Here is a 110,521-nt window from a genome sequence, read left to right as displayed (position 1 = left end):
GAACGTCGAGCGCGCCCGCGCCGATCGGCGGCGTATCCTGCGCGCCAATATAATTGGCATCCAGCGCCGCCTGGCATTCCATGACTTCGAAGCGATTGGCCGGCACCAGGATCGCCTTCGACGGCTCGTCCATGCGGTGATTGGCGCGGCCGATGCGCTGGGCAAGACGGCTCGCCCCCTTCGGCGCCCCGACATGGATGACGAGATCGACGTCGCCCCAGTCTATGCCGAGATCGAGCGTCGAGGTGGCGACGACGGCGCGGAGCCGGTTTTCCGACATCGCCGCCTCCACCTTGCGGCGCTGGCCGACATCGAGGGAGCCGTGATGCAGGGCGATCGGCAGATTGTCGTCATTGGCCGTCCACAGCTCCTGAAACAGCATTTCCGCCTGCGAGCGCGTATTGACGAAGAGCAGCGTCGTGCGATGCGCCTTCAGCTCACGGTAAATATCTGGGATCGCGTATTTGGCGGAATGGCCGGACCAAGGGATGCGCTCTTCCGTCGACAGGATCGAGATATCCGGCTTGGCCCCGCCCTCGACAATGACCAGGCCAGCATGATGCTCCTCCCCCGGCTGTTGGGCCACCAGCCATTTCTGCAGGTCCATGGGATCGGCGACGGTGGCCGACAAGCCTATGGTCTGAACCCGAGGCGCCAGCTTGCGGATGCGGGCAAGGCCGAGCGACAGCATATGGCCGCGCTTTGAGGTGACGAGCGAATGCAGCTCGTCGAAAACGATGTATTTCAGATCCTTGAAGAAACGCTCCGCTTCTCGATTGGCAAGCAGCAGCGCCACCTGCTCCGGCGTTGTCAGCAGGATATCGGGCGGATTGAGCTTCTGCCGTTGCCGCTTGCCAGACGGCGTATCGCCGGTGCGGTTTTCGACTGAAACAGGCAGGCCCATTTCCGAAACGGGCTTCATCAGGTTCCGCTCGATATCGACGGCAAGCGCCTTCAGCGGCGAGATGTAGAGCGTATGGATGCCGGTGAAGGCCGAACCCGGCGGGATTTTGCCGCGACGGGTGAGATCCGTCAGCGACGGCAGGAAGCCGGCAAGCGTCTTGCCCGCTCCGGTGGGTGCAATCAGCAGCGTGCTCTCGCCGGCCTCGGCGCGGGCAAGCAGTTCGAGCTGATGGGCGCGCGGCTGCCAGCCCTTTTCCGCAAACCAGCGGGTGAAGGGGGCGGGCAAGGCAAGAGGATGCTTCGGCTCGATCTGGTCCACGCCCGAACCCTAGCGACAAATCGCGGAAAAAAGAAAGGGCTTGACGGCTGCGATAATCGCGGATAAAAAATATCTATGATTAGAGAGGCAAAGAGATGAAGCTCGGAGACGGCGTAGAACAATCCATCCATTGCGTTGGCATGCTGGCAGGCCTGTCCGATGGCGGGGTGCTCTCGGCAGCGGCGCTTGCGGAATTTCATGGCGTCTCGGTCAGCTACCTTCTGAAGCATCTGCAGGCTCTGTCAGGCGCCGGCATTCTCGACACCGTGCCAGGACCGAAAGGTGGCTATCGGCTGGCGCGCAAGCCGGAGGCGATCACCCTGCTTGACATCGTCCTTGCAGCCGAGGGCCCGGCACCTGCCTTCAGATGCGCCGAAATCCGCCAGCGGGGGCCGAACCCGCTGGAGGGGCGCTACTTTACCAAGCCATGCGGCATCAACGCCGCCATGCTGGCTGCCGAACGTGTTTACCGGGCCGAACTGGCCAAAACGACCATCGCCGACGTGCTGACCGATCTCAGACAGACGGACACGGATGGTGGAATAGCCGCGAGAGGCTGCGCCTTTCTCGAGCTGCATGAACGCAAGACCAAAAGCTGAACCCAAACCCCAAGGAGAAGACCATGCATCCCCGTTTCAACTTCGCCAAAGCTTCGCCTGACTCGTACAAGGCTGTCGTTGCGCTGGAGAATTTCGTTCAGAGCAGCGGCCTCGAACGCCGCTTCATCCACCTCATCAAGCTTCGCGCCTCGCAGATCAACGGCTGCGCCTATTGCGTCGACATGCATGTGAAGGAGGCCCGGCACGACGGTCTCAGCGAACAGTGGATCAACCTGATGTGCGTCTGGTGGGAATCGCCTGTTTACGACGACCGCGAACGCGCCCTGCTGCGCTGGGTCGACTCTGTCACCAAGATCGCCCAGACCGGCATTCCGGATTCCGACTACGAGCCGCTGAAGCAGCATTTCAGCGAGGAAGAGATCGTCAAGATCACCGTCGCAATCGCCACGATCAATGTCTGGAACCGCCTTGCCGTCGGCTTCCGTTCGCAGCATCCGATCGATGCGGCAAACAAGGCCGCTTGAGGCAAGCTCTCAGAATGCAAAAAGCGCGGGACCAAAATCCCGCGCTTTCCGTTTGTGTCAGCCTAGACCTCAGGCAGCTTCAGACGCGAAGCCAGCCGTCGGAACTTCCGAGATGGTCGTCAGAACCTGCGACGCGATCTGGTAGGGGCAGCCCTGAGAGTTCGGGCGACGATCTTCGAGGTAACCGCGATAGTCGTTCTTGATAAAGGAGTGCGGAACGCGGATCGAAGCGCCGCGGTCGGCAACGCCGTAGCTGAACTTGTTCCACGGAGCCGTTTCGTGCTTGCCGGTCAGGCGCAGATGGTTGTCCGGGCCGTAGACAGCGATGTGGGCTTCGAGGTTCTTGTCGAACTGAGCCATGAGCGCTTCGAAATAGGCCTTGCCGCCAACTTCGCGCATGAACTTGGTCGAGAAGTTGCAGTGCATGCCCGAACCGTTCCAGTCGGTATCGCCGAGCGGCTTGCAATGGAACTCGATGTCGATGCCGTACTTTTCGCACAGACGGAGCAAGAGGTAGCGTGCCATCCAGATCTGGTCGGCGGCGCGCTTGGAGCCCTTGCCGAAAATCTGGAATTCCCACTGACCCTTGGCCACTTCGGCATTGATGCCTTCGTGGTTGATGCCTGCTTCGAGGCAGAGGTCGAGGTGCTCTTCAACGATTTCGCGAGCGATATCGCCGACGTTCTTGTAGCCGACGCCGGTGTAGTACGGGCCCTGCGGAGCCGGATAACCGGATTCCGGGAAGCCGAGCGGACGGCCGTCCTTGTAGAAGAAATATTCCTGCTCGAAGCCGAACCATGCATCTTCGTCGTCGAGGATCGTCGCACGGCTGTTGGACGGATGCGGGGTTACGCCATCCGGCATCATGACTTCGCACATGACGAGAGCGCCGTTCGTGCGCGCCGGATCAGGATAAATGGCAACGGGCTTCAGCACGCAATCCGAGCTGCGGCCTTCAGCCTGCATCGTCGAGGAGCCGTCAAAGCCCCAAAGCGGAAGCTGCTCGAGCGCCGGAAAAGCGTCGAATTCCTTGATCTGCGTTTTGCCACGCAGGTTCGGCACCGGAGTGTACCCATCGAGCCAGATGTATTCGAGCTTATATTTCGTCATTACGCACCTCATAACAGTTAATCAGGCAAAGCAGGAAACTTGCCCGGCGCCCGCCGGAAAATTCCTAGCTATGAACGGCTGCCAAGGTAGATGCATTTGCCGTGCCAGTTTCTTCGAGAACCTCGCCTGGCGGGTGAAATTTCTATCATTCGGGATTTTCGAAGCCAGATTTCCCAGCGTTAAGCATCCGATTCTTTTCAAATCGCGAGCACCATTCCGGCCGAGCTGACAAGATGTCGCAGGCTTGCAAACCTTGGAATGGACCGAAAACCCGGCAGGTCAAAGAAACGGCACGGAGCCTGCAACAGCCAAATTGCCTATAATTTCATCTTTTAGCATTTTTTTTAAGCGAAATGGTGATATTCGCCTCGGGCTTTGCTATATGTGGATTGTCTCTTCAAGCGCGTCCGCTTGAAAACCAAAAGGGAGAGACAGCGAATGGCAATCAGTGCTCGACATGAAACGGCAAAAATCTATCAGTTTCCGGTCACGACCCGCGCTACGGCAGTGAGCCAGCAGCGCCCGATGGTCAACCTTACGCCCGACATCGGCGCGAGCATTGCAACGGCTGCTTTCGACAGCTGGTATCATGAAGCCGCGATCACCGACACGGATCCGAGCCGCAAGCAATAAGGCTGCCGCCAATCACAAGGCGATGTAGCGATCTGAGCGATGATTGATCGCGACGAAGAGATTGAGCGCAATTGCGCCGATTACCGAGCAGATGACCACGGTCGGCGTGGTGACCGCAAAAGCGACAGCGAGCACGCAGAGATCGATCGCGAGCTGCACCAGCCCCGCCCTGATGCCGAAACGTTCCTGCACATAGATCCCGAGAATGCCGACGCCGCCGAGGCTGGCGCGGTGACGATAGAGTGCAAGCAGCCCGAAACCAAGAAGGATGCCGCCGAGTATTCCTGACCACAGCGCGTTGATGTGAGCCACATCGAACAGCAGCGGCTGCAGATTGGTGAGCAGCGAGGTCAGCGTGATGGCGATAAAGGTCTTGACGGTAAAGACCGTACCGAGCTGCTTCAGCGACAGATAGAAGAACGGTAGATTGACCACGAAGAAGGCCAGGCCGAAATTCACGCCGGTCGCGTAGTGCAACAGGAAAGCGACGCCAGCCGTGCTGCCCGTCAACAGGCCTGCGCTTGAAAGACAGAACAGCCCGAGGGAAGAAATCAGGCTACCGGAAATGATGCCCTGGAAGTCCTCGGCCCATGAATGCCGGGTCGCGGATGTATTCCAGACGCCAAAGGCGCTCTTCGCGTTCGCCATGTGCTTTCCCCTGTGTTTCCGGGGCTTTTTGCTGAAAGCTCAAGCGACAATCAAGTGAAAATACGTAAGCAATGCTGACCTATTTCAAATTCGCAAGATTCGAATAATCAGCTTGATTTGCGGGCAATGAACAGAATGCCATGGACCGGTTTTCCGCCATCCATGCGAATGGTGCTGCGGGCGAGATCCTGCACGGTAAAGCCGTGATCAGCCAATATCTCCCGCACATAGGCTTCGGAATGTGCAAAGCGCAGGGAATCGCGCAGCACATAGCCCTCTGGCTGCTGTGCATCCTCCACCGAAAAGGCGAAGACGGCGCCATTAGCCGAAAGCTTGCGCGCGATCGCCATCACGCCTTGCAGATTGCCCAGATACATCAGCACGTCGGCGGCGGTGATCAGATCCGCGCGGCCCAAGGCAAATCCTGCATCGAAAATGCCGGACAAATCCGGCTCCACCGACAAGTCGGCCTGACCGAGATGGTCGTAAACATTCTTCTCAGCTGCCTTGACGAGCATGCCTTTCGACAGATCGTAGCCCTCCAGCCGATCAACGCCGGCGCGGATCTCAGGCCCTAGCAAGCCCGTGCCACAGCCGAGATCGACGGCGAGGCGGAACCGTTCCGGAATGCCTGATGTCCCGGCAATCAGAGCGGCAAGTTTGCCGGGTACGCTATAAGAGAGTTTTTCGACAAGCGAGGTTTCGAAGCGATCGGCATAGTCGTCGAACAGCCGCTTGACATAGAGGCTCGGCGGTCGATCCGGCAGCTCGGCCCCTCCGAGAACCGCGAGCTTCAGGCGCGCTCCGAAGACATCCCCTTCGTCGAGCGTCAGCACCTCATTCAGCGCGGCGATGGCGCCCGCCGCATCGCCGGCCTTCTCGCGATAGGTCGCGAGCGTGAACCAGCCTGCCGCCCAGCGGGGAACAAGCTCCAGCGCCTGCTCCATCAGTTCGCCGGCGCTTGCGGGGTCTCCGCTTTCTGCAAGCATCTTCGCATAGTCGGCGCGGCGGTCGGCAATGACATCGCCGGAGGAAAGCTGGCTTGGCAGCATGGGTTTTTTCCTGTTTGACGCTCGGCTTTGAACGTGGCCATAAAAAAACTCAAGTCCTATTTCAGGCAGACGCAAGAACGCCTTCGCCTTTCTTCGAATCACGAAGGCGCTCGCTCTCGTTGTTTCCTTCCGCATTCGGGATGGAAAACCGCTGTGCACTTCCCGGAGGTGCTTCAGTTTGAGGTATGCATCAGGCAAAAGTGCTTGCGAGTCGTAGGCCCCGGCCCTATCTCAGCAGCCACAGACTGCCATTATGGAGACGTCAGCATGTCCGATCAGGTGAACAGATTCCTTGGCGACTCGCCCGGTCGCACACTGGTGAAGCTCGTCATCGTGTCGCTCGTCGTCGGCTTCGTCATGAAGTTCTTCGGCTGGCGGCCGCTCGATTTCCTCTATGGCGTTCGTCGCTTCCTGCTCGATCTCTGGCACAGCGGCTTTGCCGCACTCGGCGAGTTCGGCGATTATGTGCTCGTCGGCGCAAGCATCGTCATTCCCATCTTCATCATCCTCCGCCTGTTCAATTATCGCAGCTGACATGACCTTTCAGACATTGTCCCTTTCGCGCCGCGACGCGCTGCGCCTCGCCGCTCTTGCGCTCACCGCATCCGTCGCAAGCTGCGCCACGCCGCCCGCCCGCGTTTCCAATACGCCCGCAAGCGACCAGACTGCCTCCGCCCTGCCGCTCGTCAATGCGCTGCGCGCCAAGAACGGCCTGCCGCCATTGAAGATCGACACGGCCGCCGGCGCCGCCGCCGTCTATCAGGCGCGGCGCATGGCGGATGCCGGCAAGATGGAGCACCTGATCGGCATCGGTGACGATTTCGGCAAGCGGGTCAAGGCCAGCGGCGTCAAGCTGCCGGCAGCCGAAAACATCGCGGAAGGACAGCGAGACGTGAATGCGGCCGTACTGGCCTGGATCAATTCGCCGAAGCATTTGCACAACATGCTCGGCAAATATGACGGCCTCGGCGTCGCTCTTGCCTACGCTCCCTCTTCCGGTGGCAGGCCTTATTGGTCCATGGTGCTTTCCTCGGATTGAGGAGGCATAAGATAGAATGGACGTCCAGAACGCGAGCGGAAGGGTTCTGCCCTTCGACGTGACGCATCGGCTTGTGCTGTCGATCGCCATTCCGATGACGCTTGGGTTCATGACGACGCCGCTGCTCGGCCTCGTCGATACCGCCGTGGTCGGCCACATGGGCCAGCCGGATGCGCTCGCTGGGCTCGCGATCGGCGCGGTGTTGTTCGACCTCCTTTTCGCGAGCTTCAATTTCCTCCGCGCCTCGACGACCGGCCTTACCGCCCAGGCGTTTGGGCGGCATGACAGGCGTGAACAGCAGGCCGTCTTCTGGCGAGCGCTGATCTCCGCGCTCGGCTGCGGTGTCCTGATTGTCGTTCTGTCGCCTCTCCTTCTCTGGCTCGGCATCAAGCTGATGGGGCCAGAGGGCGGAATTGCCGACGCGACCCGCACCTATTTTTCCATCCGCATGCTTTCGGGACCGGCGGCGCTTGCCAATTATGCCCTGCTCGGCTTCGTGCTCGGACGCGGCCAGGGCCGCATCGGGCTATTGCTGCAAACCGTCATCAACGGCGTCAACATTGTGCTTGCCATCCTGCTCGGCCTCTATCTTGGCTGGGGTGTCGCCGGGGTTGCCTGGGGCACGCTGATCGGCGAGACATGTGGGATGCTGCTGGGGTTGGCGATCGTGCTGCGCAGCTTTGCCGGCGAGGAACGTCCGCCACGGTCGGAGTTGCTCTCACGCACCAAGCTCACTCAGCTCTTCGCGCTCAATCGCGATATTCTGATCCGGACCTTCGTGCTCATCGGCGCCTTCACGCTGATGACGCGCATCGGCAACAGCTTCGGCGCGGTGATGCTGGCCGCCAACGCCGTGCTGATGAACTTCTTCCTGCTGTCAGGCTATTATCTCGACGGGCTGGCGAATGCCGCAGAGCAGATCACCGGTCGCTCGATCGGAGCCAACTATCGGCCTGCCTTCGAGCGCGGGCTGAAGCTGACCGGGCTTTGGTCCTTCGGGCTGGCGCTGGCTGCCGCCATCTTCTTCTTCACCGTCGGCCCGGCATTGATCCGCCTGCTGACGACCTCGGAGGACGTCCGCATTGCGGCCGGCACCTATCTGCCCTGGGCTGCCGTTACCGGCCTGACCGGGGCGCTAGCCTTTCTGATGGACGGTGTCTTCATCGGCGCCACATGGTCGCGCGAGATGCGCAACAAGATGCTGCTCTCTTTCGGAGGCTATCTCGTGGCGCTCGCCGTTTTAGTGCCGACGCTCGGCAATCACGGCCTGTGGATGGCCATGAATGCCTTTCTGCTGTTTCGCGGTATCTTCCTGGCCATGGGCCTGAAGAAACGTGCGGATCAGACGTTCCGGTTCGCCCAATAGTCGAGCCTGCTATCGCGCAAATCGCGGATCGAACCGACACGCTCACGGTCGAGCAGTTTCGACAGGCCGGCAATGATCTGCCCCGGCAAACCGGGGCCTTCATAGACCATGCAGGAATAGAGCTGCACGAGATCGGCCCCGGCCTTGATCTTTTCCAGTGCAGTCTCCGCCGACGACACGCCGCCGACGCCGATGATCGGCAGCGAGGCGCCCACGCGGCGGCGCATCTTGGCCAGGACGGCGGTCGATTTTTCAAAGACCGGTTTGCCGGAAAGGCCGCCTGCCTCCTTGGCCTGGCGCTGATCCCTCAACCCATCGCGCGAAAGCGTGGTGTTGGAAACGATCAAGCCATCCAGCGCATGGGACGTAGCTTCGTCGGCGATATCGTCCATGCCCTCCTCGGTCAGATCGGGAGCGATCTTCAGGAAGACGGGAATGCGCCTGCCGGCCCTGGCAGCTTCCTCATCGCGAGCGGCGAGTACGGCCGCCAGCAATGCCGACAGGCTTTCGCGCGCCTGCAGATCGCGCAGGCCCGGCGTATTCGGCGAGGAGATATTGGCGGTGAAGTAACGCGCCACCGAATAGAAGCGGCGGATGCCGGCAACATAATCGGCGATGCGGTCGGCGCTATCCTTGTTAGCGCCGATATTGACGCCGATGATACCGTTGCTGCGGACAGCCTTGAGCCGTTGGAGCGCCGCCTCATGGCCTTCATTGTTGAAGCCGAGGCGGTTGATCACACCTTCGTCCTCGACCAGTCGGAAGATGCGCGGGCGCGGATTGCCGGGCTGTGCCTTCGGCGTCACCGTGCCGATCTCCGTGAAGCCGAAGCCCAGCTTCAGCAACGCTTGCGGCACTTCGGCATTCTTGTCATAGCCAGCCGCCATGCCGATGGGGTTGGCGAACTCGAGTCCCGCCACGATCTGGCGCAGGCGTGGATCGGCATTGACGCGGCAGGCGGGGACGAGGCCGGACTTCAGCGCCGATATCGACATGCCGTGCGCCGTTTCCGGATCGAACAGGAACAGGCCGCGCCGGCCGAGATCGCGAAAGGCGCCGATCATTCAGCCAGGTCCGGAAAGATATGCGCGCCATCAGGCCCGAGCGGCAGGGGCTTTTCCCATATCACGGCCGAAAGCGGCAAAGATGCGTAATGATGCGGGAAGAGATCGCCGCCGCGCGAAACCTCGAACACCAGCTTCTCGCCCAGTGCGTCGCCGTCGATCGCAACAAGCAGCAGGTCCGTCTGGCCGGCGAAATAAAGCGCCGCGGTCTGCTTCACCTGTTTGCCCGTGGACAGATGGATATAACCATCCGTGAAGTCGATCGGCGCGCCATGAAAAACGCCGGTTTGTCTGGCTTGCTCCCAGAGCGCACCCGGCACGATCTTGTAAACCACTGACATGGCGGTCATCATCCCTATGTAAACCTGTCGTGATAGGGCTTTGCACGAAAACGGCGGCCAATGTCCACGGTTTCCGTGATGGATTCGAGATTTTAACGCAGAAAATCCGGAGGATGACATGACGAAGGAAATCGGAATCGGCCTTGTGGCCCTGCTCTTGCCTGCCGCTCTTCTGCTCGCAGCCCCGGGCAGAGCTGCTGAACAGGATGCGACGCGCTTCCAGCTCGAGCGCAGCGGCGATCATTTTGTCCGCCTCGACCGGCAGACCGGCGCCATGTCCATATGTCAGGATCAGAACGGCAACCTCGTCTGCCGCATGGCCGCCGACGAGCGTACCGCCTATGACGACGAGCTGGACCGGCTGTCCGACCGGGTCACGAAGCTGGAAAAAACCGTCGCCGCAAACAAGGGCTCAAGCCTCCCGAGCGATGCCGACGTCGACCGCACGCTGGGCATCATGCAGAAATTCATGCGCGGCTTCATGGGCATGGCCAAGGAATTTCAGAACGAGGAACCGGACGCGAAGCCGGTGCCGCAGAAAACCTGAACGGACAAGCCACGCCAGGAAAGCAAGGGGATAAAGGACCGTATTCCTATGCCGGTCTTTACTCGCCAAAACGCCTCGGTTAACGTTTTTTTAAAGAGTTGAGCGCCGGGCTGGCCGGCGCACAGATGCTGAGCGGCGATGCTGTCACACGAGCAGATATGGGGGGCGATCGACCGGCTTGCCGAGCGGCATGCCTTGACGCCCTCGGGCCTCGCGCGCCGTGCTGGACTTGACGCCACATCCTTCAACAAGTCGAAGCGGCTGAGCCAGGACGGGCGTTTGCGTTGGCCGTCGACGGAATCGATCGCCAAGGTGCTGGAGGCGACAGGCGCCAGCCTGGAACAGTTTCTCAGCTTCATCCGCCCGGGCGAGCCGCATGGCGCCGTCGCTCCGCAACCTGCTGCTCCCGCCGAAAACGCCATACCCCTCATCGGCTTCGCCCAGGCAGGCGCCGGCGGCTTCTTCGATGATGGTGGCTTTCCGGCCGGCCAGGGCTGGGACATTGTCGAATTTCCCGCCGCAACCGGCCGAAAGACCGGCGTCTATGCGCTTGAGGTGCAGGGCGAAAGCATGTTGCCGCTCTACCGCGACGGCGATATTCTGATTGTCGAGCCAGGTGCGCAGATCAGGAAAAGCGACCGCGTCGTCGTGAAGACCCGAGAGGGTGAAGTCATGGCCAAGATCCTGCTGCGGCAGAGCGCGAAATCGATAGAACTCTTGTCGCTCAACCCCGAACACCCCAACCGCAGCTTCGATCTCGCGGATGTGGAATGGATTGCCCGCATCATATGGGCCAGCCAATAGGAAAGTTTTCTCGTTATGCGTCGTGATATTTTGCTTGCGGGTGTTGCCGGCGCGATCGTCGGGTCTTGGTTGACCTTGATCGCGGTCCAGTTCAGTGGACATGGTTTCAGCCTGCCTGGCCGCGGCAGCAACGTTTCGATGGCAGACAACCACCTGGCCGCAAAACCGGCTCCCGCTGCCGTTCCCGCAGCGACTGCCAAGGCCGACACGACCCCCCCACAGAAGATCGAGACGCCGAAATCTAGCGAACCGGCCAAGCAGGACGCGGTCGCCACCAGCCAACCGAAACCGGACGAACAGGCAAAGGCAGAGCCTGCAAAGCCAGCCTCGTTGGCAACGCCGGAGAAGGCGGCCTCGACGGCCGATGTACCTGCGGCAGCCGATGTGCCTGCGTCGACAACCACCGCGCCTGCCAGCGTCATCCAGCCCCCGGACGCGGCAATGTTGGCCGCCGCTACCGTGGTGTCATCGCTCGCGATCGACGGTGCGGCGAAAGCCCCAGCCGGCGAAACGGCCAAGGCCGAAGACAACAAGCCTGCGACGCCCGCGTCCACGACACCACAAGCAAACAAGGCTGTTGCCGAAGCCGTTAAGGTCAATGATACGCCGGCAAAGCCAGCGGAAACGCCGCCGATACAGCCGGCGACTGCGACTGTCGACGCTGTGAAGAGCTCTGAAACCGCACCTGCCGAGGCAGCAAAACCTGCTGAAGCGGCAACGAACAAGCCCGATGCAGCCGCGGTGTCGCCGCCGCCTGCACCGGCGGACCAGGCGAAAACGGATCTCCCTCCGGACAATCGGATCCCGGCCGACCAGATCGACCGGCAGAAGGCAGCGACGGAGCATCGTACCCTTGCCGAACAGCCACAGCCTGCACCTCAGTCCAAACCCACATCGGAACCGGCTTCCATCGATCCGTCTTCCCAAACGGAAGGGCACACGGCGACTATCGAGCTTGTTCGTCCCTTTGCCGACTTGGCGGGCATATTGACCATCGGCGGCAGGAGCGTGCAGCTTAATGGCGTCATTCCGACCGATGTCGAGCGGATGTGCACCGGTCCGAGCGGAAAAAGCTGGCCCTGCGGCCAAGCGGCACGTACTGCGTTCCGCATGTATCTGCGCGGGCGCTCCATTGATTGCGATGTGCCTGATGCCGCCTGGAAAGGCACCGTCAAGGCCAACTGCCGCTATGTCCGCGTCGATCTCAGCGCCTGGCTGGTTCGTTTCGGCTGGGCCGATCCCGAGCCGGGCTCTCCACTCGCATCGCTCGTCGACGAGGCCAAGGAGAAGAAGCGCGGCATGTATGGTGACGATCCGCGAAAGAACGGAAAATCGACCCTCGCCCCTGCCTTGCCCAAGGAAGATCCGCTCAATCCGATCTGACGCCTTGCTTCCGCCACCAGCTTTTGGCATGAGACGCGCGACTTTTCAGTCTGCCAAATTCAAAGGACTTCTTCTGTCATGAACAAGCCGCTTTCCGCTCACGAAGCCCTGATCTACGTCATGGTACTGGCCTCGGCCGTCGACCGCACGATGAACGACCGGGAGCTCAGCCGCATCGGAGAGCTCATTCATGCCCTGCCGGTGTTCAAAGGCTTTGACGACGAGAAGCTGATTTCGGTTTCGCGCGACTGTGCCAAGCTGCTTTCGGGCAGCGAAGGGCTCGACATCGTGCTCGAAACGGTGCGCGACACCCTGCCGGCGCGCCTCTACGACACCGCCTACGCGCTTGCCGTCGAAGTCGCCTCGGCCGACCTGTCGGTGAAGGCGGAGGAACTGCGTCTGCTCAGCCTGCTGCGCGACCGCCTCGGCTTGGACAAACTCACCTGCGCCGCCATCGAGCGCAGTGCCATCGCACGTTATCGCAAGGCATAAAGCATCTTACTATCCGCCCTCCTGACGGACCACGGCTGCGCGCTTTCCAGGCGTGACCTGATCAATAGAGCCCGTAAGGGAAATAGCGCAGATAGATTTCCTGCAGCCTGCCGTCACGCGACAGGGTCGCCAGCGCGTGGTTGATCGCCGCCGTCAGATCGGCGTCCTGCTGGCGCAGCATGATGGTCATGCCTTCGCCGAGAAACTGCTGGGATAGATAGGGTCCGTCGAAAAGAGCGCAGCATTTTTCAGCTGCCGGCGACGATACCCAGAAGGACAGCTGCAGGCCGTCGGCAAAAACAGCATCGACCTTGCCGTCCTTGAGGGCGGCCAGAAGCGCATCCTTGTCGTCGAACGGCACCGGCTTGATCGTTGGAAAGAAGGACGCCAGCATCGCTTCGTGCGTCGTTCCCTTGACCACACCGACCGGATGGCCGGCCAGCGATGCCGCGGTCGTTCCGTTGAGCGAGGCCTTGAGATTGCGCAGGAAGCGCGCCGGCAACATCAGGAAGGGGCGCGAAAAAGCGAAGCTTTTGCGCAGTTCCGGCGTGACCGCGATGCCGCCGATCACCGCGTCGCCCTGCGACGCCGCAAGCGCGCCCTGCAGATCATTGAACGGCAGAGCCTGGATCTGGCATTTGTCCGCTATCGCGAGTTCATCACAGATCTTGCGGGCAAGTTCGACATGGAAGCCCGTGAGCTTGCCGTTCTGGTCGAGAAAATTGAAAGGCGGAAAGTCTGTTGACGTTAGGAAGCGAAGCCTGACGAGCGAAGACAGGTCGGGTTTCGGCAAACGCTCTCGCGCATCGAACAGGATCGGCAGACCGGGCGGCTTGGCCTCCTGAGCAGCCAGCGGCAGCGTGCATGAGAGTGCCACCAACATCGCACGCGTCAGATGCCCGGCCGCGGAGATCATCGTCGAAAGGCAAACACGCATGGTCTTGATCCGGCCTCCGATCGCGAATGCACATTCCTGATTCATCAACCCGATGTAGCAGAGTCATGCCGCAGGGGGAATATCGCGCCGGGAATGACCGATGCAGCGTGCAAGAGATGAATCAATACGCCACATGCATCTCTTGATTGCGCCGCTTTGAACAAGCATGAAATTAGTTTGGGAATCCGCTCGCAATGTTCCCGCCGTTAGCAGTCAATTAAACTCTGTTGATTGTACTCACCAGCATCGACGACGTCGGCCGGGCCGATCGCATGACGCAGGTCGTCCAAACCTTCCTCGCAAGGTATCAAGCCATTCGACCTTCACCCGCACCCACTAGGTAACACGCCCCTTGATCAATTCCGGGCGAGCGGCGTTCCGCATGTTTCCTCGGTGCCAGCGCGGCATTCGCAGACGGACAGCCATGTTCAGGAATCTGAAAATCAAGACCAAGATGCTAGCGGTAATCCTGCTTCTCGGCATCATCTCCATCGCCGGCTTGCTGCACATCGCCGGCGAGTTCCGCCGGGCAGACCGCGCCTATAGCGCCTTCCTCGACAACGAGGCCGTTGCCGCAACCGAATCCGCACGCGCCAGCGCCGCTGCGCTCGCCTCGGTGCTGCAGGCAAGCTTGATGCTGAACTTCGATCCTGCCAGCGACGCATTCAAGGCGGTTGCATCGGGTAAAAATCACTTCGACGAGGCAAGGGAGCGACTCAGGCACGCCCTGAGTCTGGTTCCAGACGAAAAGCAGTCGATCGAAGACCTTCTTGCCGGGCTGGACGAACTGCAAGCGCTTACGAACAAAGCCATCCAGCAGCGCCAGGACGGCGACCTCAAGGGCGCTGAGGCGAGCATGGTCTCGGTCAACGACAAGTTGGGCAAGATCATAGCCATCATGATCACCAATGATGCCGCTCTGTCCAACCGCATGAACAACGGCGCGGATGCCTTGTCCGTCGACGTCAACAGCGCCGTCAACTACACGCTCATCGCGCTCAGCGGCCTGACGCTGCTTGCGCTGGTCCTGGGCATCTACGTCGCGCAGAATGGTATCACCGCGCCGCTGATGCGCCTGCATCGACGCATGACGGCGCTTGCCGACGGCGATACCGCAAGCGAGATCGATGGGCGCGACCGACGCGACGAGATCGGCCAGATGGCATCCGCCGTCGCCGTCTTCCGCGACAATGCCATCGAACGGGGCCGGCTGGAAGCCCAGGCGGAGGCCGACCGGACGCTCAGCGACAGCGAGCGCGCTCAGCGGGAAACCCGTCAGGCCGCCGAAGCCGCCCATCTGCAACAGGCCGTCCAAGCTGTCGGCGACGGCTTGAAGCGGCTGGCGGAGGGCGATCTCGTCACGCATATCGATACCCAGTTTGTCGCCCACCTCGATCAGTTGCGGCAAGACTTCAACAGCTCTCTGGTAAAGCTCAATGGAACCATGCAGGCTGTAGGCTCGAATGCGCGGGCGATCAGCGCCGGCGCCAATGAAGTGCGTGGCGCGGCCGACGAGCTTTCCAAGCGGACAGAACAACAGGCGGCGGCGGTTGAAGAGACGGCGGCAGCCCTGGAACAGATCACCACGACCGTCAAGGATGCCGCCCGACGCACGCAGGAAGCAAGCCAGCTTGTCGCCCATACCCGTGCCGGCGCGGAGCGTTCGGGCGAGATCGTGCACAACGCCATCGGAGCCATGGAGCAGATCGAGAAATCCTCGGGCGAGATCAACAATATCATCAGCGTCATCGACGATATTGCCTTCCAGACCAACCTTCTCGCGTTGAATGCAGGCGTCGAGGCGGCTCGTGCGGGCGAAGCCGGCAAGGGCTTTGCGGTCGTCGCTCAGGAAGTGCGAGAGCTGGCACAACGCTCCGCCAATGCCGCCAAGGAAATCAAGACGCTGATCGCCACATCGGAAACGCATGTGCGCACCGGCGTGAACCTGGTCGGCGAGACCGGCAAGGCGCTGGCTGCCATCGTGTCGGAAGTGCAGGAAATCAATCGCCATGTGCATGCGATCGCCGAGGCCTCGCGCGAGCAGTCGGCCGGCCTGCAGGAGATCAATACCGCCGTCAACGCCATGGATCATGGCACCCAGCAGAACGCGGCCATGGTCGAGGAAAGCACCGCAGCGAGCCATGGACTGGCAACGGAGGCCGCCTCGCTTGCAAACTTGCTCGGCCAGTTCCGAACAAGCGGCAATGAAGCCGTTCATCTGTCTGTTGCGCCGGTCTCAGGCACCACATCGCGCCCGCCGAGCCGCCCTGCGCCGCGGCCTGTCGCGGCACCTGCCATCCGGGCAGCCGATGGGGCCAAGGTGCGTCCTACCCCCTCACCGGCACGCGCGCTCGGCCAGAAGTTGCTCAGCGCATTCGGCGCCGGCCAGACATCGACAAGCAAGGAAGCGGACTGGACCGAGTTCTGATTTCCTCGTCGTGCATCTGAGTAGAACAGAGCTTTGACGCATCTTGGGTAACATCTTCACGATATTGGGGCGGGCGACCTTGAGTTGCCCGCCCCTTTCAGTCACGTCCGCACGGAAAGAGCCGTGACGAGAGCAATCACGCCGAAACCTGCGGCGCCCGCGCAGACGGCGACCCAGCCTCCGAAATCCCAAGCCGTGCCGGCAAGCGCCGATCCCAATGCCCCGCCAAGAAAGAAGATGCCGACGAAGAGACCGTTGATGCGCCCTCGCGCTTCCGGCTTCAGCAGATTGACGGCCCGGCGCCCCAAGGTCTGATCACCGGTAATGCCGACATCGAGCATCACGGCGCTGACGCCGAGGAGGATCAGCAGGGTTAGCGGATGGCCCGATCTTATTTCACCGACCCAGGCCGCGAGAGCCATGGCGGCAAGCACGATCAGGTGTGACACCAAAGTCGCGATCCGCGTCCATCCCCTATCGCCCATGCGGCCGAAGGGAGAGGTTGCGGCCGCGCCGCCTGCCCCCACGAGCGCAAATAGCGCGATGCCGGATTGACCAAGCGAGAACGGCGGCTGCGCCAGGCGCAGCGCGACCGATGTCCAGAACAGGCTGAAGCTCGCCATCATCAAGGCGGCCGTGAAGGCTCGCAAACGCAGTACCGGCTCGTCGCGGAGCAGCTGGAAAAGCGAGCCGATGAGAGCACCGTAGCTCGCGGTCGCCAGCGGGCGCCGTTCCGGAAGCCTCAGAGCCAGCACGGCAGCGATAAGCGCCAGCGCCGCCGCGCTGACGGCATAGAAGCTTCTCCAACCCCAGAAATCGGCAATCAGGCTCGCCAAAGGGCGAGACACCAATATGCCAACCATCACACCGCTCATGACGTTGCCGATTACCCGGCCACGATGCTCGGGCGGCGTCATAGCCGCGGCGATCGGCACCAGGATCTGAATGGCGGAACAGGCTGCTCCCAACAGAAACAGGAAGATTAGCAAGCTCCATCCCGTCGGCGCGAAGGCGGCGGCAACAGCCATCACCAGCGCGGAGACGAGCATGCGCAGCACCAGCTGCCGATTCTCCATAAGGTCCGCCAGCGGCACGAGAAAGAATAGCCCGGCGGCATAGCCGAGCAGCGAGGCCATCGCGACGAGGCCGGCACCGCTCTCGGAAAAGCCGAGCGACGGACCGATGATGCCGACCAGCGTCTGTGGTGCAAAGAGGTTGATGATGATGATGCCGGTGGCGATGGCGAACAGCAATGTCGATGGAGCAGCGGCCGCGGACAGATCGTCATCCGGCTCGCTCGTTATACATTCGGGTACCTGTGACATGGGCTCTCCAATAATTTCTGATAATAAAGATGGCCATGTTTATCGCTTTGCTGCATAATGAGACAATTGAAATGAACTAATAATGATTATGCGGATCTGGCATGAACATTCACGATCTGGAAGCTTTCGTCGCGGTGGTGGAGACGGGTTCGATCGTTGCCGCCTCTGCGCGCATCAATCTTACACAGCCGGGCATTACCCGGCGCATCCAGAATCTGGAAGATAGTCTCGGCATTGCCCTGCTCGACCGGCAATCGAAACCGCTCAAGCCGACTGCGGCGGGACGCGAGGCTTATGAGCACGGACGTCGCGTTCTGCGCTCGCTCGATGATCTCAAAGCCGGCGTTTCACCCGGCGGTACGATAGGCGGTGAGTTCCGGCTCGGCATAATGCCTTATCTCTCCGAAGCTGCCTTGTCGGCGCCCCTCGATGAATTGCGCAATCAGTTTCCGCAATTGACGCTGCGGATCGTCACCGGATGGTCGCCGCAGCTTGTCGAGCAGGTGGCTCGCAGTGAGCTCGATGCGGCAACCGTGTGCCTGGCCGAAGGGTTGCAGCCGCCCGACAATGTCATCGGCGATGTGCTGGGAGTTCACAGCGTCATTCTTGTCGCCGCGCCATCGCTCGGCGTTCCCAAGGAGCCGAAGCTCGACGAGCTTTCCCGCTTTCCCTGGATCATGAATCAAAGCGGCTGCGGCTTCAGGGCTTTCATTCAGCATCGCTTCGAAGCGGAGCGCTTGCCCTTCGACGTCGGCGTCGAGGCCATGAGCGCCGATCTGCGCATGTCTCTCGTCGCGCGAGGGCTCGGTATCGGCGTGCTGACTCCCGCAGCGCTGGCCGACAGCCGTTGGCGCGACGCTGTCGAGATCATCGATGCTCCGGACTTCAGCCCAAAGGTTGTCAATTGGCTCGTGCATCGTCCCCCGGCGGGACGTCTTGCCCGACCGATCGCAACCTTCGGCGAAGCGTTGGCCGAAACACTGAAAACGAAGAGGCCGTTCTCGACCTGACGCCTGCAATCAGGCGCCGGGCCTATTCACCATCGCCTCGATGTTGTAGCCATCGGGATCGAGGACGAAGCAGGCGTAGTAGTGTTCCGTATATTCCGGCCGTGGCCCGGGAGGACCATTGTCTCCTGCGCCGGCTTCCAGCGCGGAGCGATAGAAGGCATCGACTTCGGCCCTGCTCTCGACACGGAAGGCGACATGCAGATGCGTCAAGGGCGGCTTGCTGCCGGTATGCTGGATCTCGAACAGGCTGCCCTCGCCGACATCAAACGCCCAGAACACGCCATCCTTTCCGAAAGACAGGCGGTATCCCAAGGGCTCGAAGGCTCGCTCATAGAAGGATTTGCTCTTTTCGAGATCGCTGACTTCGATGGTTATGTGGTCGATCAAGGCTGGTTTCTCTCCAAAAAATTGATGGCGAGAACAGGCTAGTCAAAGCGGAAGATTCACGCAATGGCCACAGAGAGTCGCAACAACTACCAATGATTGCATTCGCAACAAGGGATCAAAACGGCTTGGGCAATGCAGAATTTTCGAGGAGAGTTGGAGCGGGTGAAGGGAATCGAACCCTCGTATTCAGCTTGGGAAGCTGCTGCTCTACCATTGAGCTACACCCGCCTGACATCCTGAGATGTCCAACAGTTGCCGGCCTCTGTCAAGGCCGGTCAGTGGATGTTCAAAGCCGGAAGTGCTTCGAAAGCTTCAGGCCCTGCGCCTGATAGTTCGAGCCAAGGCCGGAGCCGTAGAGGCTGCTTGGCTGTTCCAGCATGTGTTCATAGATCAGGCGCCCGACAATCTGGCCATCCTCGAGGATGAAGGGCACTTCGTGACTGCGCACTTCGAGTACCGCGCGACTGCCGCGACCGCCGGCCGGCGCATGGCCGAAGCCTGGATCGAAGAAGCCGGCATAGTGGACGCGGAACTCGCCAACCAGCGGATCAAACGGCGTCATTTCGGCGGCATAATGCGGCGGTACGTGCACCGCTTCTCGCGAAACGAGGATGTAGAATTCGTCGGGATCAAGGATGATTTCGGTGCGGCCGCGGCTGTAAAGCGGCTCCCAGAAATCGAAGATATGGTGCTGGGCCTTCTTGTCGACATCGACGACAGCCGTGTGGTGCTTGCCGCGATAACCGATCAGTCCTTCCTTGTCGCCGGCAAGATCGATCGACAGCGCGATGCCGCCACCGGTGATATTGGGCTTCTTGCTGGCGACCAACGTTTCGGCTTCGTGCAGTGACAGCAGTTCCGGCTCGGTCAGCAAGGCCTGGCCGACGCGGAAGCGGATCTGCGAAAGGCGCGAGCCGCGGCGCACGACGATCGGGAAGGTGCGCGGGCTGATTTCCAGATAGAGCGGACCGGAGTAGCCGGCCGGGATCTTATCGAACTCCTGCGCCCGGTCGGTGATGACGCGGGTGAAGATATCGAGGCGGCCCGTCGAGCTCTTCGGATTGGCCGAGGCCGACATGTCTTCAGGCAGGTCCAGCCGCTCCATCAGCGGCACGATGTAGACACAGCCGGTTTCCAGCACCGCGCCTTCCGAGAGATCGACCACATGCAGCTTCAGCCGGTCGAGCTTGTCGGCGACGAGATGCGAAGGCCCTGGCATGAAGCTGGCGCGAACGCGAAAGGCATGCGAACCCAGCCGCAAGTCGAGGCTTGCCGGCTGGATCTGATCGACGTCCAGTTCTCTCTCGCTCGTCAGCCGCCCTGTTTCAAACAGCGCTGCGATAGCGCGATCGGCCAAAATTCCAGTATTGCGAGCCATCATGCTTCTCTCATAATTTGTCGCAGACAAAACCAAACTCAGGGAATTGACGCAAGCGGTCAACGGCAGTATTGCAACTTATCCCGTGGTGATTTGGCCGGTCGGCTTGCAGCCACGTTAAACAAATGGCTAAAAAGACCGGGGTTGAACCGGTCTGCTTTCGCGACCGGTTTTTTTGTTTGAAAGTGGTGATGGCATGAGCAAGACTTGGCGCCCCGCAACCCAACTCGTACACAACGGAACGCTTCGTTCGCAATTCGGCGAGACCTCTGAAGCGATCTATCTGACCCAGGGCTTCGTCTACGATACCTCTGAAGCGGCGGAAGCCCGCTTCAAGGGCGAGACCGAAGGTTTCATCTATGCCCGTTACGGCAGCCCGACCAACGACATGTTCGAAAAGCGCATGTGCGCGCTGGAAGGCGCTGAAGATGCTCGCGCCACCGCGTCCGGCATGGCCGCCGTCTCCGCCGCCATCCTCTGCCAGCTGCAGGCTGGCGACCACATCGTCGCTGCCCGGGCGCTCTTCGGCTCCTGCCGTTGGGTCGTGGAAACGCTCGCTCCGAAATACGGCATCGAATGCACCCTCGTCGACGGACGCTTCACCAAGAACTGGGAAAAGGCCATCCGCCCGAACACCAAGCTGTTCTTCCTGGAAAGCCCGACGAACCCGACGCTGGAAGTGGTCGATATCGCAGCCGTCGCCAAGCTCGCCAACCAGATCGGCGCAAAGGTCGTGGTCGACAACGTTTTCGCGACGCCTCTCTTCCAGAAGCCGCTCGAGCTCGGCGCTCATATCGTCGTCTATTCCGCCACCAAGCATATCGACGGTCAGGGCCGCTCGCTCGGCGGTATCATCCTCTCCGACAAGCAGTGGATCGACGAGCACCTGCAGGACTATTTCCGCCATACCGGCCCGGCCATGTCGCCCTTTACCGCTTGGACGCTGCTGAAGGGCATCGAGACGCTGCCGCTGCGCGTAGCGCAACAAACGACGAATGCCGCCAAGGTGGCCGATTTCCTCGCCGAGCAGACCAACAAGGTCGCCCGCGTGATCTATCCGGGCCGCAAGGACCATCCGCAGGCCGATATCATCGCCAAGCAGATGAGCGGCGGCTCGACCCTGATCGCCTTTGAACTCAAAGGCGGCAAGGAAGCGGCCTTCAAGCTGCAGAACGCCCTGGAGATCGTCAAAATCTCCAACAATCTCGGCGACAGCAAGAGCCTGATCACCCATCCGGCTACGACGACGCACAAGAACCTCACCGACGAGGCACGCGCAGAGCTCGGCATTTCGCCGGGCACCGTGCGCTTCTCCGCCGGCATCGAGGACAGCGAGGATCTGGTCGAGGATTTCGCCCGCGCGCTCGCGCAGGTTTCCGCCTGATTTCAATCGGGCCGCCCGAATTCTCTCCGGGCGGCCCGATCCAGCTTGTGAGGCAATGCCTCAGGATACGGCTCTCCGTCAGCTTGCAGCCCGGAACTGGACCTCGCCGTCGTGCAGGAAGAACATCTTGTCGAACAACCTGAGATCCAAGGGGTTCGGCAAGCGGACATCCTCCAGATCGGGGACAGGCTTCCGTTCAGGATCGTATGAGCGATCGATCTGCGAGATGAAGACAATGATCACGCTTCTTTCCCGCGCAAATGCCTTCAACGCCTGTACCTGGGTCATCACGTCGGGATTTTCCCGCTTCTGATCCAAAAGCTGGAGATAATCGACCACTGCCAGCGTGCCACGCGGCGCCGCGGCCAGCCTTGTGACGATATAGTCGGCGCTGATGGCATCCGAACTGTCGAATTCGAACAATTCAGCAAATTCCGCGTGATCGGCGTCGATCATCCGGAAGCGATTGAGAACGGCCTGCTCCGTGTCTTCCAGGGTGAAGAACGCGCCGCGATTGCCTGATTTCATGGCTTCAACGGCAAGCCTCAAACTCATCAAGGTCTTGCCGTGACCGGGCCTGGCGCCGACCAGAACCAGATCGCCCGGATTCAGTCGCGAATACAACTCGCTGACAGGGACGCCGGTGCTTGTTCTGGCTGAAAGCAAACTCCAGCCTTCAAATCCTTCGGCCGCGGCGATGCGATCCAGCGCCGCATGCAAGGGTATGTTCTGCTGGCGGGACAGAAGCCTCGCCTTACGCTTCAAGTGATATACAGGGGCAGAAAGCCTCATCTAAACCTCCTATTGCGAGCAATCATCGCAACCCCTCCTTATGCCAGCGCTCAAACAGTCGGTTTGGAGATCGAAAACCCCGCATGAAGAATGCTTTCCCGAGTGGAGGGGGGAGGCGCGGGCCGTGCCAGAAGCAGATGATAACCCGAATCCGATCATCGGAAAATCTCAGGCAAGCGCTTTCGAAAGAAACTTGAGTGGAAGTTCGGCGCCGGCCAGTTTGAAGGTTTCGACGGCAGATCGAACGAGCTGGAGATAAAGCCGGAGTGTGCCAGCAATTTTGACAAGCGTATATGTCGGCCATGATACCGGCCGCTGCGCATTAAGGCAGACAAGACCAAATGACAAACCAAAAGAGATACTTTTAGAGCAAGTCACGGCCCCGTTTCTTCAGTCGTAATAGCTGAAATCTGAAAAGACTGACCTCCATGCGCGATATTTCATCACGCCGTTCCTTGACGGAATGGATCGGTTATAGGATATCGCTAGTTATCCTGCACTTTGCGGGAAAGACGGAAAGCGGATAATATACCGCAGACTTGGAAATGCTGAAGCGACGATGAGGCTTGGAGAAGCGCGCGACGGTTCAGGGCAGCGGCAAGGTAGCAGGCATGTATCGCGCCTTAACACGCGACATAGAAGTGGTCGTCGAGCCTTTTTATCTGGAGGAGCAATCCGATCCGGATGATGATCGCTATGTCTGGGGATACCGCATCGTCATCTCTAATCATTCCAAGATGTCCGTCAAACTAGTGACGCGCTATTGGCACATTACCGATATGAACGGCATCGTGGACGAAGTGACGGGGCCGGGCGTGGTCGGCGAGCAGCCGCATCTGAAGCCTGGCGATACCTATGAATACTCCTCCGGCTGCCCGCTGGACACGCCGTCAGGAATGATGTTCGGCCATTATCAGATGGAAACGGATGACGGGGAGCAATTCCACGTCAAGATCCCCGCCTTCTCTCTCGACACGCCCAACCTGTTGCGGACGCTGAACTAGAGCGTTCGGCGCTACTTCGAATAGCGGAACACCCCATCTTCCTGTTTCTTTCCGGATTCCCAGAAAGGCGTTACGGACCCTTCCTGGGAATGTTCCAGAGCCGCATCAGGCCGCTTCTATCTCGGATACTTCGAAGCGATAGGTGGTGGAGCAGAACTCGCAGGTCACGGCGATTTCGCCATTCTCTTCGCTCGCCTGGATTTCCTCAGCTGAAAAGCCCTGCAGCACGCCCTTCAGCTTGTCCCGCGAGCAAGAACAGCGATCGTAGACGGCCTTCGGCTCATAGACGCGCACGCCGCGCTCGTGGAACAGACGATAAAGCAGCCGCTCGGTGCCGACGAGTGGATCCGTCAGTTCGTCTGCATCGATCGTCTCGACCAGGCTGCGCGCTTCCGCCCAGGCATCATCCTCGACATGACGGCGCGCGCCGTCATCTCCATCGCCACCATGCAGGTCCGGCTGACGCATGCGTTCCGGCGCTTCGGGGAGGAACTGGGCGATCAGGCCCCCTGCCCGCCAGCGATGGCGCGGCTTGCCGTTCTCGTCGCGATCAAAAAGCTCTGCGGCACCCAGACGCACGCGCGTCGGGATCTGTTCTGACTGGCGGAAATAAGTGCCGGCGATCTCCTCAAGCGACGCGCCGTCGAGAGCGACGATGCCCTGGTAGGGTTGGCTGAACCGGCCCTGGTCGATCGTGAAGGCGAGAACGCCCTTGCCGAGCAGCTGCTCCGGCTCTGTCCGGCCCTCGGCGATAGCCTTCGCCAGCGCCTCTTCATTGAAGCGGGCATAGGCGCGAACATTTTCAGGCGTCGAGAAATCGGCCACCAGCAGATCGACGGGACCGTCGCCCTTGGTCTGCACTGTGAACTTGCCTTCGAACTTCAAAGACGTGCCGAGCAGAACCGTCAGAACGATGGCCTCGGCCAGAAGGCGGGCCACCGGCGTCGGATAATCATGCCGGGCAAGGATCGCATCCAGCAACGGGCCAAGCTGCACGGCGCGGCCGCGCACATCGAGGCCCTCCACCTGAAAGGGTACGACGTGATCGTCACCGGCAAAATCGAACTGACCCAGCGAGGCTGCATTTTCGGCCATTGCTTTACTCCTACTGCGCCCGCGCTCTCAAGCGCGGCTTCATATCCTCAGATCGCGCCCAGGCACCAAGCAAGAATCGACTTTTGCGCATGAAGGCGGTTTTCCGCCTCATCGAAAACAACGGATTGCGGACCATCGATCACTTCGTCCGTCACTTCCTCCCCGCGATGGGCGGGCAGGCAATGCATGAACAACGCGTCTTTGTCGGCCTGTGCCATCAAAGCCTTGTTGACTTGATAGGGCTGGAAGACGTTGTGACCGCGGGCCCGGTGTTCCTGATTCATGGACACCCAGGTATCGGTTACCACGCAATCGACGCCGGCGACCGCACGGTCTGCATCATGCGAGAGCAGGATTTCGGCGCCCTCGTTGCGGGCCCAGTTCAGATAGTGATCCTTTGGCTCGGAACCAAGGGGTACCGCCATGTTCATGCGATAGCCGAAGCGAGCTGCACCTTCGATCAACGAATGCAGTACGTTATTGCCGTCGCCGGTCCAGGCGACAGTCTTGCCCTTGATCGGGCCGCGATGCTCCTCGAAGGTCATGATATCGGCCATGATCTGGCAGGGATGCGTGTCGTCGGTGAGCGCGTTGATGACCGGAACCGTCGCGTGTTCCGCCAGTTCGAGCATGCGCGCGTGATCGGTGGTACGGATCATGATCGCGTCGACATAACGCGACAGGACCTTGGCCGTATCCCCGATCGTCTCGGCGCGGCCGAGCTGCATTTCGGTTCCGGAGAGGAACAGCGTCTCGCCGCCGAGCTGGCGCATGCCGACGTCGAAGGAAACGCGGGTTCGGGTGGAAGGCTTCTCGAAAATCATCGCCAGCATCTTGCCGGCCAGCGGCTTGTCTGCCGCACCCGCCTTCAGCGCCTTCTTTCGCACGATCGCATCGTCGATGATGTGGCGCAGATCGGCAGCCGGGACGGCCGAGAGATCAAGAAAATGTTTCGGAGAAGCCATGTCCTTACCTGTACTCCAGAAAAAACAATAACGCCCGCATGGGGCAGGAACGCCCCGACTGCGGGCGGTAAACTTAGGCCGATTTCTTGGTGCGGGCTGCGCGCGCACGCTCAGCCGCACGCTCGATGCGGGCGAGACCTTCGCGTGCTTCCTCAGCGGTGACGACCAGCGGCGGCAGCAGACGGATGACGTTGTCGCCGGCCGGCACGCCAAGCAGATGCTCGGCGCGGATCGCCTGCAAGAGATCCGCCTGCGGGATTGCCGCCTTAATGCCGAGCATCAGGCCCTCGCCACGAACATCCTCGATGATGTCGGGGAAGCGATCCTTCAGCGAGGCAAGCCCCTGACGGAACACCAGAGCCACATCGCGAATGTGCTGCAGGAAACCATCCGCAAGCACGATGTCGAGCACGGCATTGCCGACCGCCATGGCAAGCGGATTGCCGCCGTAGGTCGAACCGTGCGTTCCCGCCTTCATGCCGGAGGCCGCTTCTGCGGTCGCCAGGCAAGCGCCGAGCGGGAAGCCACCGCCGATCCCCTTGGCAACGGCCATGATGTCGGGCTTGATGCCGGCCCACTCGTAGGCGAAGAGCTTACCCGTGCGGCCAACGCCGCACTGGACTTCGTCCAGGATCAGCAGCAGGCCGTGCTCGTCGCAAATCTGGCGCAGGCCACGCAGGAATTCATTGGTCGCCGGGCGGATACCGCCCTCGCCCTGCACCGGCTCGATCAGGATCGCGGCCGTCGCATCGGTGATGGCTGCGCGAACGGCATCGAGATCGCCGAACGGCACCTGATCGAAGCCCGGAGCCTTCGGGCCGAAACCTTCGATATATTTTTCCTGGCCACCGGCCGCGATCGTCGCGATGGTGCGACCGTGGAAGGCGCCCTCAAAGGTGATGACGTGGAACTTCTCCGGATGCCCCTTGGCGAAGTGATAGCGCCGCGCCGTCTTGATGGCGCATTCCAGCGCCTCGGCGCCCGAATTGGTGAAGAACACCTTGTCGGCGAAGGTGACTTCCGTCAGCCGCTTCGACAGCTTTTCCTGACCGGGCACTTCATAGAGGTTCGACAGGTGCCAGACCTTGTCCGCCTGCGCCTTCAATTCCGCCACCAGATGCGGATGCGCGTGGCCGAGGGAATTGACGGCGACGCCGGCTGCAAAGTCGAGATAGCGCTCACCGCTTTCCGTGACCAGCCACACGCCCTCGCCTCGCTCGAACCGCAGCGGAGCACGCATGTAGGTGTCATAAAGCGGCGCGGTCTCGGCCATGGCCATATCTCCTCGATCACAACTTTAAGGACCAATCGCTTCCGCTTGATGAAACGGGTCCGAAAAAATCAAAAATGCCGCCTTGCGGCGGCCCAGGCACTATTGATGTTTTGCACCGCGATGTCAACAAAACTGGCGATTTAGCAAGTGCGAGAAAACGCTTCAGCGCAAAAGGATTACGTTCGCCACCGCGTATTGCAGAAATGCCACGCCGGGGCAGCAAGTTGGGGAAAACCCCGAAATCGATTCCTCAAGATTCGCGCGACTCTTGTCACGGAGTCAGCCTCACACTAGGTTAAAAACCAATTGCTAGACTGCATGCGGCGGAACTAGTCACCACAATTTTAAAGCGTTTCGTGCCTCGTTCCCATTCGAGGCAATGGTGAAGGATTCTGCCACCGGAAACGCGACAGCGGAGACAGGGCATGAACTGGACAGACGAACGCGTCGAGAAGCTGAAAAAGCTATGGTCCGAAGGGTTGAGCGCCAGCCAGATCGCGGCGCAACTGGGTGGCGTGAGCCGTAATGCCGTCATCGGCAAGGTGCATCGCCTGAACCTTCCCGGCCGAGCGAAGGCGGGTGGCACGGCGACGGCTGCTCGCACGCCGAAGCGCAGCGCCTCGGCGCCGCGGGCCCCGGCTTACACTTCGCGTGTCGCAACCCGCACGGTTACCCGCCAGCAGGGCGCAACCATGCTGAAGGAAGAGATCGAGGTCGATGCGGTCAACGAGATTACCTATCGTCCGGCTTCGAACGTCGTCGTTCCGATCTCTCGTCGCCTCGGCCTGACGGAGCTGACGGAACGCACCTGCAAGTGGCCCGTCGGCGACCCGCTGAAGGACGATTTCCACTTCTGCGGCAACGACAGCCCGGATTCCTCACCATACTGCACCTACCATCAGCGCATGGCGTATCAGCCGGTGAATGAGCGTCGGCGGAACAACGGTTAAGCAATTGCAGGAAAAGTGCGAAGCGGTTTTCCGTCCGGAATTGCGTAAAACAAAAATACCGAGCGACGATCCAAGCATTCAGACAAAGAAACGGGCCCCTCGAGGCCCGTTTTCTGTTTCCGCCGCTATGTTGATGCCTGAGCGCCCCCAACACAAGGATGTGCCGCTCAGGCCTCCATGGAATAGCCCGCGCCGCGAACGGTACGGATGACATCCTGCATATTGGAGAAGTTCAGCGCCTTGCGCAGGCGGCCGACATGAACGTCAACGGTGCGTTCGTCGACATAGATATCGTGCCCCCATACGCCGTCTAGCAGCTGCGAGCGCGAGAAGACGCGGCCCGGCGAGGACATCAGGAATTCCAGCAGGCGGAATTCCGTCGGACCCAGCCGCACTTCACGGCTCTTGCGATGAACGCGATGGGTTTCGCGATCCAGCTCGATATCGCCGCAACGCAGCACCGTGGAGAGAACCTCCGGGCGGGCTCGCCGCAGCATCGCCTTGACGCGAGCCATCAGCTCCGGCGTCGAGAACGGCTTGACGACGTAATCGTCCGCGCCGGTCGAAAGGCCACGCACGCGCTCGCTTTCCTCGCCGCGGGCCGTCAGCATGATGATCGGCAGGCGCTCCGTCTCCGGCCGCATGCGCAGCCGGCGGCAGAGCTCGATACCGGACACGCCGGGGAGCATCCAGTCTAGGATCAGAAGATCGGGGATGCGCTCCTGGAGACGCAACTCGGCTTCATCGCCTCTGAGGATCGTGTCGACCTCGAAGCCTTCGGCCTCGAGATTGTAGCGCAGCAGAACGCTCAGCGCTTCCTCGTCTTCTACAACAGCAACTCTTGGAACCATGCGCCTTTGGTCTCCTTGTCTTCGCTTCCAGATTATTCCGTCACCGCGCCGACGGTGTTGGCGGTATCGTCTTTCGGACGCTCGCCCTCGGGCTGAGCACCGGTCGCCATGTAATAGATCGTCTCGGCAATGTTGGTGGCATGGTCGCCGATGCGCTCGATGTTCTTGGCGCAGAAAAGAAGATGCGTGCAGGTGGTGATGTTGCGCGGATCTTCCATCATGTAGGTCAGCATCTCGCGGAAGAGCGAGGTATACATCGCGTCGATTTCCTCGTCGCGTTCGCGGATCGAGACGGCCTTGTCCGGCGAGCGGGTGGCGTAGACGTCGAGCACTTCCTTGAGCTGGCCGAGCGCCAGTTCGGAAAGATGTTCGATACCGCGAGCAAGGCGGCGCGGAACGCCGGTGCCCTGCACGGCGATGACGCGCTTTGCAGTGTTTTTGCCAAGATCGCCGACGCGCTCCAGATCGGAGGCGATGCGGATGGAACCCATGATCTCACGCAGGTCAGCCGCCATCGGCTGACGACGTGCGATGGTGACGATCGCCTTGTCGCCGACTTCGCGCTCGGCATGGTCGAGAACGACGTCGTCGGAGATGACCTTCTGTGCGAGAGCGGCATCGCTATGAACCAATGCGCGAACGCTGTCGCTGACCATCTGTTCGGCCAGACCGCCCATTTCGGCAATGCGGCGCGTCAGGAACTTCAGGTCTTCGTCATAGGCAGAGAGAATGTGAGTGGAGACCATTTTTCTATCCTCAAGGTGAACTGTGTGAAGGGAGCCGCGCGCCTGACATCATCAACCAAAACGGCCCATGATGTAATCCTGCGTGCGGAAATCGTCGGGATTGGTGAACATCTTATCGGTGTCGTTCTCCTCGACCAGATGGCCGAGATGGAACATTGCGGTGCGTTGCGAAACGCGGGCTGCCTGCTGCATGGAATGCGTCACGATGACGATGGTAAAATTCTCCCGCAGCTCGTGGATGAGGTCTTCGACCTTTGCCGTTGCAATCGGATCCAGCGCCGAGCAGGGTTCGTCCATCAGGATCACTTCCGGGCTGACGGCAACCGCGCGCGCGATGCACAGGCGCTGCTGCTGTCCGCCAGAGAGGCTCGTGCCTGCATCGTGCAGCCGATCCTTCACCTCGCCCCAGAGACCGGCCTTCTGCAGGCTGGTTTCGACGATGTGCTCGAGATCGGCCTTGGACCGATGCAGGCCGTGGATGCGCGGGCCATAGGCGACGTTCTCGTAGATCGATTTCGGAAACGGATTGGGCTTCTGGAAAACCATGCCGACGCGCGCGCGCAGCTCCACTACGTCGATGCTGTTATCGTAGACATCCTGATCGTCGAGCGTGATCTTGCCGGTGATGCGGCATGTCTCGATCGTATCGTTCATGCGGTTGAGGCAACGCAGGAAGGTGGACTTGCCGCAGCCGGACGGGCCGATCAAAGCCGTGACCGTATTGGCGCGAATATTCAGATTGACGTCGAAGAGCGCACGCTTTTCGCCATAGAAGACCGAAACGTCCTGGCCGATCATCTTGTAAGGGATCGTCATCATCTTCTTGGCCAATGCTCTTTCGCTTCCGGCTTCCGTCATCATGTTCATTTTGCGCTCCTCCCCTACCAGCGCCGCTCGAAGCGGCGGCGCAGCAGAATTGCGCCGATATTCATCGCAACGAGGAAAAAGAGCAGGACGATAATGGCCCCAGAGGTCCTTTCGACGAAGGCACGCTCCGCCTCGCTCGCCCACATGTAGATCTGCACCGGCAGCGCCGTCGAAGGATCGAGCGGCGAAGCGGGATAATTGGCGACGAACGCGACCATGCCGATCAAGAGCAGCGGCGCCGTCTCGCCGAGCGCATGCGCCAATCCGAGGATCGTGCCCGTCAGGATGCCAGGCATGGCAAGCGGTAGGACATGGTGGAAGACCATCTGCATGCGCGACGCGCCGAGCCCAAGCGCTGCGCTGCGGATCGACGGCGGCACCGCCCGCAGCGCCGAGCGTGTGGCGATGATGATCATCGGCAGCGTCATCAGGCTCAATACCAGGCCGCCGACCAGCGAGGCCGAGCGCGGCAGGCCCATGGTATTGATAAAGACGGAGAGACCGAGCAAGCCGTAGACGATCGAGGGCACGGCGGCGAGGTTGTTGATGTTGACCTCGATCAGATCCGTCAGCCGGTTCTTAGGCGCGAACTCCTCGAGATAGATCGAGGCGGCGACGCCCACCGGCAAGGCGAGGACGAGCACGGTCAGCATCAGGTAGAGTGAGCCGATCAGGGCGACGCCAAGGCCCGCCGCTTCCGGCCGGCTCGAATTGCCCGACACGAAGAGGCCGCTGTTGAAGGCCTTGTAGAGAGCGCCGCTATCGCGGAGCTGCTTCATCCAGGCAACCTGCCGGTCGGATACCTTGCGGTCCTTCTCGTCCGCCGTGAGATCGATCTGGCCCTTGTTGGCGGAGTCGATGTTGGCGCTGGCAAGGAAAGTGACGTCCTGGGTCGTTCCGACAATCGAAGGGTTGGCAGCGACCCTGTCGCGCAGCGCGATCCTGGCGCTGTCGGATACCATGGCCGTTGCCTCGCGAACGAGCGCGCGATTGGCGGGATCGATACCGAGCATCTTCACCAGCGCATCGCGCACGAGGACCGGATAATTGGCCGATATCAGCAACTTCGGATCGCTGGTCCGCTTGCCTGTCGGATCGATCACCTTCTCGCTGAATTCGATCGGTAAGGTGATCGAGGTCTGGACGAAGGCGGTATAGCCGTTGCGGACAACCGTCGAGACCAGAATGACGAGGAAGACCAGACCGAAGATGACCGCGGCTATGCCGCAGGCGCGGAAACGACGCTCGGCGGCATAGCGCCTGCCAATGCCGATATCGCGGCGCACACGCGTGCCCGGCGTAAGCTCGCGCGGAATATTCTGTAGCGGGGAGGATACGATATCGCTCATTCGTATTGCTCCCGGTAGCGGCGGACGATGTAGAGGGCGTAGACGTTCAGGCAGAGCGTCAGGCAGAACAGGGTGATGCCGAGCGCAAAGGCGACCAGCGTTTGCGGCGAGGTGAACTCCAGATCGCCGGTCAACTGATTGACGATCTTCACCGTCACCGTCGTCATCGGTTCGAAGGGATCGAACTGCATGCGCGCCGCGACGCCGGCCGCCAGCACGACGATCATCGTTTCTCCGACCGCCCGCGAGGCGGTCATCAGGAGCGCACCGACGATACCGGGAAGCGCTGCGGGCAAGAGGACGCGTTTCACCGTCTCGGAGCGCGTGGCGCCGAGGCCGAGCGAGCCGTCGCGCAGCGAGCGCGGAACCGCCATGATGATATCGTCCGACAGCGACGAGACGTAGGGGATCAGCATCACGCCCATGACGAAACCGGCGGTCAGAACGCTCTGCGCCTCGATGAAGCTCGTGTAGCTTCCCGTCATCAGGCCGTTGATCTCGGCCGAAATGTCTCTGAAGAAAGGTCCGACCGTGACAAGGGCAAAGAAGCCATAAACGATTGTGGGTATACCGGCCAGCACCTCAAGCATCGGCTTGGCGATGGAGCGCACGCGTGCCGAGGCATACTCCGCCATGTAGATCGCCGCGAACAGCCCGATCGGCACGGCAAAGAGCATGGCGACAAAACCGATATAGATCGTACCCGCCAGCAGCGGGATCAAGCCGAAGGTTCCCGATGTCTGCGTGCCTGCGCCGGTGAAACGCGGATCCCAGACCGTGCCGAAGAAGAACTCACCGGCCGGCACCATGCTGAAGAAACGCGCAGCTTCCGACAGCATCGAAACGACGATCCCGAGCGTCGTCAGCACGGCGATGGAGGACGCAATGATCAGCGCCCCGAGAATGACCTGCTCGACACGATTTCGGGCGCGAAAACGAGGAGCGATGACGCGCAGACCATAGGTCGCGCATAGCAGCGACAGCAGGATCGCCGACACGCTCATGACGATCCGGCTGATTTCCCGCATGCCGTTATACTTGTTGGCGGCATCGACCATGTAACCGGTCGGGCGGATCGCCAGCGGCACGCCCTTCTGCGCCAGCAGCAATTGCAGATCGGCCGTGCCGCCGGCGACCTCCGTCAGCTCCCGACCACTGAGAAGGCGCATGCCGTGCGCGATGCTGCGCACCATGCCGTAGCTGAGATTGAGTTCTGCGCGCGGGAGGATTTTCACCTCCTCCGGAAAGGACTTGATCACCAGGCGATCAATCACTTCCGGGCTGGCAATCGACCAGACGCAGACGAGCGCCAATGCCGGAAGGACGGCCCATATGGCGGCATAGGCACCATGATAGCCATGCCTGGAATGCATCGAGGAAGACCTGCCGTCAGCCGACAGCGCAGCAGCCCTCACCCGCCCCAGCACGAAGGCAAAGGCGCCGATGACCGACACGCATAGCAGCAGCAGTGACACACTCATACCAATTCCCCGGCCCATTCTCCGGCCAACGTCGGCACGGTCGAAGACCGCACCGACGCATAGTCCTTACGCACTCACATGATCTTTCCGTCCGCAAAGTCCTTGCGGATCTGGTCGCGTTCAGCATCCGGCGCGGGCACGAGGCCATATTCGGCCAACGGGCTATCCGGCCCGATCATCTGATCGCTGGTGAAGAAATCGACATATTCCTTGAGGCCAGGAATGACGCCCAGATGCGCCTTCTTGACGTAGAAGAACAACGGTCGCGAGACCGGATAGGTGCCGTCGGCGATCGTCTGGCCCGAGGGCACGATATCGCTGACGGTGGCGACCTTCAGCTTGTCGGCATTGTTCTGGTAGAAATACAGGCCGAAGACGCCGACGCCATGCTTGTTGGCGTTGATGCGCGCCAGAGTTTCCGGATAATCGCCGTCGATATCGACTGCCAGACCGTCCTTGCGCACGGCAATGCACTTCTTCGCCTGCTGGTCTGCATCCTTGATCGTGGCCTTGATGACGTCGAGCGCGCCGGAAGCCTTACAGCCGGAAGCGAGAACACGTTCCTCGAAGACCTCGCGCGTGCCGTGCTTCTCGCCCGGAATATAGGCGGCGATTTCGAAATCCGGCAGCGAAGGGTTGATCTGCGACCACTTCTTGTAGGGATTGGCGACCAGCTTGCCGTCGACGACGACTTCGGCTGCGAGCGCCTTGTAGAGATCGGCGGGTACGAACTTGATATCGGGGTTGCTCTTGTCAAAGGCGAAGACGATGCCGTCATAGCCGATCTTGATCTGCTGGATATCGGCGACACCAGCGGCCTTGCAGGCGCCGATTTCGCTATCCTTGATCGGACGCGACGCATTGGCGATATCGATGGAATCGGTGCCGACACCCTTGCAGAATTCCTTGAGGCCGGCGCCCGAGCCACCGGATTCGACGATCGGCGTCTTGAAGTTGGTGTGGGTCTCTCCGAAATTCTCGGCGACGATCTTGGCATAGGGGAATACGGTAGAAGAACCGGAAATCTGAATCTGGTCGCGGGCCACGGCAGCGCCGGCAAAAGCGGCGGATGCGACCAGCGCGAGAATAGACAATTTCAACGCGTTCATAATGAATCCTCCCTGACGGGCTAAAAGAGCACGACGGTGAACGGTACATCCACCAGTTTCAGCGCTTCTTTCTTACCGGCCAAAGCACCGCCCTTTTATGTCAGGCGAGTGAAACAATTATGACAGTCTATCCTTTTGAAATTTATGGGCTAAATCTCACCCGGAATCGGGGGTTCGTAGTGAGCTTCAGAAGCGGACGGTAAAGTCGGTTCCCTTCCCAACTTCCGACTTCACGATCAGCCTTGCGCGGTGGCGCGTCAGAATGTGCTTGACGATGGCGAGCCCAAGACCGGTGCCCTTCTTCGAACGGCTGTCCTCAACGTTGACGCGATAAAAGCGCTCGGTCAGGCGAGGCACATGCTCGGCCGGTATTCCCGGCCCCTTGTCGGAAATGACGACGGCGACCGCCTGGCCCGGCTCGTTCAAAAGCGAAACCTCGACAGACTTGCCTTCCTGGCCATACTTACAGGCATTCTCGATCAGATTTTCGAAAACCTGCACCAGCTCGTCGCGGTCGCCCAGCACCTCCACCTTGTCGTCGGGCATATGCAGGTTGATCGTCACGTCGAGATCGCCTGCGAGCGGCGCCAACGAGTCCCGCACATGGCCGAGCAGCGGCACGAGATCGACCTTCTGATCCGGCGCGATATGTGACTTCAGCTCCAGCCGCGATAGCGACAGAAGATCGTCGACCAGCCGGCTCATGCGCGTCGTCTGATCGAACATGATGCCGAGGAAACGCTGCTGAGCTTTCGGGTCCGATTTGGCAGGGCCTTGGATGGTCTCGATGAAGCCTCTCAGCGAAGCCAGCGGCGTGCGCAGCTCATGGCTGGCATTGGCGACGAAATCGGAGCGCATGCGATCGATGTGACGCAGTTCCGATATGTCGCGAAAGGACAGCAGGAAGAAGGTGCCGGTTTCGACTTCGGCTTGCTGCAGATCGATCGGCGCGATGCGCACGATGTAGACGCGCTCCGAGGGTAGCCGCTCTGAATGCTCGATCTGGTTCGGGGTGTTGGTCGCGATGGTCTCGCGAACCATGTCGAGCAGGCCGGGGGAGCGCAGCTTCGACGAAATATGCGCTCCGATCGGGAAGGCACCGAAAGCCTTTTCGACCGCGGCGTTCTGCACCAGCACCGATGCCTCGCGATCGATGATCAAGACAGGCACGTCGAGCGCCGAAAGACCCGCGAAGGCGGTGTGCATCACAGCTTCCGGATCGGCCGGCACAGGCCCGGCCTGGGCTGGCACCGCAACCCGCTGGACCAGCGGCTGCCGGATCAGCGCGACGATCACCGCAATGGCCCAGATCCAGAACACGACACCGGTATGGATGCCTTCAATAAGCGCAAGCGCTGCAATCAGCGTCGCCAGAATCAGGATGGCGCTCTCCTGCCGCAACCGCACCATCAACTTCCTGACAATTGACCATTCGTCTTCCAACTGCGCCCGTCCCTTCGCCTGCCATCATGGAATGCTGGATTCCGCCTCTTATCCGCGATTCATGACAGAAGTATTCGGCTCTATCCACAGAACGCTAAAACTCACAGCAATAAATGTAGCCGGCAAAAGGAGGAAAAAGCAAAGGGGTTGAAACCATTGGATAAAAGCGCCAACTTGCCGAAAGAGCATTTGCCGCGTTTCTGCGACAAGACTAGCAAAGCATCAACGACCGAGGAGCCGGGACACATGGGAGAGGAAGTCAAAAGCCGCGCTGTAGAGCTGGATATCCGCGGGACCAAGCGGCTATTCGACGTCGACGATCCCGTGCTGCCGAGCTGGATCGACGACGAGGCGCTGACCTCAGGCAACTATCCCTACAAGAAGAAGCTCAAGGAAGAAGAGTATCTGGACGAGCTGAAGAAGCTGCAGATCGAGCTCATCAAGGTGCAGTTCTGGCTGCAGGCGTCAGGCAAGCGGGTGATGGCACTGTTTGAAGGGCGCGACGCCGCCGGTAAGGGCGGCTCGATCGCGGCGACATCGGCTCATATGAACCCTCGCCTGGCCCGTGTCGTGGCGCTGACCAAGCCGACCGACCGCGAAGCCGGGCAATGGTACTTCCAGCGCTATGTCGCGCAATTCCCGACATCAGGCGAATTCGTGCTGTTTGACCGTTCGTGGTACAACCGCGCCGGCGTCGAGCCCATCATGGGCTTCTGCACGCAGAAACAATACGAGCAGTTCCTGAAGCAGGCGCCGCAGATGGAAAAGCTGATCGTCCAGGACGGCATCCACTTCTTCAAATTCTATCTCGACATCGGCCGGGAAATGCAGCTGAAGCGCTTCCATGACCGATGCCACGATCCCCGCGCCGTGTGGAAGCTTTCCTCGATGGATATCGCGGCCCTTCCCAGATGGAAGGACTATAGCGAAAAGCGGGACCGCATGCTGAAGGATACGCATACGGACTATGCGCCATGGACCGTCGTACGCGCCAACGACAAGCGGCGCGCGCGGCTGAACCTTATCCGCCACATCCTGCTGACGCTCGACTACGACGGCAAGGACGAGAAGGCCATCGGCGAAATCGACGACAAGATCCTGAGCATGGGGCCGGCCGGCTTCAAATAAGCACAGCGAACACACGCGGCTGTTCTCCGGCCGCACTTGCACAGGAAAGCGACGTTACGCAACCCGGACTTTATTGTCCGGGCAAGACGCGGATAGCGTAGATGTTGATGCCCCGCGCCTTGCCATCGATATCGCTGTTGATGATCAGTCGGCCGGAAGCCGTCGGCGCCATCGCACCATCGAAGCGAAGCTGGAACAACGCATCCGTTTTCTGGCGGCTGGCGGTGAAGCGATGACGGCCGCAACGACCGAGCGTGCCGAAATCGCATTCCACCGTAATCTGCGTCGGCGCGTCCGATGTCGATTGCAGGGTCAACGCGACCGTCGAAGGCTTGCCGGCGACCTGCTGCAACACGCTGGCGGGTATTTCCACCGAGGCACTGCCATCCGGGCCGCTGCTGAGGGAGGTAATTCGCACCGCCGGCCCCTCATTCTCCGAGACATTTTCGGCCTTCGCCTGTGCCCCCGCCTTCACTTTCGATGCTTCCGTCGGCTTCAGAACTTCGATCCATTCCTCAGAGAAGCGGTTTTGCGGATCGATGGTCGCCAACCCCGGATTGACCGGACCGCTATTGTCATCCTCATCGGCATTGTCGTCCTCGCTATTGTTGCCACTGAAGTCCTGCGAGTCGACATGAGCCGGCGGATTGCGGACGCTGGTATCCCTCTGTGCTGCCGACATGAAGACGCCTGACGTCTTGATCCACCAGGCGCCGACACCGAGAAAGGCGAGCAGGATGCAGAACACCAGCAGACGAGAGAAGAATTTGCGCGGTTTGCGGCGAACGGCCGCCCGTTCCGGCTTGAAGTTCATCGTTCGGGCGGAGGCCGGCGCGTTGGCAGACGGCCTGATATCGCTGTCGGCCCCAAGATGATCGGCAGGCCCGGCCCGCATATCGCCAAAATCCGCCTGCGGTCCTGCAGGCTCGACCGACACTGCTTCCGCAGGGCCGGCGTCGCGGGCGAAAGGTGGATCGTTATCGCGGGTTTCGCCGCGCACGCTCATGACCGGCTCGGATCGCTGCGCCGGCTGTCCGGTCACCGGACGCGGGGCAGCGGGAGACACATGCGAAGTACCGAGCTCGGAAGACGGCGGCGCCGCTTGTGCCGGGCGGCCACGCTCCTCGACCTCGATCTCCCGTATCGTCGCTTCAAGCCGCTGACGCTGGGCCGCGACGACGTTGACGTCGGTAATGTCCTGTTTGCGGAGACCGGCTTCCAATGCCTGTCGTGCCGACTGATAGATGCGAGCCCGGATTTCCGGATTGGCGCGATCGGACCTGTCCAACGCGCTTCTGATAGCCGTTTCTAATCCGCTCACATCAGGTCCTTTACTCTCACTCGCAACATACGCGCATACTCAGCTGGCAAGGCGGCAATGGTCTTTAGCATTCGTTAACCGGATTCGGTAACGCCACGCTTGTCAATACGCAAGCCTTCGACAAGTGCGGCGAGCACTCGGGCGGGGATAAATGCCAAAGGCGACAGTTTTGCGATGACCAAGTGGCAATCCGAGAGGAGGTTGTCGCGCATGAATTGCAGCTGACGGCCATTCCGTACCTCGCCACTTCCCACCGGTTTGGACATCTGCTATTTCTTTGACGTTTTCGTAAACGTCAAAGAATGGATGATGTTCATGGCCCTTCCCCCGATCCTGACCGAACGTCTGCGGCTCCCGGTCGTGGCCTCGCCGCTCTTCATCATCTCGCATCCGGCGTTGACGCTCGCGCAATGCAAGGCAGGTGTCGTCGGCTCCTTCCCGGCGCTGAACGCTCGGCCGGAAAGCCAGCTCGACGAATGGCTGGCCATGATCACCGAGGATCTTGCGGCACACAATGCAGCAAATCCAGATCGTCCGGCAGCTCCCTTTGCGGTCAATCAGATCGTCCATACGTCAAACAAGCGGCTGGAGCACGATTTGATGCTCTGCGTGAAATACAAGGTGCCGATCGTTATCTCCTCGCTCGGCGCCGTGCCCGAAGTGAATGCGGCCGTGCACTCGTATGGCGGCATCGTTCTGCACGACATCATCAACAACCGCCACGCCAATTCGGCGATCCGCAAGGGTGCTGATGGGCTGATCGCCGTCGCAGCAGGCGCCGGTGGCCACGCCGGCCGCCTTTCGCCTTTCGCGCTCGTACAGGAAATCCGCGAATGGTTCGACGGACCGCTGCTACTTGCCGGCGCGATCGCAACCGGCGGCGCCGTGCTGGCCGCGCAGGCCGCAGGCGCTGACTTGGCCTATATCGGCTCACCCTTCATCGCGACCGAGGAGGCACGCGCTGTCGACGCCTACAAGCAGGCGATCGTCGCGGGAACCGCCGCCGACATCGTCTACTCCAACTACTTCACGGGCGTGCACGGCAATTATCTGAAACCCTCCATCCTTGCCGCCGGCCTGGACCCCGACAACCTGCCCGAAGCCGACCCTTCCAAGATGGACTTCGAAGCCGCCACCACAGGCGTGAAGGCCTGGAAAGATATCTGGGGCTCCGGCCAGGGTATCGGCGCGGTCAAGGCCATCCAGCCGGTCGCCAAGCTTGTCGACAGACTGGAGGCGGAATACCGGCAGGCGCGGGCGCGGCTTGCGCTTTGAACCAACCGGAAACGGGCTTGTTTTTCACAAGCCTTTCGCTTTTTTGCCAAATGGCGATTTGAGCGCTTGAAATCTGGTCGCATAGACTGTATCAGCGCCATGCAAATCGCGGGGCCAAACCGAAAGCCCCTGGAATGCCGCTTTAGCTCAGTCGGTAGAGCACATCATTCGTAATGATGGGGTCACGTGTTCGAGTCACGTAAGCGGCACCATTTCCTGAGAACCACGTTGCTTCCAATCTGAGTATCGCCGTTCGCTATCGCGATGATAGTCGCGCCCCTTTCTGCTCAAAGCTATCTCGGCGCCGTTTCCGTCGCCGAGATGATCCCGAATACCGGCAGCCGATTATTAACTGGTTCTAGTTTGCCCTTCCATCAACCGCATCAGCGACCGACGGACTTCGGATTTCTGCTCCTCGATCATCCCCGGGATCAAGAATGCGTCGACGATCCACCAGATGCCCAGCGCAATCAAAAAACCAAAGCCGATGACGATTGCCGCTGTCAGCCATCCAACGACCAGCAAGGCCAATTGCGCAAGACCCGAGCCTGTCCTGCCGAGATAAAAACGATGAGCCCCCAAAGTGCCCAGGAAAAACCAAAGCAGATAGGCTGCACCGACGGATTTCGCCTCGTTCATGACCCGCTGTTCGATCAGTATCTGCTCTTGTGTGGATAGCGCCATTTCCCCCTCCCAGATGAATAGTCAGCGCAAGTCCCCTCGCGCCTGACTAGATTGACGCAAAAACCTCGCGTTATGATGGAAGATCGCGCCGGGTAAAATCGAAGTCAAGCGTTCGGATATCGTCAATTTGTGATAATGATCGACACCTGCCAAGGATTCGGCAGCCGCAGCTATTTTCCATCCAAATGTCTAATGGTTCCAAGGATATCGTTATGATCCATGTTCTCGCCATCCTCACCGCGTTGCCCGGCAAGCGGGCCGAGGTGCTCGAAGCTTTTCAGGCCAACGTTCCGGCCGTTCATGCCGAAGACGGCTGCATTGAATATACCGCTGTCGTCGATGTCCCGAGCGCCGACCCGGCCTTCGGGCCGGATACGTTCGTCGTGGTCGAGAAATGGGCAAGCATGGACGCATTGAAGGCCCATGCCGCTTCGGCGCATATGGCCGCTTACGGCGAGAAGGTGAAGCATCTCATGGCCGAACGCGCCGTTCACGTGCTGAATCCGGCTTGAGTCTATCGCTGCAAAGCGACGTCCAATCTCTCAGGAAATGGCGCCGAAAGGCGCCGCTTCGCTTTCGGTTGGAGCGTCAGTTATGCGAGAAATGCGGCCGGCTGTAGTACCGCCAGTGTCCACCGCCTCCGTGCCATCCGCGATAGCCACCATGATAATATCCGCGCCCACCAGACCAACCATGGTGGCGATATCCACCAAACCCGCCAAACCAGCCGAATGAATAGAGGGGCTGGTAGTAGCCATAGTCGGGCTCGTAGTAGCCGTAATATGGGCGGTAGTAGTGGGGATAAGGACGGTAATAGTAGGGCCGATAATAGTGGTGATAATAGTAATGCCGATGGACGATCACGCGATGGTGGTGCCCGTGGTAGTGACGGCGCGCTTCGGCGTGGGTTGCAGGCAGTGCGAACATTCCTAGCGCAATCAGCGCTGTTGCCAGAATTTTCATTTCCAGCCTCCTTGGATGCCGGAGCCAGCGCTATTCGGATCATTTGCGTCGTCCGGACCAGAGAATAAACGCGATTGTGCCCCCGAAAGTTCCGCGAACCTCTGGATGGCAAGCCTTTTCTCGGTGGAGCGCGGCGGCTCGCAAACCCTATGGATCAACCGGCAGGCTGCGATAGAATTCCACTACTGGACATGGGGCGCGGCGCGCATACGCCGCGCCCTCAAGCTTCGGATAGCGAACGACGCAGGTAAAGGCTAAAGAAGGCGCCTTGAGGCACCGCTTTTCAGCCTATCCTTGTCGTCAGGCATGCGAAAAATGCGGCTGTTTGTGCCAGCGGTGGTGATGCGGCCCATGCCGCCAGCCGTGATGGCGATGCCAGCCATGATAGGGGCGATAATAATGGCGGTGATGGTGGTGACGCCTGAAGTCGGGGCGATGATGGTGCCAGCGGTGATGATGATCACGCGCCTCGGCATAAGTGGCAGGTAGAGCGAGAATACCTAGAGCGACGAGCGCCGTTGCAAGAATTTTCATATATCGGTCTCCTTGGGTGCCGAACGAGCCCCCCGGCTGCGTACGCCCGGACTAACCTAACTCCCCTAAACGCGGATCTACCGTGATGGTTCCGCTAAGTCGCGGGCGCCAGTCGTTTTTTTGGCGCACCCATATCCCCCACCAGTTCGCGAACCGCCTGCTGGATGAGGCGGCTCGCCTCTATCGACGCTTTGCGGCCGTTGTGCGCGAGATGATAGGACAAAGGCAGCAGCTGCTCGGGTTCGACGATCCGCACCCTGTCGGAAATCGGCAAGGCGCTCACGCGGCCGAGGAACGAGACATAGCCGTGATTGGCCACCAGATCGACGATGACGGGGAGGGAATCGGCCGAGGTGATATCCCGGCCGCGAAACCTGCGCCGATCGTGGCTGTCGTAGCCGAAAGCAGTCGCGGCGTTGCCTATGCCGGTGCGTGGGCTCGGCACGCAGAGCGGGTGGTTTTCCACCAGCGCAGCAAACGTCTGTTCCTTGCTGTCGGGCGGGGCGATCGCCACCATGTCCGTCGCCACCAGTTCCATATGCTCGAAGGCATCGAGGCCGAAGACGGAATCGACGATGGCGACATCGATACGGCCCGAGCGCAACGCCTCGCGCAGATCGTCGGCGGTCATCAGCATCAACGACAGCATGTTGCGGTTGCCGCCGATATTCCACCGTGACACCAGGCTCGCCAACGAGCGTGCGACCCAACTCTCGGCGCCGGTCGGAATGATCGAGCCGATGCGGACGGCGCGCGCCGTGCGCTGAAAGCGCTCGTCGGCCGCCGCCTTCATCTCGTCCCAGGCCTGGGCGATGCCGGCCAGAATAGCGTGAACCTCCTGCCCTGCCTCCGTCAGCACGGAACCCTGCGCCTGCCTCTCGAACAGCCGGAAGCCGAACAATTCCTCCAGATTGGCGATTTGCAACGAGAGCTGCGGCTGCCCTAGCCGCAAGCGGCGGGCGGCGCGATTGATGCTGCCCTGATCGGCGACTTCCAGAAAACGTTCGATGGTGGCGATCTTCAACGACAGGCGGGCGGCCCACTGATCATACTCCTGCGGCGCGGGCGGGTCCTTCATCAGTGTGGAAAGCTGGCGGATGCCGGCAAGCACAGGCTGCAATCCCTTCTGAACCTTGGAGCTTGCGAGCAGCGTGGCAAGCTCGCCGGAAGCACGCTCGACCAATTTCAGCGCCAGTTCGGTTTCCAGACGGCGAAGCGCGCTGGAGACGGTTGAAGCGGAAAAGGAGAGCCGGCGAGCAGTCTCCCTGACGGAGCCGATGGAGAACACCATATCGGCAATGAACAAGGCGCCGAGATACAAGCTTTTTTCCTTTCATGCGAAACGCAAGTCGCTCCCTCGTCGGGAAAGCACCAACGATATCCCGACGATATGATGTGTTCTCGAAAAAAGATATCCCTAAGCACAGGGGCGACGATTATCGTCTCTTCGTCGCCTAACTGATCCAGCCGCAAAAATGAGATCGGAACAGCGCCAAAACGGGTAAGGGGAACAAAAACAAACGCACTTGCCCCCGAAAAAAGAAATCCAATTTCGCGCGAATGTCGAGTACGCTCGTCATAATCGCGCGACTGCAACGGGAATCCGGAGCGCATCGACTTTTCCGCGATGAGCGCTACGTGCCTGAAGCAGCCACGAATTCGCCTGCAGGTCGCCGACCTGCTCGAAGCTTGCGCATCCGGATGGTCGCTTGAGGCGACGCGGGCATGCAAGACAAAGATTTAACGGGGTACAAAGGGAAACATCATGCTCAAGAAGCTTGCACTTGCCGCCACGCTGACGGCCCTCCTTGCCAGTGGCGCCAGCGCCGCCGACGTCGTCGTCTCCTCCAAGATCGACACCGAAGGCACTCTGCTCGGCAACATCATCCTCGCGGCTCTCAATGCCAACGGCATCAAGGCGCAGGATCGCATCGCACTCGGCACCACACCTGTTGTCCGCAAGGCGATCACTGCCGGCGAGATCGACATCTATGCCGAATATACCGGCAATGCCGGCTTCTTCTTCAACAAGGCCGACGATGCGGCCTGGAAGAACCTGCAGCAAGGCTACGACCTTGCCAAGAAGCTGGACTATGACGCCAACAAGATCGTCTGGCTGACACCTTCGCCGGCCAACAACACCTGGGCACTCGGCGTGCGCAGCGATGTCGCCGGCCCGGCCAAGCTGAAGACCATGTCCGACTTCGGCAAGTGGGTCGCCGGCGGTGGCTCAGTCAAGCTTGCGGCTTCCTCCGAATTCGTCAATTCGCCGGCCGCCCTGCCCGCTTTCGAGACCACCTACGCCTTCAAGCTGAAGCCGGAGCAGGAAGTCGTGCTTTCGGGCGGCGACACTGCAGCGACGATCAAGGCTGCTGCCGACCAGACCAACGGCGTCAACACCGCAATGGTCTACGGCACCGACGGCGCCATCGAAGCCGCCGAACTGACGGTGCTCGATGACGACAAGGGTGTGCAGCCGGTCTACGCACCGACGCCGATCATTCGCGAAGCCGTGCTGAAGGCCAATCCGAAGATCGAGGAAGTTCTCGCGCCGATCTTCAAGGGCCTGACCGCCGACGTGCTGCGCAAGCTGAACGGCCGCATCCAGGTCGATGGCGAGCCGGCCAAGGCCGTTGCCGAATCCTACCTCAAGGACAATGGCTTCCTGAAGTAAGGCTTTGCCGCTGCTCTTGCGGCTCCATTTTGCCAGAGCAATTCCAGGAAAAGTGCGCAGCGGTTTTCCTGGAATTGCTCGACAACAAGGATGGAACGTTTTCGCGTTTCGAAGAAAAGCGGAAAAGTTCTAGAGTGGAGCCGCGGGGCTTTCTTATGGGCATGATCTTGTCCGAACCCGCCTTGAATTTTGGGCTCATGCGCTGACGGAGCTTGCCTAATGGAAGACGCGCTAGCGGTCCGCAGAGTGGATCGTCTCGGAGTAGTGCTGGTGGCAGGCGGCTTGATGGCGGTAGCCTGGATGCCGTTCATCATCGTCAAGGCAAACCGCATTGCCGCCGGCAAGCCGCAGTTGCTGACGCAACTTTCGGCCCAGCCAGCGACACTCACGCTGCTTGTACTTCTTGCTGCCGCGGCTCTTGCCGCCCTTTTCCTCCAAAATCAGATCATCCGGCTTGGCGTCGCGACGCTTGCGATCGCCATGCTCATCGTTGCGCTCGGGCTGGTTTCGACGGCTGCGACGCCAACGGGAAGCACCGTGGCGCGCATTACGCCCGGTGGTTGCTTCTGGGTTCTGCTCGCCGTCGTCGGGCTGATGATCTCGGACGCGCTGGTGAAGCTGCGACTGACGCCTTGGCTGCGCGTGGCCGCATTGGCTGTCTATGCCGCTTTGCTTGCCATCGTGCTGCGTTGCGGCCTGCTCGACAATCTCTCGATCATGAAGGAATACGCCAACAACGCCGACAAGTTCTGGCATGAAGCGCTCGGCCATGTCTTCCTTTCACTTGGGTCCGTTGCCATCGCCATCGTGCTGGCGCTGCCGCTCGGCATCTTCTGCTACTGGCAGCCGCGCCTGCGCGCCGTCGTGCTGCGCGCGCTGAGCCTGGTGCAGACCATCCCGAGCCTGGCGCTCTTCGGCATCCTGATGCTGCCGCTCGGCTATATCGCCGCCAACGTGCCTTTCGCCGCCGCGATCGGCATAAAGGGTATCGGCGTGGCGCCGGCGCTGGTGGCGCTGGTCATCTATTCGCTGCTGCCGATCGTCGCCAATACCGTCGTCGGCCTTGCCGGCGTCGATCCCTCCGTGCGCGATTCCGCCGCCGGCATGGGCCTGACGCGCCGGCAGATCCTGACTGGAATCGACCTCCCGCTTGCCTTTCCGGTCATCCTCACAGGCATCCGCATCGTGCTGGTGCAGGCAATCGGCCTCGTAACGGTGGCGGGACTTATCGGCGGCGGCGGCTTCGGCATCTTCATCTTCCAGGGCATCGGCCAGACGGCCAACGACCTTGTGCTGCTCGGCGCCGTGCCGACGGTCTTTCTCGCCTTCTCATCGGCCGTCATCCTCGATGCGGTCATCGACAGCATCCGGGGACAACGCGCATGACCAACATGATCGAGATCGAGGGCGTCACCAAGCGCTATGGCAGCGCAACCGTGGTCGACAACGTCACGATGAGCATGGAAAAGGGCACGATCACCGTCATCGTCGGCACCTCCGGCTCCGGCAAGTCGACGTTGATGCGGATGATCAACCGGCTGGTGCCGATTACCGAAGGACGTATTTCCGTCGGCGGCGAAGATGTCATGACCGTGCCCGCGACGGAGCTTCGTCGCCGCATCGGTTATGCGATCCAGGGCCACGGTTTGTTTCCGCATCGCACGGTCGCGCAGAATATCGCCACCGTTCCCGAACTGCTCGGCTGGGAGAGCGCACGCATCCACCGCCGCGTGGAAGAACTGCTCAATCTCTTCCGTCTCGATCCCGGCACCTTTGCCGGCAAATATCCGAGCCAGCTTTCCGGCGGCCAGCAGCAGCGTGTCGGCGTCGCCCGCGCGCTTGCCGCCGAGCCGGAAGTACTGTTGATGGACGAACCCTTCGGCGCGCTCGACCCCGTCATCCGCGGCAAGGCACAGGACGATCTGCTCGCCATCCAGAAGCAGTTCGGCACGACAGTCATTCTCGTCACGCACGACATGGACGAAGCCTTCCATCTCGGCGACAGGATCGCCGTGATGAGCGGCGGCAAACTGCTGCAGTGCTCAGAGCCCGAAAAGATCCTGACCGAGCCGGCCGACCCCTTCGTCCAGCAGCTGACCGGTACATCCGACCGCGCGCTGAAGCTGATGTCGCTGCTGCCGCTCAAGGAAAGCATGCAGCCGCCGCGATCAGGCCTCGGCTATAGTCTGCCGCAGAGCCTCAATCTGCGCGATGCACTGGCCGAATTGATCTGGCAGGGCGCGGACGAAGCAACGGTCGAGGACGAACGCAAGATGCCGGTCGGTTCGATCTCGATCCAGCATCTGCTCGAACTGGGCCGCAAAGCATGAGATTTGTCGCCGCCAACCTCTTCCGCCTTTTTGCGCTGGCGCTGCTGCTTGTCATGCTGTTCCGCCCGGAATGGCTGACGCCGGTTCTGGCGCCGCTCACCAAATTCGGGGCGTCGCCGATCTATACGCAGAACAGCCTGCCGAGCCTGGCGCTCAGTCATCTCGAGCTGATTTTCGCCTCGATCGCCGCAAGCGGCATTCTGGCGGTGCTCGGCGGCATCTTCGTGACGCGGCCGATCGGCGCCGATTTTCTGCCGCTATCGCGGGCGATCGCCAATGCCGGACAAACTTTTCCTCCCGTTGCGGTGCTGGCGCTTGCCATCTCGACCACCGGCTTCGGCGCGGTTCCGACATTGATCGCGCTCTTCCTCTATGCGCTGCTGCCGATCTTCGAAAATACGGTTGCAGGATTGCAGCAGGTGCCGGCCTCCGTGCTCGATGCCGCCGACGGCATGGGCATGAATGGCTGGCAGCGCCTGTTTCGCGTCGAACTGCCGCTTGCGCTGCCGCTGATTATCGAAGGCCTGAAGATCGCCACTGTCATCAATATCGGCACCGCGACCATCGGTTCGACCGTTGCTGCCAAATCTTTGGGCGAAGTCATCATTGCCGGCCTGGTGAACGACAATACCGCCTTCATCCTGCAAGGCGGCCTGATCGTCGGCCTGATGGCTGTGCTGATCTATGATGGCATGGAGATGATCGAGCGGTCGGTGACGAGCAAGATCGGCCTTCAATCCCATTAGAGCCTTTCTACAAAAACTCTGGGATCGAAGGCATCGCTGCCTGTCACTGCCGACGGTTCATTAAAGCTCGGTCAGGTGCCTTCGCCCGACGGCAAGGACGCGCCAGGCACGTATAGCGCGATCGGCCTGATTTCATAGACCGCGGTCGGATTGGCGCGGCGCAATTCACGAGCGGCCTCGACTGCCCCCTCTATTGTCGGAAAATCGACCACGTAGAAGCCGAGCAGCTGTTCCTTTGTTTCGGCAAAGGGGCCGTCGATAACGACTCCCGCGCCCTTGCCGCGCAAAGTGACGGCGTTCTGGGTCGCGCCCAACCGCGCGGCCGGGCCGAGCGACTTCCGAGCGACCAGCCGGTCGTTGATCTCGAGCAGTTCGGTCATCAGCGCGGCATCCTCCTCCTCGCTCCATGCTTCAACAATCTCTTCCTGATGATAAGCCAGAATAGCGTAGTACATGGCGTCTCCCCATTGAGCCTATGCCTGAGCGGCGCGAAGTAAAGCAGACGAACGAGAATCCAGAAACCCCGGATCGACGGTGAAAGGCGCGCGAGGCGAATTTCCGCGCGCTTGCCTTCATCTGATACCGGTGGCATTGGCTTCTGATGAAAGATTGATGCGACCGATGGAGATCCCGATGGCCAAGATAATTCACTCGATGATCCGCGTGCTCGACGAAACACGCTCCGTCGATTTCTATAGCAAGGCCTTCGGGCTAGAGATTGCAGACCGCGTCGTCTTCGAAACCTTTACCCTGATCTATCTCAGCAATACCGAGACCGGCTTCGAGCTGGAGCTGACGGTCAACCAGGGCCGCACGGAGCCTTATGCGCTCGGCGACGCCTATGGCCACCTTGCGGTCTCAGTCGAAGAGCTGAAGGACGAACATGAGCGCATGACGAAGCTCGGGCTCAATCCCGGCAAGATCGTCGAACTCAATCGCGATGGGAAGCTCTTTGCGCTGCTCTTCTTCGTTACCGACCCCGACGGTTACAAGATCGAAGTCGTACAAAGACATGGTCGGTTTCAATAGATCCGACAAAGCATAGCCCCGCTCCGGCGGGGCTTACCGTGTCGGCTCCGTCAACGCGCTCACATCCAATAAGGGGGCACACCAAAATAATCGTGGCTCTTATGGCCATGATCCTTGTGGTCGTGTTCATCCTTGCTGGCGAAGCGGCGCGCCTTTTCGATGTCGTTCTTGGTCATGCTGACACGATAGCCGTCGATGCGAGCGTCATAACGCAGCTTTTCCCAAGGCAACCGGTAGTGATCCTGACCGATGCCGAAAAAGCCACCGAAGCTCAAAATGACGAAAGCGATGCGTCCATCGCTCTTCTCGAGCATCAGACGTTCAATATGACCAATCTGCTTGCCGTCCGAACCGAATACCCTGGATCCTTCGACGCGGTCACAGGCAACCAGCATCGACATGTCCTTGATGTAAAGGTCACGGCCCGAAAGATCGGCACTCTCTTTATGCATGTGCGCACCTCCTTTTGGATACGCTTCACATAAACTTTGGAGCGTCCGATCTGCTCTTTCAGGCAGCACGATGCTCCGATGGGTTTACGCCCACGGGAGCATTAACGCTCCGTTATGGTAAAAGTTCCAGCATTTTTTTCAAAACTGTAAAAAAACGTGAGTGCGTGAGGATTATTGACGTTTACGTCAAGGTTATTGTAGCTTTCGAAGCGCTTGAATGATTTAGTTGAGAGCGACAGTTGCGGCACTGTGAAAAGCGGGAGACTTTTCGGTCGCGCGATGACACTCTACCTAACCGCCGTTGAACATGGCGGGGCGTGGTGATGATGCGTAAAGGAGGAAGTGCGCATGAATTCAATCTCCGCTCCTTCGGATAGACCGCAGATCAAGAAGATCTGGCTGGCCTCCTATCCGGATATCGTACCGGCAGAACTGCCGCCGCTGGAGCATGCATCACTCGTCGAATTGCTGGAGGAGAGCTGCGCGCGTTACGCCGACCGCCTCGCCTTCACCAGCATGGGCAAATCGATTACCTATCGCGATCTCGATACGCAAACGCGCAAGATCGCCGCCTGGCTGCAGAGCCTCGGCCTCAAGAAGGGCGACCGTGTCGCCGTGATGATGCCGAACGTGCTGCAAAATCCCGTTACCACCTATGGCATCATTCGCGCCGGCCTCGTGGTCGTCAACGTCAACCCGCTCTACACGCCGCGCGAGCTCGAGCACCAGCTGCGCGACTGCGGCGCCAAGGCGATCTTCGTACTGGAAAACTTCGCCCATACGGTGGAGCAGGTGCTGGCGCATACGGATGTACGCCATGTGGTCGTCACCGCACTCGGCGATATGCTCGGTATAAAAGGTCATATCGTCAACTTCATCGTCCGCAAGGTGAAGAAGCTGGTGCCGGCCTGGTCCATCCCCGGCCACCGCAATTTCAAGGCGGTGATCGCCGAGGGCGCGCGCCTGCCGCTGAAACCAGCCGAACTCGCGGGCAGCGACATCGCCTTCCTGCAATATACCGGCGGCACGACCGGCGTCGCCAAGGGCGCGATCCTCACCCATTCAAACCTGCTCGCCAACCAGCTGCAATTGCTGCTGTGGCTGCAGTCCGCCTACATCAACAAGCCGCGGCCCGAGCAACTGACCTTTGTCTGCGCGCTGCCGCTCTATCACATCTTCGCGCTGACCGTGAATTCGCTGATGGGCATGTCGCTCGGCGGCCACAACGTGCTGCTTGCCAACCCGCGCGACATACCGGGTTTCATCAAGGAGCTGGGCAAATACAAGTTCGACATGTTCCCAGGCCTGAACACACTGTTCAATGCCCTGATGAACAATCCCGAATTCCCCAAGCTCGACCTTTCCAACACGGCGACGCTTGCCGGCGGCATGGCGGTGCAGCGGCCGGTTGCCGAACGCTGGCAGAAGATGACGGGGGCCTGGATTACCGAAGGCTACGGGCTTTCCGAGACTTCACCCGTTGCCAGCGCCAACCGCTTCGATAGTTCCGAGTTCTCCGGCACGATCGGCCTGCCGATCACGGGCACTGAATTCGACATTCGCGACGAAAACGGTAACTCCTTGCCGCTTGGCGAAGTCGGGGAAATCTGCATCCGTGGGCCGCAGGTCATGGCGGGTTACTGGAAGCAGCCGGCCGAGACGGCGCGCGTGATGACATCGGACGGCTTCTTCCGCAGCGGCGACATGGGCTTCATGGACGAGCGCGGCTATACCAAGATCGTCGACCGCAAGAAGGACATGATCCTGGTTTCGGGCTTCAACGTCTACCCGAACGAAATCGAAGAGGTCGCCATGATGCACCCGGGCGTTCTGGAGGCGGCGGCGATCGGCGTGCCCGATCCGCATTCCGGCGAAGCGGTGAAGCTCTTCATCGTCAAGAAGGATCCCGCCTTGACCGAGGCTGACGTGAAGGCCCATTGCGCCGAAAACCTGACGAACTACAAGCGCCCGCGCTTTATCGAATTCCGCACCGAACTGCCGAAATCGAATGTCGGCAAGATCCTGCGCAAGGAGTTGCGCGGCTGACATAATCCCATGCCATTCAAGGGGCCGCTCACCTTCATCGGCGAGCGGCCTTTTTTCGTTTTGGACGATAGGTGAACTTGATTTACGCCCTACATAGGGAATAGTTTCCGCGACCAAACTCAAAGCGCCTGGCCGGGTCTGACGGCTTGTGACGCGAACGCAAGGAGCCTCCCATGAACGCCCTCGTCGATCAACTGAAGAGCACCGCATCGGCAACGAAGGCCACGGACATCCGCGCCGCCTTTGCCGCCGATCCCAAGCGCTTCTCCCACTTCAGCGCCTCCTTCGACGATCTGCTGATGGACTACTCCAAAACGGCGGTGAATGACCAGATCCTCGGCCTGCTGGAGAAGCTTGCAACCGAGGGCGGCGTCGCGGCCAAGCGCGAGGAAATGTTCTCGGGCGTCGCCATCAACTTCACCGAAAATCGTGCCGTGCTGCATACCGCGCTGCGTAACCGCTCCAATACGCCTGTGCTGGTCGACGGCAAGGATGTGATGCCTGACGTCAATGCCGTGCTGGCCGCCATGGGCAAGTTTGCCGACGGCATCCGCTCCGGCGCGCTCAAAGGCTCCACGGGCAAGGCGATCACCGATGTCATCAATATCGGCATCGGCGGCTCCGATCTTGGCCCCGTCATGGCGACGCTGGCGCTGGCACCTTTCCACGACGGCCCGCGCTCGCATTTCGTTTCCAACATCGACAGCGCCCACATCGCCGACATTCTGAAGCTCGTTAAGCCGGAAACGACGCTCTTCATTGTCGCGTCGAAGACCTTCACGACGATCGAAACGATGACCAATGCCCAGACGGCGCGCAAGTTCATCGCCGACGCGCTCGGCGAAGCTGCCGTGCAGCATCATTTCGCCGCCGTCTCGACGGCGCTCGACAAGGTTGCCGCCTTCGGCATCGACAGCGAGCGCGTCTTCGGCTTCTGGGATTGGGTCGGCGGTCGCTACTCGATCTGGTCGGCTATCGGCCTGCCGCTGATGATCGCCATCGGTCCGGAAAACTTCGGCAAGTTCCTCGACGGCGCGCATGCGATGGACAACCATTTCCGCAAGGCACCGTTCAAGGAAAACCTGCCGATGCTGCTTGGCACCATCGGCTTCTATCATCGCAATGTGCTCGGCTATCCGACGCGCGCAATCCTGCCCTATGACCAGCGCCTGTCGCGCTTCCCGGCCTATCTGCAGCAGCTCGACATGGAATCGAACGGCAAGGGCGTCACCATCGACGGCACGCCGGTCGAAGGCAATTCCGGCCCGGTCGTCTGGGGCGAGCCCGGCACCAACGGCCAGCACGCCTTCTATCAGCTCATCCACCAGGGCACGAGCGTCATCCCGGCCGAATTCATGATCGCCGCCAACGGCTTCGAGCCGAACCTGCGTCACCAGCACCAGCTGCTGATGGCCAATTGCCTTGCACAGTCGGAAGCCCTGATGAAGGGCCGCACCTTCGAAGAAGCCAAGGCTCAGCTCACTTCCAAGGGCATGGACGACAAAAAGGCCGATTTCATCGCGCCGCATCGCGTCTTCACCGGCAACCGTCCGTCCATCACCTTCGTCTACGACAAGCTGACGCCCTATGCGCTTGGCCGCCTGATCGCCCTCTACGAACACCGCGTCTTCGTCGAAGGCGTGCTCTTCCGCATCAACTCCTTCGACCAGTGGGGTGTCGAACTCGGCAAGGAATTGGCAACGGGCCTGCTCCCGGTCATCGAAGGCAAGGAAAGCGCTGCCGGCCACGATTCCTCGACGCAGGGGTTGGTGGCTGCGCTGGCAAGCCGCGCGAAGTAACTTCGCCATCAGAAACAAAAAGCCCGCCTGAGACATCAGGCGGGCTTTTTATTGGAAGCGCTGAAAGTCGACGGAGCTTAGAGCCCGATTTCATGCGCCCAGGGCGGATTTGCGCCGGCGCGGGAGACTGTCACGGCCGCGGCCTTGGCGCCCAGAGCAAGCGCATCGTGCAACGCCTTCTCGTTTAGCGAAGCCACCTGCGCCTTGGTCAGCAGATTGTTCATCTTCAGCGACGCCAGAATGCCGGCGTCGAAGGTGTCGCCCGCACCGACCGTATCAACGACGGTAACGCGCTCGCTCGGCACCGAGATCTTCAGCGATTTGGTATAGCCGGTCGCGCCTTCCGCACCCTTGGTGATAACGACGAGCTTGGCGCCCTGTCCCAGCCAATGCGCGGCAAGCTCATCATGATTGCCTGCGATGCCGAACCATTCCAGATCCTCATCCGAGAATTTGAGAATGTCGGACATGGCTGCCATCCGGTTGATGCGGCCCATATGAGCGGCCTTATCCTTGATGAAGCCCGGGCGGATGTTCGGGTCGAGCGAGATGACACGGCTCTGATGCTCGCGCTTCATCAGCGCCTCATAGGTCGCGCCGCAGGGATCGGGGATCAGGCTGATCGCGCCGAAATGCAGGGCCTCGCAATCGTCGCCGAGCGTCGGAAGATCCGCCTCGGTAATCATGCGGCCAGCCGTACCTTCATCGTAGAAGGCATAGGTCGCCTGGCCGTTGACGAGCTTGACGAAGGCGATCGTGCTCGGCCGCGGCGTGATGGCACAATAGCTGTAATCGACTTTCGAGGCGGACAGGGTTTCGCGTAGGATTTCGCCCATCATGTCATCGGCAATGCCGGTGAAGAAGCCAGCGGGAACACCGAGACGGCCAAGAGCGATCGCGGTGTTGAAGATCGCGCCGCCGGCATAGGGCGCAAAACCCTTTTCACCCAGCGTCGTATCCCGCGGCAACATGTCGATCAAAGCTTCGCCACAGCACAAAATCATTCCGGCCTCCCAAAGAGCGCGTCTGTCTTATCCAGTTACATAAATCGATTAGATAGATTCACTGCAAAAGCAAAGCGTCAGTTTGTGGGCAGCTCCGAAATACCGCCGTTGCGGCCCGACCAGGCGAGCGGCGCATTGAGGAAAGCCTCGACTTCGCCGAGCGTCTTGTCGTCGAACAACTTCTGCTCCTTGGCGACGGCAAGCACATCACGCCAGGTAGCGAGATGCTGAAGGCGGACCTTTTTATTGGCAAAGCGTTCCAAGGCCTCGGGGAAGATGCCGTAGTAGAACAGCGCCATGCCATGATCGACGATGCCGCCGGCTGCGCGAATGGCATCGACGAAGGTGAACATGCTGCCGCCGGCCGTTGTCAGATCCTCGATGACGAGCACGCGCGCGCCGTCTTTCATATCGCCTTCGATCTGGGCATTGCGGCCGTGGCCCTTCGGCTGCTTGCGCACGTAGATCATCGGCAGGTTCAAGCGCTCGGCCAGGAAGGCGGCAAAGGGGATGCCGGCCGTCTCGCCGCCGGCCACGCAGTCGAACTGCTCGAAGCCGACATTGCGAACGATGGTGCTGGCGGCAAAGTCCATGACCGTCGAGCGGATGCGCGGATAGGAGATCAGCTTGCGGCAATCGATATAGACCGGGCTCGCCATGCCGGAGGCGAATTTGTAGGGCTTGTCGGCGCTGAAATGGACCGCCTTGATCTCCCAAAGCATCTTTGCCACCAGCTCGGCCATGACGGCGCGATCGGTAAATGTCATCTGGGTCATGCGGGGCCTCCTTCGCAGCGCTAATGTTCCAGCGGCAATAGCAGCAAGCGGCCCGGGTTTCCAGACGAATAGACGCTTTTGCTAACATCCGGCAGCGTCCCGCTGATGCCTGCAGCCCAATAGCCTTATCGATCAATGCCGAGGTCGGCGGGGAGCATGGCCTTGAACAGCGCGATCACCTTGTCGCCCTCCTCTCTTTCGATCGAGATCGCATAGCGGACGGCGGCGGCAACCAGCTGCATCGTCAGGCGGGCGGTCCTTGCCAGCTCGGAGTGGTCACGCTCCGGCCAGAGACGTTCGAGAACCGTCAGGAAGGCCTGGGAATGCCATTCCATATCCTCGGCATCGACCTGTTGTAGCAACTTGTCGGCATGGGTGGCGTGCCAGATGTCGCGCATGACGGGCTCATCGAGAAACATTGCATAATATCCATCGACGATTCGACCCAGCGCGCCCTGGAGCTGGTCGCGGCTCTTGATCGCCACCAGCTCGTCCTCGACGCATTGCCGTCCCTGGTCATTATAGCGTTCGGCCAGTACGCGGATGATCGCCGTCTTGTCCGGGAAATATTGATAAAGCGAGCCGAAGGATACTCCCGCCTTTTCAACGATCTCGCCCATACGCAGCGCATCGCTGCCGTTCTTCACGATCAATTCCGACGCCACCGAAAGAATCAAATCCACGCGTTCTCGGCCACGTTGCTGGCTGGGTACGCGCCTCGGCGTGCCCGCCGCCTCCTTGCTGCGCCTGCGTCTCGCGATCGGTTCCTGTGTCATGTCATTCCCTGTCTGTGGCCGTTGACAAGCAATATAAGAGAGTTTATCACATTTCGCAAATGAGAGAATTTATCACATTTTATCCTGGAGGAGTTTGAAATGCAGAACTCGACTGTTGCCATCATCGGCGGATTGGGAAAGACCGGCAGCCGCGTCGCAGAGCTGCTTGAGGCCCGCGGCATTACGGTTCGCGCCGCTTCCCGCTCGACGACACCCAGCTTCGATTGGCAGGATCGCAACACCTGGCATCAGGCGCTGGAAGGTGTTTCCGCCGCCTATGTCACATTCCAGCCGGACCTCGCCGTCGCTTGGGCAGCGGAAGCGATTGCTGCCTTTGCCGCGGCGGCCATCGACGCCGGTGTGAAGCATATCGTCCTGCTTTCCGGCCGCGGCGAGGATGGGGCCGTTCTGAGCGAGGCAAGACTGAAGGCAGCCGGCGTGGACTACACCGTGCTGCGCGCCAGCTGGTTCAACCAGAATTTCAGCGAGGGCGCCTTTATCGACGGCATTCTCCACGGGAAACTCACCTTGCCGGCCGGTGATGTGCCGGAGCCTTTCGTCGATGCCGATGATCTTGCCGATGCGGCCGTCGAATGCCTTACCAATCCGCGCCACCGCAACCGGACGTACGAGATGACCGGCCCCCGCGCCCTGACATTTCGCCAGGCGGTTGCCGAAATCGGCTTGGCATCGGGGAGACATATCGGCTACGAAACGATTCCCATCGATGCCTTCATTACCGAAATGACTGCTTACGGCCTGCCGCAAGAGGCTACCGATCTCCTGCATGAACTGTTCACGCAGGTCCTCGATGGCCGCAACTCGCCCGTCAAGGACGGCATCAGCCAGATCCTCGGCAGGCCGGCAAAAGACTTTTCCGACTATGCCAATCAAACCGCCGCAACCGGCATCTGGAGTATCCGGTCATGACTTTCCCGATTACTTATATCGCGCTTATCATTGCAGCACTTAGCAGCGGCCTGCTCGCGGGCGTCTATTTCGCCTTCTCGACCTTCGTCATGCAGTCGTTCGCTCGCCTCCCCGTCGACCAGGGGATTGCCGCCATGCAATCGATCAACATCACGATCGTGCGTTCGCCCTTCATTGCAGTGTTCATGCTGGCGGCGGCGCTGTCGCTTTTCATCGCTGTCATGGCCATTCTCAACTGGCGGGGCGGCGCGAGCGTGATGATGCTGACGGGCGCTGGGCTCTATATCGTCGCAAGCTTCCTTTCGACGATCGTGTTCAACGTGCCGCTCAACGATGCGCTTGCCAAGGTCGACGGTCATACCGCCGAAGCGGCGCAGCTATGGTCGACCTATCTGAGCGATTGGGTTCAGTGGAACCACGTCCGCACGGTCGCATCTCTGCTGGCCGCCTGTGCGTTTGTAAAAGCTCTGTTCTAAACAGGCCGGAAGAAAGCCATTTGGCCTGACGGACTTGGACGGCTAAAGCGCGTCGCGATCTCTAAGATTCGCTTCATGCGCTTTAGCTCTTTGATTTCGCGCATGTCGTAGCCGCAAAAACCGCTGCACACTTTTGCGCGACATGCTCTAGACAGCGTGCAGATAGGCCGCGACCTCGACACGGTTGCGGCCATTTCTTTTCGCTTCGTATAGCGCCTTGTCGGCGGCGCGGAGAACGTCGTCGAAATCTATGCCCTTGACGGTGCCGGTCGCAACGCCCGCGCTGACGGTGCAGCTCACGGCTTGGTCGTCGACCTCGATCGATCGCGCGGCAAAAGCGTCCCGCACCCGTTCGGCGACCTGCTCGGCCCGGCCGGGCAAGGTATTGTCGAGCACCAGGGCAAATTCTTCGCCACCGAGGCGCGCGACCGTATCCGAGGGGCGCAACCCCGCTGACAATTCCTGGCCGAAAAGCTTGAGCACGAGATCACCGGCCGCATGGCCATGCTGGTCGTTGATCGCCTTGAAACGATCGATGTCGAAGACGATGACGGCCATGGATGGGCCAAACGTGCGCCGACCATAGAGATCGAAGAGCGCGCGACGATTGAGCAATCCTGTCAGGGAATCGGTGATCGCCTCCTGACGATGCAATGCCGCCTGGCGCCATTGATGCAAGGCAAGCGAGAGCGCGCCGATACCCGTCATGCCGGCGATGCAAACGGCGAGGCTGAAATCCTCCGCCCAGTTGTCAGGTGCATGACCGAGCACAAGTTTGCCATCCGCGATGAGCACCGCGGCACAAAGGCCAAAGGAAATTGCGGTCAAAGTATAGAGCGCAGTAATGCCGTAAAGCGGCGTCGGCGCCTCATGCCGGCTCATCCAGTATTCGCGCGCCGTCAGCAGCAGCAACATGCCGATCACGAGGTTATCGCCGATGAAAGCCAAGCCATCATAACCGGCGAGCATTGGCCCAATGGACGCCGTCATACCGGTCAGACAACCAGCCAGGAACCGCCACGCGGAAAGCCGTCGCGTGCGAAACTGGTAGCCGGCTACCCAGATCGTCGAGAAGCCTATGAAAAACAGGACAAATGTCAGGATGGCAAAGATCGGATGAGGCTTGTCGACGTAGTGCCCGTAAATAAAAATACCGCCGACCAGCGGCACCAGGCCGGCAGAACACGTCAACAGAAAGGTATCGGGCCGGCGAGAAAACCAGCTTCCCACCAATGTCACCGCAAGGCAGGACGCGGAGACGCCAAGAGCGAGAAGAAGTGAGTTATAATCAACCAGCATCATGCTCTTTCAACGGTTTCATCATGACCGTAGGGGATCGATGCCACGCTAGTCCTCAAGGGGTATCAAATTGGTTACGGCAATTAATAAAGAAAATACATTTCAGCAAAATATACGTGTCATTTAACGGCAAAACACGAATACTTTACCGCCAATACTGGACGAAATTCATCAATACTTATATTAGAAAGTACTTAATTTAAGATTCGACATCCCAATGCAACGGGAACATGGGGTCGAAAACGGTAACCGGGCCAGCTCCCGTCTCGATCTTCGCCGGAAATGTCACAGCCTCGGACCGGCGCACCAGAGTGATGTTGTCGTCATTGACAGGCAGCCCATACCAGGCTGGACCGTTCAGCGATGCAAAGGCTTCGAGCCTGTCGAGTGCGCCCTCTTCCTCGAAGACATGCGCCAGGCAGCTCATGGTATTGATCGAAGTATAGATGCCGGCGCAGCCGCAGGCGCATTCTTTCAGGGGATCGACATGCGGAGCGGAATCCGTGCCAAGGAAGAACCTGGCGTCGCCGCTGGTGGCAGCTGCCCGGAGCGCCAGGCGATGGCTTTCGCGCTTGGCGACGGGCAGGCAATAGTAGTGCGGACGAATGCCGCCGACGAGAATGGCATTGCGGTTGATGATCAGGTGGTGCGTCGTGATCGAACCGGCGAGGTTTGCCTCTGCCGACTTGATGTAGTTCACCCCGTCTGACGTCGTTACGTGCTCCATCGTCACCTTCAGTTCCGGCAGGCGCTGGCGCAAGGGATCGAGCACGGTTTCGATGAACACGGCTTCGCGATCGAAAATATCGACTTCCGGCGTCGTGACCTCACCATGGACGCAGAGCGGCAGGCCGACCTTGGCCATGCGTTCCAGCACCGGCATGGCCTTGTTGAGATCGCGCACGCCACCGTGCGAATTGGTTGTCGCACCCGCCGGATAGAGCTTGAGGGCAGTAATCAGCCCGCTCTTCTTGCCTTCCTCGACATCGTCGGGATCGGTATGCTCGGTGAGATAGAGCGTCATCAGCGGCTGGAACCGGTCGCCTGATGGCAGCGCCTTCATGATCCGTTCGCGATAGGCTGTCGCATCAGCCGTCGTTACCACCGGGGGCACGAGGTTGGGCATGATGATGGCGCGGGCAAAATGCCTGGAGGTATCACCGATCACGCCTTCCAGCATGGCGCCGTCACGCAAGTGCAGATGCCAGTCGTCAGGACGGCGGATGATGAGCTTTTGCATGGGCGCGACCTCTAGAAATATTGGCATGAACCCGCCCGGAACGGCTTCGCCGACTTCGGGATCATGCCTGATGATATCGCGCTTCGATAGCACCAACCAGCATCGCAAAACAATCCGCGACGGCAGTTAAATGATCGTGAGGTCAGTCCTGAACGATATCGATGGTGACGTCTGCCGGGCGGCGATTTTCGAGAATCAGCCGGCCGTTCGGCAAGTCGTTGCCGTAAACCTTGGCACCGGCCGCTTCCTCGTCGAGGTCATAGCCCCGCCAGCGTGCCCAGAGCCGCTCTTCGAGCACTTCCATCGGCGGTGCGAGCATGATCGAAAAGTCGAACATGCCTTCCAGCTCAGCCCACTTCCCCTGGCTGAACAGCAGGTAGTTGCCCTCGATCACAATGAAACGGTGTTCGGGGGACACGATGCGGGCGGATGCGATGGCAAGCTCGCGCGAGCGGTCGAAGACCGGCACCAGCACTTCCTGATCGGCTGCGCGCACGGCTTTGACGATGTCGAGGAAAGCGCGCACATCGAAACTGTCAGGCACGCCCTTGCGCTTCAGAAGGCCCTTTTCGATGAGGACGGCGTTATCCATATGGAAACCGTCCATCGGGAGAACCTCGGCGCTTTCACCTTTGGCATGCAATGCCTTGACGACATTGTCTGCCAGCGTCGATTTGCCGGCGCCCGGTGGACCGGCGATCGCCACCAGGAATCGTTTTACCTTGCCGGCCCGGTCAACGATCTGACCGGCAACATCGTCGAGCGCGACACTCATGCGGCGACATTCTCCACCGGCGGCGCCTTGGCACCGGTCATGAAGGCGACGGCGTCGGACATGGAATAATCCTTGGGATTGATGACGGTCAGGCGTCGTCCAAGGCGGTGGATGTGGATGCGGTCCGCCACTTCGAAGACGTGCGGCATATTGTGCGAGATCAGGACGATCGGCAAGCCGCGTGCACGCACATCAAGGATGAGTTCGAGAACCTTGCGGCTTTCCTTGACGCCGAGGGCGGCCGTCGGTTCGTCCATGATGACGACCTTGGAGCCGAAGGCGGCAGCGCGCGCCACGGCCACACCCTGACGCTGGCCGCCGGAGAGCGTTTCCACCGCCTGGTTGATGTTCTGGATCGTCATCAGGCCAAGTTCGGAGAGCTTGTCGCGGGCGCGCTTTTCCATCGCAGGCCGATCGAGCATGCGGAACACGGAGCCGAGGATGCCGGGTTTGCGGACTTCGCGGCCGAGGAACATGTTGTCGGCGATCGAAAGTGCCGGCGACAGCGCCAGGTTCTGATAGACGGTCTCGATGCCGGCTTCGCGCGCTTCCATCGGCGAGCGGAACTGGACGGTCTTGCCCTCCAGCTTGATCTCGCCCTCGTCGGGAATGACCGCACCGGAAATCGCCTTGATCAGCGAGGATTTTCCGGCGCCGTTGTCGCCGATCACGGCAAGGATTTCGCCGGGGTAGAGATCGAAATCCGCATTGTCGAGGGCGGTCACGCGGCCATAGCGCTTGACAAGACCGCGGGCGGTGAGAATGGGTTCGACGGTCGTGGTCATGCCGATACCTTTCTGATCCATTGATCGATCGCGACGGCGCCGATGATGAGAACGCCGGTCAGAAGCACCTTCCACTGCGGATCCGCTCCAAGCATATTGAGACCCATGGAGACGACACCGACGATCATGGCGCCGAAGAGCGTGCCGAGGATCGAGCCGCGGCCGCCGAAAAGCGAGATGCCGCCGATCACGGTTGCGGTGATTGCCTGAAGATTGAAATCCGTCACAGCGGAAGATGGCGAGACCGAGCCGTTGCGGCCGATGGAGACCCAGGCAGCCAAGCCTGCGATCAGCCCCGACACGCCGTAGACGGCGAGAAGCACCTTCTTCGTCTGGATACCGGCGAGTTTCGCCGCTTCCGGATCGTCGCCGACAGCGTAGACATGCCTGCCCCAGGCGGTGTGGTTGAGCACGTACCAGAGGCCGATGACCAGAAGCACCATGGCAACGACGCCGAGGGTAAGTACGGCGCCGCCAACGCGGAAGCTCATGGCGAACAGATGCAGGAGCGGCGCCTTTTCATCGACATCGGTGTCGCGAATGGTTTCGTTGGCGGAATAGATGAAGTTCGTCGCCATGACGATATTCCACGTGCCAAGCGTCACGATAAACGGCGGCAACTTCATGTTGGCGACGAGGAAGCCATTGAGCAATCCGCAGAGGCCGCCCACGATCAGGCCGGCCACGACAGCGATGGGCGTCGGCAGGCCGTATGTCACGGCGACATTGCCCATGACGACCGAGGAAATGACCATGATGACGCCGATCGAAAGATCGATGCCGGCGGTCAGAATCACCAGCGTTTGCGCCGCGCCGAGAATACCGACGATGGCGATCTGCTGCAGGATGAGCGTCAGCGTATAGGCGGAAAAGAATTTCCCGCCGATGGCGATGCCGAAGATCACGATCGCCAGCACCAGCACGATCAGCGGCACCGCCGCCGGCGTCGAGTGCAGGAAATGCTGCACGCGCTTCAAAAGGGAGACTTTGTTATCCTCGAACGAAGCGACCTTCTTGTCGCTGCCGTCGAGAACACGTTCGAATTCTTGTGCTCCGGACATTTTGTTCCTCCGCCACCGCGCCGGACGCGCGGAAACCGCCGGCTGTTGGAGCCAGCCAGGATCTAGACCCGACCGACATGGCTGTTGCGACTATCTGCTCCCTTTGTGAAGAGCCGCGCCAGCAGGCGCATGACGCGGCTCCCCAAGGGACTATATCACATGTGTGAGGGGCTTAGCCCCAGCACTTTGCGAGACCTTCCTTGGTGTCGATGGACTTGAGGCCGGGAACCGGCTTGTCCGTCACCAGGGAAACGCCGGTATCGAAGAAGGCCTTACCTTCGGTCGGCTTCGGCTTCTCACCGGTGTCCGCGAACTTCTTGATCGCCTCGACGCCGAGGGCTGCCATCATCAACGGATACTGCTGCGCGGTTGCGCCGATGGTGCCGTCCTTGACCGACTTGACACCCGGGCAACCGCCGTCGATCGAAACGATCAACACCTGCTTTTCGAGGCCGACGGCCTTCAGAGCCTGATAAGCGCCGCTTGCTGCCGGTTCGTTGATGGTGTGGATGACGTTGATGCCGGAATCCTTCTGAAGAAGGTTTTCCATGGCCTTGCGGCCGCCTTCTTCATTACCGTTGGTGACGTCATGACCCACGATGCGCGGATCGGTTTCGTCGCCGATCTTGTTCGGATCCTTCGGGTCTATGCCGAAGCCGATCATGAAGCCCTGGTCGCGCAGCACGTCGACGGAAGGCTGCGACGGCGTCAGATCGAGGAAGCCAACCTTGGCATCCTTCACCTTGTCGCCCATGGTTTCCTTGGCCCACTGCCCGACCAGCTTGCCGGCGAGCAGGTTGTCCGTTGCGAAGGTCGCATCAGCGGAATCGGCCGGCTCGAGCGGCGTGTCGAGCGCAATCACGAGCAGGCCGGCGTCGCGTGCCTTTTTGACCGTGGGAACGATGCCCTTGGTATCGGATGCGGTGATCAGGATGCCCTTCGCGCCGTCGGCGATGCAGCTCTCGATCGCGGCGACCTGGCTTTCGCTGTCACCATCGATCTTGCCGGCATAGGACTTCAGCGTTACGCCGAGTTCCTTCGCCTTGGCGGTGGCGCCTTCCTTCATCTTGACGAAGAAGGGATTGGTATCGGTCTTGGTGATGAGGCAGGCGGATACGCCAGCGGCCTTTGCCGGTGCGGCGAAGGCTACGCCGAGCGCCAGAGCGGCGATCGCTGCGGAAATAACAGATTTCTTCATTCAATCCTCCCGATGTTTGAAAAGCCGGACCTTCCCGGCAGCCCCGGGCCCGAACCCGGCTGAAGATGCGCTATGCCTGTCAGATTGTTTCCGTTGGACCTCCTCCAAGGTCATATGAGCATCCTCGACGGCCTATATCTGAGCCTAAAGATTTCGACCTGTCAATAAATAAATCGGATTGAATTATTAATTGGATGTGGCATTCTCGAAAAAAATAGGGCATGGCCATGATGGAAGGAGCAGGCCCATGTCTCTCGTGCACGACCCGGAAGACACACCGACAACACCGGCGATTCTCGACCCCAGCGGGGGCGCGAACCAGCTTGGCGTACGCGCTCACAACGAGCGGCTCGTGCTGTCGCTCGTGCGCCGTCACGATGCGTTGTCGAAGGCCGATATTGCGCGTCGCAGCGGGCTGTCAGCGCAGACCGTTTCCGTCATCATGCGGGCTTTGGAGAAGGATGGACTTCTGTCTCGCGATGCCCCGGTGCGCGGACGGGTCGGCCAACCCTCCATCCCCATGCGGCTCAATCCGGACGCCGTTCTCTCTTTCGGCGTGAAGATCGGGCGACGCAGCGCCGATCTGGTGCTGATGGATTTCGTCGGCGGCATCCGGATGCAACTGCATCAGATCTATCCCTACCCGCTGCCGCAGGACATCATCGCCTTCATCATTGCCGGCGTCAAAGAGCTGGAAGGCCGGCTCAGCGAAGAGCAACGCGGCAAGATCGCCGGAATGGGGGTCGCAGCGCCATTCGAACTCTGGAATTGGGCGGAACAGGTGGGAGCGCCGCCGGGGGCCATGGATGTCTGGCGCGGCTTCGACCTTCGGGCGCAAATCGCCTCTCGCATGCCCTATCCCGTCTTCCTGCAGAATGACGCCACCAGCGCTTGCGGTGCAGAGCTCGTCTTCGGCGTCGGCTCGCATTATCCCGATTTCGTCTATTTCTTCATCGGCTCCTTCATCGGCGGCGGCATCGTCCTCAATTCGTCGATCTTCGTCGGCCGGACAGGAACGGCCGGGGCGCTCGGCCCCCTACCCGTGCGCGGCCGCAATGGCGAAAACCGCCAGCTTCTGGAAATCGCTTCGATCTTCGTGCTCGAAAACCTGCTGCGAGATCATGGTTTCGATCCGCGCCCCCTTTGGTACTCCGCCGATAATTGGGTCGATTTCGGCGAGCCGCTGGAAATCTGGATCCAGGACACGGCAAAAGCATTGGCGCAGGCCATCGTTGCCGCCGCCTCCGTGATCGATTTCAGCGCAGCCGTCATCGACGGCGGCTTCCCCGACTGGGTGCGCGAGCGCGTGGTCCGCGCGACCATGAAGGCGGCAGCGGAGCTGGATCTTCAGGGTGTCGTCATGCCTGATATCGTCGAAGGCGCGGTCGGGCCGCAGGCCCGCGCCATCGGCGGCGCCAGCCTGCCGATCTTCGCGCGCTACCTCATCGACCAGAACGTCCTCTTCAAGGAGATAGAGCATGCTGAAGGGCATTGACCCGCTATTGAGCCCGGATTTGCTGGCGACGCTGCGCGCCATGGGCCATGGCGACGAGATCGCCCTTGTGGACGGCAATTATCCCGGCCTCGAACACGGGCGCCGCCTCGTTCGCCTGGATGGCCATGACGTGATCCGCGTGCTCGATGCGGTGCTCAGCGTGCTTCCGATCGACGATTTCGTGCCGCAGGCGATCTTCCGGGCGACCGTCAAGCAGGATCGCGATGCGGTCGACCCCGTTCATGCTGAGATGATCGAGTGCTGCGCCCGGCATGTGCCCGAGATCAAGGTCGTGCCGCTACTGCCGGCGGAGTTTTACGAGCGGGTGAAACAAGCGCATGCGCTGATACAGACGGGCGAGCCGCGGCTCTATGGGAATATCATTTTACGCAAGGGCGTGATTTATCCGAAGGGATAAAGCCGGTGCGTAGCCAAAGGCCCCTCATCCGGCAGCCTGAGCTTTGTCGAAGGGCAGCCCTTCTCCCCGCATGCGGGGAGAAGGTTAGGGTGAAGGACAGAGCTCTCCAGATAGTCGAGACGGATCGCAGAGCCCTCAAATATCCCCCGCTAAAGGGCCCCAAACGTCGGTCATCGCAAAACCACCCGCCATCGGGTCGAACGGGTCGAGCGCCACCTGACTGAGGCCGAAGGTGAAGCCGCGGCCGGTGATGGTGGGGATGATGGCGCGCTTGCCGGCGACTTCGGTCTCCGCCTGCAGGCCGACTTCGAACTCCGAGCCGATGATCGAGCGGGATTTGAAGACGTCGCCGACCTTGGCCTTGCCGCGCGCATGCAGCGTCGCCAGATTGGCGGAATTGCCGGTGCCGCAGGGCGAGCGGTCGGCGCGGCCGGGCCACATGGTCGTGCAGGTGCGGATGGCGCCATCGGGATCGATGTCGCGGAACATCACATAGGCGACACCCGAGATTGCCGGGATTTCCGGATGAACCACGGTCATCGCCCGATTGATCGCATCCTTGATGACCATGCCGGCCTGGACGAGGGTTGCCGCATTGCCCTTCTCGATCTTTGAGCCGATCTGGCCGACATCGACGAGTGCATAGAAGATGCCGCCATAGCAAAGGTCGAGCTTGATCTTGCCCCATTGCGGCGTGTCGAGCTCGACATCGAGCTCATGAACGAAGGACGGCACCATGGTCAGCCGCACCTTCTCGCAACGGCCGTCGCGGCAGGTCGCCGTGGCACGAACGAGGCCGGCTGCCGTATCGAGCGTGACGACCGTTTCCGGCTCCTTCATCTCGACGATACCGGATTCGAGCAGTGCCGTCGTCACGCAGATGGAATTCGAGCCGGAGCTTGCATGCGCCTGATCGGGCTGCAGAATGATGAAGCCGGCATCGGCATCGGGATGTTTGGCCGGTAGCAGCAGATTGACAGAGCCGATCGGCGCGCCGCGCGGCTCCAGCACGAGGAAGCGGCGCAACTCCTGCCCCTTGGGGTCGGTGTTCAGCCAATGCAGCTGCTCGGCAATGCTGTTTCCCGGGATCTTCGGCACGCCGCCAATGGCAACCTTGCCGATTTCTCCCTCGCAATGAACGTCCAGCAACTGGATCGTACGCTTCCATCTCATCTCATCTACTCCGATCAAACGTATCGCGTCGTGCCGCCATCGACCACCAAGGCAATTGCCTGGCGTTTCGAGACTTGGCTCCTCCCGGCAGCAGCGCGATGCCGGCCAGCTCGGCATTGCTGCCGACGATCATAACCCTACGCTTGTTTTCGCCCATGCCGAAGCCTGCCCGCAAAATGTCACCATGTCCGATATGGTGCGGATCTGTGATATATCAGTTTAAGCAGGCTGGCTATTGGCTTTTGATGATGCTGCGCTCCCGTCGACAATCAGGCCCCTATTGCCGCAATGTCTCGCCGACATTGTTGCCCGTCGCCTCGACACTATCGCCGAGAGAGCCGACCGTATTGCCCGCCGAGGCGCCGACACGGCGCCACTGCTCTCCATAATTCTCACGCGTGCGAGGATCGAAGATGGCGATCGGGGCGCTGACGGCGGCACCGGCGACGCTGCCGACCGTTTGGGCGGCACCCATGGCAACTGCACCGACGGCATCGCCGATGCCGACATCGGAATCGGTGATGACCTGGCCCTCGATCAGCCGTGCTCCGATCAGTTTCACCACTTCCGGACTTTCGGCAAACTTGCCGTGGTTCAGACCGTCACCGGTCTTGAGCTTGGTGAGGTCGAGTACGGTGATCCCCTGCTTTTCCAGTTCGCTACGATAGGGCTCGGCTGCGGGATCGATCTGGCCGAGACGGTCGATATTGCCTGAAATGCGCCGGGAAAGGGAAAGTGCGCGGTCGTCGCGCGAGACGAACAGCGTGAAGTGCGGCTTGTCCTTGCCGAGTGCGGCGAACTGCCGGCCGAAGACGTCGACATCGAGATCGGGCGAAGCCAGAATGACGTTCTTGATCTTCGGGGCGACGCGGCCGTTGCGGATCGCCATCTGCCGCAGCGATTCGACCGCCAGCCAGCTTCCCATCGAATGAGCCATGACGGTGATGTCGCCGACGGCGGGATCGGCGGCAACCCGGCGAAACAGTTCCTCGAGCGAGTCACGAGAATAATTCGTGCTCTCCTTGTCATAGGCATAGTCGAAGATGCTGGCGCGGGACGGCCAGGTGAAGACGATCGGAGCGACATCGGCATGCGAATCGTGAACGATCTGCGCGAAGCGATAGACCGCATCTTCATAGCGGTTGTTGAAACCATGCACGAAGATCAGCACCCGCTTGTTCTTCGGCAGTTCAGCGTGCAGCCAGCCGCGCCCATCCGCTTCCGTCGCAAGAGGTTTAACGCCAATGGTGACGAAATTCTTCAATGGGTTGCCCGGCAAGCGGCTTGGCCACTGCACCTGACCGACCTTGCGATTGGCCTCCGGCGGAATGGAGATGCTGACGGAATCGATCTTCAACCCCGGACCGCGCTCGCCCGAAAAGAGGATCGCGGGATCCTTGTCCGGCAGGCGCGTCGTCGCGACCAACAAATCGACCCTAGACGTTCCGGGAACATTGTCGGCAACCGGCTGCATGACCCCGACGGGACGGCCGCAAGCCGCCAACGACAGCGTCAGAGCAATGGCAACAATTCGGAAAAAGACACTTCCCCGCCGGTCCGAACTCGCCATACGCTGCATCATGCAACCCTTCTTAACCGCCTGATTGTCGGGCCACTCTACGCATCGGCACCCCTGGCGCAAGCACAGAGGCCCGTTCACCACCACATGAAGCAATGCTAATTCGCATCAGCATTGCAAAGGGGCAACGCCTTCATCGAAAAGTGGATGCTAAGGAATACGGAAAATAAAAAAGAGCCCGACGCGGGAGGAGGATGCGTCAGGCTCTTTGATCCGGATTGGCAACTGGGAGGAGGAGTGTTGCCAATCAATGAAGGCGCGCTGGGAGGAGGAGATGCGCTGCCTTCGAGCGGGTAGATATAACGCCGGAATGAGCATGAACAGATCGCTCTTCGCAATGCAGCAATGCACCTGGCGCATTGCTTTTGCCCATCCATGCCGAAAACGCCGCATAGCACCGACAAACCAGGCGTTCCGCCGCCTATTTAAAAGCCGTATCGCTCGGCCAGTTGGCGATTCACATGATCGTGAACGCCAAGACGGGTTGCTATCCCGTGCAGAAACGCGACGGGGCGACGCAGATGCCATCTGCGCCGCCCCGTGATTTGCGATTGGTTGCCCCGGCCTCGTTCACCGAAGCCGTGCGCCTTATGCCTCCTTGAAGGCCTTTCTGCCTTCGGCATCCAGCGCTGCGAACTCTTCGTCGGAAAGCGTGATGTTGACCGCTGCGGTATTTTCCTCGAGGTGCTTCACCTTGCCCGTTCCAGGGATTGGCAACATGACCGGGCTGCGCTTCAAGACCCAGGCGAGCGCGATCTGGCTCGGCGCCGCGCCATGTCTCTTGGCAATGGTGTCGAGAAGCGAGCCTTCCTTGGCGAGATCGCCCGCGGCAAGCGGGAACCAGGGAATGAAGCCGATATCGTGCTTCTGGCAATAATCGAGCACGTCTTCGCTGGTGCGATCGACGAGATTGTAGCGGTTCTGCACCGTCGCCACCTTGAAGTGCTTCGAGGCGGCCTCGATTTCAGCGACCGACACCTCACTCAAGCCTGCATGGCGGATGATGCCGTCATCGAGCAAAGACTTCACGGCATCGAACTGTTCGGCCGCCGGCACCTTGGAATCGATGCGATGCAGCTGCCAGAGATCGATCCGGTCGACGCCAAGATTGCGCAGGCTCTTGTGCGCCTGCTGGATCAGATATTCAGGACGCCCCAACGGCACCCAGACATTCGGGCCCGTGCGGGTGAGCCCGCCCTTGGTGGCGACAACGAGATCCTTGCCATAAGGATGGAGCGCTTCCTTGATAAGGAGTTCGGAGACGTCTGGGCCGTAGGAATCGGCCGTGTCGATGAAGTTGATGCCGAGCTGCGGCAGGCGCTTCAGGGTGCGGACGGCTTCAGCACGATCGTCCGGTTCGCCCCAGATGCCAGCCCCCGTGATGCGCATGGCACCGAAGCCGAGACGATGAACGGGAAGATCGCCGCCGATCTTGAATTGACCGGACTTGGCTGCGTCGAAATCTGACATGGTTCTGTCCCTTTACTGCTGTGGAATATGCATGGAATTCCCGGCGTCGGTGCAGCCGGGATAGGTCGAACAAAAATTGAGCTTTTCGCGAAGATGGGGGTTGGGTCGCGACTTTAAACTAGATGGGTCTGACTAAAGGCATATGCAATGTATTGCCGCAGGATGAACTCACATTTTTCGGCACGCGCTGTCAGAGCGAACCACGGCCGCCGAAGAGCCATGGCATAGGGTTACCATGCATCCGGCCGATGCAGCCGAGCCATGGCGCCCAGATCGGCAAGCGCCGCCCATAGCTCGTCGAACATGCTTCGGGCAAGCTGTTCCAGCGAAATATCCTGCCGCGTCGCGTTCCAGCGTTCGCCGCCAATGCGCAGCGCGCTGACGACGGCCGCCGCAAGCACATTCAGGCGGAAGCGCTCCTCCTCTCCGCCGTGACAGCGGGCATGCAGCGCATCCGCGAGCTTTCTTTCAAGCTTGGCATATTTCAGCTGGTCGCGGGCGCGGAGCGCGGGCGTGTCGTGGATGAGGACCGCGATGGCCAGATGTTGCGGATCGGAGATGGCTGCATGCAAGGCCGCTTTAACGGCAGCCTCAATCACATCGACTAGCGATGCATCCGCAGGCTGGGCGGCCACGGCAGCGACCAGCTCGCCGGAGAAACCATCCTGCCAGGCGGCAACGACATCTTCCTTGCTGGGGAAATAGTCGAAGAAGCTGCGCTTGGAAACATCCGCCGCCTCAGTGATATCCTCGATGGTGGTGGTGTCAAAGCCACGATCTAGAAAGAGCTTCAGAGCCGTGGTTTCGATGCGCTCGCGGGTCTGGCGACGCTTGCGTTCGCGCCGGCCTTCCCTCATCGCGCTCTCGATGCCAGACAGATCCGCCATTCACTCCCCCCAAGAGCGTTTTCCGGGGATCGTAAAAACGCTCTATCCTCTTATTTCCTGAGGCATTCCGAAAGCAAAGCCGCTTTGCACTCTAGCCGGACTTGCGTCAAGCGCTCGCTTCGGGCCGTCCCGTTTCGGCCTTGCCGGCATCCTGCGCAAATGCGCCGACGCCAACGCCCTCTGTGCTACGATATTTGGAGCCTCCGATCGAGAGCTCGAGCGGATTTTGCCGCGATATCCTGTAGACTCCGGCGGGCGGAATGTTGCGGACGGTGCCGCCGATGCGCGTGCCCTTCAAGCCGAGGCTTTCGAGGATCGTCCGCTGGACCGGACAGCGGGGACCATAGGTGAACTGATAGAAAGCTCCATCCGGCTTCATCGTTTCGAAGGCACCGCCGACAATGGCCGCGACCTTCGAAGGCGTCATGGACAGGAGCGGCAGGCCGCTGACGACGGCGCCGAAGGGTGCGTCATCGAAAAGGCCGCAGTCGGCGAGCTGCGCCGCATCCATCCGCACGACCCGCGCCTGCGGAAAACGGCCGCGCAAACGAACGGCGAACTCCTCGCCGAATTCGACGAGCGTAAGAGCACTTTCCGGAATTCCGCGAGCCAGCAGGGCATGCGTGAAAACACCCGTGCCGGGGCCAAGTTCGAGCACGGGGCCGTCCAACGGATTTATCTCCTGCGTCATCAGCCTCGCCAGCCGTTCGCCCGACGGCGCGACTGCTGCAACCCGCATCGGATCGCTAACCCAGGAACGGAAAAACCGCACGAAATCTGCGCATGATGTCTTTGTGGTCATTCCGCGAATCCAATCTCCGGCTGCGATTCGAATGAGGTATGATCTGGACCGAGCAGCGTGGCATTTCAAAGGCGTACCACGCCATTAGGTCGCCTAGAAACGCTGATATGCAAGGGTTATCGCACGTTTCGTTGATTGCATATTTTCACTAATTATAAATTTGCATTTAGTGCAATAAATTACCAACTACAATAGGCGATGCCAAATCTCTCGACAGGAGTTCGCAATGCCGGATTGGACAGTGAAAGATATCCCGCCGCAGACAGGTAGAATAGCGGTCATTACCGGAGCCAATAGCGGCATCGGTTACGAAGCGGCCAAGGCACTGGCGGGGGCCGGAGCGAAAGTCATCATCGCCTCGCGCAACGAAAGAAAAGGCGCCGCTGCACTCGCCTCGATCCGCGCGGCGACACCCCTCGCAGATATTGCCTTCGAGCCTCTCGATCTCGCCAGCCTCGATTCCGTTGCGCGGACGGCGGCCCGCATCGCAGCTGCCGTGCCACGCATCGACCTGCTGATCAACAATGCCGGCGTCATGGCGATCCCCGATCGGCATGAAACGGAGGACGGCTTCGAGATGCAGATGGGGGCGAACTATATCGGCCATTTCGCCTGGACGATGCGGCTGCTGCCCAAAGTCTTTCTTGCCGACAACTCGCGGGTCGTCACCGTCAGCAGCCTGGCGCATCGCAGCGGCAGGATCAATTTCGATGATCTGCAATGGCAACGGAACTACGGCCCCTGGCGCGCCTATTGCCAATCGAAGCTCGCAACGCTGCTATTCAGCCTGGAGCTCGACCGTGCTGCCCGCGCCGAAGGCTGGCAGCTGAAAAGCCTCGCTGCCCATCCCGGCTATGCGGTCACGGGCTTGCAGAGCGCAGGCCCGCGCATGGGCCGCAACCGGCCTAGCTTTCTGGAGCGCTTCGGAAAACTGGTGGAACCGATATTCTCGCAATCGGCTGCGGCCGGCGCTCTACCGACGCTTTTTGCGGCCACTTCTCCCGATGCCGAAGGTGGCACCATGTATGGCCCCAATGGCTTCTATGAGCTGAAAGGGCCACCAGCTCGTGCCAAGATCGCTGCGCATGCGCGCGACCCCGCCATTTGGCGACGGTTGTGGGATATCTCGGAGCAATTGACGGGGCTGAGATTGCCCCTGCCGGCAACGGCATAACGAAAAGCCCTCCGCGGCGAAGGGCTTTTCACATTCAGCGCATGCGCAAGTTTGCCTCGGCCCTTACGGGCTGACGCACTGGCGACGGGGGCCGTTGGTCGGCTGATAGGTATTGTCGGAAGCGCGATAGGTCTTGTACCGGCTGGCACACCAGCGGACATGCGCGCTGCCGCGCGGCGGATGAGAAACGGCTCCACCGACGATCGCACCGGCGGTAAAGGCAGCCATCGGATACCACCAGCCGTCATTGTAGCGGCGATAACCAGGGCGGGCGTGACGATAGCCGCGATGACCATGCCAATAACCGGGCCGATTGTGCGGACGGTGATGCGGGCGGTAGTGAGGACGATGGTGTGGACGAAGATGCCTGTTGTGATGGCGATACTGCACATCGATGATGCTGGCGGGCTGACCGCTGCCCTGCGCAGCCATCGGCTGAACCATAGGCTGGATCGGTCCCGCAACGGCCGGATCGAAAGACGATAGCGCCAGCAAAGCACTCAATGCAGTCACAGTTACCGTTGTCAGAAGTCGTTTCACAGCTCTTCTCCTCTCGAGTCGCAGTACTGATGAACAACGCGTAATGATTGAAAATGTTTCATAATATTATCGCTTGCGCAAGTACGAACAGCAAGCATATAGATAGGAAGCCTACCTATTTATTGAGACATGAAGCCCATGACCGACACCGACCTCCATCACGGGCTCGAAGAAGCCCATGCGCTTGCAGAAGCGTTGCGCCCTGCCCTGCATCGCCTTTACCGGCAATTGCGCCGCGAAAGCGACGATCCGGGGCTGTCACCGCTGCATGCGCTGCTGCTTGTCGCCGTAATGCGCCAACCGGGCATCGGCGTTGCCGAACTTGCCCGGATGGAAAAGCTGCGCGGCCCGACGATATCAGGACATGTGAAGGCGATGGAACGCGACGGCCTCATCATGCGGTCCGATCCTGACCCGAGCGACCGCCGTCGCAACGGCCTGATCGCGACGGAAAAGGGTCAGGGGCTCATATTGAGCATGAAGCGAAAGCGGACCGACTGGCTCGCATCCGAGCTGGCCAAACTGTCCCCGGACCAGCGCGCAGCCATCCGCGCCGCGATCGCGCCGCTTGAGGAGATCGGACAATGAGCGGCGAGCGTCTGCAAGCAGTGCCGAAATCAACGCCCGCCGCCGGCGATCCGCCGGATCGCCGCGAGATCCGGGCTGTTATTCTCGGGTTGATGATCGTGCTCGGCCTTGGCGCCATAGACCAGAGCATCGTCGCGACGGCTCTGCCCCGCATCGTCAGCGACCTTGGCGGGCTCACGCACCTCTCATGGGTCGTCAGCGCCTATGTGCTGGCCTCCACCAGCACCATGCCGCTCTATGGCAAGCTCAGCGACCAGTATGGCCGCAAGCCGATGATCTATACGGCGATCCTGATCTTCCTGCTGGGCTCCGTCCTCAGCGGCATGGCGCAGACGCTGATGCAGCTCATCATCTTCAGGGCGATCCAGGGCATCGGCGCCGGCGGCTTGATGCCGCTTGCGCAGATCATCATCGGCGACCTCGTGCCACCGGCGAAACGCGGGCGCAATCAGGGCTCGATCGCAGCCGTCTTCGCCGTGTGCAGCGTCATCGGTCCGATCGTTGGCGGCGTCATTACCGACCTTCTATCCTGGCACTGGATCTTCTACGTCAACCTGCCGATTGGCGCCGTCGCCCTCGTCATGATCGGTCGCGCACTCAAACGGCCACACCAATCGCACAGCCGCCGCATCGACTATCTCGGCGCCGCATTGCTGACGGGCTGCACCACGAGCTTCCTGCTGGTGCTGGCGCTCGGCGGCAACGAATGGGCCTGGAATTCGCCGGAGATTTTCGGACTGTCCGCCCTCGCCCTGGTACTTTGCGGCCTCTTCATCCTTCATGTCCGGCGCGAGCCCGAGCCGGTGCTGCCGCCGGATCTCTTCCGCAACCGGCTGTTCGTTGTCGCCTGCATCGTGCTCGCACTGACCTTCATGGGCATGCTGGGGGCGAGCCTGTTCTTTCCGCTGTTCTTCCAGATGGTGATGGGGGTCAGCGCTTCGCATTCCGGCCTGCTGACCGGCCCGTTGATGGTCGGTGTCGTCATCTCGTCCATGGTCAACGGCCGCGTGCTGCTGCATCGCTTCGGACGCTACAAGCCCGCACAGATCTGCGGCCTCAGCCTTGCGACGGTCGCATTCGCATTCCTCTCCTGGGCCGCGGCCACCAGCCAGGGTTTCGGGATCATCGAGCCTGCCGTCTTCGGGCTCGGGCTCGGGCTCGGGCTCGTCATGCCCACCATGACGATTGCAGTGCAGAATGCCCTGCCTCTTGCCCATCGCGGCGTCGGAACGGCGACGCTCGCCTTCTTCCGCTCACTCGGCGGCCTCATCGGCGTCACAGGCTCGGGTGCCATCCTGGCCTATCGCGTGCAGAATGCCGGCGGTGCGCTTGAAGGCGTGCATATCTCGTCACTCACCGAAGCCGGCATGAAGCAGCTCGCCACAGCCTCGCCGGAGGCCCACGCCGCCGCCATCGCGCTCTATCGCCATGCCATTGCGATGACCTTTGCAACGGGAACGGCGATCGTGGCGTTGGCGCTCGTCGTTCTGCTGTTTCTGCCGGAACTGCCACTGGCGAGGGATCACGGACATCAAGCGCCGCGGTCCGGCTGAACCCGCGCCGCTGCAATTCCTGCCAGCGCGAGAAAATTTGACGAGAGCCTGTCGGCTCCCGGCCACTTCAGTCGTCATCTAGTGGAGGCAGACAACCGGCCTGCCCGACAACTTCGAGAGGAGACGTCATGACACAGTATCTGGTCGCCATCCACCATCCCGCTGACTACGACCCCTCGACAATGGAGGACGACGCAATGCACGCCGATATCGACAGGCTCAATGATGAGATGAAGGCTGCGGGTATCAGGATTTTCGTCGGCGGCATGCATGCGGCAAGCACAGCAACGTCGCTGCGCCCTCAGCCCAACGGCGATGTGCTGGTGACGAATGGCCCGTTCCTGAAGACCACGGACTATGTGGGCGGCTTCTGGGTGCTCGAATGCGCCGACAAGGAAGAAGCGCTGACCTGGGGGCGCAAGGCTGCGATCGCCTGCAGGGCGCCGGTAGAAGTCCGTCAGTTTCACTGATGGCGAGCGAGAGGCGCGCTCGACAGAAAGCTTGCTAAGCCACAGTCGGCGGTGCGCTCAACGCGGCCACCGCAGCCTCAACAATCAGCAAAAAGCTTTGAAGAAAGAATGGCGCACCCGAAGAGATTCGAACTCCTGACCCCCAGATTCGTAGTCTGGTGCTCTATCCAGCTGAGCTACGGGTGCGTGCCGAAACGGAAGAAACCGTTCGGTGTGGCGGTTCTCTAAAGGGTCCCTTGGGGGAATGCAAGTGGATTTGTGAAAAAGATCGCGATTTTCGTTCAAGATATCGATAAGCTACTGAAAAATATTATATTTCTTGCAAGCTCCGACTGCGATAATCGTCGAGAGATACGGGGCGGTCCGGAATTTCGATGCGGAATTGCGTTCCGGCGGCTGGTTTTTCTACCAACGCAATGGTGCCGCCATGGGCAAGCACGAGCTCCCGGGCGATCGCCAGGCCGAGGCCGGTGCCGCCGGAGCGAGCGGAGCCGCGGAAGGCGGTGAAGAGGTTCTCGCGCGCCTTCTGCGGCATACCCGGACCGGTGTCGTCGACGGTGATGCTGACAACGCTGCCGATTCGATGCGCAGAGACCGTGATGCGCTTTATGCTTCCAGGTTCCGCATCGCTAAAGGCAATCAGCGCCTGGTGGGCATTGCGGCAGAGATTGTGAATGACGCGGAACAGCTGCTCGCTATCGGCATCGACTTCAAGATCGGAATTGAGCTGCTCGACGAACTCGACGCCGCTGTCCGGATCGATCGCCAGTATGTCCCGAACCTCGGCAATCAGCTCGACGAGGTGAAGCTTGCGCCGGCGCGGTGCCGATTCGGAAGTCTGGCCATAGGACAGCACCTCGGTCGTATAGCCGACGGCGCGGTCGATGGTACGCAGCAGCTTCGGCGCGAAGCGCTTCACCATCGGGTCATCGACATCGACCAGTCTGTCCGACATCAGCTGTGCGGCGGACAGGATATTGCGCATGTCGTGATTGATCTTCGAAACGGCGAGGCCGAGGGCGGCGAGATTCTTCTGCTGCTTCAGCGTTTTCTGCAGCTGGGTCTGCATCGCGGCGAGATGACGGCCGGCAACCGCGAGTTCATCGCGACCCCGATCGGGCACGAGAATACGGCCGGGATCTTCGGGGTCATCCGAATAGGCCTGCATGCTGTCGGTGAGACGGCGGATCGGACGGATCATGATGCGGTTGATCGCAAAGAAGATCAGCGTGGCGGTAAAGAGCGAAATCAGGATGGAAACGAGGAAGACGCTGCGCGAATAGGCAAGCATGGCGTTGCGCAGGCGCGTGTCCTTCAGCACCACTTCGATGCCTGTACCGGCGTCGCCGCCGACGGGGCCGAAAACACGGATGATGCGGTTGCCGCCGAAGACCAAAGTGTCGAGCGCGTCCTTGATGGCCGTCAGCTGCGACACATCGCTCAGATCATACATGTCGTCGACCGAAGCCGGCATTTCGGCGGTTGCCAACAGGCGTGAGGTGCCGTCCTTACGGAGAACGATGGCCCGCGTCCCCGTCGCCATCAATGTTTCCTTCTGCAGCGCGCGCGGCAATTCGGCTGTCTGCAAGCCGTCGATGGCGATGGCGGCGGCGGCAGCCGTGCTCAAGCGATCTTCCAGCCAGCGCAGCCGCATATTGGCGACGGAGGGCACGAAAATAAGCACTTCCGCCAATGACATGAAAACGACGGTGAGAATGAGGAGCTTGCCCGAGAGGCCGCCGAAAATACCGGTCGGCCTGCAAAGCCTGGCTAGACCGATCTTCCCGGCCTTGCCGTCCTTTGCGACGTTTCCGCCCTGCTCACTGTCCATTTCAATTGTCCCGCTTCGCCGCAAAGCGACCTGATGGCGACTTGTCGAAACGGTATAATAGGCGATTGTGGGCTTTTTTCCAATCGAGTCCCGATCGGGAGGCCCGATAGCCTTGGCAAGGAGAGCGGCCACGCCCGGCGCAGCCGCTTCTCTCCCCTATCGCAAAGAGATCAGAACTCTTCCCAATTCTGCGCGGCAGCAGCGGCAGCGGTCGCGCGGCCAGCATTGCCGCCGAATGCCGTTGCCACCTTGTCGATCATCCGGCGCGCGGGCGAGGCTGTCGGACGATGCGTTTCGGCGCGCGCGGGCACCGGAGCGGACATGGCGTGCTCATCGACCTTGAAGCGCGAGACGAGACGCACGAGACCATCGGCCCCACCGGCGAGCCGGTGGGTCGCGGCCGAGGTTTCCTCGACCATGGCGGCGTTGCGCTGCGTGACCTCGTCCATCTGGTTGACGGCATTGTTCACTTCCGACAGACCGGTTGCCTGCTCGCGGGCTGCGGTTGCGATGGAATGGATATGGTCGTTGATCTTGAGCACCCGGCCCTCGATGGTCGACAGTGCTTCACCCGTTGCCTGCACCAGCTTGACGCCGACCTGCACCTGATCGCCCGACTTGCTGATCAGCGCCTTGATATCCTTGGCCGCTGTCGCAGAGCGCTGCGCAAGCTCGCGCACCTCCTGGGCGACGACGGCAAAGCCCTTGCCGGCATCGCCGGCGCGCGCTGCCTCGACACCGGCGTTCAGCGCCAGCAGATTGGTCTGGAAGGCGATGTCGTCGATGACACCGATGATCTGGCTGATTTCGCCGGATGCCTGCTCGATGCGCCCCATTGCGTCGATCGCATTTCGAACGACCGTACCGGAACGAGCGGCATCGTCCTTGGCTTCGCTCACCATCACGCTCGCCTCGCGAGCACGCTCGGTCGAATTCTGGACGACGGAGGTAATCTCATCGAGCGCCGCCGAAGTTTCCTCGAGGGCGGCTGCCTGTTGCTCCGTGCGCTTGGAGAGATCGTCGCTGGCGTGACGAAGCTCGTTGGTGTTGGAGTTGATCGAGCCGGTGGTCTCACGCACTTCGCGCATGGTGCTCTTGAGTGTCGCAAGCGTCGCGTTGACGTTCTGCTGCAGCTCGGCGAAGGCCCCCTGGAATTCGCCCTTCATGGATTGCGTCAGGTCGCCATCGGCCAGACTTGCGATGACGCGGCGAACTTCGCCGATGCCGACATCGACGCTGACAAGCAATTCGTTCACGTTGCTGGCGAAGCGATTGAGACTGGCGTCGCCGTAGTCCTTATCGATGCGGCGGCTGAAATCGCCGGCGGCGGCAGCGGAAACGGCCAGCGACATGCTGGACTGAAGCTCGTCGCTTCGGGCACGCATGGCCATTTCCTCGGCATTCATGCGGCGCACGGCGTTGCCGTTTTCCTTGAACACGTCGACGGCGGCGGCCATTTCGCCGATTTCATCGTGGCGGCCCGCAAACGGGACTTCAATATCGAACTGGCCGTCGGCAACCTTCTTGATCGCGTCCGTCACCTTGCGGATCGGGCGGCTGAGATGAACGGTGCCGATATAGGCGCCCAGGCCCACGCCTGCGCCGATGCCGGCAATCATGATGCTCAGGACGACCCACAGAATGTTTTTGTGGAAGACCGCGATCTCGGCTTCGGCCTTTGCAAGCTCAGCCTTGTCGGCCTGAACGATGGCATCGATCTCGGCCTGGAAAGCTTTGCGATTGGCGCGGTTCGCCTCGTTATTGCCCTGCTTGCCGGCGGCGTCCGGACCATCGGTCACGCCCAGGCGGGCCGTCTCCGTGCGGAAGCCGCGAAACTCCTGGGCGCGAGCCTGAAGCTTGGAGAACGTGGCCTTCTGAGCCTCCGGCACCAGAGGCGACCAGGCAGTCAGGACTCTGTCGATTTCATCAAGATCGACCATCAGCCCATCGGCGAAGCTCTTCGAATCCTTGGCCGACGCGGCCGCATAGATCCCGCGGGCTTCCATGACCACCGCGGTTACGTAGCGATTGAGGCGCTCGCCCATATAGGCGCGGCTGGCGGTCTGCTCGTAACTCTGCAGTCTCTGATCATATTGACGCAGCGCATAAAGAGTGGTGGCACCGATCAGGAGCGCTGCCCCGGTCATGACGAGTACAAGCAGGTTAACTTTGCCGCGAATTTTCAAGATATCCCCCCAAAAGCTGGCAGCACCGCCAAAAATCGGCGAATTTGCCAGTATATGGGTCTAGATATCGGCCAAATTCATTAATGTTATCTTGCGGCAATTTAAGTCAAATTACCCGGATTTTGGATCCTCTTCCCTATTGTATTTCAGCGTTCCCTGATTTGTATTGCAACAACGGCATCGATCGGCCGAACGCCGCAACAGCCACCTATCACCAGTCCTTGACCCCGGATTTCAAGGAATCTGTGCCGATATAATTGACTTTAGGGGTCGCGATCCTTATAAGCCCGCGCACGTTCGGTCATAGAGCCTGCATTTGCGGGCCAAGTCCGTTCGTCATAATCAACAACGCTCCTTGCTATTGAAGCAAAGCTCAAGAAGGGCCGCACTCCGCGGTGTTTAAATAAATGAAGCGTACCTACCAACCATCCAAGCTTGTCCGCAAGCGCCGCCACGGCTTCCGTTCCCGTATGGCTACCAAGGGCGGCCGTGCGGTTCTTTCCGCTCGCCGCAGCCGCGGCCGCAAGCGTCTTTCGGCCTAACGGCCGAAATGCCCGATAGTCGAGGATGGCGGGCAATTGACGAATGAACGACCCAAAAAGACTGTCGGGCGGCTGAAAAGCCGGCCGCAGTTCCTTGCAGTCCGTGAAGGCGAGAAGCGCAGAGGCGGCTTCTTCCTGCTAGAAATGCTGGACCGCAAGCTCGCCGACGCCGACCCCCGCGTTGGTTTTACCGTTACCAAAAAACATGGCAACGCAGTGGAGCGCAACCGCATGCGGCGCAGGCTGAAAGAAGCTGTGCGGCTTCATGCCGGGTTTGCAATGCAGCCCGGACACGACTATGTGGTTGTCGCGCGGCGCGATGTGCTGACCGCACCTTTCGAAAAACTGGCAAGCGAACTCGTAAGCCGCATCGAAACCAGGCCGAAACATCGGCGGTCGGAAACGGACCGCTCCAGGAAAGTATGATGGAAAACAAACGCAATTACTTCATTGCAATTGCACTGTCCGTGCTGATTGTTCTCGGCTGGCAGTTTTTCTATATGAACCCGCGTCTAGAAGCGCAGCGCCAGGCCGAGCAGGCCGCCAAGCTGCAGCAGCAGTCGCAACAGGCTCAGCAGACGCAGACAACAGCCGCAGGTGGCACGGTGAACGGTTCGCTGCCGGCCGGCGGCCAGACTGCGCAGACGGTCCTGACCCGTGACCAGTCCGTCGAGAAGACGGCATCCTCGCGCGTTGTCATCGATACGCCTGCACTTGCCGGTTCCATCAACCTGGAAGGTGCGCGTCTCGACGATCTGCGCCTGAAGAGCTATCACGAGACCGTCGACAAGAGCAGCCCGATCATCACGCTGTTCAGCCCGGCCGACACCAAGGACGGCTACTTCACCGAACTCGGTTATGTCGGCAACGACGCGACCGGCGCCGTTCCCGGCCCCTCGACGGTGTGGAAGCTCGCAAGCGGCGACAAGCTGACCGACAAGACGCCTGTCACCCTGTCCTACACCAACGACAAGGGCGTGACGTTCTCGCGTACCATCTCCGTCGACGATCGCTATATGTTCACGATCACCGACAAGATCGCCAACAGCAGCCAGGCTCCGGTTTCTCTGTCGAGCTACGGCCGCGTTACCCGCTACAACAAGCCTGAGACGCCTTCCGCCTACGTGCTGCACGAAGGCTTCATCGGCGTCATCGGCGATGACGGCCTGATCGAAACCAAATATGCGGCGACCGAAAAGGAAGCCACGACGCCGGCCAAGTCGACCGGCGGCTGGCTCGGCATGACCGACAAGTACTGGGCCGCAACCATCGTACCGCCGCAGTCGACGGCCTATGACGCCCGCTTCTCGCATTTCGCCGACGGCACGCCGCGCTACCAGGCCGATTACAAACAGGATGCGATCACCGTCGCTCCCAGCCAGTCGATCGAGCTGAAGAACCTCATCTTCGCCGGCGCCAAGGAAGTTCCGGTCATCGACCGCTACGAGACCAGCTACTCGATCCCGCGCTTCGACCGCCTGATCGACTGGGGTTGGTTCTACTTCATCACCAAGCCGATGTTTAAGCTGATGGACTTCTTCTTCCGCTTCTTCGGCAATTTCGGCGTTGCCATCCTTTGCACCACCATCGTCGTCAAGGCGCTGTTCTTCCCGCTCGCCAGCAAGCAATACGCCTCCATGGCGAACATGAAGCGCATGCAGCCGAAGATGGAAGAGCTGAAGGCCAAGTTCGGCGACGACCGCATGGGCCTGCAGCAGGCGACGATGCAGCTCTACAAGGAAGAGAAGATCAACCCGATCGCGGGTTGCTGGCCGGTACTTCTGCAGATTCCGATCTTCTTCTCGCTCTACAAGGTGATCTACATCACCATCGAGATGCGCCATGCGCCGTTCTTCGGCTGGATCCAGGACCTTTCCGCTCCGGATCCGACCTCGATCGTCAACCTGTTCGGCCTGCTGCCTTTCGTAGCCCCGACCTTCCTGCATCTCGGCGTCTGGCCGCTGATCATGGGTGTCACCATGTTCTTCCAGATGCGCATGAACCCGACGCCGCCGGACCCGACGCAGGCAATGATCTTCAACTGGATGCCGCTGGTATTCATGTTCATGCTGGCAAGCTTCCCAGCTGGTCTCGTGATCTATTGGGCCTGGAACAACACGCTTTCGGTCATCCAGCAGTCGATCATCATGCGGCGCCATGGCGTGAAGGTAGAGCTCTTCGACAATCTGAAGGGCCTGTTCAAACGAAAACCGGCACCATCGAAATAAAAAGAAAAGCCCCGCTTCGGCGGGGCTTTTCTCTTTCGGCACATGGTTTGTGATGCGATGAGGCCGCCGCCTGATGACAGCGGTTATTGCGTGCCGCTCGCACCGAGATGCTGACGGAAGAAGGCCACGATCTCCGCATCGAAAGCCTTGTGAAACGCCGCCCTGTCGAACCCTTCCTGATCGCGGCAGATCTCCGGCTGCGATCCAGCCAAGGCAGGCGGGCATGGTGCCAGGAAGGCGAAGTGCGCGGAGGCGGGCACGACATGGAAATCCGGCTTGCCGGGTAGATTGGCGGCCAGCGCCGCATTGCTTTCCGGCAGCACGCCATCGCCGCCATGCTCGGAACTCCAGAGCTGGATGGGAGCGCCGACCGCTTTCAAGCTTTCCTTGTTCGAAAAAAAGCTCAACGGATCGGCAAGGACGAATGCCTTTATGCGCCCGTCACGGGCAAGCGGCTTTGCGGGTATCTCGTTCCGGCGGATTTCGCCGCAGATGGGAGCAGGCTCGGGACAGGGAACCTTGGGGTCGCGAAAATCGGGCACAGCGCCGGCGAGCACAAGGCCGGTATAGCCGCCGCGCGAAAAGCCGAAGAAGCCGATTCGGTCGGTATCGATCTTTGCCGCCTCCGGCCATTTGCCGATGATGAAATCGATCAGGCGCTTTATATCCGTCGGCCGCTGAAACATGATCGAGATGTCGCCCGCCCGGCTCAGATCGGAAAAGTTATCGCCCGGATGGTTCACCGCGACCACAAGGAAGCCTGCATCCGCAAGCGCCTCAGCAGTGTCGTGATGATTGAGGGAGCCGCCGCCGTGTCCATGCGAGATGATCACCAATGGCAACTTGCTCCCGGCGATCGGGCAGCCGCGAACGGCGGGCAGCGTGACCGGCCCCAGCTTGACCTCACCTGGCGGCATCGCACATGGCGACCAGACGAAAGCTTTAAGAGCAGGACCGTCTCCGTTCGCCGGGACGTCGATCGATGCCAGTCCCGCGGCCCGGACCGATGTCGTCACCAAGGCGAAGGCGATGAGAAAGCCGATTTTCGTAATGCGCATTTTCTTCTCCGAACAGGGTGGTGAAAGGCAAAAATGAAAGGCTTCGGCAGACCGCTTCACGGTCAGCCGCATATCAGGGATCGAGATGTCGAAGGATATAGAGCGTTAAGTCGTGTCGGCGCTGCGAAGCGGGATCAGCAGCTCGGTGGCAATCTCATGCTCCATCACCGTGGCCGGATGGTTGAGATAGACTTCGATAACCGGGCGGTCGTCGGGCTCAAAGCCGCTTTGCGGCAACCAGCTGCCGAACAGCGTCTGAAAGGTGGAGGAAATAAGCGCGTAAGATCCCATCAGCCTGTAGCATGCATAGCGGCCGCCGGGCAGATCGTAGCGCTCCAGCCCTTCCAGTGCCGTACTTTCCAGCGGAAGAACGACACCGGCAAAGTAGCTAAACCCCTCCCCCTCCCCCTGCTCCGGATCGCCGGATCCGACACCGATCCTTGTCAGATCGCTCCACGCCAGTCCTCGCTCCGACAGCGTCTGCGCGAGGCGACGGTAGGTATGCGGGATGGTTTGCGCCGGACCCTCGTGATGCAAGCCGTATATCCTTGCGGGCGGATGATCGCCGATCGTCACCGATGGCAGGTTTGCCGCAATCGATTGCTGTTGCTGCTGGAAAGCCGTCGGGGTGAGGCCCGTGAGGCTGCGAAAGGCGCGAGCAAAGCTCTGCGAGCTGTCATAGCCAGCCTCCAAGGCCGTCTCGGTTATCGAGGCAGGGCTCACGGCCAATTGATACGCCGCCTGCGCAAGCCGCACCCTGCGTATGGTGGCGGCAACGCTTTCGCCAGTCATGGCGCGGTAGAGCCGGTGAAAATGAAAGGGGGAGAAGCGGGCCACTGCGGCAAGGCTTTCGACGGAATGCGGCGCCGAGGGATCGACCATGATCGCCTCGATGACCCGCGCTATGCGCCGACGATAGTTCTGTTCCGTGGTCGTTTTCATGGCATCGAGCCTTAGCACGACTTATGCGGCTCTGCGGTGCAGCAATTGCGGATTTTGCGCTGGAGGCGTCAAATTCAGAAGACGCGAACGCGCCAGCCAAACCCTGTCCAGCGATCAAAACTTGACTTTCACGGATAAAACCCCGAAGCCAGTCCCATCATCCCAGTAAAAGACAGAGAGCATGGCAGACCAGACGACAAAAGACGACAAGCCGCTTTTCGGCCGTCCGTGGATCTTCATCCGTGGCGTGCCGTCGATGAAGTTCCTGCCGCCGGAAGGGCCGTTCGAAGTGGCCTTCGCGGGACGCTCGAATGTCGGCAAATCGTCGCTGATCAATGCCCTGGTCGGACACAAGGGGCTGGCACGAACCTCGAATACGCCGGGGCGCACGCAGGAACTCAACTATTTCGTTCCGGATGGCTTTTCCGGCGAGAGCGGCGATCTGCCGCCGATGGCGCTGGTGGACATGCCCGGCTATGGCTATGCGGAAGCGCCGAAGGACCAAGTCGATGCCTGGACGAAGCTGGTATTCGACTATCTTCGGGGACGCACGACGCTGAAGCGCGTCTATGTGCTTATCGACAGCCGCCACGGCATCAAGAAGAACGATGCCGACGTGCTGGACCTGCTCGACAAGGCGGCCGTTTCCTATCAGATCGTGCTCACGAAGACGGACAAGATCAAGGAAGCGGGCCTGCCAAAGCTGCTCGCCGACACAGCCGAAAAAATCCGCAAGCGCCCCGCAGCCTATCCCGGCATCCTCGCCACATCTTCTGAAAAAGGCGCCGGCCTTCAGGAATTGCGCGAGGCCATCGGCCTGACGGTCGGAATCGCCGTCTGATCAGTTAAAATTCATGCGATGAGGCCGCCGCTCCCGAGCCATTTGGCGGGAACGGCGGCCGTGTTGCCGCGGAGGATCACATCTTCGGCAACAGCACCTTGTCGACGACATGGATGACGCCGTTCGACTGCTTGACGTCGGCGATGGTGATGTGAGCGGTGCCGCCGGCCTCGTCGGTCAGCGTCAGCTTGCCGCCTTTTTCCATGGCCTTGATGGTGCAGCCGCCGACCGTTTTCAGATCGTACTCGCCGCCCTTGCTCATCGCCCATTTCTTGAGGGCGGCGGCCATATCGTCACCGGCGACGACATGGCAAGTCAACACCTTGACCAGCGTTGCCTTGTTCTCGGGCTTCAACAGGGTGTCGACCGTGCCCGGAGGCAGCTGCTTGAAGGCTTCATTGGTCGGCGCGAAAACGGTGAAGGGGCCTTTGCCTTCGAGCGTGTCCACAAGCCCTGCTGCCTTCACGGCGGCAACCAGCGTCGTATGGTCCTTCGAGTTGACGGCGTTCTGGATGATGTTCTTGCTCGCATACATCGCTGCCCCGCCCACCATGGGGTCCTTGGCGTAGGCCAGGCTCGCTCCGGCCGAAACCATTGCAGCCAATGCGCCGATGCGAATCACGGTCTTGATCATAACTTTTCCTCTTCCTCTTTTTCGCCCCGATCGGGCGGGGTCAGAAGAAGGTACGGAGGCGTATGAATAAGAGTTTCAGCCGCGATTGTTTTTAAAAGGAAGATTTCGTCAGGGGAGATGGATTGTGCCCGATGCCACCACGTCGCCTGTGGGTTTACCGGTCGGCGAGCCGCCGAAGGGCTCGACGCTGACGGCGATGATGGCACCTTCGGTCAATTTACCGTGAAGTTCCGGCGGCAGGCTGATTTCGCCTTCGCCGGTCTGCGGCAGAATGCCCAAAGCCTCGGCCGGGTCGCTGCCGCGAATCAGCCAGAGTTCCAGCGACTTCTCTTCCGGTTTGCCCGCGGCAACCGGCGTGATCTTCAAACGCCCGTTGGCGACATCATAATTGGCAAGGAGATTGATGGCGCTGTTCTGGCCGGAAAGTGATGCCGTGAGCTGCTTACCCGGAGCCGGGCGCAACGCAGCCTCATTGGTGATCGTGAAAACCAGTACGCCCGCAGTCAGAAACAAGGACGCGAAGGCGACGGAACGCCAGAGCAGGATGGAATTCCAAAGATGAGCGCCTCGCGCAGCATCGCCGAAAATTCGTTTCTCTATCTTTGGATATACCGAGGTCGCCGGCGTTGCCGTTTCGTATTCCTCGTTGAATTCCGAAAGGTTTTGCTCCCAGCGGCTGACGATGGCGGCAAACTGACGGTCGCTGCGCATGCGGCGCTCGACCTTCTGCCGATCCTCCAATGAAAGCACGCCAAGCACGTATTCTCCGGCCAGGACTTCATCGCGGGAGCGGCCTCCCTTGCTTTGATCGGGCGTACTCATCGGTCCATGCACTCTCTTAGTCTGATCAGGCTCCGGCGCAGCCAGGTGCGCATGGTATTCAACGGTACCGAGTGTTGATCGGCGAGTTCCTGGTAGCTCAAGCCCTCGACATAAGCGCTGCGAACAGCCCGGGCGCGATCAGCTTCCAACTCTTCCATGCACCTGTCAATCCGCCTGCCCTCTCCCTTCACGATTGCTTGTTCTTCCGGATCCGGTTCTGTGTCGGCAAGATCGTATGCGGTGTCGATTTCGTCGGCAACCGGCTTGCGGGCACGAACGAAATCGATGGATCGGTTGCGTGCGATCGCCGCCAACCAGGGCATAGCCGGGCCTTCCGAAGGGGCAAACTGCTCCGCACGCTGCCATATCTTGACGTAGACTTCCTGCAAGATCTCTTCCGCGTCCGTCCTATTGCCTATGATACGCAGGCAAACACCAAAGAGTTTCGGGTTGGTGCGTTTGTAGAGCGTCGCAAAGGCCTTTTGGTCACGCATGGCGACGCGGCCGATCAGCGCTTCCGTCTCGTCGCTCGCCATCCAACACCCCGCTTAGACGCCTGGATCATCTTTAAGACAAAACTGCGCCCAGGCAAGCGCACCGAGGCGATCAATTTTGACAGCGCTATTGTGACACAGCATCAACTTATGCCGACATCATTATTCCCTCTGTTAAAAACTTGAGATAAAAGGCCGCGAACATTTTCGAAGGGTGCACCATGTCCGAAGCCCACAGCGAACTCCAAGCCAGCCTGCTCGCACAGGCGCTGCCCTACATGCAGCGTTACGAAAACAAGACCATCGTCGTGAAATACGGTGGTCACGCCATGGGCAACGTCGAGCTCGGCAAGGCCTTCGCAGCCGATATCGCGCTCTTGAAGCAATCGGGCGTCAACCCGATCGTCGTTCATGGCGGCGGCCCGCAGATCGGCGCCATGCTGACGAAGATGGGCATCGAGTCGAAGTTCGAAGGCGGCTTGCGCGTCACAGACGCCAAGACGGTCGAGATCGTCGAAATGGTGCTCGCCGGCTCGATCAACAAGGAAATCGTCGCGCTGATCAATCAGACCGGCGAATGGGCGATCGGCCTTTGCGGCAAGGACGGCAACATGGTCTTCGCCGAAAAGGCGCACAAGACCGTCAAGGATCCGGATTCCAACATCGAGCGCGTACTCGATCTCGGCTTCGTCGGCGAAGTGGTCGAAGTCGACCGCACGCTGCTCGACCTGCTTGCCAAGTCCGAGATGATCCCCGTCATCGCGCCGGTTGCTCCCGGCCGCGACGGCGCGACCTACAACATCAACGCCGATACCTTTGCCGGCGCGATTGCCGGCGCTCTCAGCGCCACGCGCCTGCTCTTCCTGACGGATGTTCCAGGCGTCCTCGATAAGCAGGGCCAGCTCATCAAGGAACTTTCCGTCGCCCAGGCGCATGCGCTGATTGCCGACGGCACGATTTCCGGCGGCATGATCCCGAAGGTCGAGACCTGCATCGACGCCATCAAGGCCGGCGTCCAGGGCGTCGTCATTCTCAACGGCAAGACGGCGCACTCGGTCCTGCTCGAAATCTTCACCGAACGCGGCGCCGGCACGCTGATCGTTCCGTAAAGAACATACGCCCTCCCCGAGCGGGCTAAGGGCGTATCTTTTCATTGCCCGATGCGATGCGCTCAACCGAAATCGGTTGAGCGGGTCAGATCTTCCCAGGCGGCAATCTCCTCGCTGAAGGCAGCGAGCTTCCCCCGCACCAGGTTCAGCGCGTCCGTTCCCAGCAGCAGGTGAACAGGCGGATTTTCGGACGCGACCAGCGCCAATATGGCGGCGGCAGCCTTTTGTGGATCGCCGGCCTGATTGCCGTTCTTTTCTTCGCGTGCCTTCCGGATCGGATCGAACAACTCATCATAGTCGGCGATGCTGCGGCCGGAGCGCACCATGGAGCGGCCCGCCCAATCTGTGCGGAAGGAGCCGGGCGCAACAGCGGTCACATGGATGCCGAAGCCCTTCACTTCTTTCGCCAATACCTCGCTGATGCCCTCCAACGCGAACTTGCTGCCGCAGTAATAGGCAATGCCGGGCATGGTGATGAAACCGCCCATCGAGGTGATGTTGACGATGTGGCCGGCGCGACGACCACGCATGAAGGGCAATAGCGCCTTGATCATCGCAACGGCTCCGAAAACGTTGACATCGAACTGGCGCCGCATCTCGCCAAGCGACGATTCCTCAAGCGTACCTTCGTGGCCGTAGCCGGCGTTGTTGATCAAGACGTCGATCGGCCCCGTCTCCGCCTCGATACGGGCAACCGCAGGCTCGATCGCATCGAAATCGGTTACATCGAGAAGCATGGCTTTGGCCCGCTCCGGCGCGATCACTTCGAAATCTGCTTTGCCATCGGCATTGCGCACCGTGCCGACGACGCGATGGCCGGCGGCGAGCGCCGCTTCGGCGAAGGCTCGACCGAAGCCGGAGCTGACGCCGGTGATCAGGAATAGTTTGCTGTGTTTCGAACTCATGGGAGGCTCCTGGCTGTTGACACGCTCACGCTGGATGAGCGGTTGCGCTCCGCCTAAGTGGAGACGATGCGACAGCCAGTCCAATATATTGCGGTGGCTTTGTTCATATCTTAAAGATATATCGCCTCAGTTTGGAAGAGTACGGATGGAACTGCGCCACATCAGATATTTTCTCGCCGTCGCCGAGGAGTTGAATTTCACCAGAGCCGCGCGACGGATAGGTATCGGGCAGCCGCCACTCAGCAACCAGATCCGCGATCTGGAAGACGAGATCGGTGCGCCGCTGTTTCGCCGTTTGCCGCATGGCGTTGAACTGAGCGAGGCAGGGCAGGTCTTCCTGCCGGAAGCCCAAGCGATCGTGGCCAGGGCCGAACAGGCGAAGGCTTTGGCATTGAGGGCAGCGCGCGGCGAGCTCGGGCGATTGCGGATCGGCTTTACCGGTTCGGCGGCCTTCAGTCCGATCGTACCGTCATCTGTGCGCAGTTTTCGCCGCGCCTATCCGGAAATCGATCTGACATTGGAAGAGGCTCATACGACCCGACTGCTGGAGCGGCTTGAGGCGGAGGAGCTGGATGCAGTCTTCATCCGGCCGGGCGACGCGGATCCACCCTCTTTCCGGTCGAACGCACTTGCAGAAGAGGCCATGATGATTGCCCTGCCCTCAGGCCATCCGCTGGCGGGGGCGGCAAGTCTGCCTCTATCTGCCCTGTCTGGTGAGCCCTTCGTGCTGTTTCCGCGCATCGCCGGGCCGAGCCTGTTCGACGGGATCATCGCCGCCTGCAGGCAAGCAGGCTTCGAACCCACCCTCGGGCAGGTCGCGCCGGAGATCACATCGATCGCCAATCTGATCGCCGTGGAACTCGGCGTTTCGGTGGTGCCGTCGGCAATAGCTCAAATCCGGGTTCCCGGCGTCACCTATGTTCCCATCTCCGGCAACGCGCCGATCGCACGGTTGACGCTGGCAACACGCCGCGATGAACGCTCCGCCGTCGTGCAGAATTTCATCGCGCGCGTGCTGGCCGCCAAGGCCGAACTCGGCTGATTATTCCTGCCGATAAACCGCCTCGGCCTCGCTTTTCAGCATCCCCATGATGGAGCGATAGGGTGCAGGGCCATAGCTGATGCGGCTGACACCCAGTCCGGCCATGGTCTGGTTATCTGGTGTCGTCGGGCGCACCATGATGTTAACAGGCAGGGGCGAGCGCTCGCAGAGGGCGCCAATCAGTTCCGGGTCGACTAGGCCTGGCGCGAAGAAGCCGCTCGCTCCTGCCTCAGCAAAGGCGTCGGCACGCTTGTAGGCATCATCGAGCAGGATCTGATGATGCGCCATATCGCTTTCCTGAAGAAAGAGATCGGTGCGCGCATTGATGAACAACGGAATTTCGCGCCGATCGGCCATCTCCCTGATGGCGCGGATGCGGGCGACCTGTGTCTCGATCGGATGAACGCCGTGGCCGCCAATCACCTGATCTTCGAAATTGATGCCGATGGCGCCGTGATCCATGATCTTTTCGACATTGGCGGCGACTTCCTCGGGTTCAACCGCATAACCGCCCTCGAAATCGACCGAAAGCGGCAAATGGCTCGTCACCGAAATCAGCTTGGCAGTGACTGCCAGCAGCGATAGCGGAATGGCCTGCCCGTCGCCAAAGCCGTTGGCCGCAGCAACCGACCAGCTTCCGGTGGCCAGGGCTTTCGCGCCTGCCTCGGTGACCGCCTTGGCCGAACCGGCATCCCAAATATTGAAAAGAACGAGCGGCTCACCTTTTTTGTGCAGCCGCGCAAACTCCTGCGCCTTTTCCACCTGACTCATCGTATCCCCTTCCGAAAAGCCCGGCCGGGCAATTTTCTCTCCACAACCCGAAAGAGCGGGCGTTCCCTCTTTTGCAAATAGAGCAAAACCTTGAAAATCAATGGTGGAATCATAGCCGGCCTTGGATCAACCGGCAATGTCACCAAGGCCCATATGCCGCAGCATGAATATTTTCCTTTTCCTCGGCTGAGGCGGCGTGTCATAACGCAGCCATGAGCCAGACAAAGACGCTATCCGAGCCCTCAGATTTTTCCGACATCCGCGACTGGGTGTTCGATCTCGACAACACGCTCTATCCGCATCATGTCGATCTCTTCGCGCAGATCGACAAGAACATGACCGCATACGTCTCGGCTCTGCTGCAGATGGAGCGGGACGATGCGCGCAAGCTGCAGAAGCAGTATTATCTGGAGCATGGAACGACCCTGCAGGGGCTGATGATCCATCACGGCATCGATCCGGTCGATTTTCTGGAGCGGGCGCATGCGATCGACTATTCGGCACTGACGCCGCAGCCGGAACTGGCGGCCGCCATCAAGGCGCTCCCGGGGCGTAAGTTCATCTTCACCAACGGCAGCGTGAAACACGCCGAGACCACCGCCGGTGCACTTGGCATTCTCGACAATTTCGACGGCATCTTCGATATCGTCGCTGCCGATTACATACCGAAGCCTGCTGGCAGCACCTACGACAAGTTCATGAGCCTCAATCGCGTCGACACGAAGAAGGCAGCGATGTTCGAGGACCTGCCGCGCAACCTCACCGTGCCCAAAACACTCGGCATGAAGACGGTGCTCCTCGTGCCGCAAAACATCGAGGCGACCCATACCGAGTGGTGGGAGCGCACGACCGGCGAAGACGACCACATCGACTATGTGACCGACGACCTGACGACCTTCCTCAAGGCGCTGGTTTAATCCTTCATTAGGATGGGGTTACGAAAGTTTCATCAGCCTTACAGAGGTTTAATTGGTCGTTTCTGACGGCCAGCCGTATCGTTTGACCATTCCTCGTCACGAAAGGAAAAGCGATGAACGGGAAAAAACTTCTTCTGGCCGGACTTTCCGCAACCCTGCTTGTCGGCGGTGCAGCACAGGTCGCGCTCGCCGCCTCTCATGATGGCAATGGCTGGGGCGGCTCGCATCACGGCCGCTGGCACAGGCCGCATTTCTCGCCCGAAGTCCTTTACGTGCGCATGCTGAAGGAATTCGGCAATCCTGGCGACATGAAGCTGACCAAGGATGAGGTCAAGGCAGGCGTCGACAAGATCTTCGACCAGATCGACGTCAACCATGACGGTCAGATCACGCCCGGCGAATATCGCGCCTACCGCAAGGAACAGATCAAACAGTGGAAGGCCGAGCACGCCAAGGCTGATGGCGACAAGGCTCAAAACGGCCAGCCGCAGGGCGATCAGGCGCAGAACAGCCAGGCTCCGGCTGATCAGTCCAAGACCGATCAAGCACAGAACGACGACAACAAGGGCGGCGACGGCAATCGCCACCACAGGCCGCACGGCCGCTTCATGCATGAAGGTGGCTTCATGCGCGGTGCCATGATCTTCCGCTTCGCCGACAAGGACGAAAACGGTCAGATCAGCAAGCAGGAAGCGGAAGACGCTGCTGCCAAGCTCTTCGATCGCCTCGACCGCAATCATGACGGCGTCGTCACGTTGGACGACATGCCGAGCCGGCCGCTGCTTTAAGCCGATCGACCCGAAGCGTCGCCACATGATGTGGCGGTGCTTTGGGGCCTATCCGAAGATCGAAACGCCCGCCCTTGCGAAAAGAGGGCGGGCGTTTCGTTGTTCAATGGCCGTTATCGTGCTCGTAGAAATCCGTGACGATCTTCCAGGCCTCGTCGGCCGTGTCGACGAAGCTGATCAGGTCGACGTCATCGGGCGCGATGGTGCCGAATTCGGCGAGCGCCTCGAAATTGATGATGCTGCGCCAGAACTTTTCACCGAAAAGAATGAGCGGCAGACGCTCCATGCGGCCGGTCTGGATGAGCGTCAGGCACTCGAACAGCTCGTCCATGGTGCCGAAGCCACCGGGGAATACCGCGATCGCCTTGGCGCGCACCATGAAGTGCATCTTGCGGATTGCGAAATAGTGGAAATTGAAGCTGAGCTCCGGCGTGACATAGACATTCGGTGCTTGCTCATGCGGCAACACGATGTTGAGGCCGATCGACGGCGCGCCCTCTTCGGCCGCACCACGATTGCCGGCTTCCATCACGCCTGGGCCGCCGCCGGTGACGACGACATATTCATGGTAATCGAAACCGGCGGAATAGCGGGAGCAAAGCCGCGCGAACTTGCGCGCTTCTTCATAGTAGACGGATGCAGCTTCGAGATTGGCACGCTGCACGTCGTTGCGCGCGGCCCAGGCATTGGTGCCGGGTGCCGGAATACGAGCACCACCGAACATGACGACGGTGGACTTGATGCCCTTCTCCGTCAGAGACATCTCTGTCTTCAGCAGCTCGAGCTGCAGGCGGATCGGCCGCAATTCTTCGCGGCAGAGGAAATCCTCGTCGGCATAAGCAAGCCGGTAAGAGGGCGACATCGATTGCGGCGTGCGCGGCACGGATTCGGCTCGCTTCTTGTCCGCCGAGCTCGTCTTCAAGGGATCCCACACCCCATCCTTGCGCCTCAGCCTGCCGTTCTTCGACTTGCTCATCTATTCATGCCTTTCGAATCGATCATGAGGAGCCATTCCTGCCCGAAGGCACGAATAGCCAAGCTCTTGCATATGCCCCTACAACGCCTTGAATCCAAGCTCAATCGGCGCGGAAAAGACATTCCATTTTCGGGCTCCATGCTATAGGACCAATCGACCATATCCGGAGCCGCTGCCGGAAAACACGATAGGCACTGACGTTTTAAGGAATTCCCATGAGCGCTAACGATCTCGCCTCCCTCGAAAAGTCTATCGAGGCCGCTTTCGACAATCGCGACAATGTGAACACGTCGACGCACGGGGAAATCCGTGACGCCGTCGAGCAGGCGCTCAATCTCCTCGATAGCGGCAAGGTCCGCGTCGCCGAGCGCGGCGCCGACGGCAACTGGACCGTCAATCAGTGGCTCAAGAAAGCGGTTCTGCTCTCTTTCCGCCTGAACGACATGAAGATCGTCGAAGGCGGCCCGGGCAATGCGACCTGGTGGGACAAGGTTCCCTCGAAATTCGAAGGCTGGGGCGAGAACCGCTTCCGCGAAGCCGGCTTCCGCGCCGTGCCGAACGCCGTCGTGCGTCATTCCGCCTATATCGCTCCCAACGCCATCCTGATGCCGTCCTTCGTCAATCTCGGCGCCTATGTCGGCGAAGGCACCATGGTCGATACCTGGGCGACCGTCGGCTCCTGCGCTCAGATCGGCAAGCATGTGCACCTTTCGGGCGGCGTCGGCATTGGCGGCGTGCTGGAACCGATGCAGGCCGGCCCGACGATCATCGAGGACAATTGCTTCATCGGCGCCCGCTCCGAAGTCGTCGAAGGCTGCATCGTCCGCGAAGGATCGGTGCTCGGCATGGGCGTCTTCATCGGCAAGTCCACAAAGATCGTCGATCGCGCCACCGGCGAGATCACCTATGGCGAAGTTCCGCCCTATTCCGTCGTCGTCGCCGGCTCGCTGCCGAGCGACAAGACGATGGCAAACGGCCAGCCGGCCCCCGGTCTCTACTGCGCCGTCATCGTCAAGCGCGTCGATGAAAAGACCCGCTCGAAGACCGGCATCAACGAGCTGCTGCGCGACTGATTATGAATTTGGGAGCGCGGTCTCCGTATCGCGCTTCCCTCAAGCTTGCCGGGTGAGCACGCCCGTGCGATTGCTGGAATCGCGGCAAGGTTTTTCGGTTCATCGCCGACCCTTTGCCATCGCTTTGCCATTTCCCGCCGGATAAGTTGCCCCCGATGACCGTTACCGATCCCGTCGCAAACCTGCAAACCCTGATCCGCTGCGCCTCCGTAACCCCAGCCGAGGGTGGCGCGCTCACCGCGCTTGCCGAGATGCTGCAGCCGCTTGGCTTCAAGATCGAGCGCATGACCGCCAGCGAACCGGGAACGCCCGATATCGAAAACCTCTATGCCCGGCTGGGCACCGAGGAGCCGCACCTGATGTTTGCCGGGCACACGGATGTCGTGCCGGTCGGCGATGCGGCTTCCTGGAGCCACCCGCCTTTTGACGCCGAAATCGCCGATGGCGAGCTTTTCGGCCGCGGTGCCGTCGACATGAAGGGCGGCATTGCCTGCTTTGCCGCGGCGGTCGCGCGGCATATCGAGAAGCACGGCAAACCCGCCGGCTCGATTTCATTCCTGATTACCGGCGACGAAGAGGGACCGGCGATCAACGGCACGGTCAAGCTGCTGCAGTGGGCGGCCGAACGCGGCGAGAGATGGGATGCATCGCTCGTCGGCGAACCGACCAATCCGGACCGACTCGGCGACATGATCAAGATCGGCCGGCGCGGCTCGATCTCAGGGTTCATCACCGTCCACGGCGTTCAGGGCCATGCCGCCTATCCGCACCTCGCCGACAACCCGGTGCGCAGCATCGTCAAGTTGACAGAGGCGCTCCTCGACCCGCCCTTCGATGCCGGCACGGACAATTTCCAGCCGTCCAATCTCGAAGTGACGACGATCGATGTCGGCAATGCCGCCACCAACGTCATCCCTGCCAAGGCGACCGCTGCCTTCAACATCCGTTTCAACGACACCTGGACGGTCGAGGCGCTGAAGGCCGAGATTATTGGCCGCCTCGACGCGGCAGCCGCCGATGAAACGCTGCGCCCAGGGCGCGCGCCGGCAAAATACGACATCACATGGTCCGAACGACCGAGCCAGGTCTTCCTGACGCGCAACAACGCGCTGATCGCTTCGCTCTCTTCCGCCGTCGAAAACATTACCGGTCAAAGACCGGCACTTTCGACGACAGGCGGCACTTCAGACGCCCGCTTCATCAAGGACTATTGCCCGGTGGTGGAATTCGGCCTCGTCGGCAAGACCATGCACATGGTTGACGAACGCGTCGCAGTCTCGGATCTCGAAACGCTGACCGAGATCTACCAGACCTTCATCAAGCGTTGGTTCGAGAATGCCGACCTTTAAGGAAGTTCAATATTATCTGTCCGGTCTCTGGCTGCTGATCCGCATGGATGCGCGCGGCTTCCAATATCTCGACATATCGGACCGGGGCATGCTGCGCTCCTTCTGGGCGATCCTATGGAGTCTTCCGTCGATCGGTATTTCCTGGCTCTGGTGGCAGCAGGCCTACCTGACCGCCATGCCGCCTGAAACCTCGACCGGCCTTGCCTTCTTCCTGCGCCTCGCCCTGGTCGAAGCCGCAAACTGGATGATCCCGCTCGTTCTCGCCGGCGTGCTGCTGCTGATCTTTCGGTTCGGCGATAAATTCGCCCCCATCGTCGTCACCGTGAACTGGCTCGGGGTGCCGACGTCCTATCTGAACGCGCTGCTCATCGCGGTGATCGCCTTCGTTCCAGGCTCCAGCGGGCTTGTGGCGCTGCTATGGCTGGTATTGATGATGGCGATTATTTTCTCGCTGGCACGCATCCTCAGAATGATTTGCGGCACACATCCGCTGTTCGTCGGCGCACTGACGCTGGTGCTGCTGATCCCGACGATGCTGCTAACGGATTTCCTTCAGCGGTTTCTCGGCGTTTACCCGCCGGGTTGAGGCGCGCGGGGCAAGACTAAGAGAGATCTTCGCCCTCGTCACTCTCCCCTTCGATGCCGGCCGAGCCGCCGCCTTCGCGATAGTCCACCTGCATGAAATAAAGCCCGTCCGGCGGGGCAACGGGGCCGCAGGCCTTGCGATCCCTGGCTTCGAGAGCGGCGCGAACATCGCCGGGTGTCCACTTACCTTCGCCGGCCAGCTTCAGCGTGCCGGCGAACGAGCGGATCTGATTGTGCAGGAAGCTTTGTGCGGTCGCACGGATCTCGATCAGTTCGCCGCTACGGGTCACATCCAGCCGATCGAGCGTGCGCACCGGGCTGTTTGCCTGACAATGCGCAGAACGGAAGGTGGTGAAATCATGCCGCCCCACAAGGGTCTGTGCTGCGGCATGCATGATCTCGTGATCCATGTCCTTCGGCACCCACCAAGCACGCCCGGCTTCAAGCGCAAGCGGCGCCCGGCGTGCGATGATGCGATAGAGATAGTGTCGGCGGATGGCGGAGAAACGCGCGTCGAAACTCGTATCGACCTCTACGATATCCAGAATGGCGACCCGGTCTCCAGCCATCCTCAGATGAGCGTTCAGCGCATTGCGCAGCGTGTAGACCTTCCATTCCTTGGAAAGGTCGGCATGCATGACCTGCCCCATGGCGTGCACGCCGGAATCGGTGCGGCCCGCGCCGCGGATCGAAACAACCTCGTCGGTCAAGGACAAGATGGCGCGTTCGATCGCTCCCTGAACTGAAGGCCCGTTTTCCTGACGCTGCCAGCCGACATAGGGGATGCCGTCATATTCGACGATCATCTTATAACGCGGCATCAGTTCTGCTCCGAGGCGAGCACGGTGCCGGGCGCAATCGGTGTGCCGCGCAGGAAATCGGCCGCCGCCAGTGGCTTGCCGCCAGCCTTCTGCAGCTTCGTCAGCCTGACGGCGCCGGAAGCGCAGGCGATGACAAGATCGTCCGTCAGGACGTGGCCGGCCGCGCCGTTGCCCTCGGCCAATTCGGAGCCAAGCACCTTGATGCGCTCCGGGCGGCCTGCAATATCGGCCTCGAACCAGGCGCCAGGGAAAGGCGACAAGCCGCGAATGTGATTGTGGACGTCTGCTGCCGGCTTGCCGAAATCGATTCGCGTTTCGCCCTTGTCGATCTTTGCGGCGTAAAGAACGCCCTCGGATGGCTGGGCCGTCAGCGGCAGTTCGTCATGCTCGAGCTTGTTCATCGCCTCGGCCATGGCCTTCGCGCCGACAAGCATCAGCCTGTCATGCAGCTCGCCTGACGTCATGGTGCCGCCGATCTCGACTTCGCGCGTGAGCGCAACCGGGCCGGTGTCGAGCCCCTTGTCCATCTTCATGACCATCATGCCGGTCTTGGCGTCGCCCGCCATGATCGCCCGCTGGATCGGCGCCGCACCGCGCCAGCGCGGCAGCAGCGAGGCGTGGCCGTTGTAGCAGCCGAGGCGCGTGCCGGTGAGGATGGCTTCCGGCAGCAGCAGGCCGTAAGCTACGACGACGGCGACATCGGCATTCAGATCGCGGAAGCGCTGGCGCACGTCCGCATCCTTGAAGTTGACTGGTGTGAACACGGGCAGGCCCAGCAATTCGGCCGCCTGATGCACCGGCGACTTCTGCAGGTCGAGCCCGCGTCGACCGCCGGGTCGGGGTGGCTGCGTATAGACCGCGCGAACCTTATGCCCGGCATCGATCAGGGACCGCAGCGTCGGCACGGAGAATTCGGGCGTTCCCATGAAAATGATATTGAGCGACATGCGATCCATCCGGCTTAAGATATCAGGTTTCGAGTGACCCGGCAGCGACAGCACACGCGCTATTGGAGGTCAAACGCTAGCCGCCATCGGACAGGTCAGGCGCGGTGATCGATGGTTCCGGTCTCCGCATCGTAGCGAACAAAGGCCGCAGCACAAATGAAGCGGCCTTTGTCAGAAAATGCTTCAGAGAGCCTTAGCCTTGGCAGCCTTGGTGAATTTCTTGATCACCATCTCGCGCTTCAGGCGGGAAATATAGTCGATGAACAGTACGCCGTTCAGGTGATCGATCTCATGCTGTACGCAGGTCGCCAGCAGGCCGTCCGCCTCGGTGATCTGCTCCTTGCCGTCACGATCGAGATGCTTGACCGTCACGCGCGCCGGACGTTCCACTTCGGCATAGTAATCCGGAATGGAGAGGCAGCCTTCCTCATAGACCGAACGATCGTCGGACGAAGCGACGATTTCCGGATTGATGAAAACCAACGGCGTCTTTTCTTCGCCCTCGCGCGATACGTCGATGACAAGCATACGGCGCGCAACGCCGACCTGGATGGCGGCAAGGCCGATGCCCGGCGCGTCATACATAGTTTCCAGCATGTCGTCCGCGAGACGCTGAGTTTCGATATCGATGCGCTCGATCGGCTTGGAAGCCTGACGGAGCAGCGGATCGGGTAAAATGATGAGTGGCTTGATCGTCATGACGTTTCCCATAACGCATCTTGTTCTGCGATGGAATCGCCAAGATGGCCGTATCGAGGTGTTTTTTCACCGAAGGCAGCCTGGGCTGGAATAAACGTCAGAAAAATCTTGTTCACGTTTTGATCTAGATATTCACGACGGTTTTGTTATGGTGTCCGTAAGAATTCCACGAGCATACTCGGTTCCATGTCCTTCATCATCTTCGGCCAAACCATCTCCACGATCCAGGTTCTGACCGGCCTCGTCATCCTGCTCCTGATCGCCGTCCTTGTGCTGATAATGCGCGGCCGCGGGCGATCCGAGGATGACATGCTCGAGGCAGAGCACAATATGGCGACGCTGTTGCGGGCTCAGGCGGAGATGCAGGGCCGGCTTGCCACCATGGCCGAGGTATTCGGCTCCCGGCAGGCCGAACTCAATCAGGCCATCGGCCAGCGGCTGGATGGCATGTCGCAACGGGTGACGGCAACGATCGGCGAGCAGACGCGCTCGACCCATGAAAACCTGCGCCGCCTGCAGGAAAGGCTTGCCGTCATCGATGCCGCCCAAACCAATATCCAGACGCTGGCGAAGGACGTCGTCGGCCTGCAGGCCATTCTTTCCAACAAGCAGACCCGCGGCGCCTTCGGTCAGGCCCGTATGGAGACCATCATTGCCGACGGGCTGCCGATGGGTGCCTATGCGTTTCAGGCAACGCTTTCCAACGGTTCGCGGCCGGACTGCACGGTTCGCATGCCGAACGGCTCGCCGCCGCTTGTCATCGATGCCAAGTTTCCGCTCGAGGCATGGAACGCCATTCGCGCCGCCGCCACTCCCGAACATGGCAAGATCGCCGCACAGCAGTTCCGCCGCGATCTGGAGCTGCATATCCGCGACATCTCCGAGAAATATCTCATTCCTAGCGAGACGCAGGACACTGCCTTCCTGTTCGTGCCCTCCGAATCGATCTTCGCCGAGATCCACGAGAATTTCGAGGCGATCGTGCAGAAGGCACAGCGCGCCCGCATCGTCATCGTTTCGCCGTCGCTGCTGATGCTGTCGATCCAGGTCATTCAGGCGGTGTTGAAGGATCAGCGTATGCGTGAGCAGGCTCACGTGATCCAGAGCGAGGTGGCGCATCTGATGGACGATCTGTCACGCCTGGACGAGCGTGTGCGCAAGCTTCAGGGTCATTTCGCCATGGCGCAGAAGGATGTCGACATGATCGTCACCTCGGCCGACAAGCTGGCGCGGCGCGGAGAGCGGATCGAGGCGCTGGAATTCGAGACGGCAAAAGAACCGGCAAAGCCACGTCCGGAAGAAAGGCCGAAGCCCGCAGACAACCGCACGAGCCAACTCAAGCTCAGGGTAGTTGACGAAGACTGATCGCTTCGGCAGTGTCGCGCCCAATCGATGCATGATCCCAAAAGAGATAAGGCAACCTTCGGGCAGGATCATGCAGGACAACACCCAGGGCAGGATATCGCATGATCACCATCTTCGGCTCCATCAACATGGACCTCATCGCCACCACGGATCGCTTGCCGAAGCCGGGCGAAACCGTTGCCGGCAACGGCTTTGCTACCGCCGCCGGCGGCAAGGGCGCCAATCAGGCACTTGCCGCGCGTCGTGCAGGTGCAACCGTGCGGCTCAGCGGCGCGGTCGGCAATGACGGCTTTGCGGAACCGGCACTTGCCCTGCTCGACGCTGCCGGTACCGATCTTTCTACCGTCAAGCGCGTCTCCGAACCCACAGGCACGGCACTGATCCTCGTAGGCGGCGACGGAGAAAACATGATCGCCGTCGTTCCCGGCGCAAACGGCACGAACACGGCCGAACACGCAACGGCCGCCGTCTCCGCGCTGAACCCCGGCGATACACTGATGCTGCAGCTCGAAATTCCGGTTTCCGCCGTCGAGACGGCCCTCGGTGCCGCCAAGGCCAAGGGCGTGCGAACGGTCCTTAATCTCGCCCCCCTGATCCCCGAGGCCCCGCGCCTTGGCCGGCTCGCCGACATCGTCATCGCCAACGAGACGGAATTCGAGAGACTGGCCGGTCAGGACAACATGTCCGCAGCAGAGCGCGAGTCGGCTCTCGTTCGCTTGCACGGCGAGACTGGTCAGACGCTCATCGTGACGCTTGGCGGCGACGGCGTCATCGCCATTCGCGATGGCGAGGTTTCCCGCGCCAAGGGCCTGGTAATCGAACCCGTGGACACGGTTGGCGCCGGCGATACGTTCTGCGGCTATTTCGTAGCAAGCCTCGACCAGGGCATGGACTTTCAGGCCAGTCTGCGCCGCGCGGCGGTCGCCGGGTCGCTCGCCTGCCTCAAGCCGGGCGCTCAGCCATCCATTCCGGTCGCTAGCGAAGTCGCCGAGAAGCTCTAAGTACAAAACCCCCTAAATACAGTGGAGCGCAATTAATTAAATTTTTGCGCTTCCATATCATTCTCCTCTGGCCTGGCGCGTATACCCTTCCGGCCGCGGCGGCAATTCTCACGGCGGCTCTATGAAAGGGCCATCCTGCGCCGACTTTGCATGCGGATAATGTGCATCCCACGCATCGCTTTTTTGAGGAAATGATGTTCATCTTTCGTATGAAGTCGCTTGCGGCCAAGCTTATCTTGGTCACCGGGCTGGCGATTGCACTCGTCTTGCTGGTCTCCAACCTCCTGCTGATCTCGCAGACGCGCGACCGCGTCGAAGCCTTGACGATGGATCAGGCCAACACCGAGGCCAAGTCCATTTCCAACGAGATCGCCGCCAATGTCGGCGAAATGGCCAGTGCCGCCCGCTCCATGGCCGCCGTCGTCGGCCGCGCCCACGAGGGCCACAATCTCGATCGCAAAGGCATCATCAACATCCTCAAGGCCAATGTCGAGCAGAACGCCTTTGCCTTCGGCAGCTGGTTCTGCGAGCAGCTCGGTGCCATAGACGGCAAGACGACCGAACTCGCCAACAACAAGGACCAGGGCGTCAACGAGAAAGGCGCCTTCGCACCTTACTGGTCGAAGACCAAGGACGGCGGCATCCAGTTCTCGACCTTCGACAACGATTATACAGCTCCATGGTGGAAGCTTGCCGCCGATAGCGGCAAGGGCGCGATCACGCCGCCCTATCTCGCACAGGGCACCGACGTTCCGACGACCATGAGCTCCATCGCCTATCCGGTCATGTCCGGCGGCAAGATGATCGGCGTTGCGGGTGTCGACCTCTCTCTCTCTTCGCTCTACACGAAGCTGCAGAAGCTTCACCCGTTCGGCTCCGGCCGCGTCCTGCTGGTTTCGCAGGATAACAAGTGGCTGGTCGCGCCGACCGCCGATCTGCTGATGAAGGACTACAACGGTTCGGGCGTCGACGTCGTCAAGGCGGCACTGACCTCTTCTTCCGCAAACATCCTCAAAAACCTTTCCGAGAATGGCGGCGAAGAATTCGATCGCGTCGTCTACCCGTTCGCGGTTCCCGGTCTCAATGCCACCTGGGTCGTTCTCATCGATGTGCCGCACAGCGCGATCGCAGCTCCCGTGCGCGATCAGACCTACACGATGGTCGTCTCCGGCATCCTGGTGCTCATCGCTGTCATGCTCGCGCTCTATGCCGCCGTGCGCGGCTTCGTGCAGCTGCCGCTGGCCGGCCTCGTCGCCAGCGTAAAACGCCTCAGCGCCGGCAACTATGCCGAGCCGATCTCCGGTCAGGAACGCGCCGACGAAGTGGGCTCCGTCGCCAAGGCGCTGGAAGGCTTCCGCTTCGCGCTAGCCGATACCAAGCGTCTGGAAGGCGAAGCCAACGACCAGCGCCTGGCAGCCGAAGGCGAACGCCGCCGGTCCGAGAGCGAACGCAATGAAAGTGTCGCTCTGCAGCGCCACATCGTCGGCATTCTCGGTCATAATCTGGCGGAACTCTCCAAGGGCAATCTCAGCCACCGGATCACCGACGACTTCCCCGGCGAATATGCCCAGCTCAAGCAGGACTTCAACGCCGCGCTTGCGAGCATCGAAGAGACCGTGCACACGGTCAATGTCAGCGTCGGCAACATCGGCAGCGGCACCGGCGAAATCAGCAACAGCGCCTCTGACCTTGCCCGCCGTACCGAGCAGCAGGCGGCAAGCCTCGAAGAGACGGCCGCGGCACTCAACGAGCTGACCGCGCAGGTCAACTCAAGCGCCGAAAACGCCCGCACGGCCGCTAGCAGCGTCAACGCGGCGTCTCAGGATGCCGAGCATTCCGGCGAGGTCGTGCAAAAGGCCATCGCCTCCATGCACGGCATCGAGCAGTCTTCTCTGGAAGTCTCCCGCATCATCGGCGTCATCGACGAGATCGCCTTCCAGACCAACCTGCTCGCCCTCAATGCCGGTGTGGAAGCTGCCCGTGCAGGCGAAGCCGGCAAGGGCTTTGCGGTCGTCGCTCAGGAAGTTCGCGAGCTGGCCCAGCGGTCGGCCAATGCCGCCAAGGAGATCAAAACGCTGATCAACACCTCGGCGGGTCAGGTCAAGGAAGGTGTCGATCTGGTCGGCCGCGCAGGCAATGCTCTGCACAAGATCGCCCAGCAGGTCATGGAGATCAATGGTCTCATCCGCCAGATCTCCGCTTCGGCAAGCGAGCAGGCCATCGGCCTCAAGGAAATCAACTCGGCCATGAACCAGATGGACCAGGTGACGCAGCAGAATGCGGCGATGGTCGAAGAGACCACGGCATCCAGCGTCACCCTCGCCGAAGAAGCCCAAACCCTCAGGGGCCTGGTCGCGCGCTTCCGCACATCGCATAGCGTGCAGGACAATGCCGGTGCCTTGCGGGCCGCTGCGCAGCAGATGCGGGCGCCTGTCGCCTCCCGCAGAGCGGCTGCACCGGCCGCAGCTCCCATGCGCAAGGCTCAGCCGCAGACGCACGGCGCCACGGCCCTTGCACAGGACGACTGGGAAGAATTCTGAGCCGACTGAGCTTTAACCAATAAAAAGGCCGCCGGAGCGATCCGGCGGCCTTTTTTCATGTGCCCGAACGATCAGATGCGGGCGAAGCGTTCGGTCAGCAATGCGAAGAAGCCATCGGCATCGACATCGCGCATGACCTTGGCATTGCGCTTGCGGTCGGTAACGTGCCACCAGTCGACCACGGTCATGCCAACGGTGAGCTCGGACGTCACTTCGATCTCGACATTGCATTCCCGGCCCTTGAAGAGTTCGGGCTTCAGGAGATAGGCGATAACCGTGGGGTCGTGCAGCGGACCGCCATCCGAACCGTACTTCTCAATATCGAAGCGCTCGAAGAACTCCAGCATTTCGACCATGGCCTTGGCCGGCGGTGTGCCGACGGCGGCCATGCGGGCAACACGGTCCTTGCGGGTGAGCAGCTTGTGTGTGACGTCAAGCGGCATCATGACGATGGGCACGCCGGAGCGGAACACGACATCGGCCGCTTCCGGGTCGACGTAGATGTTGAATTCGGCTGCCGGGGTGATGTTGCCGCCCTCGAAGAAGCCACCGCCCATCATGACCAGTTCGCGGACGCGGCCGACGATGTCGGGTGCCTTTTGGAACGCCATTGCGATGTTCGTCAACGGACCGAGCGTGCAGAGCGTAACGGCGCCTGCCGGTTCATTGCGCAGCGTTTCGATGATGAAGTCGACGGCATGGCCCGGCTGCAGCTCCATCGTCGGCTCGGACAATTGCGGACCGTCCAGGCCGGTTTTGCCGTGCACGTGTTCGGCAGTTACCAGCTTGCGCTTCAGCGGCGCGTCGGCACCGGCGAACACCTTGACGTCACGGCGATTGCAGAGCTCGCAAACGATCCGGGCGTTGCGGCTCGTCAGACGCAGCGGCACGTTGCCGGCGACGGTGGTAATACCGAGAACATCGATCTCCTCGCGGCTGCCGAAGGCGAGAAAGATCGCCGCGGCGTCGTCCTGACCAGGGTCCGTATCGATGATGATTTTTCTGGGTTCGGTCATGTCTGTGATATTCCTCCGGTGCAGATCGAGAGGCTTTGTCGCGGGTCCGGTCCGGCTTTGTCAAGCGCTCGCATGCCGTGTCATGAAACGATTTTCACGGATGAATTCGATCTCGCAGATGCGAAGCGATGGTGTCTTGCACAGATCGGTGCGCACTCCCATATTAGGGCAACCGGGTGCTGAAGATCAGGCCCGGAGCGGTCGCTTGATACCAAGGACTTGACGATGAGCCGGATGACTCCCTTTGCCAGCCCGTTGCTTCTGGGCTTCGATACTATGGAAAAGACGCTGGAGCGTATTTCCAAAGCCAGCGACGGCTATCCTCCCTACAATATCGAACGTATGCGGGCAGACCGGCTCTCCGGTGAGCCGGAGCGACTGCGCATCACGCTTGCGGTGGCCGGATTTTCCGAAGACGAACTCGATGTAACGACAGAAGAGAATCAGCTTCTCATCCGAGGCCGACAGATCGAACAAGGCGAGCGCGACTATCTCTATCGCGGCATTGCCGCCCGCCAGTTCCAGCGTGTCTTCGTCCTTGCAGACGGCATGCAAGTTCTCGGCGCCGTTCTGAAGAACGGCCTGCTCTCGGTCGACCTCATTCGCCCGGAACCCGATCGCATAGTAAAGAAAATTAACATTTCGGTCTCACAGTAGGACAACGGCCTAGAGCCGGATGATTTCAGGCCGAATCGGTCTGAAATCTGAATCCGCTCTAGAATCAAATGACTAGGGCATGATGTCGGCCGAAAGCCGCTCACACTTTTCGGCATCATGCTCTGGGCCGTTGGTCCCTCACACTGGAGGTACGAAGATGTTGTTGAAAGAAGCGACTGCCCGCCTGACCCAATCCGAGCTTGCCAATATCGGCGCCGGTGAGGTTGCCTACATCAGAAAAATGGACTGGAACGAAGTATCGCGCTGCTTTCCCGAAGCACCGGACATCGATCCGGAGGTCGACCTCTGGGCGCTTTTCGGCGCCGATGGCACGCCGATTCTGCTAACGGATAATCGCTCCAGCACCTTCTACCGTGCTGCCGAAGATGAACTGAAGACGGTCAGCCTGCACTGACTGTGGGCATCGCTCAACGGTGAAGCTCATCGTTCGCAAGGACCGCCGAACCGGCTCGCGCACGGCGAATTTACATGATCCAGACCGCCTTGCGTGGCGGTCCCTGATGAGATGATGCGACAGAAGCAATCACTTGCTTCAGCCTCAATTCAGGCGATCAGATTTTCCTGAAGGTCAAATAGGCGGACGACCGCCCTTCGCGCCGGGCCTTGGCCTCGTAGCGCGTGCTCGGCCAGCCCTCATAGGGCGTCAGCCAATCGGCGGCATTGCGCGCGGTCCACTCGAAGCCGCCATGCGCATCGCAGTGCTGCAGCGTCCAGTTGACATAGGTGTCGATGTCAGAGGCGAAGCAAAAGAGCGCGCCTGGCTTCAGTACGCGATGAAAGCGCGTGAGATTGACCTGCGAGACGAAGCGACGCTTCCAGTGCTTCTTCTTCGGCCAGGGGTCCGGATAGAGCAGATCTATCTGGTCCAGGCAGCCATCCGGCAGCCAGTCAAGCAGCTGGGTGGCATCGTCGTTGTAAACGCGAATATTGCGCGCACCGGTCTCGCCGACACGCGCAAGCAACTTCTGCATCGAATTGACGAAGGGCTCGACACCGATGAAACCGGTCGTCGGCTGTTCCAGCGCCCTGTGAATCAGATGCTCGCCGCCGCCAAATCCGATCTCCAGGCGCAGACGCTCGGTCTGCACCGGGAAGAGATCATTCAGCGGCTGCGGCGCCGGAGCGGAGAGATCGACGATATATTGCGGCAGCAAAGCTTCCAGCGTTTCCGCCTGCTGGCCGCGCAAGGCCTTACCCTTGCGCCGCCCGAAGAATGCTTCCGTCGCCCGCGACCGGCGCTCGGTATCGATCATGCGGCTTCCTTGACCTTCACAGCTTCCTTGAGGCCCTTTACCAGGTCCGTGCGCTCCCAGGAGAAGGAACCGTCACGGCCGGCCTTGCGGCCGAAATGACCATAGGCCGAGGTTTTGGCGTAGATCGGCTTGTTGAGGTCGAGGTGACGACGGATGCCGGTCGGCGAGAGGTCCATGTTCTTGCGAATAGCCGCTTCAACCTGATCCTCGGTAACGCCCTTGCCCGTGCCATGCAGGTCGACATAGATCGACAACGGCTGAGCGACGCCGATGGCGTAGGACAGCTGGATCGTGCAACGGTCGGAAAGGCCGGCAGCGACCACGTTCTTTGCAAGGTAGCGAGCCGCATAGGCAGCAGAACGGTCGACCTTGGTCGTGTCCTTGCCCGAGAAAGCACCGCCGCCATGCGGAGCTGCGCCGCCGTAGGTGTCTACGATGATCTTGCGGCCGGTGAGGCCTGCATCGCCGTCCGGACCACCAATGACGAACTTACCCGTGGGGTTGATGTACCACTTGCAATCGGAGGCGATCTTCAGATCGCCGAGCGCTTCGCGGATATAGGGTTCGACAACCGCGCGAACCTTCTTCGAATCCCAGCTGTCGTCGAGATGCTGCGTGGAAAGCACGATCGAGGTCACTTCGGACGGCTTGCCGTCGACGTAGCGGACGGTCACCTGGCTCTTGGCATCCGGGCCGAGCTTGGCGACTTCGCCGTCGCCCTTCTTGCGGGCGGTTGCGAGCAGCTGCAGGATCTTGTGCGAATAATAGATCGGCGCCGGCATGAGATCAGGCGTTTCCTTGCAGGCGTAGCCGAACATGATGCCCTGGTCGCCGGCACCTTCGTCACCCTGCTGGTCGGCAGCATTGTCGACGCCCTGGGCGATATCGGCAGACTGCGAATGCAGGAGCACGTCGATGCGCGCCTTCTTCCAGTGGAAGCCATCCTGCTCGTAGCCGATATCCTTTATGGCGCGACGGGCGGCAGCCTTGAACTTCGAAGGATTGATGACGTCGTTGCCGTCCTTGTCCTTCTTCATCAGGCTCGGCGGCAGACGAACCTCGCCAGCGATGACGACACGGTTGGTGGTGGCAAGGGTCTCGCAGGCAATGCGCACGCCCCATGGATTTACGCCGGTCTTTGCGGCCTCGCGGTAAACCAGATCGACGATTTCGTCGGAAATGCGGTCACAAACTTTATCCGGGTGACCTTCGGCAACAGACTCACTCGTAAACAGATAATTCGCGCGCATGCGGGATTCCCCTCAAAGAACAAACTCCGCTTTTGATATTCGTCTCCGCCTCGAAAAACAAGCCGAACAAGGACATAAATATATCTTTATATCTCGGCCGAAGTGATAAAATTTTGCCGTAAATGCACAAAAGGCGGCCAAAACGACCGCCTTTCGACTTCAGCATTCCGATGCCCCCTCGAAATGCTTATTCAGCATCGGCCTCGGCAGCGAGCGCCTTGACCAACTCGACGACCTTGCGCCGGACCTTGCCATCGGAAATCTTCACGAAGGCACGATTGAGCTGTAACCCCTCTGAAGAGGACAGAAAATCGACGACATAGTTGGAGCTGGATGCTTCGGCCATGCCACCCGCATTGGCCGTGTGCTCACCCGGGGCATCTTCGAAGAAGAAGGAAACCGGGACATTAAGGATGCTGGAGATATTCTGGAGGCGGCTGGCGCCAACACGGTTGGTGCCCTTTTCGTATTTCTGGATCTGTTGAAACGTAATTCCGAGGCTTTCGCCGAGCTTTTCCTGGCTCATGCCAAGCATCGTGCGGCGGAGGCGTATGCGGCTACCGACATGAATGTCGATGGGGTTCGGCTTCTTTTTGTTTTCAATCATCATTTTACCCTAACATAGGTTGAATTCAGGACCTGCCACCCGGTACCCTTCTCCACCCCTATAACGCCACGTTGCAGCCGACGCCCCCAAGGCCTCCAGTCTACGTTTAAAAGGCGGATAGGTAGCACTATGCAATTTTAGGGTTTTTTGGTCAATTCACCCTTGAAATAAAACCCATGCGTGAAACGACGGCAACGAGGCCGACCAGACCGACAATCAACCAATAGTATGTTTTCCGGGCTTTATCGTCGATACCAGACACAGTTGCACTACTCAGGGTAGTATCTATGAAGCCTTGCTGATTATAGCCAATCCCGGAGAGGACGCGCCCATGTGGATCGACGAAGGCTGAAATGCCCGTATTGGCACTGCGAATCAGAGGCAGTCCCTGTTCCACCGCTCTCACTCTTGCCTGCAGGAAATGCTGGTAAGGACCTGGCGTATCTCCGAACCAACCGTCATTCGTAACGTTCAGAATGGCATCTGCCTGCCGGATTTCCGGTGTCATCTCGTTCGGGAAAATAATCTCGTAGCAGATCAGCGGGTAGAATTTGATGCCGTCGGGCATCATCAGCAGCCGGCGCTTGGTGGCTGCGGAAAACCCTCCCGGAAGCTCCACGACATTCTCGATGCCGAGGTAGTTCAGGATGTGTTCGAAAGGCACATATTCGCCGAAAGGCACGAGATGGGTCTTGTCCGATGCGTCAATGATCTGGCCGCGGCCGTCGATGACGTAGATCGAATTGTAATAGCGCGGCGGGGTACCTGGCCCCATGTCCTCCACGCGGACGGCGCCGGTGATCAGAACCTGATCGTCCTCCAGCTGATCGGCGATGCGAGCAAGCGCGTCCCTGTTGTCGGTCAGGATGAATGGAACAGCCGTCTCTGGCCAGACGATGATATCGGGACGCTTGCCGCCATTGGCCGGCGGCTGCACGGAGAGCGCCAGATGCTTGTCGAAGATGGCGGTGCGGTCGGCATCCGTATCCATCTTCGCCTGCTGGTCGATCGATGGCTGAACGATGCGCACGACCGGCGTCGCCTTGCCGCTGGCCGCGGGCGCCTCCGGCAGGTTCAAAGCGTAGTAGCCGTAGCCGACATGGGCGACGGCAATCATAATCGCAAGCCCGATACCTGGCAGCCGCCCCTGGCGCGTGCCAAGCAGCGCGGGTGCGGCAAAGACGAAGACGGCAAGGACGGTCACCCCTAGCACGCCGATCAGATGTGCCGACTGCATCATCAGCGGAATGGGCATGGCGCCATAGCCGATGGCATTCCAGGGAAAGCCGGTAAAGAGGAAGCTCCGCAGCCACTCCAGCAAGCCGAAGCTGAACGCAAGCGCTGCGATGCGACCCATGCCGTCGGACCACAGGATCCGCGCGAGCACCGTCGCCACGCCGTAGAAGATCGCCAAAAAAGCCGGCAGACCGAGAATTGCCAACGGCAGCGCCCAGGCAAACTCCTCGGCGTCGATCAGCAGCGCATGGCCGAGCCACCAGAGACCGGCGACGAAATAGCCAAAGCCAAATAGCCAGCCCGTGAAGAAGGCCGGCCACAACCGGCCGAAAAGGCCGCTATCGGGACTGGCCGCGACGCCGTCGAGCAGCCAGACCAACAGCGTGAAGGAGACGAACATTGCCGCGAAAAAGCCGAAAGGCGGCAGCGCCAGCACCCCGACGGCACCGGCCAAGATCGCAAGCAACGCACGTTTGAAACCCCAGACGAGGATCACCCTGCCCGAAAGCCATTCCATGCGCCAGCTCCGTCCAACTTCGAATCAACTGGCGGCAGTCTTTCAAAGAATTGACGATTTGTCCCGCCGAAGCGGCAATTATTGGCTGGCGGCGTTGCGTTCGACCGGTGTTTCCTCGGCAATGACTTCCGGCGATGGCAAGTCACGATCCGGCGCCCCCGTCTCGCCTTCCAGCTTGACGGTAGGCCGTCGACGAGCAGGATGACGCTTGCGGGTAATGCGCACCCGCTTGATGCGGCGCGGATCGGCATCGAGGATATGAAACTCGAAACCCGGCAGCGCTTGCACAAGCTCGCCGCGGACGGGAATGCGGCCAAGCGCCGAGAAGATCAGGCCGCCGAGCGTGTCCACGTCGTCCACCTGCTCAACGATGTCGAAATCCGGACCGATCGCCGCGGCGATCTCCTCCAGCTCGACGCGCGCATCGGCAACGAAGACGTCCTCGGAGACGCGCTTGAACATGACCTCATCGTCATCGTGTTCGTCGTC

At 60.5% G+C, this 110,521-nt stretch carries 113 protein-coding genes, 3 tRNA genes and 1 riboswitch (2 of these 117 running past the window's edge); of the genes, 51 read left to right on the top strand and 65 right to left on the bottom strand.

All coding sequences use genetic code 11. From position 1 onward, the window contains the following. Positions 1–1,222, bottom strand: partial view of a ligase-associated DNA damage response DEXH box helicase gene (locus ACIQJ2_RS23900; RefSeq protein WP_400677469.1) — the start only. It extends 1,289 nt beyond the left edge of the window; only the first 1,222 of its 2,511 coding nucleotides appear in the window; it begins with the start codon at positions 1,220–1,222; the stop codon falls past the left edge of the window. A 95-nt stretch (positions 1,223–1,317) separates the two neighbouring features. Between ACIQJ2_RS23900 and ACIQJ2_RS23895 the strand changes: the two genes are divergently transcribed. Continuing rightward, positions 1,318–1,821, top strand: coding sequence for an Rrf2 family transcriptional regulator (locus tag ACIQJ2_RS23895; protein WP_199150387.1), 504 nt, complete (start codon positions 1,318–1,320; stop codon positions 1,819–1,821). 23 nt (positions 1,822–1,844) lie between these two features. Further along, positions 1,845–2,306, top strand: coding sequence for a carboxymuconolactone decarboxylase family protein (locus ACIQJ2_RS23890; RefSeq protein ID WP_199150386.1), 462 nt, complete (start codon positions 1,845–1,847; stop codon positions 2,304–2,306). Positions 2,307–2,375: 69 nt separating this feature from the next. Here ACIQJ2_RS23890 and ACIQJ2_RS23885 read toward each other — a convergent pair whose 3' ends face one another. After that, entirely contained in the window at positions 2,376–3,416 is a 1,041-nt protein-coding gene (locus tag ACIQJ2_RS23885; protein WP_199150385.1) for a glutamine synthetase beta-grasp domain-containing protein, read from the bottom strand. 438 nt (positions 3,417–3,854) lie between these two features. On the opposite strand from ACIQJ2_RS23885, the gene ACIQJ2_RS23880 reads away from it, so the two are divergent. After that, positions 3,855–4,049 carry a DUF2735 domain-containing protein gene (locus ACIQJ2_RS23880; RefSeq protein WP_400677464.1) on the top strand — a complete coding sequence of 65 codons (195 nt, stop codon included), beginning with the start codon at positions 3,855–3,857 and terminating at the stop codon, positions 4,047–4,049. Between the two features lie 12 nt (positions 4,050–4,061). On the opposite strand, the gene ACIQJ2_RS23875 is transcribed toward ACIQJ2_RS23880, so the two are convergent. Both ACIQJ2_RS23875 and ACIQJ2_RS23870 read right to left on the bottom strand, forming a co-directional pair. Continuing rightward, positions 4,062–4,697 (bottom strand): YitT family protein, encoded by a 636-nt coding sequence (locus tag ACIQJ2_RS23875; RefSeq protein WP_199151444.1) that lies wholly within the window; start codon positions 4,695–4,697, stop codon positions 4,062–4,064. Positions 4,698–4,804: 107 nt separating this feature from the next. Further along, positions 4,805–5,749 (bottom strand): class I SAM-dependent DNA methyltransferase, encoded by a 945-nt coding sequence (locus ACIQJ2_RS23870; protein WP_400677461.1) that lies wholly within the window; start codon positions 5,747–5,749, stop codon positions 4,805–4,807. Between the two features lie 267 nt (positions 5,750–6,016). Between ACIQJ2_RS23870 and ACIQJ2_RS23865 the strand changes: the two genes are divergently transcribed. From ACIQJ2_RS23865 to ACIQJ2_RS23855, 3 genes are read left to right on the top strand one after another with little or no spacing between them, the layout of a single operon-like run. Further along, complete coding sequence (locus tag ACIQJ2_RS23865; RefSeq protein ID WP_174175419.1) at positions 6,017–6,283, top strand: DUF6460 domain-containing protein; 267 nt, start codon at positions 6,017–6,019, stop codon at positions 6,281–6,283. Between the two features lies 1 nt (position 6,284). After that, entirely contained in the window at positions 6,285–6,788 is a 504-nt protein-coding gene (locus ACIQJ2_RS23860; RefSeq protein WP_199151442.1) for a CAP domain-containing protein, read from the top strand. A gap of 16 nt (positions 6,789–6,804) precedes the next feature. Further along, positions 6,805–8,154: an MATE family efflux transporter gene (locus ACIQJ2_RS23855; protein ID WP_400677458.1), complete on the top strand. Its 1,350-nt coding sequence runs from the start codon at positions 6,805–6,807 to the stop codon at positions 8,152–8,154. Here the strand turns inward: ACIQJ2_RS23855 and ACIQJ2_RS23850 are convergent. Then, on the bottom strand, positions 8,130–9,218 hold the full coding sequence (locus tag ACIQJ2_RS23850) for a quinone-dependent dihydroorotate dehydrogenase (RefSeq protein ID WP_400677455.1): 1,089 nt from the start codon (positions 9,216–9,218) through the stop codon (positions 8,130–8,132). The two genes, ACIQJ2_RS23855 and ACIQJ2_RS23850, sit on opposite strands and share 25 nt — an antisense overlap. Beyond that, the gene (locus tag ACIQJ2_RS23845; protein ID WP_400677453.1) at positions 9,215–9,571 is read right to left on the bottom strand and encodes a DUF952 domain-containing protein; all 357 of its coding nucleotides are present in this window, start codon (positions 9,569–9,571) and stop codon (positions 9,215–9,217) included. The genes ACIQJ2_RS23850 and ACIQJ2_RS23845 overlap by 4 nt, the downstream gene beginning before the upstream one ends. 106 nt (positions 9,572–9,677) lie before the next feature. On the opposite strand from ACIQJ2_RS23845, the gene ACIQJ2_RS23840 reads away from it, so the two are divergent. From ACIQJ2_RS23840 to ACIQJ2_RS23825, 4 genes are all read left to right on the top strand, one after another. Beyond that, entirely contained in the window at positions 9,678–10,106 is a 429-nt protein-coding gene (locus ACIQJ2_RS23840) for a hypothetical protein (RefSeq protein WP_400677450.1), read from the top strand. Between the two features lie 138 nt (positions 10,107–10,244). Continuing rightward, positions 10,245–10,910 carry a helix-turn-helix transcriptional regulator gene (locus ACIQJ2_RS23835; RefSeq protein ID WP_400677447.1) on the top strand — a complete coding sequence of 222 codons (666 nt, stop codon included), beginning with the start codon at positions 10,245–10,247 and terminating at the stop codon, positions 10,908–10,910. Positions 10,911–10,925: 15 nt separating this feature from the next. Beyond that, positions 10,926–12,293, top strand: coding sequence for a hypothetical protein (locus ACIQJ2_RS23830; RefSeq protein ID WP_400677445.1), 1,368 nt, complete (start codon positions 10,926–10,928; stop codon positions 12,291–12,293). Between the two features lie 78 nt (positions 12,294–12,371). Further along, a complete protein-coding gene (locus ACIQJ2_RS23825; RefSeq protein WP_163984764.1) occupies positions 12,372–12,785 on the top strand; it encodes a tellurite resistance TerB family protein in 414 nt (137 codons plus the stop codon). A 61-nt stretch (positions 12,786–12,846) separates the two neighbouring features. Here the strand turns inward: ACIQJ2_RS23825 and ACIQJ2_RS23820 are convergent, their stop codons facing one another. After that, positions 12,847–13,668, bottom strand: coding sequence for a transporter substrate-binding domain-containing protein (locus ACIQJ2_RS23820; RefSeq protein WP_246762389.1), 822 nt, complete (start codon positions 13,666–13,668; stop codon positions 12,847–12,849). 478 nt (positions 13,669–14,146) lie between these two features. Between ACIQJ2_RS23820 and ACIQJ2_RS23815 the strand changes: the two genes are divergently transcribed. Then, positions 14,147–16,150: a methyl-accepting chemotaxis protein gene (locus tag ACIQJ2_RS23815; RefSeq protein ID WP_400677442.1), complete on the top strand. Its 2,004-nt coding sequence runs from the start codon at positions 14,147–14,149 to the stop codon at positions 16,148–16,150. Between the two features lie 101 nt (positions 16,151–16,251). Here ACIQJ2_RS23815 and ACIQJ2_RS23810 read toward each other — a convergent pair whose 3' ends face one another. Further along, the gene (locus ACIQJ2_RS23810) at positions 16,252–17,475 is read right to left on the bottom strand and encodes an MFS transporter (protein ID WP_400677439.1); all 1,224 of its coding nucleotides are present in this window, start codon (positions 17,473–17,475) and stop codon (positions 16,252–16,254) included. 101 nt (positions 17,476–17,576) lie between these two features. Here ACIQJ2_RS23810 and ACIQJ2_RS23805 point away from each other — a divergent pair, with 101 nt between their 5' ends. Continuing rightward, complete coding sequence (locus tag ACIQJ2_RS23805) at positions 17,577–18,485, top strand: LysR family transcriptional regulator (protein ID WP_400677437.1); 909 nt, start codon at positions 17,577–17,579, stop codon at positions 18,483–18,485. 9 nt (positions 18,486–18,494) lie between these two features. On the opposite strand, the gene ACIQJ2_RS23800 is transcribed toward ACIQJ2_RS23805, so the two are convergent. The 3 genes from ACIQJ2_RS23800 to ACIQJ2_RS23790 form a co-directional block, all read right to left on the bottom strand. Then, the gene (locus ACIQJ2_RS23800; RefSeq protein ID WP_400677434.1) at positions 18,495–18,872 is read right to left on the bottom strand and encodes a VOC family protein; all 378 of its coding nucleotides are present in this window, start codon (positions 18,870–18,872) and stop codon (positions 18,495–18,497) included. 154 nt (positions 18,873–19,026) lie between these two features. After that, positions 19,027–19,100, bottom strand: a tRNA-Gly gene (locus ACIQJ2_RS23795). Between the two features lie 58 nt (positions 19,101–19,158). Continuing rightward, complete coding sequence (locus tag ACIQJ2_RS23790) at positions 19,159–20,253, bottom strand: 2'-deoxycytidine 5'-triphosphate deaminase (protein ID WP_400677431.1); 1,095 nt, start codon at positions 20,251–20,253, stop codon at positions 19,159–19,161. 72 nt (positions 20,254–20,325) lie between these two features. Continuing rightward, positions 20,326–20,404: riboswitch (SAM riboswitch) on the top strand. A 42-nt stretch (positions 20,405–20,446) separates the two neighbouring features. Between ACIQJ2_RS23790 and ACIQJ2_RS23785 the strand changes: the two genes are divergently transcribed. Beyond that, entirely contained in the window at positions 20,447–21,634 is a 1,188-nt protein-coding gene (locus ACIQJ2_RS23785) for an O-succinylhomoserine sulfhydrylase (protein WP_400677429.1), read from the top strand. 78 nt (positions 21,635–21,712) lie between these two features. On the opposite strand, the gene ACIQJ2_RS23780 is transcribed toward ACIQJ2_RS23785, so the two are convergent. Beyond that, the gene (locus tag ACIQJ2_RS23780) at positions 21,713–22,426 is read right to left on the bottom strand and encodes a DNA helicase (RefSeq protein ID WP_199150475.1); all 714 of its coding nucleotides are present in this window, start codon (positions 22,424–22,426) and stop codon (positions 21,713–21,715) included. A 611-nt stretch (positions 22,427–23,037) separates the two neighbouring features. Here ACIQJ2_RS23780 and apaG point away from each other — a divergent pair. After that, positions 23,038–23,430, top strand: coding sequence for a Co2+/Mg2+ efflux protein ApaG (gene apaG, locus ACIQJ2_RS23775; protein ID WP_199088937.1), 393 nt, complete (start codon positions 23,038–23,040; stop codon positions 23,428–23,430). 105 nt (positions 23,431–23,535) lie between these two features. On the opposite strand, the gene ACIQJ2_RS23770 is transcribed toward apaG, so the two are convergent. The 3 genes from ACIQJ2_RS23770 to ACIQJ2_RS23760 all read right to left on the bottom strand — a co-directional run bounded on the left by ACIQJ2_RS23770 (position 23,536) and on the right by ACIQJ2_RS23760 (position 26,763). Further along, the gene (locus ACIQJ2_RS23770; RefSeq protein ID WP_199150474.1) at positions 23,536–24,525 is read right to left on the bottom strand and encodes an Hsp33 family molecular chaperone; all 990 of its coding nucleotides are present in this window, start codon (positions 24,523–24,525) and stop codon (positions 23,536–23,538) included. Between the two features lie 47 nt (positions 24,526–24,572). Continuing rightward, positions 24,573–25,490, bottom strand: coding sequence for an ornithine carbamoyltransferase (gene argF / locus ACIQJ2_RS23765; protein ID WP_184706679.1), 918 nt, complete (start codon positions 25,488–25,490; stop codon positions 24,573–24,575). Between the two features lie 73 nt (positions 25,491–25,563). After that, the gene (locus tag ACIQJ2_RS23760) at positions 25,564–26,763 is read right to left on the bottom strand and encodes an aspartate aminotransferase family protein (protein ID WP_199088918.1); all 1,200 of its coding nucleotides are present in this window, start codon (positions 26,761–26,763) and stop codon (positions 25,564–25,566) included. 425 nt (positions 26,764–27,188) lie between these two features. Here ACIQJ2_RS23760 and ACIQJ2_RS23755 point away from each other — a divergent pair, with 425 nt between their 5' ends. Then, complete coding sequence (locus tag ACIQJ2_RS23755) at positions 27,189–27,713, top strand: GcrA family cell cycle regulator (RefSeq protein WP_199088920.1); 525 nt, start codon at positions 27,189–27,191, stop codon at positions 27,711–27,713. Between the two features lie 167 nt (positions 27,714–27,880). Here ACIQJ2_RS23755 and phoB read toward each other — a convergent pair whose 3' ends face one another. From phoB to phoR, 7 genes are all read right to left on the bottom strand, one after another. Beyond that, complete coding sequence (phoB, locus tag ACIQJ2_RS23750; protein WP_004128368.1) at positions 27,881–28,564, bottom strand: phosphate regulon transcriptional regulator PhoB; 684 nt, start codon at positions 28,562–28,564, stop codon at positions 27,881–27,883. 32 nt (positions 28,565–28,596) lie between these two features. Further along, positions 28,597–29,310, bottom strand: coding sequence for a phosphate signaling complex protein PhoU (gene phoU, locus ACIQJ2_RS23745; RefSeq protein ID WP_199088922.1), 714 nt, complete (start codon positions 29,308–29,310; stop codon positions 28,597–28,599). Between the two features lie 51 nt (positions 29,311–29,361). Continuing rightward, positions 29,362–30,177, bottom strand: a complete 816-nt coding sequence (gene pstB, locus ACIQJ2_RS23740) for a phosphate ABC transporter ATP-binding protein PstB (protein ID WP_199150472.1) — start codon at positions 30,175–30,177, stop codon at positions 29,362–29,364. A gap of 14 nt (positions 30,178–30,191) precedes the next feature. Then, positions 30,192–31,526: a phosphate ABC transporter permease PstA gene (gene pstA, locus ACIQJ2_RS23735; RefSeq protein ID WP_400673105.1), complete on the bottom strand. Its 1,335-nt coding sequence runs from the start codon at positions 31,524–31,526 to the stop codon at positions 30,192–30,194. Then, complete coding sequence (gene pstC / locus ACIQJ2_RS23730) at positions 31,523–33,007, bottom strand: phosphate ABC transporter permease subunit PstC (RefSeq protein WP_400673108.1); 1,485 nt, start codon at positions 33,005–33,007, stop codon at positions 31,523–31,525. Before pstC ends, pstA begins: the two co-directional genes overlap by 4 nt. Before the next feature lie 74 nt (positions 33,008–33,081). Next, positions 33,082–34,116 carry a substrate-binding domain-containing protein gene (locus ACIQJ2_RS23725; protein WP_400673111.1) on the bottom strand — a complete coding sequence of 345 codons (1,035 nt, stop codon included), beginning with the start codon at positions 34,114–34,116 and terminating at the stop codon, positions 33,082–33,084. Between the two features lie 186 nt (positions 34,117–34,302). Beyond that, positions 34,303–35,526: a phosphate regulon sensor histidine kinase PhoR gene (phoR, locus tag ACIQJ2_RS23720; protein ID WP_199151514.1), complete on the bottom strand. Its 1,224-nt coding sequence runs from the start codon at positions 35,524–35,526 to the stop codon at positions 34,303–34,305. 279 nt (positions 35,527–35,805) lie between these two features. Between phoR and ppk2 the strand changes: the two genes are divergently transcribed. Then, entirely contained in the window at positions 35,806–36,687 is an 882-nt protein-coding gene (gene ppk2 / locus ACIQJ2_RS23715) for a polyphosphate kinase 2 (protein WP_400673114.1), read from the top strand. 70 nt (positions 36,688–36,757) lie between these two features. Here ppk2 and ACIQJ2_RS23710 read toward each other — a convergent pair whose 3' ends face one another. Beyond that, positions 36,758–38,008, bottom strand: a complete 1,251-nt coding sequence (locus ACIQJ2_RS23710) for a hypothetical protein (protein WP_400673117.1) — start codon at positions 38,006–38,008, stop codon at positions 36,758–36,760. A 74-nt stretch (positions 38,009–38,082) separates the two neighbouring features. Beyond that, complete coding sequence (locus tag ACIQJ2_RS23705; protein ID WP_400673120.1) at positions 38,083–38,274, bottom strand: hypothetical protein; 192 nt, start codon at positions 38,272–38,274, stop codon at positions 38,083–38,085. A 49-nt stretch (positions 38,275–38,323) separates the two neighbouring features. On the opposite strand from ACIQJ2_RS23705, the gene ACIQJ2_RS23700 reads away from it, so the two are divergent. Continuing rightward, positions 38,324–39,283 carry an NAD(P)H-dependent flavin oxidoreductase gene (locus ACIQJ2_RS23700; RefSeq protein WP_400673123.1) on the top strand — a complete coding sequence of 320 codons (960 nt, stop codon included), beginning with the start codon at positions 38,324–38,326 and terminating at the stop codon, positions 39,281–39,283. 136 nt (positions 39,284–39,419) lie between these two features. Then, positions 39,420–39,495: transfer RNA gene (locus ACIQJ2_RS23695), tRNA-Thr, on the top strand. A gap of 136 nt (positions 39,496–39,631) precedes the next feature. Here ACIQJ2_RS23695 and ACIQJ2_RS23690 read toward each other — a convergent pair. Further along, positions 39,632–39,967 carry a TM2 domain-containing protein gene (locus tag ACIQJ2_RS23690; RefSeq protein ID WP_400673126.1) on the bottom strand — a complete coding sequence of 112 codons (336 nt, stop codon included), beginning with the start codon at positions 39,965–39,967 and terminating at the stop codon, positions 39,632–39,634. Between the two features lie 212 nt (positions 39,968–40,179). Here ACIQJ2_RS23690 and ACIQJ2_RS23685 point away from each other — a divergent pair, with 212 nt between their 5' ends. After that, positions 40,180–40,479: a putative quinol monooxygenase gene (locus ACIQJ2_RS23685; RefSeq protein WP_400673129.1), complete on the top strand. Its 300-nt coding sequence runs from the start codon at positions 40,180–40,182 to the stop codon at positions 40,477–40,479. A 76-nt stretch (positions 40,480–40,555) separates the two neighbouring features. Here the strand turns inward: ACIQJ2_RS23685 and ACIQJ2_RS23680 are convergent, their stop codons facing one another. After that, positions 40,556–40,930 (bottom strand): hypothetical protein, encoded by a 375-nt coding sequence (locus ACIQJ2_RS23680; protein WP_400673132.1) that lies wholly within the window; start codon positions 40,928–40,930, stop codon positions 40,556–40,558. Positions 40,931–41,035: 105 nt separating this feature from the next. Here ACIQJ2_RS23680 and ACIQJ2_RS23675 point away from each other — a divergent pair, with 105 nt between their 5' ends. Then, the gene (locus ACIQJ2_RS23675; protein ID WP_400746611.1) at positions 41,036–41,188 is read left to right on the top strand and encodes a hypothetical protein; all 153 of its coding nucleotides are present in this window, start codon (positions 41,036–41,038) and stop codon (positions 41,186–41,188) included. Here the strand turns inward: ACIQJ2_RS23675 and ACIQJ2_RS23670 are convergent. Continuing rightward, the gene (locus ACIQJ2_RS23670; protein WP_199148899.1) at positions 41,185–41,394 is read right to left on the bottom strand and encodes a hypothetical protein; all 210 of its coding nucleotides are present in this window, start codon (positions 41,392–41,394) and stop codon (positions 41,185–41,187) included. The two genes, ACIQJ2_RS23675 and ACIQJ2_RS23670, sit on opposite strands and share 4 nt — an antisense overlap. 164 nt (positions 41,395–41,558) lie before the next feature. Continuing rightward, positions 41,559–42,785, bottom strand: a complete 1,227-nt coding sequence (locus ACIQJ2_RS23665; RefSeq protein WP_400673135.1) for a LysR family transcriptional regulator — start codon at positions 42,783–42,785, stop codon at positions 41,559–41,561. 444 nt (positions 42,786–43,229) lie between these two features. On the opposite strand from ACIQJ2_RS23665, the gene ACIQJ2_RS23660 reads away from it, so the two are divergent. From ACIQJ2_RS23660 to ACIQJ2_RS23645, 4 genes are all read left to right on the top strand, one after another. Next, positions 43,230–44,138: an ABC transporter substrate-binding protein gene (locus ACIQJ2_RS23660; protein WP_400673138.1), complete on the top strand. Its 909-nt coding sequence runs from the start codon at positions 43,230–43,232 to the stop codon at positions 44,136–44,138. 219 nt (positions 44,139–44,357) lie between these two features. Beyond that, the gene (locus ACIQJ2_RS23655) at positions 44,358–45,524 is read left to right on the top strand and encodes an ABC transporter permease (protein WP_400673141.1); all 1,167 of its coding nucleotides are present in this window, start codon (positions 44,358–44,360) and stop codon (positions 45,522–45,524) included. Beyond that, a complete protein-coding gene (locus ACIQJ2_RS23650; RefSeq protein ID WP_400673144.1) occupies positions 45,521–46,468 on the top strand; it encodes an ABC transporter ATP-binding protein in 948 nt (315 codons plus the stop codon). The genes ACIQJ2_RS23655 and ACIQJ2_RS23650 overlap by 4 nt, the downstream gene beginning before the upstream one ends. Further along, entirely contained in the window at positions 46,465–47,214 is a 750-nt protein-coding gene (locus tag ACIQJ2_RS23645; RefSeq protein WP_199095815.1) for an ABC transporter permease, read from the top strand. Before ACIQJ2_RS23650 ends, ACIQJ2_RS23645 begins: the two co-directional genes overlap by 4 nt. Positions 47,215–47,285: 71 nt before the next feature. On the opposite strand, the gene ACIQJ2_RS23640 is transcribed toward ACIQJ2_RS23645, so the two are convergent. Then, positions 47,286–47,669, bottom strand: a complete 384-nt coding sequence (locus tag ACIQJ2_RS23640) for a YciI family protein (protein WP_400673148.1) — start codon at positions 47,667–47,669, stop codon at positions 47,286–47,288. Positions 47,670–47,847: 178 nt separating this feature from the next. On the opposite strand from ACIQJ2_RS23640, the gene ACIQJ2_RS23635 reads away from it, so the two are divergent. Beyond that, a complete protein-coding gene (locus tag ACIQJ2_RS23635; RefSeq protein WP_400673150.1) occupies positions 47,848–48,243 on the top strand; it encodes a VOC family protein in 396 nt (131 codons plus the stop codon). 59 nt (positions 48,244–48,302) lie between these two features. Here the strand turns inward: ACIQJ2_RS23635 and ACIQJ2_RS23630 are convergent, their stop codons facing one another. Beyond that, the gene (locus tag ACIQJ2_RS23630) at positions 48,303–48,695 is read right to left on the bottom strand and encodes a PRC-barrel domain-containing protein (protein ID WP_199148907.1); all 393 of its coding nucleotides are present in this window, start codon (positions 48,693–48,695) and stop codon (positions 48,303–48,305) included. Between the two features lie 348 nt (positions 48,696–49,043). Between ACIQJ2_RS23630 and ACIQJ2_RS23625 the strand changes: the two genes are divergently transcribed. Next, a complete protein-coding gene (locus ACIQJ2_RS23625; RefSeq protein WP_400673153.1) occupies positions 49,044–50,741 on the top strand; it encodes a long-chain fatty acid--CoA ligase in 1,698 nt (565 codons plus the stop codon). Between the two features lie 173 nt (positions 50,742–50,914). After that, on the top strand, positions 50,915–52,540 hold the full coding sequence (pgi, locus tag ACIQJ2_RS23620) for a glucose-6-phosphate isomerase (RefSeq protein WP_400746608.1): 1,626 nt from the start codon (positions 50,915–50,917) through the stop codon (positions 52,538–52,540). Between the two features lie 77 nt (positions 52,541–52,617). On the opposite strand, the gene ACIQJ2_RS23615 is transcribed toward pgi, so the two are convergent. From ACIQJ2_RS23615 to ACIQJ2_RS23605, 3 genes are all read right to left on the bottom strand, one after another. Next, complete coding sequence (locus ACIQJ2_RS23615) at positions 52,618–53,544, bottom strand: carbohydrate kinase (protein ID WP_400673158.1); 927 nt, start codon at positions 53,542–53,544, stop codon at positions 52,618–52,620. 77 nt (positions 53,545–53,621) lie between these two features. Continuing rightward, positions 53,622–54,320: an orotate phosphoribosyltransferase gene (locus ACIQJ2_RS23610; protein ID WP_400673160.1), complete on the bottom strand. Its 699-nt coding sequence runs from the start codon at positions 54,318–54,320 to the stop codon at positions 53,622–53,624. Between the two features lie 125 nt (positions 54,321–54,445). Beyond that, the gene (locus tag ACIQJ2_RS23605) at positions 54,446–55,096 is read right to left on the bottom strand and encodes a TetR/AcrR family transcriptional regulator (protein WP_199148911.1); all 651 of its coding nucleotides are present in this window, start codon (positions 55,094–55,096) and stop codon (positions 54,446–54,448) included. 99 nt (positions 55,097–55,195) lie between these two features. On the opposite strand from ACIQJ2_RS23605, the gene ACIQJ2_RS23600 reads away from it, so the two are divergent. After that, the gene (locus ACIQJ2_RS23600; RefSeq protein ID WP_400673163.1) at positions 55,196–56,026 is read left to right on the top strand and encodes an NAD(P)H-binding protein; all 831 of its coding nucleotides are present in this window, start codon (positions 55,196–55,198) and stop codon (positions 56,024–56,026) included. Beyond that, complete coding sequence (locus tag ACIQJ2_RS23595; RefSeq protein WP_400673165.1) at positions 56,023–56,502, top strand: DUF1772 domain-containing protein; 480 nt, start codon at positions 56,023–56,025, stop codon at positions 56,500–56,502. Before ACIQJ2_RS23600 ends, ACIQJ2_RS23595 begins: the two co-directional genes overlap by 4 nt. Positions 56,503–56,649: 147 nt before the next feature. Here ACIQJ2_RS23595 and ACIQJ2_RS23590 read toward each other — a convergent pair whose 3' ends face one another. The 6 genes from ACIQJ2_RS23590 to ACIQJ2_RS23565 all read right to left on the bottom strand — a co-directional run bounded on the left by ACIQJ2_RS23590 (position 56,650) and on the right by ACIQJ2_RS23565 (position 62,860). Beyond that, a complete protein-coding gene (locus tag ACIQJ2_RS23590) occupies positions 56,650–57,801 on the bottom strand; it encodes a GGDEF domain-containing protein (protein WP_199148914.1) in 1,152 nt (383 codons plus the stop codon). A gap of 199 nt (positions 57,802–58,000) precedes the next feature. Further along, on the bottom strand, positions 58,001–59,041 hold the full coding sequence (gene pyrC / locus ACIQJ2_RS23585; protein ID WP_400673168.1) for a dihydroorotase: 1,041 nt from the start codon (positions 59,039–59,041) through the stop codon (positions 58,001–58,003). A 142-nt stretch (positions 59,042–59,183) separates the two neighbouring features. Continuing rightward, positions 59,184–59,816, bottom strand: a complete 633-nt coding sequence (locus ACIQJ2_RS23580) for a nucleoside triphosphate hydrolase (protein ID WP_400673171.1) — start codon at positions 59,814–59,816, stop codon at positions 59,184–59,186. Beyond that, complete coding sequence (locus ACIQJ2_RS23575) at positions 59,813–60,622, bottom strand: ATP-binding cassette domain-containing protein (RefSeq protein WP_199092780.1); 810 nt, start codon at positions 60,620–60,622, stop codon at positions 59,813–59,815. Before ACIQJ2_RS23575 ends, ACIQJ2_RS23580 begins: the two co-directional genes overlap by 4 nt. Then, positions 60,598–61,662 (bottom strand): ABC transporter permease, encoded by a 1,065-nt coding sequence (locus ACIQJ2_RS23570; protein WP_199148918.1) that lies wholly within the window; start codon positions 61,660–61,662, stop codon positions 60,598–60,600. The genes ACIQJ2_RS23575 and ACIQJ2_RS23570 overlap by 25 nt, the downstream gene beginning before the upstream one ends. 172 nt (positions 61,663–61,834) lie before the next feature. Beyond that, positions 61,835–62,860, bottom strand: a complete 1,026-nt coding sequence (locus ACIQJ2_RS23565) for a sugar ABC transporter substrate-binding protein (protein WP_199148919.1) — start codon at positions 62,858–62,860, stop codon at positions 61,835–61,837. Between the two features lie 247 nt (positions 62,861–63,107). Here ACIQJ2_RS23565 and ACIQJ2_RS23560 point away from each other — a divergent pair, with 247 nt between their 5' ends. Next, the gene (locus ACIQJ2_RS23560) at positions 63,108–64,355 is read left to right on the top strand and encodes an ROK family protein (protein WP_400673174.1); all 1,248 of its coding nucleotides are present in this window, start codon (positions 63,108–63,110) and stop codon (positions 64,353–64,355) included. Next, on the top strand, positions 64,339–64,773 hold the full coding sequence (locus ACIQJ2_RS23555) for an RbsD/FucU family protein (RefSeq protein WP_400673176.1): 435 nt from the start codon (positions 64,339–64,341) through the stop codon (positions 64,771–64,773). Before ACIQJ2_RS23560 ends, ACIQJ2_RS23555 begins: the two co-directional genes overlap by 17 nt. Positions 64,774–64,908: 135 nt before the next feature. Here the strand turns inward: ACIQJ2_RS23555 and ACIQJ2_RS23550 are convergent, their stop codons facing one another. From ACIQJ2_RS23550 to ACIQJ2_RS23530, 5 genes are all read right to left on the bottom strand, one after another. Further along, positions 64,909–65,946, bottom strand: a complete 1,038-nt coding sequence (locus tag ACIQJ2_RS23550) for a 4-hydroxyproline epimerase (protein WP_199148922.1) — start codon at positions 65,944–65,946, stop codon at positions 64,909–64,911. 277 nt (positions 65,947–66,223) lie between these two features. Next, on the bottom strand, positions 66,224–67,516 hold the full coding sequence (locus ACIQJ2_RS23545) for an alpha/beta hydrolase (RefSeq protein WP_199148933.1): 1,293 nt from the start codon (positions 67,514–67,516) through the stop codon (positions 66,224–66,226). A gap of 597 nt (positions 67,517–68,113) precedes the next feature. After that, positions 68,114–68,995, bottom strand: coding sequence for an aldo/keto reductase (locus tag ACIQJ2_RS23540; protein WP_199148924.1), 882 nt, complete (start codon positions 68,993–68,995; stop codon positions 68,114–68,116). A gap of 230 nt (positions 68,996–69,225) precedes the next feature. Next, the gene (locus tag ACIQJ2_RS23535; RefSeq protein WP_400673179.1) at positions 69,226–69,882 is read right to left on the bottom strand and encodes a TetR family transcriptional regulator; all 657 of its coding nucleotides are present in this window, start codon (positions 69,880–69,882) and stop codon (positions 69,226–69,228) included. 106 nt (positions 69,883–69,988) lie between these two features. Then, a complete protein-coding gene (locus tag ACIQJ2_RS23530) occupies positions 69,989–70,684 on the bottom strand; it encodes a class I SAM-dependent methyltransferase (protein ID WP_400673181.1) in 696 nt (231 codons plus the stop codon). A gap of 226 nt (positions 70,685–70,910) precedes the next feature. Here ACIQJ2_RS23530 and ACIQJ2_RS23525 point away from each other — a divergent pair, with 226 nt between their 5' ends. Beyond that, on the top strand, positions 70,911–71,858 hold the full coding sequence (locus tag ACIQJ2_RS23525) for an oxidoreductase (RefSeq protein ID WP_400673183.1): 948 nt from the start codon (positions 70,911–70,913) through the stop codon (positions 71,856–71,858). Positions 71,859–71,921: 63 nt separating this feature from the next. On the opposite strand, the gene ACIQJ2_RS23520 is transcribed toward ACIQJ2_RS23525, so the two are convergent. Then, positions 71,922–72,398 carry a BA14K family protein gene (locus ACIQJ2_RS23520; RefSeq protein ID WP_400673186.1) on the bottom strand — a complete coding sequence of 159 codons (477 nt, stop codon included), beginning with the start codon at positions 72,396–72,398 and terminating at the stop codon, positions 71,922–71,924. A 138-nt stretch (positions 72,399–72,536) separates the two neighbouring features. Here ACIQJ2_RS23520 and ACIQJ2_RS23515 point away from each other — a divergent pair, with 138 nt between their 5' ends. From ACIQJ2_RS23515 to ACIQJ2_RS23505, 3 genes are all read left to right on the top strand, one after another. Further along, a complete protein-coding gene (locus ACIQJ2_RS23515; protein ID WP_400673188.1) occupies positions 72,537–72,986 on the top strand; it encodes a MarR family winged helix-turn-helix transcriptional regulator in 450 nt (149 codons plus the stop codon). Next, the gene (locus ACIQJ2_RS23510) at positions 72,983–74,539 is read left to right on the top strand and encodes an MDR family MFS transporter (RefSeq protein WP_400673191.1); all 1,557 of its coding nucleotides are present in this window, start codon (positions 72,983–72,985) and stop codon (positions 74,537–74,539) included. Before ACIQJ2_RS23515 ends, ACIQJ2_RS23510 begins: the two co-directional genes overlap by 4 nt. 128 nt (positions 74,540–74,667) lie before the next feature. Continuing rightward, entirely contained in the window at positions 74,668–75,009 is a 342-nt protein-coding gene (locus ACIQJ2_RS23505) for a YciI family protein (RefSeq protein WP_400673193.1), read from the top strand. A gap of 109 nt (positions 75,010–75,118) precedes the next feature. Here the strand turns inward: ACIQJ2_RS23505 and ACIQJ2_RS23500 are convergent. From ACIQJ2_RS23500 to ACIQJ2_RS23490, 3 genes are all read right to left on the bottom strand, one after another. Next, positions 75,119–75,195 (bottom strand) — tRNA-Arg (locus ACIQJ2_RS23500). A gap of 124 nt (positions 75,196–75,319) precedes the next feature. After that, positions 75,320–76,840 carry a HAMP domain-containing sensor histidine kinase gene (locus ACIQJ2_RS23495; protein ID WP_199148931.1) on the bottom strand — a complete coding sequence of 507 codons (1,521 nt, stop codon included), beginning with the start codon at positions 76,838–76,840 and terminating at the stop codon, positions 75,320–75,322. 170 nt (positions 76,841–77,010) lie between these two features. Then, entirely contained in the window at positions 77,011–79,026 is a 2,016-nt protein-coding gene (locus tag ACIQJ2_RS23490) for a methyl-accepting chemotaxis protein (protein ID WP_400673196.1), read from the bottom strand. 407 nt (positions 79,027–79,433) lie between these two features. Between ACIQJ2_RS23490 and rpmH the strand changes: the two genes are divergently transcribed. The 3 genes from rpmH to yidC are packed head-to-tail and all read left to right on the top strand — an operon-like array spanning position 79,434 to position 81,796. Beyond that, on the top strand, positions 79,434–79,568 hold the full coding sequence (gene rpmH / locus ACIQJ2_RS23485) for a 50S ribosomal protein L34 (protein WP_034488840.1): 135 nt from the start codon (positions 79,434–79,436) through the stop codon (positions 79,566–79,568). A gap of 36 nt (positions 79,569–79,604) precedes the next feature. Beyond that, complete coding sequence (gene rnpA, locus ACIQJ2_RS23480; protein WP_199092748.1) at positions 79,605–79,994, top strand: ribonuclease P protein component; 390 nt, start codon at positions 79,605–79,607, stop codon at positions 79,992–79,994. Continuing rightward, positions 79,994–81,796 (top strand): membrane protein insertase YidC, encoded by a 1,803-nt coding sequence (yidC, locus tag ACIQJ2_RS23475; protein WP_199150450.1) that lies wholly within the window; start codon positions 79,994–79,996, stop codon positions 81,794–81,796. The genes rnpA and yidC overlap by 1 nt, the downstream gene beginning before the upstream one ends. Before the next feature lie 83 nt (positions 81,797–81,879). On the opposite strand, the gene ACIQJ2_RS23470 is transcribed toward yidC, so the two are convergent. Both ACIQJ2_RS23470 and ACIQJ2_RS23465 read right to left on the bottom strand, forming a co-directional pair. Further along, the gene (locus tag ACIQJ2_RS23470) at positions 81,880–82,854 is read right to left on the bottom strand and encodes an alpha/beta hydrolase family protein (RefSeq protein ID WP_400673201.1); all 975 of its coding nucleotides are present in this window, start codon (positions 82,852–82,854) and stop codon (positions 81,880–81,882) included. 105 nt (positions 82,855–82,959) lie between these two features. Beyond that, on the bottom strand, positions 82,960–83,796 hold the full coding sequence (locus tag ACIQJ2_RS23465) for a GyrI-like domain-containing protein (protein ID WP_400673203.1): 837 nt from the start codon (positions 83,794–83,796) through the stop codon (positions 82,960–82,962). A 181-nt stretch (positions 83,797–83,977) separates the two neighbouring features. On the opposite strand from ACIQJ2_RS23465, the gene yihA reads away from it, so the two are divergent. After that, positions 83,978–84,637, top strand: coding sequence for a ribosome biogenesis GTP-binding protein YihA/YsxC (gene yihA, locus ACIQJ2_RS23460; RefSeq protein ID WP_199150446.1), 660 nt, complete (start codon positions 83,978–83,980; stop codon positions 84,635–84,637). A gap of 76 nt (positions 84,638–84,713) precedes the next feature. On the opposite strand, the gene ACIQJ2_RS23455 is transcribed toward yihA, so the two are convergent. The 3 genes from ACIQJ2_RS23455 to ACIQJ2_RS23445 form a co-directional block, all read right to left on the bottom strand. Continuing rightward, positions 84,714–85,271 (bottom strand): fasciclin domain-containing protein, encoded by a 558-nt coding sequence (locus tag ACIQJ2_RS23455; protein WP_199150445.1) that lies wholly within the window; start codon positions 85,269–85,271, stop codon positions 84,714–84,716. A gap of 108 nt (positions 85,272–85,379) precedes the next feature. After that, a complete protein-coding gene (locus tag ACIQJ2_RS23450; protein ID WP_199150444.1) occupies positions 85,380–86,093 on the bottom strand; it encodes an anti-sigma factor domain-containing protein in 714 nt (237 codons plus the stop codon). Continuing rightward, positions 86,090–86,629 carry a sigma-70 family RNA polymerase sigma factor gene (locus ACIQJ2_RS23445; protein WP_400673208.1) on the bottom strand — a complete coding sequence of 180 codons (540 nt, stop codon included), beginning with the start codon at positions 86,627–86,629 and terminating at the stop codon, positions 86,090–86,092. Before ACIQJ2_RS23445 ends, ACIQJ2_RS23450 begins: the two co-directional genes overlap by 4 nt. 179 nt (positions 86,630–86,808) lie before the next feature. On the opposite strand from ACIQJ2_RS23445, the gene argB reads away from it, so the two are divergent. After that, on the top strand, positions 86,809–87,696 hold the full coding sequence (gene argB / locus ACIQJ2_RS23440) for an acetylglutamate kinase (RefSeq protein ID WP_400673210.1): 888 nt from the start codon (positions 86,809–86,811) through the stop codon (positions 87,694–87,696). A 62-nt stretch (positions 87,697–87,758) separates the two neighbouring features. On the opposite strand, the gene ACIQJ2_RS23435 is transcribed toward argB, so the two are convergent. Further along, positions 87,759–88,601, bottom strand: a complete 843-nt coding sequence (locus tag ACIQJ2_RS23435) for an oxidoreductase (protein ID WP_400673213.1) — start codon at positions 88,599–88,601, stop codon at positions 87,759–87,761. A 145-nt stretch (positions 88,602–88,746) separates the two neighbouring features. On the opposite strand from ACIQJ2_RS23435, the gene ACIQJ2_RS23430 reads away from it, so the two are divergent. Then, positions 88,747–89,643, top strand: a complete 897-nt coding sequence (locus ACIQJ2_RS23430) for a LysR family transcriptional regulator (RefSeq protein ID WP_400673215.1) — start codon at positions 88,747–88,749, stop codon at positions 89,641–89,643. Here the strand turns inward: ACIQJ2_RS23430 and ACIQJ2_RS23425 are convergent, their stop codons facing one another. Further along, entirely contained in the window at positions 89,644–90,414 is a 771-nt protein-coding gene (locus ACIQJ2_RS23425) for an isocitrate lyase/phosphoenolpyruvate mutase family protein (protein ID WP_199150440.1), read from the bottom strand. It lies immediately after the preceding gene. A gap of 212 nt (positions 90,415–90,626) precedes the next feature. Between ACIQJ2_RS23425 and ACIQJ2_RS23420 the strand changes: the two genes are divergently transcribed. Together ACIQJ2_RS23420 and ACIQJ2_RS23415 are read left to right on the top strand one after the other, a co-directional pair. Beyond that, a complete protein-coding gene (locus tag ACIQJ2_RS23420; protein WP_199150439.1) occupies positions 90,627–91,331 on the top strand; it encodes a pyrimidine 5'-nucleotidase in 705 nt (234 codons plus the stop codon). Positions 91,332–91,444: 113 nt separating this feature from the next. Then, a complete protein-coding gene (locus ACIQJ2_RS23415) occupies positions 91,445–92,119 on the top strand; it encodes an EF-hand domain-containing protein (RefSeq protein ID WP_400673218.1) in 675 nt (224 codons plus the stop codon). Between the two features lie 103 nt (positions 92,120–92,222). On the opposite strand, the gene ACIQJ2_RS23410 is transcribed toward ACIQJ2_RS23415, so the two are convergent. Beyond that, entirely contained in the window at positions 92,223–93,095 is an 873-nt protein-coding gene (locus tag ACIQJ2_RS23410; RefSeq protein ID WP_199092470.1) for an LOG family protein, read from the bottom strand. Positions 93,096–93,310: 215 nt separating this feature from the next. On the opposite strand from ACIQJ2_RS23410, the gene dapD reads away from it, so the two are divergent. The 3 genes from dapD to ACIQJ2_RS23395 all read left to right on the top strand — a co-directional run bounded on the left by dapD (position 93,311) and on the right by ACIQJ2_RS23395 (position 96,103). Continuing rightward, entirely contained in the window at positions 93,311–94,168 is an 858-nt protein-coding gene (gene dapD / locus ACIQJ2_RS23405; protein WP_199150437.1) for a 2,3,4,5-tetrahydropyridine-2,6-dicarboxylate N-succinyltransferase, read from the top strand. 155 nt (positions 94,169–94,323) lie between these two features. Next, positions 94,324–95,517 carry a succinyl-diaminopimelate desuccinylase gene (gene dapE / locus ACIQJ2_RS23400; RefSeq protein ID WP_199150436.1) on the top strand — a complete coding sequence of 398 codons (1,194 nt, stop codon included), beginning with the start codon at positions 94,324–94,326 and terminating at the stop codon, positions 95,515–95,517. After that, positions 95,504–96,103 (top strand): hypothetical protein, encoded by a 600-nt coding sequence (locus tag ACIQJ2_RS23395; protein ID WP_400673221.1) that lies wholly within the window; start codon positions 95,504–95,506, stop codon positions 96,101–96,103. Before dapE ends, ACIQJ2_RS23395 begins: the two co-directional genes overlap by 14 nt. Before the next feature lie 16 nt (positions 96,104–96,119). On the opposite strand, the gene truA is transcribed toward ACIQJ2_RS23395, so the two are convergent. The 3 genes from truA to def all read right to left on the bottom strand — a co-directional run bounded on the left by truA (position 96,120) and on the right by def (position 98,569). Beyond that, positions 96,120–96,923, bottom strand: coding sequence for a tRNA pseudouridine(38-40) synthase TruA (truA, locus tag ACIQJ2_RS23390; protein WP_400673223.1), 804 nt, complete (start codon positions 96,921–96,923; stop codon positions 96,120–96,122). Next, positions 96,923–97,870 carry a methionyl-tRNA formyltransferase gene (fmt, locus tag ACIQJ2_RS23385; RefSeq protein WP_400673225.1) on the bottom strand — a complete coding sequence of 316 codons (948 nt, stop codon included), beginning with the start codon at positions 97,868–97,870 and terminating at the stop codon, positions 96,923–96,925. The genes truA and fmt overlap by 1 nt, the downstream gene beginning before the upstream one ends. Before the next feature lie 183 nt (positions 97,871–98,053). Further along, positions 98,054–98,569, bottom strand: coding sequence for a peptide deformylase (gene def, locus ACIQJ2_RS23380; RefSeq protein WP_199144663.1), 516 nt, complete (start codon positions 98,567–98,569; stop codon positions 98,054–98,056). 186 nt (positions 98,570–98,755) lie between these two features. On the opposite strand from def, the gene ACIQJ2_RS23375 reads away from it, so the two are divergent. The 3 genes from ACIQJ2_RS23375 to ACIQJ2_RS23365 all read left to right on the top strand — a co-directional run bounded on the left by ACIQJ2_RS23375 (position 98,756) and on the right by ACIQJ2_RS23365 (position 103,475). Further along, positions 98,756–99,934, top strand: a complete 1,179-nt coding sequence (locus ACIQJ2_RS23375) for a DNA recombination protein RmuC (protein WP_400673229.1) — start codon at positions 98,756–98,758, stop codon at positions 99,932–99,934. 101 nt (positions 99,935–100,035) lie between these two features. Then, the gene (locus tag ACIQJ2_RS23370; RefSeq protein WP_400673232.1) at positions 100,036–100,935 is read left to right on the top strand and encodes a ribokinase; all 900 of its coding nucleotides are present in this window, start codon (positions 100,036–100,038) and stop codon (positions 100,933–100,935) included. A 194-nt stretch (positions 100,936–101,129) separates the two neighbouring features. Beyond that, the gene (locus tag ACIQJ2_RS23365; protein ID WP_400673234.1) at positions 101,130–103,475 is read left to right on the top strand and encodes a methyl-accepting chemotaxis protein; all 2,346 of its coding nucleotides are present in this window, start codon (positions 101,130–101,132) and stop codon (positions 103,473–103,475) included. A gap of 71 nt (positions 103,476–103,546) precedes the next feature. Here the strand turns inward: ACIQJ2_RS23365 and ACIQJ2_RS23360 are convergent, their stop codons facing one another. Then, positions 103,547–104,491, bottom strand: a complete 945-nt coding sequence (locus ACIQJ2_RS23360) for a nucleoside hydrolase (protein WP_400673237.1) — start codon at positions 104,489–104,491, stop codon at positions 103,547–103,549. 225 nt (positions 104,492–104,716) lie between these two features. On the opposite strand from ACIQJ2_RS23360, the gene ACIQJ2_RS23355 reads away from it, so the two are divergent. Together ACIQJ2_RS23355 and ACIQJ2_RS23350 are read left to right on the top strand one after the other, a co-directional pair. Next, entirely contained in the window at positions 104,717–105,148 is a 432-nt protein-coding gene (locus tag ACIQJ2_RS23355) for an Hsp20 family protein (RefSeq protein WP_199144653.1), read from the top strand. Between the two features lie 157 nt (positions 105,149–105,305). Further along, a complete protein-coding gene (locus ACIQJ2_RS23350; protein ID WP_199092446.1) occupies positions 105,306–105,563 on the top strand; it encodes a DUF1150 family protein in 258 nt (85 codons plus the stop codon). Positions 105,564–105,720: 157 nt separating this feature from the next. On the opposite strand, the gene ACIQJ2_RS23345 is transcribed toward ACIQJ2_RS23350, so the two are convergent. The 5 genes from ACIQJ2_RS23345 to ACIQJ2_RS23325 all read right to left on the bottom strand — a co-directional run. Then, positions 105,721–106,422 carry a tRNA (guanine(46)-N(7))-methyltransferase TrmB gene (locus tag ACIQJ2_RS23345; RefSeq protein WP_400673241.1) on the bottom strand — a complete coding sequence of 234 codons (702 nt, stop codon included), beginning with the start codon at positions 106,420–106,422 and terminating at the stop codon, positions 105,721–105,723. Further along, the gene (gene metK, locus ACIQJ2_RS23340) at positions 106,419–107,672 is read right to left on the bottom strand and encodes a methionine adenosyltransferase (protein ID WP_199144649.1); all 1,254 of its coding nucleotides are present in this window, start codon (positions 107,670–107,672) and stop codon (positions 106,419–106,421) included. The genes ACIQJ2_RS23345 and metK overlap by 4 nt, the downstream gene beginning before the upstream one ends. 187 nt (positions 107,673–107,859) lie before the next feature. Then, a complete protein-coding gene (locus ACIQJ2_RS23335; RefSeq protein ID WP_199144647.1) occupies positions 107,860–108,279 on the bottom strand; it encodes a helix-turn-helix domain-containing protein in 420 nt (139 codons plus the stop codon). Between the two features lie 151 nt (positions 108,280–108,430). Further along, a complete protein-coding gene (lnt, locus tag ACIQJ2_RS23330) occupies positions 108,431–110,032 on the bottom strand; it encodes an apolipoprotein N-acyltransferase (protein ID WP_400673243.1) in 1,602 nt (533 codons plus the stop codon). A 78-nt stretch (positions 110,033–110,110) separates the two neighbouring features. Beyond that, positions 110,111–110,521, bottom strand: partial view of a hemolysin family protein gene (locus ACIQJ2_RS23325; RefSeq protein ID WP_400673245.1) — the end only. 765 nt of this gene lie beyond the right edge of the window; 411 of the gene's 1,176 nt are visible here — the last part of the coding sequence; its start codon lies off the right edge, out of view; the stop codon is at positions 110,111–110,113.

Origin of the sequence: Rhizobium sp. NPDC092011 (genome assembly GCF_044756305.1) — a bacterium.
Classification (GTDB): Bacteria; Pseudomonadota; Alphaproteobacteria; order Rhizobiales; family Rhizobiaceae; genus Rhizobium.
This window is presented reverse-complemented; position numbering and strand designations above follow the sequence as displayed.

Coding starts and splice junctions, on each gene's coding strand:
- ACIQJ2_RS23895 (WP_199150387.1), top strand. CDS start 1,318: ATGAAGCTCGGAGACGGCGTAGAACAATCCATCCATTGCGTTGGCATG.
- ACIQJ2_RS23890 (WP_199150386.1), top strand. CDS start 1,845: ATGCATCCCCGTTTCAACTTCGCCAAAGCTTCGCCTGACTCGTACAAG.
- ACIQJ2_RS23885 (WP_199150385.1), bottom strand. CDS start 3,416: ATGACGAAATATAAGCTCGAATACATCTGGCTCGATGGGTACACTCCG.
- ACIQJ2_RS23880 (WP_400677464.1), top strand. CDS start 3,855: ATGGCAATCAGTGCTCGACATGAAACGGCAAAAATCTATCAGTTTCCG.
- ACIQJ2_RS23875 (WP_199151444.1), bottom strand. CDS start 4,697: ATGGCGAACGCGAAGAGCGCCTTTGGCGTCTGGAATACATCCGCGACC.
- ACIQJ2_RS23870 (WP_400677461.1), bottom strand. CDS start 5,749: ATGCTGCCAAGCCAGCTTTCCTCCGGCGATGTCATTGCCGACCGCCGC.
- ACIQJ2_RS23865 (WP_174175419.1), top strand. CDS start 6,017: ATGTCCGATCAGGTGAACAGATTCCTTGGCGACTCGCCCGGTCGCACA.
- ACIQJ2_RS23860 (WP_199151442.1), top strand. CDS start 6,285: ATGACCTTTCAGACATTGTCCCTTTCGCGCCGCGACGCGCTGCGCCTC.
- ACIQJ2_RS23855 (WP_400677458.1), top strand. CDS start 6,805: ATGGACGTCCAGAACGCGAGCGGAAGGGTTCTGCCCTTCGACGTGACG.
- ACIQJ2_RS23850 (WP_400677455.1), bottom strand. CDS start 9,218: ATGATCGGCGCCTTTCGCGATCTCGGCCGGCGCGGCCTGTTCCTGTTC.
- ACIQJ2_RS23845 (WP_400677453.1), bottom strand. CDS start 9,571: ATGATGACCGCCATGTCAGTGGTTTACAAGATCGTGCCGGGTGCGCTC.
- ACIQJ2_RS23840 (WP_400677450.1), top strand. CDS start 9,678: ATGACGAAGGAAATCGGAATCGGCCTTGTGGCCCTGCTCTTGCCTGCC.
- ACIQJ2_RS23835 (WP_400677447.1), top strand. CDS start 10,245: ATGCTGTCACACGAGCAGATATGGGGGGCGATCGACCGGCTTGCCGAG.
- ACIQJ2_RS23830 (WP_400677445.1), top strand. CDS start 10,926: ATGCGTCGTGATATTTTGCTTGCGGGTGTTGCCGGCGCGATCGTCGGG.
- ACIQJ2_RS23825 (WP_163984764.1), top strand. CDS start 12,372: ATGAACAAGCCGCTTTCCGCTCACGAAGCCCTGATCTACGTCATGGTA.
- ACIQJ2_RS23820 (WP_246762389.1), bottom strand. CDS start 13,668: ATGTTGGTGGCACTCTCATGCACGCTGCCGCTGGCTGCTCAGGAGGCC.
- ACIQJ2_RS23815 (WP_400677442.1), top strand. CDS start 14,147: ATGTTCAGGAATCTGAAAATCAAGACCAAGATGCTAGCGGTAATCCTG.
- ACIQJ2_RS23810 (WP_400677439.1), bottom strand. CDS start 17,475: ATGTCACAGGTACCCGAATGTATAACGAGCGAGCCGGATGACGATCTG.
- ACIQJ2_RS23805 (WP_400677437.1), top strand. CDS start 17,577: ATGAACATTCACGATCTGGAAGCTTTCGTCGCGGTGGTGGAGACGGGT.
- ACIQJ2_RS23790 (WP_400677431.1), bottom strand. CDS start 20,253: ATGATGGCTCGCAATACTGGAATTTTGGCCGATCGCGCTATCGCAGCG.
- ACIQJ2_RS23785 (WP_400677429.1), top strand. CDS start 20,447: ATGAGCAAGACTTGGCGCCCCGCAACCCAACTCGTACACAACGGAACG.
- ACIQJ2_RS23780 (WP_199150475.1), bottom strand. CDS start 22,426: ATGAGGCTTTCTGCCCCTGTATATCACTTGAAGCGTAAGGCGAGGCTT.
- apaG (WP_199088937.1), top strand. CDS start 23,038: ATGTATCGCGCCTTAACACGCGACATAGAAGTGGTCGTCGAGCCTTTT.
- ACIQJ2_RS23770 (WP_199150474.1), bottom strand. CDS start 24,525: ATGGCCGAAAATGCAGCCTCGCTGGGTCAGTTCGATTTTGCCGGTGAC.
- argF (WP_184706679.1), bottom strand. CDS start 25,490: ATGGCTTCTCCGAAACATTTTCTTGATCTCTCGGCCGTCCCGGCTGCC.
- ACIQJ2_RS23760 (WP_199088918.1), bottom strand. CDS start 26,763: ATGGCCGAGACCGCGCCGCTTTATGACACCTACATGCGTGCTCCGCTG.
- ACIQJ2_RS23755 (WP_199088920.1), top strand. CDS start 27,189: ATGAACTGGACAGACGAACGCGTCGAGAAGCTGAAAAAGCTATGGTCC.
- phoB (WP_004128368.1), bottom strand. CDS start 28,564: ATGGTTCCAAGAGTTGCTGTTGTAGAAGACGAGGAAGCGCTGAGCGTT.
- phoU (WP_199088922.1), bottom strand. CDS start 29,310: ATGGTCTCCACTCACATTCTCTCTGCCTATGACGAAGACCTGAAGTTC.
- pstB (WP_199150472.1), bottom strand. CDS start 30,177: ATGAACATGATGACGGAAGCCGGAAGCGAAAGAGCATTGGCCAAGAAG.
- pstA (WP_400673105.1), bottom strand. CDS start 31,526: ATGAGCGATATCGTATCCTCCCCGCTACAGAATATTCCGCGCGAGCTT.
- pstC (WP_400673108.1), bottom strand. CDS start 33,007: ATGAGTGTGTCACTGCTGCTGCTATGCGTGTCGGTCATCGGCGCCTTT.
- ACIQJ2_RS23725 (WP_400673111.1), bottom strand. CDS start 34,116: ATGAACGCGTTGAAATTGTCTATTCTCGCGCTGGTCGCATCCGCCGCT.
- phoR (WP_199151514.1), bottom strand. CDS start 35,526: ATGGTGCGGTTGCGGCAGGAGAGCGCCATCCTGATTCTGGCGACGCTG.
- ppk2 (WP_400673114.1), top strand. CDS start 35,806: ATGGGAGAGGAAGTCAAAAGCCGCGCTGTAGAGCTGGATATCCGCGGG.
- ACIQJ2_RS23705 (WP_400673120.1), bottom strand. CDS start 38,274: ATGTCCAAACCGGTGGGAAGTGGCGAGGTACGGAATGGCCGTCAGCTG.
- ACIQJ2_RS23700 (WP_400673123.1), top strand. CDS start 38,324: ATGGCCCTTCCCCCGATCCTGACCGAACGTCTGCGGCTCCCGGTCGTG.
- ACIQJ2_RS23690 (WP_400673126.1), bottom strand. CDS start 39,967: ATGGCGCTATCCACACAAGAGCAGATACTGATCGAACAGCGGGTCATG.
- ACIQJ2_RS23685 (WP_400673129.1), top strand. CDS start 40,180: ATGATCCATGTTCTCGCCATCCTCACCGCGTTGCCCGGCAAGCGGGCC.
- ACIQJ2_RS23680 (WP_400673132.1), bottom strand. CDS start 40,930: ATGAAAATTCTGGCAACAGCGCTGATTGCGCTAGGAATGTTCGCACTG.
- ACIQJ2_RS23675 (WP_400746611.1), top strand. CDS start 41,036: ATGGCAAGCCTTTTCTCGGTGGAGCGCGGCGGCTCGCAAACCCTATGG.
- ACIQJ2_RS23660 (WP_400673138.1), top strand. CDS start 43,230: ATGCTCAAGAAGCTTGCACTTGCCGCCACGCTGACGGCCCTCCTTGCC.
- ACIQJ2_RS23655 (WP_400673141.1), top strand. CDS start 44,358: ATGGAAGACGCGCTAGCGGTCCGCAGAGTGGATCGTCTCGGAGTAGTG.
- ACIQJ2_RS23650 (WP_400673144.1), top strand. CDS start 45,521: ATGACCAACATGATCGAGATCGAGGGCGTCACCAAGCGCTATGGCAGC.
- ACIQJ2_RS23645 (WP_199095815.1), top strand. CDS start 46,465: ATGAGATTTGTCGCCGCCAACCTCTTCCGCCTTTTTGCGCTGGCGCTG.
- ACIQJ2_RS23640 (WP_400673148.1), bottom strand. CDS start 47,669: ATGTACTACGCTATTCTGGCTTATCATCAGGAAGAGATTGTTGAAGCA.
- ACIQJ2_RS23635 (WP_400673150.1), top strand. CDS start 47,848: ATGGCCAAGATAATTCACTCGATGATCCGCGTGCTCGACGAAACACGC.
- ACIQJ2_RS23630 (WP_199148907.1), bottom strand. CDS start 48,695: ATGCATAAAGAGAGTGCCGATCTTTCGGGCCGTGACCTTTACATCAAG.
- ACIQJ2_RS23625 (WP_400673153.1), top strand. CDS start 49,044: ATGAATTCAATCTCCGCTCCTTCGGATAGACCGCAGATCAAGAAGATC.
- pgi (WP_400746608.1), top strand. CDS start 50,915: ATGAACGCCCTCGTCGATCAACTGAAGAGCACCGCATCGGCAACGAAG.
- ACIQJ2_RS23615 (WP_400673158.1), bottom strand. CDS start 53,544: ATGATTTTGTGCTGTGGCGAAGCTTTGATCGACATGTTGCCGCGGGAT.
- ACIQJ2_RS23610 (WP_400673160.1), bottom strand. CDS start 54,320: ATGACCCAGATGACATTTACCGATCGCGCCGTCATGGCCGAGCTGGTG.
- ACIQJ2_RS23605 (WP_199148911.1), bottom strand. CDS start 55,096: ATGACACAGGAACCGATCGCGAGACGCAGGCGCAGCAAGGAGGCGGCG.
- ACIQJ2_RS23600 (WP_400673163.1), top strand. CDS start 55,196: ATGCAGAACTCGACTGTTGCCATCATCGGCGGATTGGGAAAGACCGGC.
- ACIQJ2_RS23595 (WP_400673165.1), top strand. CDS start 56,023: ATGACTTTCCCGATTACTTATATCGCGCTTATCATTGCAGCACTTAGC.
- ACIQJ2_RS23590 (WP_199148914.1), bottom strand. CDS start 57,801: ATGCTGGTTGATTATAACTCACTTCTTCTCGCTCTTGGCGTCTCCGCG.
- pyrC (WP_400673168.1), bottom strand. CDS start 59,041: ATGCAAAAGCTCATCATCCGCCGTCCTGACGACTGGCATCTGCACTTG.
- ACIQJ2_RS23580 (WP_400673171.1), bottom strand. CDS start 59,816: ATGAGTGTCGCGCTCGACGATGTTGCCGGTCAGATCGTTGACCGGGCC.
- ACIQJ2_RS23575 (WP_199092780.1), bottom strand. CDS start 60,622: ATGGATCAGAAAGGTATCGGCATGACCACGACCGTCGAACCCATTCTC.
- ACIQJ2_RS23570 (WP_199148918.1), bottom strand. CDS start 61,662: ATGTCCGGAGCACAAGAATTCGAACGTGTTCTCGACGGCAGCGACAAG.
- ACIQJ2_RS23565 (WP_199148919.1), bottom strand. CDS start 62,860: ATGAAGAAATCTGTTATTTCCGCAGCGATCGCCGCTCTGGCGCTCGGC.
- ACIQJ2_RS23560 (WP_400673174.1), top strand. CDS start 63,108: ATGTCTCTCGTGCACGACCCGGAAGACACACCGACAACACCGGCGATT.
- ACIQJ2_RS23555 (WP_400673176.1), top strand. CDS start 64,339: ATGCTGAAGGGCATTGACCCGCTATTGAGCCCGGATTTGCTGGCGACG.
- ACIQJ2_RS23550 (WP_199148922.1), bottom strand. CDS start 65,946: ATGAGATGGAAGCGTACGATCCAGTTGCTGGACGTTCATTGCGAGGGA.
- ACIQJ2_RS23545 (WP_199148933.1), bottom strand. CDS start 67,516: ATGGCGAGTTCGGACCGGCGGGGAAGTGTCTTTTTCCGAATTGTTGCC.
- ACIQJ2_RS23540 (WP_199148924.1), bottom strand. CDS start 68,995: ATGTCAGATTTCGACGCAGCCAAGTCCGGTCAATTCAAGATCGGCGGC.
- ACIQJ2_RS23535 (WP_400673179.1), bottom strand. CDS start 69,882: ATGGCGGATCTGTCTGGCATCGAGAGCGCGATGAGGGAAGGCCGGCGC.
- ACIQJ2_RS23530 (WP_400673181.1), bottom strand. CDS start 70,684: ATGACCACAAAGACATCATGCGCAGATTTCGTGCGGTTTTTCCGTTCC.
- ACIQJ2_RS23525 (WP_400673183.1), top strand. CDS start 70,911: ATGCCGGATTGGACAGTGAAAGATATCCCGCCGCAGACAGGTAGAATA.
- ACIQJ2_RS23515 (WP_400673188.1), top strand. CDS start 72,537: ATGACCGACACCGACCTCCATCACGGGCTCGAAGAAGCCCATGCGCTT.
- ACIQJ2_RS23510 (WP_400673191.1), top strand. CDS start 72,983: ATGAGCGGCGAGCGTCTGCAAGCAGTGCCGAAATCAACGCCCGCCGCC.
- ACIQJ2_RS23505 (WP_400673193.1), top strand. CDS start 74,668: ATGACACAGTATCTGGTCGCCATCCACCATCCCGCTGACTACGACCCC.
- ACIQJ2_RS23495 (WP_199148931.1), bottom strand. CDS start 76,840: ATGGACAGTGAGCAGGGCGGAAACGTCGCAAAGGACGGCAAGGCCGGG.
- rpmH (WP_034488840.1), top strand. CDS start 79,434: ATGAAGCGTACCTACCAACCATCCAAGCTTGTCCGCAAGCGCCGCCAC.
- yidC (WP_199150450.1), top strand. CDS start 79,994: ATGGAAAACAAACGCAATTACTTCATTGCAATTGCACTGTCCGTGCTG.
- ACIQJ2_RS23470 (WP_400673201.1), bottom strand. CDS start 82,854: ATGCGCATTACGAAAATCGGCTTTCTCATCGCCTTCGCCTTGGTGACG.
- ACIQJ2_RS23465 (WP_400673203.1), bottom strand. CDS start 83,796: ATGAAAACGACCACGGAACAGAACTATCGTCGGCGCATAGCGCGGGTC.
- yihA (WP_199150446.1), top strand. CDS start 83,978: ATGGCAGACCAGACGACAAAAGACGACAAGCCGCTTTTCGGCCGTCCG.
- ACIQJ2_RS23455 (WP_199150445.1), bottom strand. CDS start 85,271: ATGATCAAGACCGTGATTCGCATCGGCGCATTGGCTGCAATGGTTTCG.
- ACIQJ2_RS23450 (WP_199150444.1), bottom strand. CDS start 86,093: ATGAGTACGCCCGATCAAAGCAAGGGAGGCCGCTCCCGCGATGAAGTC.
- ACIQJ2_RS23445 (WP_400673208.1), bottom strand. CDS start 86,629: ATGGCGAGCGACGAGACGGAAGCGCTGATCGGCCGCGTCGCCATGCGT.
- argB (WP_400673210.1), top strand. CDS start 86,809: ATGTCCGAAGCCCACAGCGAACTCCAAGCCAGCCTGCTCGCACAGGCG.
- ACIQJ2_RS23435 (WP_400673213.1), bottom strand. CDS start 88,601: ATGAGTTCGAAACACAGCAAACTATTCCTGATCACCGGCGTCAGCTCC.
- ACIQJ2_RS23430 (WP_400673215.1), top strand. CDS start 88,747: ATGGAACTGCGCCACATCAGATATTTTCTCGCCGTCGCCGAGGAGTTG.
- ACIQJ2_RS23425 (WP_199150440.1), bottom strand. CDS start 90,414: ATGAGTCAGGTGGAAAAGGCGCAGGAGTTTGCGCGGCTGCACAAAAAA.
- ACIQJ2_RS23420 (WP_199150439.1), top strand. CDS start 90,627: ATGAGCCAGACAAAGACGCTATCCGAGCCCTCAGATTTTTCCGACATC.
- ACIQJ2_RS23415 (WP_400673218.1), top strand. CDS start 91,445: ATGAACGGGAAAAAACTTCTTCTGGCCGGACTTTCCGCAACCCTGCTT.
- ACIQJ2_RS23410 (WP_199092470.1), bottom strand. CDS start 93,095: ATGAGCAAGTCGAAGAACGGCAGGCTGAGGCGCAAGGATGGGGTGTGG.
- dapD (WP_199150437.1), top strand. CDS start 93,311: ATGAGCGCTAACGATCTCGCCTCCCTCGAAAAGTCTATCGAGGCCGCT.
- dapE (WP_199150436.1), top strand. CDS start 94,324: ATGACCGTTACCGATCCCGTCGCAAACCTGCAAACCCTGATCCGCTGC.
- ACIQJ2_RS23395 (WP_400673221.1), top strand. CDS start 95,504: ATGCCGACCTTTAAGGAAGTTCAATATTATCTGTCCGGTCTCTGGCTG.
- truA (WP_400673223.1), bottom strand. CDS start 96,923: ATGCCGCGTTATAAGATGATCGTCGAATATGACGGCATCCCCTATGTC.
- fmt (WP_400673225.1), bottom strand. CDS start 97,870: ATGTCGCTCAATATCATTTTCATGGGAACGCCCGAATTCTCCGTGCCG.
- def (WP_199144663.1), bottom strand. CDS start 98,569: ATGACGATCAAGCCACTCATCATTTTACCCGATCCGCTGCTCCGTCAG.
- ACIQJ2_RS23375 (WP_400673229.1), top strand. CDS start 98,756: ATGTCCTTCATCATCTTCGGCCAAACCATCTCCACGATCCAGGTTCTG.
- ACIQJ2_RS23370 (WP_400673232.1), top strand. CDS start 100,036: ATGATCACCATCTTCGGCTCCATCAACATGGACCTCATCGCCACCACG.
- ACIQJ2_RS23365 (WP_400673234.1), top strand. CDS start 101,130: ATGTTCATCTTTCGTATGAAGTCGCTTGCGGCCAAGCTTATCTTGGTC.
- ACIQJ2_RS23360 (WP_400673237.1), bottom strand. CDS start 104,491: ATGACCGAACCCAGAAAAATCATCATCGATACGGACCCTGGTCAGGAC.
- ACIQJ2_RS23355 (WP_199144653.1), top strand. CDS start 104,717: ATGAGCCGGATGACTCCCTTTGCCAGCCCGTTGCTTCTGGGCTTCGAT.
- ACIQJ2_RS23350 (WP_199092446.1), top strand. CDS start 105,306: ATGTTGTTGAAAGAAGCGACTGCCCGCCTGACCCAATCCGAGCTTGCC.
- ACIQJ2_RS23345 (WP_400673241.1), bottom strand. CDS start 106,422: ATGATCGATACCGAGCGCCGGTCGCGGGCGACGGAAGCATTCTTCGGG.
- metK (WP_199144649.1), bottom strand. CDS start 107,672: ATGCGCGCGAATTATCTGTTTACGAGTGAGTCTGTTGCCGAAGGTCAC.
- ACIQJ2_RS23335 (WP_199144647.1), bottom strand. CDS start 108,279: ATGATTGAAAACAAAAAGAAGCCGAACCCCATCGACATTCATGTCGGT.
- lnt (WP_400673243.1), bottom strand. CDS start 110,032: ATGGAATGGCTTTCGGGCAGGGTGATCCTCGTCTGGGGTTTCAAACGT.